This window comes from Stenotrophomonas indicatrix (assembly GCF_002750975.1).
GTDB lineage: Bacteria > Pseudomonadota > Gammaproteobacteria > Xanthomonadales > Xanthomonadaceae > Stenotrophomonas > Stenotrophomonas indicatrix.
In genome coordinates this window covers 1,876,676-1,988,725 of record NZ_PEJS01000001.1, presented here as the reverse complement: position 1 = coordinate 1,988,725, position 112,050 = coordinate 1,876,676, and the positions used below count along the sequence as shown (strand labels likewise).

The following is a 112,050-nucleotide window of genomic DNA, read 5'->3' as shown; positions in this document are numbered from 1 at the left end:
CACTGGAAGCCGCTCAACGGGAACCCGTGCAGGAACAGTGCGGCCGGACCCTTCCCTTGTTGCACGCAGGCGATGCGCCCGAACGGTGTGCGGACCCAGCGCCGGCGGGCGGCGAACGCTGCCGCATCCATGGGCTCGCGCAGGCCCGCGCTGGCGCCGCGCACGCTGGGCGGCCATCCCATGGCCAGCAACAGTCAAGCACCGATCAGCAGTGACCTGCGCGACGATGAAGGCGCATCGTTGGATGGACCGCTCATGACGTCACCGCCGTTCGACCGACGACCGCATGCTTGAACAACCGCACGGGCTTGCCCGCTGCGCGCTCGATCACGCCCTTGGCTTCCAGATCCAGCTGCACGGCCTTCAGCCACCAGCCTGCGGTCGCGCCTGCGGGGAACAGATCTGCAGGCAGCGCCGGCAGCAACGACTGCTTGGCAATGGCAATGGAAACCCCGGGCGGCGCCTGCGGCAGCACGTCGAGCAGGGCGCTGCGCATGGCGCTGTACTTGCCCCGGTCGACCCACTGGGTCCTGCCGGGCGAGGTGATGCTCTCGATCTCGATCTTGTCTGGCTCAGCCATGGACCTCTCCTTCAATGCGGATATCCGGGCTGCGCAGGCCCATCGCAATCCAGGCCTTCATCAACCGGGCATAGAAGCGCAGCGAGTGTTGCTTGAGGTTGGGTACATCGGCGGGCAGCACGGAGGGATCGGGCAGATCGCCCACCATGGTGCGCATCTGCAGCGGCGGCCGGGCATCCTCCGGCCACAGGCCGCCATACAGGCTCAGCCAGTGGCCGCCGGTCAGTTCAAGAAACAGGGGCGTGTTGCAGCAGGTGGCCAGCACGCGACGGGTGCCGGCATCGGCTGAGAGGCGGAACGAGGCCAGGCGCTCCACTCCTGCCAGGAACTCCACCCGGTCCTTGCGATACATGACGAACCGGGTAGTTCCATGCGGTCCGAGCAGCCGCTGGGCGCCGGGAAGGCGCTGCAGGCGCAGGCCTGCGGCGCGGCAGCTGTTGCAGCAGCAGTCGACGCAGGCGATGGGTGTGCCGGTCAGGTTCAACGTCACTTCGCCACAGCGGCAGGCAACCTGTTGTGCGGAAGGCATGTGGATGCTCTCTTCGGGGGCTCTTTTTCTATCGACGAACCGGGGGGGCCGGAATCGACAGGGACGGTGGCAGCCGATAGCTCACCCGGTACAGGTCCAGGCTGGCGCCATCGCCGCGACGCGCTGAATAGGTGAGCGTGCCAGGGCGGGACCAGTCGAGCATGGCCCCATAGCTGTCGCTCGCACCGTCGTTGACGGGTGCGGGCAGTCGCATGCCGGGCGCGTAGCGGTCACCGAACGCGCGTGCCGCGAACTGCTCGACCCGCGAACCGCCGAAGTCCTGTGCACGTGCGAAAACGATGGTCCGCCCATCGCCCAGGAAGGTGGCGTCGAACTCCTGCGCGGCCGTGTTGACCGCGCCTGCCACCGGCCGCGCAGGTTGCAGTTGGCCATCGTCCACCCGCGCGACATACAGATCGTGGCCACCGGCGCCACCTGCTCGGTCGCTGGAGAACAGCAGGGTGCCACCGTCGGGCGCGAGCATCGGCGCAAACTCGTTGGCGGGACTGTTGACGGCAGACCCGAGATGCTCGGCGGCACCGAACTGCAGGCCCTGCACGGGCACCCTGTACAGGTCATCGCCGCCCAGGCCACCGGGGCGATCGGAGCAGAACAGCACGAAGCGGCCATCGGCGGTGAACGCAGGGTCGAAATCGCGGCCGGGTGTGTTGAACGGAACCGGGCGCGCGGCACTCCACTGGCCGTGCTGCAGATGCGAAACCCAGATGTCATGGCCACCTTCGCCGCCAGGCCGGTCACGGCTGAACCAGAGCGCTGTGCGTCCGTCGGGGCTCAGCGTCAGGCGGATTTCGCTGTATCGGGTCGACGCGATGCCTGGTGCGAAACGCTCTGCGCGAGGGTCGAGTGCCAACGCCTCCCGGCTGGCATCACCCCCCAGCAGTCCAGCGACCGCGACCGCAAGCGCGACCAGTGAGGCAAGCGCGTTCATGCCTGCCGCTCGAAATCGCTGATCCAGTTGGTCTCCCAGGTCGCTCCGCCGTCTGCGGATGCCGCCTGTTCCCAGCGTGCGGAACGCGAGGTGATCCGCGACCAGATCACCCGCGTTCTGATCGGTTGTCCCCGCAGCTGGTCGTCTCCCATGAACGTGCCGACGCCATCGACAAAACCGCCGCGGACCGGTGCGCCGATCCGCGTGGGATCGCGGCCATCCAACCACCAGCTCGACCACTGGCCACTGCTGGCATCCCATGCGCGGATGCCCATGCCGCGTACCGTCGCAGCGGGGAAGTACATGACGTTGTCGCCAACGTTGCCGAAGCCGCCCAGCACCGGCCAGTTATGCAACGTGCCATCGAAGTGGTCCCAGCGGTTGCTGCCAGACAGGCGTTCGCGCAGCCGCTGGTGCTGCACCGTCCAACGGCCGACCAGGAAGTCGAAGTCGCGGGGCGCATCCGACTGCAGCGGCAACGACGAGGGTATCGCTGCCGTGCGGGTGAACCAGTTGCGCCAGTTCACTTCCCAGTGCACGCCGTTGTCTGCGGAGAATGCCTGCTCCCACCACGGCTGCGCAGCGTGGATGTCGTGCCAGCGGAACCAGACCTGGATGGGCTGGCCCTTGAAGGAATCCGCACCACGGAAGCTGCCGCCTGTACCGCTGAAGCCGCCACGCACCGGCGCTTCGAAGCGGCTGGGAGCGCGGCCATCCAGCCACCAGATTGCCCAGGTGGCGGAGGCCGGATCGAAAGCACGTACACCCAGGCCGCGGTAGGCGCCGCCGGGCAGCTGCATCAGGTTGTCATCGATCGTGCCCAGCCCGCCCAGGGTCAGCCAGACCGCACTGGTGCCGGTGAAGTCCACCCAGCGCGTGTCGGCCACCAGGCGTTCCTGCAGCCGGCGGTGACGCACGTTCCAGTTGCCCTGCAGCCAACGCCAGTCATTGGCATGGTCTCTGCCGGCATGGGCAAGGGTGGCGCCCAGCGGAAGGCACAGCCCGAAGGCGCCGGCACCGTACAACGCGGCAAGGCCGCCCAGAAATCCACGTCGCTGCATGTCTGATCCCCGTTGTCCGAGGCCTCATCTTCGGCGTCGTATGGGGGATTGACCACGCGGATATCGAGGCTCAGGCTAAGCCACACTTATGGTCGCCCACCGCCACCTGCCGTCGCTCGTTGCCATCCGTGCCTTCGAGGCCGCGGCGCGGCTGGGCAGCTTTGCGCGGGCCGCGGAAGAACTGGACACCACGGCGGCGTCGGTCAGCTATCACGTCCGGCGCCTGGAAGAGCAGACCGGTGCACGACTGTTCCTGCGCCACGCCCAGCACGTCGAACTGACCGAGGCCGGTGCCAGCGTCGCAAAGGAGGCTACCCGCGCCTTCGATGCCCTGCGTGCCAGCTTCATGCGTGCCGCCGACATGGATGCCACCCGCCTGCGCCTGACCGCACTGCCTACGTTGGGCACCAGTTGGCTGACGCCGCGGCTGGGTGGCTTCCGCGCCCGGCATCCGCAACAGGTGCTGGAGCTTGATCTGTCGGCGGAGCCGCAGGACCTGGCAGGCGGGCGTTTCGACGCGGCCATCCGCAACGGTCACGGCGACTGGCCGGGGCTGCACGCCGTGGAGCTGTTCCCCAGCGTGTTCACGCCACTGTGCGCGCCCGCGCTGCTTGAAGCCGCCACCGGCCTGGGCGGCGCGCGGCTGCCGGATGTGCCATTGCTGGGGCGTCCGGACTGGTGGGCGCTATGGTTCCAGGCATTCGCGCAGACACCGGCACCTGGGGCGGAGCGCTTCGCCACCAACTTCGCTGCCGAGCATCTGGACGTAGCCGCAGCGATCGCCGGCCAAGGCATCGCCATCGGCTCGCCGATCCTGTTCAAGGCCGAACTGGATGCGGGGCGCCTGGTACAAGCCCACGAAGGCGTGGCCAGCGATGGCCGCAGCTTCTGGTTTGCCAGTCCGGCAGGACGCAGCAACGCCCCGAAAGTCGCGCACTTCCGTGAGTGGCTGTGCACCGAGGCAGCAGCGGCCCGGCATGCTGCACGATCCTTACTGCGCAGGGTGGCCACGCCATGACCCAGAGCCCGGAACTGCTGCGCCGCCTGCTGCGTGCAAAAGACCACATGGACCGGGCCAGCCATGAGGACTGGCCGGTGGCGCGGCTGGCCGGGATCAGCGCGGTTTCCGCGGCCCATTTCGCGCGCTCCTTCAAGGACGCCTTCGGGGTGCCGCCACACCGCTATCTGCTCAGCCGCCGCATCGAGCGCGCTGTCGCCCTGCTGCGCGATACCGACCTGCCGATCACCGAGATCGCACTGCAGACCGGCTGGACCAGCCTGGGCACCTTTGGCCGCATCTTTCGTGACATCACCGGCGACAGCCCCGGCGCCCTCCGCGACCGCGAGCGGACCGATGCCCCGGCGCAGGGCCCGGTGCCGGAGTGCCATGCGCGTGCCGCGCGGCGCCCGGACCTGAAGATCGCAGTTTTGGAGAAGCGCCGCCGCACCGGCCTTGTTAGCGTAGATCCCACCTGAGGGAGGATCCTATGACTGGCATGGTGAATGTGGTCGGCCTGTATGTGCACGACCAGGATGCGGCACTCGATTTCTACGTCAACACACTCGGCTTCCAGGTGCATACCGATGTCGGCAACGGCGACTATCGCTGGCTCACGGTGCATTCGGGCGGCGAGGGCGGGTTCCAGCTTGGCCTGTTCAAACCGGGGCCGCCGGTACACGATGCGGCCACTGCGCTGACCCTGCAGCAGATGGTGGCCAAGGGTGCGATGCCGCCGCTGGTGCTGGCGGTGGACGATTGCCGCGCCAGCTACGAGCGGCTGCTGGCACGTGGGGTGGAATTCACCCAGGAGCCGGTGGAGCGCTATGGTGCAGTGGATGCCGGATTCCGTGATCCGTCCGGCAATGGCTGGAAGATGATCGAGCGCTCTGCGAAGACTGCCGCGAGGACGCCGCAGTGAGGGCCGGCAGCTGGGCGCGTCCCGTGCACCGCTGGACGTCTATCGTCTTCACCCTGACAGTGATCGCCAACTTCGTGGCGCGCTGGATGGGGCAGGGCGAACCACCGGACTGGCTCACCTACTCGCCGCTGCCGCCGTTGTTCCTGCAGCTGTTCACCGGGTTGTATCTGTTTGCGTTGCATTACCGCCGCAGGCCGGATGCCGCGCGCGCCGGCGTCGCACCCTGACGCCGGCCGCAGAGGCAGATCAGGCGAAGGCGCGGGGGCTGTGGCCCGCCAGCAGAGCGGGAAGCAGCTGCATGGATTCGAAGATCACCTGGGCGCCAGCGGCGCGCAGTGCCTCGGGCGAACTGTGGAAAGGCCCACCCGGGCTGAAGCCGAAGACGGTGGCCCCGGCGGCAACGCCTGCGGTGGTGCCGGTCACCGTGTCCTCGATGACTGCACAGCGTGTGGGATCAACGCCCAGCGACGCGGCGGCGGCCAGATACACACCCGGGTGTGGCTTGGTCTGCGGTAGATCCTGGCCGCTAAACATGCGCCCTGCGAAGACCTCATGCAGGCCGATCCTGCGCAGTTGCAGTTCCACCTTCAGCAGGTCCGCGCCGGATGCGCACGCAATGCGCCCATCAGTGGCAGCGTGGATGGCGCGCACCGCTGCAGGCGCGCCAGGAATTGCAGTCAGATCGCGCTCCAGCGCGATATTGCGGCGTGCGCGGAACTCATCCAGCCACGCCGGCGTAAACGGCTTTCCCGTGCGCGCCTCGATCAGGTCGGCCTGGGCAGCCACGGATTTGCCGAGGAACACTTCACCGGCCTGGCGGGCCGTCAGCGGCCAGCCGCGCTCGGTCAGCATCTCGGCGAGTACGCGGGAGGTCAGAGGTTCGGAATCGACCAGGACGCCGTCACAGTCGAACAGGACAGCGTCAAACGGGAAGCGTGACATGTTCCGTCCCCGCATCAGTTGTCGTGCACGCGGGCCGCTGCCGCGTTGGCGCGTTTCAGGCGCTCGTCCCGGGCCTGGCGGTCATAGGCATCCCTGGCCTGCATTGCTTCGCCTGCGGCACTGATCCATCCGCTGGTGCTGCATCCCGAGGCAAGGGTGGAGGCTACGAGGGTGGCGGCGACAAGCAGTGATTTCATGGATGTTCCCGGGGGCGTGGACGACAAGCGTCGAACAGAAGAAAGGTGAATCAGGGTGACGACCTTATCCATCTCGCACTTAATAGGCCTCGACCGGCGTTTTTGTATATGCATGACAGAAGGCGGTGGGGGAGGGACAGCGGCTTCATGCGCTCGCCACGCACCGAAGACAGCAACGTGACCGCCTCCGCTCTACGTTCTGCAGGCCCCCTCCGTTCGGCCTGACATGCTCGATACCGTTTCCATCCCTCCACTCGCCGACCGGGCGCGCCACGCGCTGCTGATGCAACCTGCGCTGCCACAGCCCGGCGGCGGCAACACGTTGCAGCGATGGCGCGCGCTGGCCCGGCTGGGCGCTGAGGACCTGTGCCTGGCCAAGGTTCTCGAAGCCCACTACGATGCTGCCGCCATCCTGCACGACCTGGGTGCACCGGCACCGGCCGACGGCACGCTATGGGCGGTGTGGGCAGCCGAGGGCCCTGCCTGCACCGTGCGCGCCGATGCGCTCAATCGCCTGCATGGCGACAAGCCGTGGTGTTCGGGCAGCATGTTCGTCGATGCCGCCCTGGTGACGGTTCGCTCGCCCGATGCAGCGCAGCTGTACAGCGTTGCCGCTGCGTATTGGCAGTCGCTGGATGCCGATCCGTGGCCAGCAGTAGGCATGGCCGGAATCCGTTCCACCACCGTCCGTTTCAACGCCGCACTGGCGCAGGCGGTGGGTGGGCGCGATGCCTATCTGCAGCGGCCCGGCTTCTGGCATGGCGGTGCAGGCATCGCGGCCGTCTGGTTCGGGGCTGCAACCGCATTGGCCGAACGCATGCAACCTGCCTGCGCCGAGGGCCTGCGTGCGCGGCTGCTGGGCAAGGTGGACCTGGCATTGGCGCCGGCGGCGGCGCTGCTGCGCGAGTTGGCAGTGAAGATCGACCAGGCACCTGATCTGCCACATCGCGAAGACGTCGTCCGTGTCCGCAGCGTCGTGGAACGTGCCGCCAGCGAGGTGCTTGACCTTGCAGGCCGTGCATTGGGCCCGGCGCCCATGTGCATGGAGGCCACGCACGCGCAGCGATGGGCGGATCTGACCGTCTTCCTGCGGCAGAGCCATGCAGACAAGGACTGGGCCTGGCTGGGCGCACAACGGGCGCTCCAGGAGGGACCGTGGAGCCTGTAGCCACCATCCACGGCACCGGGCCGGACGAGCACGCATGGCAGCAGTGCGACTGGCTGTGGAAGCAACCCAGCATCGGCCTCGCGGACCTGTGCGGAGATGCGGCCCGGATTGTCGTGGTGGCGCCCCATCCCGACGACGAGATCCTCGGGTGTGGGGGGCTGCTGTGTGGTGCCGTCGAGCGTGGTGTGGCCGTGCAGGTCGTTGCCGTGACCGATGGCGAGGCCTGTTATCCGGACGAGCGCTGGTGGACGCCCCAACGTCTTCGCAACGCGCGCCGCGAAGAGCTGCGCGCGGCGTTGGCCGAGCTGGCGATCGGCGCCGATGCGATCTGCCATCTCGGCATCGACGATGGCGCCGTAAGCGCACACGAACAGGAACTGGAAGGCTGGTTGCAGCGCACTCTGCGCGACGACGATCTGGTGCTTGCGCCGTGGCGGTTCGATGGCCACCCCGATCACGAGGCCGCTGGCCGGGCCGCATGTCGTGCGGCTCACGCGGCAGGCTGCGCGCGCCTGGAATATCCCGTATGGGGCTGGCATTGGCTGGAGCCTGCGCACGCACACATGGCATGGGAGGCGCCGAAAGTGCTGGACATCTCCAACGCCATTGATCGCAAGGCACGGGCCATCGCCCGCTTCCGCACCCAGATCGGGACCGTCCCCCGCCTGCGCGCTGAGCCGATCCTGCCAGCCCACATCCTTGCCCGATTCTCCCGGAAAAACGAGGTATTCCTAGCATGAGTGCGCAACCTTATTTCGACCAGCTGCATGCCGCTGAAGATCCCTTCGGCTACCGCAGCCGGTGGTACGAAGAACGCAAACGCGCGTTGCTGCTCGCCAGCCTGCCGCGTGCCAGGTTCAGCCGCGGCTGGGAGCTGGGCTGCTCCAACGGGGTGCTGACCGAGGCGCTGGCGCCTCGCTGTGAACGCCTGCTCGCCACCGACATCAGCCCCCGTGCCACGTTCCAGGCGCGCCGCAACCTGGCCCACCTGCCGCATGTCCAGGTGCACTGCGCCAGCCATCCGCAACAATGGCCCGCTGGGCGCTTTGACCTGATTGTCTGCGGTGAAATGGGCTATTACCTTGCACCGGAGGCACTGCCCGCGCTGCGCAGCGGCATCCACGCGGCGCTGAAGGATGAGGGCCTGCTTGTTGCGTGCCACTGGCTGCCTGCCTTCCCCGGACGCTCCAGCGCCACGGCACTGGTTCACCAGCACCTTGGGCAGGGGCTGCAGGAAGCGTTCTGCTATCGCGATGCTGATTTCGTATTGCAGGGCTGGATGCGCCGGCCGCTGTCGCTGGCCCGGGAAGAGGCGCTGCGATGATCGGCGTGCTGGTGCCCGCGCATGACGAGGCCGCCACGATCGGCCGCTGCCTGCGCTCACTGCAGAAGGCGGCCCGGCACCCTGGCCTGAACGGATGCGAGGTACGCATCGTAGTGGCACTGGATGCCTGCAGTGATTCGACGGCGGCCATCTGCAGGGAGCTGCAGGTGGAAACCATCGACCTGCAGGCGCGTTGTGTCGGCGCTGCCCGCGCTGCTGCAGCTGCGCGGCTGCTGCAGCAGGGAGCACGGTGGCTGGCAAGCACCGATGCCGACGGCACCGTGCCGCCGCAGTGGCTTGCGGCGCAGCTGGATGCCCGCAGTGATGCGTTCTGTGGCGTAGTGGACGTGGCCGCCAGCGGCCGCCGCAGCCGCCATCTGCGCAGGCTGTTCCGGCGCAGCGAGCGCTGGGGCGATGGCCATGGGCGGGTGCACGGCGCCAACCTGGGTGTTTCGGCGCAGGCCTACCGTGCTGTCGGCGGTTTCGCCGCGCTGGGCTGTGGCGAAGACGTGGACCTGGTACGTCGGCTGTCGGCGGCGGGCGCCAGCGTGCGCTGGGCCGGGGCCCCGGTCGTGACCACCAGCGCCCGCCTGCTGGGACGGGCGCGCGGCGGTTTCGCCGACTATCTTGCCGGGCTGACGCTGGAACAGCAGAGCGCCCCTGCCGTCTGTCAGCTGACCGGCACCGGCTGATCGCTGCCTGCGAGCGGCTCAGTCGCCGGTCTGCGAGTGCGGGGCCTGCACCGGTTTCGACTGCGGCGAGTCCTTCTGCCGCAGGAAGATGGTCAGTACCACCAGTGACAGCACGGCCAGGAATTCACTCTGCCAGTTCTGCATCGACTCGAACCAGAACGTGCTGCCCAGCACATGCTCAAGGAAGCCCGGTGCCGGCAGCCCCTGCAATTGCTGCTCAACGCACTGCGAGCGCCAGCTGCCGATGGCGTGCAGGATGAAGCTGAGCAGGAACATCAGCCCGAATGCGATGGCCAGTGAGTGGCCGTACAGCGCCTTCCACACTCCGCCACGTCGCACCGGCCAGGGCGTAGGGCCGTCTTCCACGCGCTCCTGTTCCTGTGCCGGGTCAATCGGGCGCGACTCGGCAGAGCCCCGTTGACGCAGGGAGACGGTCAACAGCACGTACATGCCCATCTGCAGGAATTCGCTTTCCCAGTTCTCGAACGTGGCGCTCATGAAGTGACCGCTGTGCAGGTACTGCCACAGATCAAGCGGCGTCCTGCCATGCTGCAGCAGTTCCTCGTTGTGGACCTGCAGTCCCGCAGCCACCTGTCCCCCCAGGAACAGCAGCATGAGCGCCAGCAACGCCAGTGACAGACCATTGCGTTTCCACATGCCCTTGCTCCGCTTGCCTGCATGCCGCGTGAGAGCCTGCGCGGAAGACGTCGAAACGACCGTGAACGATCTGCCTGATGGATGTGAGGAGCCCGGCGCTTGACGTGGTGTTGCATTGATATGGACAGGACGCACACCGGACAGTCACCGCCTGCGAGCGCGGCGCGTGTGAGTCTGGACGCTCCGCAACAGCAGGAGACAGATGATGCAGGCGCTGACTTATCACGGCCGCAAGGACGTCCGCGTGGAAACCGTTCCCGACCCCGTGCTCGCCGCCGACGACGACCTCATTCTGAGGGTGACCGCCACGGCCATCTGTGGATCGGATCTGCATCTGTACCGAGGCAAGATCCCTGACCTGCACAGCGGGGACGTTCTCGGCCATGAGTTCATGGGCGTGGTGGAAGAGGTGGGCGCGGGTGTCACCCAGGTTCGTCCCGGCGACAGGGTGGTGATTCCGTTCGTGATCGCCTGCGGCGACTGCTTCCATTGCCGCCTGGCGGAGTACGCAGCCTGCGAGACCACCAACCCTGGAAAAGGCGCGGCAATGAACGCCAAGGGCATGCTGCCGCCGGCAGCGCTGTTCGGATACAGCCACCTGTACGGCGGTGTGGCCGGTGGCCAGGCCGAGTTCGTGCGCGTGCCCAAGGCCAATGTCGGCCCGCTGCGCATCCCCGATGGCGTCGCCGACGAGCAGGTCCTGTTCCTGTCCGACATCCTGCCAACCGGCTACCAGGCGGCGCTCAATGCCGGGGTGAAGCCTGGCTCGACCGTCGCGATCTTCGGCGCAGGCCCGGTAGGCCTGATGAGCGCGGCGTGCTGCCGCCTGCTGGGCGCCCAGACGATCTTCATGGTCGATCATCTTGCCTATCGCCTGGACTTCGCCCAGCGCACCTACGGCGTGACGCCGATCGATTTCAGCAAGGTGGATGATCCGGCCGACTACATCGTCGGTCAGACCAGCGGCCGCGGCGTGGACGCCTGCATCGAAGCGGTCGGCTTTGAAGCGGAAGGCAGCGCACTGGAAAGCGCGCTGACCGCTGTCAAACTGGAAGGCAGCAGCGGGGTCGCGATCCGTCAGTGCATCGCCGCCGCCCGCCGAGGTGGTGTGGTCAGCATTCCCGGCGTCTATGCAGGTTTCATCCACGGATTTCTGCTGGGCGATGCCTTCGACAAGGGCCTGACCTTCAAGATGGGCCAGACCCACGTCCAGGGGCTGATGCCGGAGCTGCTGACCGCGATCGTCGAGGGCAGGCTGGACCCGGGCAACATCATCTCCCACCGGATGCGCCTGGCGGACGCGGCACAGGGCTATGCGATGTTCGATGCGAAGGATGATGAATGCAGGAAGATCGTGCTGACCCCATGATTGCGGCGGCGTGTTTCGTACCTGCCGCCAAGGGGGCGCGCCGGTCCGGACAGCGTGCCACCGGGGCTCCCGCTGTGCCTGCACGCAACGGCCATCCATTCTTGACGGCGCCTTGGCGCCGGACGTGGATACTTCCGCCGTCATTGGCCGAGGAGGACTGAAAATGGGTAGCACCGAGACCAGCAGGGCGCCGCGCATTCTGCGCGTGGAAGTGATGCCGCTGGACTGCGGGGAAACCGCAGTGGTGGTGGAACTGGCATCGCCCCCCGGCAGGGCCTGGGAGAAGGCACTGAAGCGCGTGATTTCTGAAGCCGAGGGGCTTGAATCGGCGCAGTCGCGCTGTGACGGCCGCTTCGTCTACATCATCGGTATCGAGCCCGGTGGCCGTGGCACGCTCCATCGGGTGAACCAGGTCCTGGCCGCCACCCACGAACGCATTGCACCGCGCAACGGGCATTCCATGCCGATGCCACAGCAACCGGCAGGCGCCATGGTCAACGCCAGCCTCTGAGCAGCGATGGCCGATACACGGCAACCTGACGGCTGCAGGCCGGCCACGCCCGGCGGCACAGGCTTCACGCCGCAGCCGACGTGTGTTCACCATGTTGCTACGAGCCTGTCGCCACCGTAGCGCCATGGCACGTGAACTCCGTCATCCGCGACCGGGCCACCCGGTCGCCGTGGGCTGCGCAGGGTGGTCGCTGCCCACGGACATCGCCCACGCGTTCGCGGCGGGAGACAGTGCGCTGCAACGCTATGCATCGCGCTTTCCGATCGTGGAGATCAATTCGTCGTTCTACAGGCCACATCAGCCCGCCACGTATGCGCGCTGGGCGGCCAGCGTGCCGCACGGTTTCCGTTTCTCGGTGAAGATGCCGCAGGCCATTTCCCATGACGCGCGCCTGCGCGGTGCTGCGCCGTTGCTCGACACGTTCCTGCACGCGGCGGCGCATCTGGGTGATCGGCTGGGCGCCCTGTTGCTGCAGCTGCCGCCGAGCCTGGCCTACGATGGCCGCACGGCATCGGCCTTCTTCCGGGCGCTGCGCCGGCGCAGCGCCGTGCGGGTCGCCTGCGAACCACGCCACCCGAGTTGGTTCGACGACAAGGCCGACGCGCTGCTGGATGACCACGGCATTGCCCGGGTCGCGGCCGATCCCGCCCGGGTTGCAGGGGCTGATCAGCCGGGCGGAGCCAGGCACTGGAGCTACTGGCGGTGGCACGGGCAGCCGCGCATGTACTACAGCGCCTACCAGCAACCGCAGCTCTGCAGTCTGGTGGCCGCCGCAGTAGAGGCCGCCCAGGCGGGGGAGGCGTGGATCATCCTTGACAACACGGCGCACGGCCACGCCGTGCCCAATGCACTGCAACTGCAGTCGATGCTGGAGCACGCCAATGCCTGAAGGTCCTTCCATCGTGCTGCTGCGCGAGGCCGCCGCCAGGTTCAAGGGAAAGACCGTCCGTGGCGTCAGTGGCAACAGCACGCTCGACCTGGCCTGCCTGGAGGGACGCCGGGTGCGGGCCGTGCGCAGCTGGGGCAAGCATTTCCTGCTGGAGTTCAGCCACGTCAGTCTGCGCATCCACCTGATGATGTTCGGCAGCTGGCGCATCGACGAACGCAAGGAGACGCCAGCGCGGGTATCGCTGCGCTTTGACAACGGCGAACTGAACTTCTACACCTGCTCGGTGAAGCTGATCGATCAGCCGTTGGACGAGGTCTACGACTGGCGCACCGACGTGATGAGCGACCTGTGGGACCCCCGGCTTGCCCGCCGTCGCCTGAAGTCGATGCCCGATGTCCTGGTCTGCGATGCCCTGCTGGACCAGACGCTGTTCTCCGGCGTGGGCAACATCATCAAGAACGAGGTGCTGTTCCGCATCCGGGTCCACCCGGCCAACCCTGTTGGTGATCTTCCGCCGCGCAAGCTTGCCGACCTGGTCAAGCAGGCCCGCGAATACAGTTTCGACTTCCTGCGCTGGAAGCGCGGCTTCGAGCTGAAAAAGCACTGGCAGGTGCACACCCGGCGGACATGCCCCCGTTGTGGTGGTCCGGTCAGCAAGGTCTACATGGGCACCACGCATCGGCGCACCTTCTTCTGCCCGGTATGCCAGGTCGATTATCGCGCTGGGACGCCGCGGCCGCCGGCGAAGAAGCGCACCCTGGCGAGAGGCCCGGTTCAGCGCGGTGGTGTCAGGCCCGTGCGTTGATATCAGGACGTGGATGACAGCGAAGCGATAATCTGACGGTTGCTGAGTACTTCGACGGCGCCCGATCGCTGCAGGGTCTGCAGGGCCGGCTGGCGGCGGTCCGGCAGGGCGGCGACCGCTTCCCGGGCGACCACCGTCGCGTACTCGCGCGAGTTGGCATCGATGGCAGTGGCCAGCACGCACGCGTCCAGTGCCATGCCGGCCAGCACCAATCGCCGGGTGCCGAGCTTGGCCAGCAGCACCGGCAGTGGCGTGGCGAGGAAGGCGGAGTGCTTCGGCTTGAGGATGAAGTAGTGTTCCTCGCTGGGGGCAAGGTACTCGACGATCTGCGCCGAGGCTCCGCCCTTCTGCCGGCAGGCCTCGACCAGCTGCGGGAAGTCGCGCTGCCAGTTGCCGAAATTGTCATTGGCGTAGATCACCGGGCAGCGGTGCGCGTCGAATGCAGCACGCAGGCGGGCGGTGCGCTGGGCTGCACGTACGGCGTACGGAGCCAGTTGCCGCCCCTGTGGAAAGTCGAACAGGCTGAAAAGATCGATGATGAGCAGGGCGGTGGGCTGTTCCATGGCGGGCTCCGAGGTGTCAGGCCTCCACTGCCTGTTCGTCTTCGGCACCACGCACCAGCGCGCCGGAGCCGCCTGACGGGCGCGGGCTGCCCGGCCCCCTCGGCGGGAGCGCAGGCCCGATCACTGGCCAGCTCCGTCGTCCCCCTCACCCTTGTCGTGCCGAGCGGGCGCCACGCGCTTGCCAAGCCGTTGCGCCTGCTCATCCGGTGTGGCGGCGGCGACGAAGGGAGAGATCGGATCACTGGCCGGGAACGTCTCCGTCAACGCCTGATCATGATTGGCACTGTTGTGGGCCTTGGCCTGTCCAGCGCTGGCAGCAGGCACCGCAGCCGTGTCGTCATCCGGATGGGGCAGGTCTTTCTGATCGCGCTGCATGACATTTCCTCATTGATTGGACCGCATCGTGCGGGGGTACGACAACGGTAAACGTGAACGCGTGAGTACCCGCATCAAGCCGGCGTGGACGCAACGTCAACAATCAAGGCGTCCTTCCATATGAGCTCGAAGCCGTTGCACGGTTGCGGCGCCACGCCAGCAGCTGTCCGATCAGCGCGGTTGCCAGCAACAGCAGGTTGGTGACCACGAACACGGTGGCGCCCAGCACCGCGCTGTAGATCGTGAACAGCGTAGACGCGGTCATCTGCCCGATGAAAAGCCACTTCGAGACGGTTTCCGGGTGCGGCGAGTGCCATTGCTTGACCATCTGCCGGACCAGCGTGGCCATCAGTACGGCTGTGGCGGTCCATCCAAGTAGATCAGGGTGCATACGTCATCCTCGTGCAGAAGCGCGCCGCCCCCCCTGAGGGAGCGACGCGTAGGCTGATCTGCGGTGCACCTGCGATCACGCGGCCTGGGCGGCCTTGGCGTTGCCGCCGCTCTTGGCCAGCAGGGTCAGCTTCTCGTCCGTGGCCTTTTCCTCTTCCAGCGTTTCCAGCAGCAACGGCACAGCGTCCTTGTATCCGAGCTGCTTGGCCAGCGCGGCGATGGTGCCGTAGGAAGCGATTTCGTAATGCTCGACTTTCTGCGCGCCGCCAATCAGTGCTGCATCGCGCACCGGGCCCTTTTCAATGCTCTCGATGACTTCCTTGCCTTCTTCCACCAGGCCTTCCATCGCCGCGCACTTGATCCGCTTCAGGCGGATGCCCAGCACCTCCACCACCTGGTCGATGCGCTCGATCTGGCCCTGGGTCTCCTCAAGGTGTGTCTCGAACGCGGCGGCAAGTGCGGGGTTCTCTGCGGCCCGGGCGAGGCGCGGCAGGGCCTTGGTCAGCTGCTTCTCGGCACTGTAGATGTCGGACAGTTCGTGGATGAAAAGGTCTTCAGCGGTCTTGATGGCCATGGTGCGCTCCAGCAGGGAAGGAGCGACGAGGCTATCCCGGCCAGTGTTGGGGTGCGGGGTAGATGCAGTGAACGGCGGATGCGCATCGAGCGCGCAGATGCATGCATTCCCCTCACGCCGGGCACTGGGCGCGCGTCGGAACCACGCTCAGCGTTGGTCGGTCGCTGCTGCAGATTGGCCGGTTGCCGCCAGATGTTCGCCGTCCACCAGGCGCGCGTTGCTGACGGCCTGGTGCGACCCGCACCTTCCGCAGGTCAGCAGCGTGCCCCCCGTCATCCGCTTGAGCTCCGCGTCGGCGCGGGACACGTGGTGGCACTGGTTGCAGCGGAAGGCGATAGCGGTGACCTGATCGATGCAGCCTCGCGCATCGGTCGCGAAGTCCACTGAAAAGACGTAGAAGAGTCCGGTGTCAGGCATGAAGTCGATCTCGCCGGCGGACCTGTTTCATGCCATGGGGCAGCAGTGCATGGCGTGAATCCTTTTCGGGTTCGTTTTCACATTTCACTGAATTGTTCTGTTTCAGGCTGCGCCTGCTGTGCTGCCTCAACCGGCCTTCTGCTACGGTTGGGAGCCCACTGCAGGGAGGTCGAACGTGCCCATCAGAGCCGTTGTATATACCAGCGAGGCGGCAGCGGATATTGCTGCCAGCCGGCTGGGCCAGACCGGGGGCAGGCTGTGCGGAATCGTGGATGACGCAGCACGTTTCAACCGTGATGCCGGCGTCACTGGCGTATTGCTGTTCGATGGCGCGCGCTTTGTGCAATACATGGAAGGCCCGGACGATGGCCTGCAGGTGGCATATTCCCGGGTGCTGGGTGCCAGCAGCCACAGCGGCCTGATCGAACTGCAGCGCGGCAGGGTGGGGCAGAGACGCCTGCCTTTCTGGCCCATGCATTGGCTGCCGGTGGAACCGACGGAGCTGAGACGGGTGGCCGGCGCGGACTGGACCGGTTTCGTCCAGCGCGAAGGCACCGCTGCGCCCACCACTACTGCCACGGGCATGGAGCTGCTGCGCGCCCTGGTTGAACCCTATACCGCCTCACCCAGTACGGAGTCGCCATGACACAAGCAACTTTCCACAGCGGACACCACCGCCGGCTGGACGTTGTTGCCGGAGCGTGGGAGACCACCCTCATCGCGCTGCAACCCGACGGCAGCACGGGCGGGGTGTCGTTCGCATCGGACGTTTACACGTGGATGCCCAATGGTCACTTCCTGGCGCATGAGGTCGACGCGATGATGGACGGGCAGCGTGTGCGCTCCACGGAAATCATCGGCGTCGATGTTGAATCCGGTGGTTTCTTCAGCCGCAGCTACGACGCTGATGGTGGCACCAGCGATTTCACTTCACGACTTGATGGCGGCAGGTACACCATCCAGGGCCAGTCCCAGCGGTTCGACGGCGTGATCAGCAGCGACCGGCAGTTGCTGACCGGGGAATGGGAGCATCGGGTCGGCGATGACTGGATACCGTTCGTCCGCATCGTGCTTGAACGGGCCGAGTAGATCGCTTGTTCCGCGGGCGCCCCCGCATCGGGGGCTTCGCTGTTGGCCGCGCCTAGCGCTTGGGCGGCGGCGGCGCGGCTTCTTTCCCGCGTTCAGCCTCTGGCCCCGAGGCCTGGTCTTCGGAGGCGGCGGTGCCGCTGCCGCCGCCGGGCACGTTGCGCGCCGGCGCGCTGGCCGCTGGCGGGGTTTGCCGAACCGCATCGGCATGTTGTGCCTTATCGGTCGGTTCGCCTTGGTTGCAGGCCGACAATGCCATCGTCGCCACGGCACACAGCAGCAGTACCCGCATGGTCACTCTCCAGAGTAGGAAACCCCTTGTTTCTAGCGTTGAGCGCGTTGTGCGGGCGTGACGGGGGCGGCAGCGCACCGGCTGAAATCTGCCTCTGCTGGTGCCGGGAAGAAGGGCGCTTCGCCGCGCTGCGGCTCTTCCTGCTCACTCCGCGACGACGTTCAGGTGCGTTAAAGTTGCCGGCGTAGGTGCCCCCCGCGTCGCGGTCAGGGGCAGCCGAAGAAGTGACGCATCAGGAGTCCACATCATGAGTGTTCCCGAGGGATTGGAAGGGAGTGGGCAAGGCCTGACGCGCAGAACCTTCCTGCTGGCCGTTGGCTCCGCTTCGCTGCTGCTTGCCTGCAACGGCAAGGCGCCAGCAACCCATGCCGGTGCCACGCCGGCGAAACGGACGGACGGGCGCTTTCTGCAGCTCTCCCAGGCACTGACCGGGAAGTCCGACCTTGATCCGGCAACCGCCGGGCGCATCGAAGCCGCCTTCGCCAAGCTGCATCCCGACATGCACGCCCAGTTCCCCGCACTCGCGGCCAAGGCGCAACAGGTGCACGGCGCTGAAGCACTGCTGGCGGCTGTTGGCGATGCACGGCCGACAGCGCTGGCCATCATCACTGCCTGGTACACCGGCAGCGTAGGCAAGGGGCCGCAGGCCATCACCGTTTCCTATCGCGATGCGCTGATGCAGCGCCCGGTGGACGATGGCCTGTTCCCGCCCACCTACGCACAAGGCGGTCCCGCATGGTGGACGGCCGAACCGCCGGCGGCGGTACGCGCGCACGGCTGAGCCTGCGCTCCCAGCTCTTTTCCCGTAATTGTTATGGATTCCCCTCATGAAAGCTCCGGTTTTCCGTGATGGCGACGCCGATGCCGATGTTGTGATCGTCGGTTCGGGCGTCGTCGGCGCATTGATCGCCCACCAGTTGGTTCGTGCCGGAAAATCGGTTCTTGTGCTGGAGGCGGGCCCCCGCCTGCATCGTTCCGACGTGGTCGAAAACTGGCGCAACGTCAGCTTCGAACGGCGCATCGGCAGTGATTTCCAGGGGCCGTATCCGCAGTCACCGCTTGCCACCGCGCCGCTGTACTTTCCGGCCAATGACTACGTGGGCCTGACCGGCCCCGACGCCAGCAGCTTCCATCAGGGCTTCATCAAGGCCGTGGGTGGCACCACCTGGCACTGGGCCGCCTCCTGCTGGCGCCACCTGCCGGTGGACTTCAGGATGCAGAGCACCTACGGGGTGGGGCGCGACTGGCCGATCAGCTACGACGACATCGAGCCTTATTACTGCCGCGCCGAGGAGGCGATGGGCGTCTCCGGGCCGAATGATCCGGCCAAGCAGAGCCCCTCCGAGCGATCCAGGCCCTACCTCGCCGACATGATTCCCTGGGGCAACGGTGACAAGGTGTTCGCCGAGGTGGTCAATCCACACGGCTACAACCTGGTGCCCATTCCGCAGGGTCGCATGGTCACGCCCTGGAACGACCGGCCCGCCTGCTGCGGCAACAACAACTGCCAGCCGATCTGCCCGATCGGCGCGATGTACAACGGCATCCATACCATCGAAGCGGCCGAGAAACTGGGTGCGCAGGTGCTGGCCGAAGCAGTGGCCTACAAGATCGATACCGACGCGCAGAACCGGGTCACGGCCATCCACTGGTATGACAACAACAAGGTCAGCCACAAGGCCACCGGCCGCAGTTTCGTGATTGCGTGCAACGCACTGGAGACGCCGCGTCTGCTGCTGCTTGCCGCCAATGAGCAGAACCCGAACGGCATCGCCAACAGTTCCGACCAGGTCGGGCGCAACATGCTCGACCATTCCGGTTTCCACTGCTCGTTCATTGCCGACAGGCCGATCTGGCTGGGCCGTGGACCGGCGCAGTCCAGCTGCATGGTCGGCCCGCGCGACGGCGCCTTCCGCTCGCAGTACTCGGCCACCAAGATCATCCTCAACAACATCAGCCGGGTGGCGATCGCCACCGACCAAGCGCTGAAGAAAGGCCTGGTCGGCGACGCGCTGGATGCGGAGATCCGCCGCCGTGCGGTCTTCGGCGTGGATCTTTCGATCAGCCTGGAACCCTTGCCGGATCCCAGCAATCGCCTGACGCTGTCCAAGTCGCGAGTGGATGGCCACGGCCTGGCCTGCCCGGATATCCATTACTCGCTGGGCGACTACGCCCGCAAGGGCTATGACGAGTCCTGCAAGCAGTTGCGTCACATCGGCTCGCTGTTCAACGCCGAGGAATTCGTCATCACCACGGCGCTCAACGCCAACAACCACATCATGGGCTCGACCATCATGGGCGCGGATCCGCGAGATTCGGTGGTCGATGGCGATTGCCGCGCACACGATCATCCCAACCTGTGGCTCCCGGGCGGCGGCCCGATGGTGTCGGCCAGCGTGGTCAACAGCACCTTGACCATGGCCGCGCTTGCGCTGAAGGCAGCAGATGCCATCGAGCGTGCCGCATGAAGACCTTCTGCTCGCTTCTGCTGATGATGCTGGCTGCAGCCAGCCAATCCGCGCGCGCAGACGAGGTTGCCGAACGTGGGCGCTACCTCTCGGTCGCTGCGGACTGCGTGGCATGCCACACCAGCCCCAAGCAGGGCAAACCCTACGCAGGCGGCTACGCGATTGCCTCGCCGCTGGGTGAGATATGGGCAAGCAACATCACGCCCTCCAGAAGCCATGGCATCGGCCTCTACAGCGAAGATGATTTTGCCAAGGCGGTACGCGAAGGCGTGCGCAAGGACGGCGCCCATCTGTATCCGGCGATGCCCTATACCTCCTATGCCAAGCTGACCGACGAGGACATCCACGCGCTGTATACCTACTTCATGAAGGAGGTGGCGCCGGTCGATGAGGAAGCTCACGCGACCGAGCTGCCGTTCCCCTTCAGCATCCGCCAGTCCATGGCGGTGTGGAACCTGCTGTTCCTGGACAAGGAAACGTTCACCCCCGATGCGGGCAGGAGCGCGCAGTGGAATCGCGGCGCCTATCTGGTGGAGGGTCTGGCGCACTGCTCCAGCTGCCACAGTCCGCGCGGGCTGATGATGCAGGAAGTGGGTGGCAAGGCCTTCGCCGGCGGATCGCTGGGTGACTGGTACGCCCCCAACATCACCTCCCACCCCACCAGCGGCATCGGTGGTTGGAGCGATGCCGAGCTGGCCCAGTACCTGAAGACCGGCCGCGTCGCCGGTAAGGCGCAGGCCGGCGGCGGCATGGCCGAAGCGGTGAGCAACAGCCTGTCCAAGCTGCAGGACGAGGACATCGCCGCCATCGTCGCCTACCTGCGCACGGTGCCGGCCGTGGCCGACCCTGATGCCACGCGGGCCGCCTTCGCGTGGGGAGACGCCGCCACGGCGCCGGGTGAGCAGCCGGTACGCGGAACGAGTGCTGCATTGGCCTCGGGCGGTGTGCTGTATTCGGGCCTGTGTGCAAGCTGCCATGGTTCGCGCGGCGAGGGCAGCAGGGACGGGTACTACCCCTCCCTGGTGCACAACACCACCGTCGGCATGACCCGCCCGCAGAACCTGATCGCCACCATCATCGGCGGCATTGACCGCGATGTGCACGGCGAACACGCGTTGATGCCGCACTTCTCGAAAGGCTCGTTCGTACAGGACCTGAGTGACGCCGATATCGCAGCGGTTGCGACCTACGTGCGCACGCAGTTCGGGCCGGGTGACCAGGTCACCGAGGCGCAGGTTGCGCTGACCCGTGCCGGCGGCGAGAAGCCACTTCTGGCGAAGATTGCACGCTTGTGGCTGCCGATGCTCATCCTTGCCGTGCTGGCGTTGGTAGGCATCGTGCTGCTGGTGCGACGCGCCTGGAAGACCCGAAAGGCGCGGAGGGCGGCCGCATGAATTTCGTATCCTTGACCGGCATCGGGCTGCTTGCCTTCATCGTCAACGGGTCGGTGTCGGCTGCCGAATCAAGTGCCACCGCCAAGCCCAAATCGGTCGACAGCGTCGCGCAGACGCCGCTGAGCGCGGATTGGGCAGCGCGCCTCTGGCTGCAGGACCACGGCGTTACCCCCAGCGCACGCATCGTGATCGGCAGCGGCGTCAACAGCGATGGTTACAAGGGCAGTGGCTGGTCCACCGCCGAGCACATCGACCTGGGCGCGACGATCGACACCGGCAAGGCATTCGGCTTCGACGGCACCCTGCGCGTGGTGTTCTCCGATCGCTTCGGCAACGCCATCAACGAACGATCCACCGGTTCCTACATCCAGAACCAGGCCTTCTATGGCCAGGGCCAGAACCTGCGTTTCAACGAGCTCTCCTACGAGCGTTTGCTGCTGGGCAAGCGGTTGAGCCTGAAGGGTGGCTTCTACTCGATGGGCAACGACTTCGGTGGCTTGCCTTACACCTGCAACTTCAACAACAACGGCCAGTGCGGGCATCCGCTGGGCCCGATCTACAGTTCTGGCTGGCTGGACAATCCGACAGGCCAATGGGGTCTGCGGGTCAAGTGGAACGATCCCTCAGGCTGGTACGCACAGACCGGCATCTACGACGTCAACCCGACGCGCAAGCAGGCCAACAGTGGCTTCCGTGTTTCGACGAAGGGAAAGACCGGTCTGTTCCTGCCGGTCGAGCTGGGCTACAGCCATGGCAAGTCCGGAGAGGACTATGGCGGTACCTACAAGGTCGGCTACTACCTGGATACCTCCAACGCCGATGACATCGGTGACCCGACGGCACCTCGCGCTTCGCATCGCAGCGGTTCGTACGTGCAGGCCGCACAGCGGGTGTGGAAGCCCGAGGGTGACACGGTGCGCGGCATTTCGGTGTTCGGCGTGGCTACCCGTGCCGACGCAAAAACAGGGCTCATGCGCCACTCGTGGGAAGCGGGCGTGAGCTGGCGCGGGGTGATCGCATCGCGCGAGGATGATGTGCTCAGCCTGGCCTGGAACCGGCTGGACATCTCCGACCGGCTCGCCCGCCATCAGCAGCTGACCGGAAAGGATGTGCAGAGCAACGAGCAGTTCGTCGAGCTGAACTACGGCGTGCAGGTCGCCCCGTGGCTGGTGCTGCGGCCGGCGGTGCAGTACGTGGCACGGCCCGGCGCCTATGCCAGCCGACCCGACAGCTGGGTGTTCACCCTGCAGGCGCAGGCAACGCTGTAGGCGCATCAGGGCCCGCAGCATGGGGTGCCGAACGTGCGTCCCATGCTGCAACGCAAGGTGTAAGCCACCATTCGCACTGGTACGGTCCTGCCCGTTGCACCAACAACGACGGGGAGAGACGACGATGCGCAAGGTATTGCTGCTGTTGATCCTGCTGACCGGACTGGCGCCCACCGCCTGGGCTGCCACGGTCAAGACCACCCACCGCACCCTTCCCAGCTGGGACGGCACGCCCCTCGGGGTCTTTGTCATCGAACCCCAGGACGCAGGTGGCGGCAAGTACCCGCTGCTGGTGATGCCCAGCAGCTGGGCCGTTCCCAGCGTGGAGTACGTAGGGGTGGCACAGTCGCTGGCCAAGCGCGGCTATGTGGTCCTCAGCTACAGCTCGCGCGGCTTCTGGGAGTCCGGCGGGGCCATCGATATCGCCGGGCCGGCCACGGTCGAGGATGTCAGCGCATTGATCGACTGGGCGCTGGACAACACCCAGGCCGACCCGGCGCGGATCGGCGTCTCGGGCATCTCCTACGGCGCCGGCACCAGCCTGCTGGCGGCGGCACGCGATCCCCGCATCAAGGCGGTGGCCGCCCTCAGCGGATGGGCCGACCTGCAGGCGTCGCTGTACGCCAACGACACCCCCAGCGCACAGGGAATCGCGCTGCTGGTGGCCGCCGGCCTGGTCACCGGCCGACCTGGGGCAGAGCTGGCCACGATCAACCGCAACGTGCTGGTCGGCAACTATCAGGGTGCAGTGGAATCGCTGCTGCCCGTGGCCGCCATCCGCAGCCCTGCTGCGAGCATCAGCGAGATCAACGCCAACCAGCCGGCCGTGTTCCTGGCCAACGCCTTCAACGACAGCCTGTTCCCGCCGGGTCAGCTGGTGGACTTCTTCAACCAGCTGAAAGGCCCCAAGCAGCTGCAACTGCGCCACGGCGACCATGCCCTCAACGAGGCCTTGGGCGCACTTGGCATTCCAAACGAGGTCTACGACTCGGCGGGCGACTGGTTCGACCATTACCTCAAGGGCGTGGCCAACGGCATCGACCGCGAGCCGGCGGTGCAGCTGAAGTCGCAGAAGGGCAGCTGGAGCAGCTACCCGAACTGGCAGGCGACCAGCAGTGGTGCGGTCAGCTACGCGTTGACCGCACCCGGCGGCCTGCTTCTGCCCACTGGCGGCCTGGCTGAGAACGGGCGCAGCAATGGCTGGAACTACCGCATCGGCAGTGGCCTGGCTACCGCCGCCAATTCCGGCGTGGCGATGGTGTCCGGCTCGCTGCAGATGATCAACCTTCCGCCGGGTGCGTACGTGCCTTTCATCGGGCGCAACGCCGCCGGCGTCTGGCAGGGGCCGGTGTACTGGAACGCACGCCGCCTGGACGGCGCGCCGGAAGTGCGCGTGACCGTCACTCCGAGCCGCGCCAACACCACGCTGTATGCCTATCTGTACGCGGAAGATGTGCTGGGCAATGGCCAGCTGATCAGCCACAAGCCCTACACCCTGCGAGGCGTTGCGCCCGGCCAGGCGACCACCCTCGATCTGCGCCTGGAAGCGAGCAGCTGGAACATTCCGGCGGGCAGCCGGCTGACGCTGGTGGTCGATACGGTGGACCTGCGCTATGCAGGCATCAGCCAGTTGGGCGGGGCGGTGACCTTCAGTTCGCCCGCGTCCGCACCATCGGTGCTGAAGGTGCCGTTGCATTGAGTTGCAAGCGGGCGCCCGTCGTTGCGGGCGCCTGCTTGCGTTGGTTACGCTGTTCGCATTCATGACGCATGGAGTATTCGATGGGGCCGGAAACGCTGATCGGCACAGCGGCAGCCGCCATCGCGCTGGTGGTAGTGCTGGCCCTGTTCAACAAGAAGCGACAGCCACCTTCGCGGATCTTCAAGTGCGGTCGCTGCGGCAGCGCCGCTCACCACAACGATCGCACCAGCAACGCCTGGCGCAATGGCAAGACCCGGTTCTTCTGTCAGGCCTGCCATCGCCAGTGGCTGCAGTCACAGCCGCCGTCCGAGCGGAGAAGCGGCGACGCTCGGAGCGATTTCACATCCAGCACCAAGAACGGCGGCTGCCTTGGCGTGCTCGCACTGCTCGCCGTGTTGCCACTGGGCGGATGGCTGGCCTGGGCCTGTATCTGAAACTACGTTTCGCGCCGTGCTGCAGCGTGCGGGGCCTCCTGCCATCCACGTAGTACGGGCTGGCAGGTCGAGCTGCGGACACCAGAGGGCATCCGCGGACCGCGTGCTGCACTCAAAGCTTGCCGGCCGTCCTGTAGCGGGACGCGCCCTGTTCGATCAGCGTCTGCAGCTCACGCAGAAGAGCCGGGTCCCAGGCATCGAAGTTGAAGCAGGACTTGCCTTGCATATGCTTCTTCAGGGCCGGGCTGATGCCCGCCAGAAGCTCGGGAAAGGTGTAGACGGGCATGAAGTGGAATGAATGCCTGCGGCCCGATGCCTTCACCGCGCCGAAGAACTGCGCCTTGCCCTTGGCGTCTGCGTTTCTGCAATTGGCGTAGAAGTGACCAGCATCATCGTGTACCACCAGAAGATCGGCCTTGTAGGTGAGCAGCAGATCCCGCAGGGCGACGAACAGGTCGGGCGACGGACTGTCCAATGCACTGTTCGGCTGGGAGGCAGGCAGGCGAGGGTTCTTCATCGAAGTCGGCCCGGAGGGGAGTGCAGCGGGGATATCGTGCGCAGGTTCTGCCGGGCCAGCCTAGCACGCGCCCAGAGGCGGGTAAGGGCGCGATCGGTGCTGCCCGGATACAGGCGTCGGGCAGAGGAGGATATGGGTCCTGATGGTACGGGCCAGTGTTGGCAGATGGAGATGGACTTGCAGCCTCGAGCACCTGAACATTGCGCTGCAAACACACCCCCCGCAACCTGGCACCTCGATGAAGACTCTGGCTTTGATCGCACTTTCTCTTTCCATCTGCATCAGCCTTGCCGGATGCATCGCCCCGTTCCGCGTCAAGGCGCGTGAATATGCGGCCGCCGGCACGACCGCGCCCAAAACGCCGGCTCCGTCGATTCCTGCAGCGCCACCGCGGTGACGGCGCGGAGCAGCAATGGGCGAGGGCTTCGGTGCTGTTGAAAGCAGCGGGCCCGATGCTGCCTCCTCAGGGCTGCACGTGCTGTGTCTGCACCATCTGCACCACCACCTTGCCCTTGGCGCGGCCGCCGTCCATGTAGGCCAATGCTCTGCCGGTTTCCTCGAAGGGAAAGACCGTGTCCACCACCGGGCGCAGGGCGCCTGATTCGACCAGTGCCGTGACCTGTTCCAGCTGTTGCCCATCAGCACGCATGAACACGAAGCTGTACCGGATGTTCCTGCGCGCGGCCTTGCGGCGGATGCGAAGGCTCAACAGGCGCAGCACCTGCCGAAGCGGCCAGGCCAATCCTCTTGCCGCACCGAATGCTGGCGTGGGTGGCCCGGAAATGGAAATCAGGTGACCGCCGGGCTTGAGGATGCCGAGGGATCGATCGAGTTCGTCGCTGCCGAGGCTGTTGAGGACCACGTCGTAGTCACGCAGCACGGCAGCAAAGTCCTGCTGCCGGTAATCGATGACGACGTCCGCACCCAGTGCCTTCACCCAGGCAACGTTGGCCGTGCTGGTGGTGGTGGCGACGAAGGCGCCCAGGTGCTTGGCAAGCTGGATCGCAATCGTGCCGACGCCACCGGAGCCGGCCTGGATGAAGACCCGCTGCCCCTCCTTCAGTGCTGCGGTTTCGACCAGCACCTGCCAGGCGGTCAGTGCCACCAGTGGCAGGGCGGCCGCCTCGACCATGCCAAGGTTCTTCGGTATTGGTGCTACCGACGAGGCCTTGACCGCGATGTACTCGGCAAATCCGCCGATGCGATCATCGTCCGGGCGGGCATACACCTGGTCGCCCGGCTTGAACCGGCCTGCGCGATCGCCGACCCGCACCACCGTCCCGGCCACATCGTTGCCCAGGATCAACGGAAAGCGATAGGGCAGGATCTGTTTGAACTCGCCGTGCCTGATCTTGCTGTCCAGTGCATTCACGCCTGCGGCATGAACCCGGATCAGGACATCGTCGTCGCCCACATGCGGCTCGGGCACGTCGGCGATTCGGCCGACGTCCTTGCTGCTGTAGCGGTCAATGATGAAGGCTTTCATGGCGGGCGGTTCCTGCAGTGATGGGGCCGGGTGGATGCAACGGAGGCCGGCCTCAGGCGCCGGTGCGGTAGCGCTCTGCGGCGTGCGCCTGGCGGATGTCGCCGAGCAGGGGCTGACGTGCGCCATCCAGCGTGTCCCAGCGTTCGGCCACGTGCAGCGGCGGAATGGTCACCGTTTCGCGACGATCGAAGCCGACCAGCGCTGCATCGACCAGTTCGCCCACGTCCATCACTTCAGCAAGCGTGGTGATGTCGATACCGGCGCGTTCCCAGATCTCGGTGCGCGTGGCAGCGGGCAGCACCGCCTGCACATGGACGCCCTTCGGGGCCAGTTCCTGGCTCAGGCCCTGCGACAGGAACAGCACGTACGCCTTGCTCGCGCCGTACACGGACATGCCGAACTCCGGTGCAAGGCCAACCACCGATCCGATGTTGACGATCGCGCCGTTGCCGGCACCGACCAACCGCGGCGCAATGGCGGCGGCCAGGCGCGTGAGCGCGGTGGTGTTCAGGGTGACCAGGCGTTCGATGGCGTCGGCCGACTGTGCGAGGAAGTCGCCGGACTGGGCGATACCGGCATTGTTGATGAGGATGCCGATGCGCGCATCGTCGCGTAGCCGTGCCTCGACCGTGGCCAGCGCGTCAGCCTGGGTGAGATCGGCCGGCAGTATGTCCACCGCCACGCCGGTCTCTTGGCGCAGTCGCGCGGCGAGTGCTTCCAGGCGGGCGCTGTCACGCGCGACCAGGACGAGGTCATGTCCGCGCCGCGCGAAGCGGTCGGCATAGGTGGCACCGATGCCGCTGGAAGCGCCGGTGATGAGGACGGAAGGGAGGACGGACATGATGGGCTTCTCTGGACGGGGGACGTGTCGGATGCGGGCGGTCGCGTTACTGCGCGTGCGCTTCAGGCAGGGTGGGGTAGTCGGTGTAGCCTTCGGCGCCACCGCCATACAGCGTGGCCGGGTTCAGTGCCGCCAGCGCTGCGCCGCGCTTGAGGCGCTCGACCAGATCAGGGTTGCTGATGAACGGGCGGCCGAAGGCGACCAGGTCGGCCTTGCCTTCGGATACTCGGGCGCTGGCGAGCTGCAGGTCGTAGCCGTTGTTGGCCAGGTAGGTGCCGTTGAAGCGACGGCGCAGCCCATCGAAGTCGAACGGTGCCACATCGCGCGGGCCACCCGTGGCGCCCTCGACCACATGCAGGTAGACAATGCCCAGCGCGCTGAGTTGATCGACGATGTAGTCGTACTGGGGCTGCGGATCGCTGACGGTGGAGATGGCATTTGCCGGCGACACCGGCGAAATGCGCACGCCGGTGCGCTCAGTGCCGATTTCGCGCGCCACCGCAGCGGTCACCTCAAGCAGGAGGCGGGCACGGTTCTCGACCGAGCCGCCATACGCGTCGGTGCGCTGGTTGGCCCCATCCTTGATGAACTGTTCGAGCAGGTAGCCATTGGCGCCGTGGATCTCCACGCCGTCAAAACCCGCTGCGATGGCGTTGGCAGCGGCTTGGCGGAAATCGTCGACGATGGCGGGCAGCTCGTCGATGTCCAGGGCGCGCGGCTCGGACACATCGACGAAACCATTGTTGACGAAGGTCTTGGTCTGCGCGCGGAGGGCCGAGGCGGAAACCGGCGCGGCGTTGCCGGGCTGCAGGTCGACGTGCGAGATGCGCCCGACGTGCCACAGCTGCACGAAGATGTGCCCGCCGCGTGCGTGCACCGCATCGGTGACGGTGCGCCAGCCGTCGATCTGGTCCTGCGTGTACAGCCCCGGGGTGTCCTGGTAGCCCTGCGCCTGCGCCGAGACCTGGGTGGCTTCGGTGATGATCAGGCCGGCTGATGCGCGCTGGGCGTAGTAGGTGCTGGCCAGCGGACTGGGTACCAAGCCATCGCCGGCGCGGTTGCGCGTCAGCGGTGCCATCACGATGCGGTTGGCCAGCGTCAGCGGGCCGAGGGGATAGGGCTGGAAGAGCGTGGCGTCGGACATGGGAGGGTGGGCTCGTCTACGGAGGAGGGGTCTGGATCAATGATGATGCTCGTCATCATTGATGTCAATGGTTTGATGATGAATATAATCTATGTGTGTTAAAGTAGCCTCCACACGCGACAGGACTCCCAAGGGCGAAGGCTCATGAAGGTCACCAAGGCACAGGCGCAGGCCAACCGGGCACACATCGTCGAAACCGCCTCCACGCTGTTCCGCGAGCGCGGCTACGACGGCGTTGGCGTGGCCGACCTGATGGCCGCCGCTGGCTTCACCCATGGCGGCTTCTACAAGCATTTCGGCTCGAAGGCCGACCTGATGGCCGAAGCAGCCGCCTGCGGCCTGACCAGCTCGGCTGCAGCGGTGGCTGATCTGGATGTGCAGGCATTCGTGAGCGAGTACCTGTCCCGCGCGCATCGCGACGGGCCCGGCCAGGGTTGCACGCTGGCGGCGCTGTGCACCGATGCGGCGCGGCAGACGGAGGCGGTCAAGGCTGCCTTTGCGGCCGGCATCGAGGCCAGGCTGGCAACACGTGCCACGCAGGAGGGGCAGGCGCAGCGCGATCCGGACGATGCGGCGCGTGCGCGCAGGATTGCGCTGATGGCTCAAGCGGTCGGCGCGCTGGTGCTGTCGAGGTCCTGCCCGGACGAATCGCCGCTGGCGGACGAAATCCTGGATGCATGCCGGGCGGATCTGCTGGCCCGGCTGCCAGCTGCGTCCAGCCGCTGAGCTGCGCCTTCCAGCGCCAGGACGTGCTGGAAGACGCTGCGCTGAAAGGCAATGGCCGGCGCTAGCCGGATGTGCGCAGCAGCGCCGCAACCGCCTTTGCCGTCGCCTTGGCCGACTGCGGATTCTGGCCGGTGACCAGCCTGCCATCGACAACCACCTTCGGCACGAACGGCAGTAGTCCCTTCTCGTACAGCGCTCCTCGCTGGGACATTTCCGCCTGCGCGTTGTACGGCATCTGCCTGGAAACACCCGCCAGGATTTCCTCGGTCCAGGAAAATCCTGTTACCCGCCGGCCCTGCACCAGCAGTTGCCCATCGCTCAGCCGGGTATTGAGCAGGCCGCAATAGCCGTGGCAGACCGCCGAGACGATCCCGCCCTGCTCATGGATGTCCCGTGTGATTTTCTGGATGCCCTCGCTGTCCGGGAAATCCCACATCACCGCATGCCCACCGGTGAAGTAGATCGCGTCGTACGCGGCAGCGTCGACGTTGTCGGGGGCGAGCGTGTTGTCCAGCAGTGCCATGCGCGCCGGATCCCGCAGCCATGCCTTCGCCGAATGGTCCAGCGCCGGCCATTTCAGCGAGCGCGGCTCAAGTGGTGAGTGCCCGCCGCGTGGGCTGACCAGGTGCTGTTCATGGCCTTGCCCGGCGAACAGGTCGTAGGCATGCGTCAGTTCCGACAACCAGAGCCCGGTCCTGTGGCTGGGGTCATCGTAATGCGCGACGTTGGTGACAACATGAAGGATGCGACGGTTCATCAGATACGCCTCTGGCTCATTTTCCGGTTTCCCATTCGTGCTTGATCTGCCGCAGTCCTGCGTCGTAGCTGGTTACGGGAAAGTCGGGAAAGCGCTGCTTGAACTTTCCGGATTCGAAGCGATTGTCATGCTCATAGCGCGGCAGCAGCTCCCGAATCTCGCGCGCACCTTTCGAGAACAGGCCGGCGATGTACAGCGCAGTCCTGCCGAGGGTGGCATGGGTGTCCGGCCTGCCGAACACAGCGCAGGCCAGGGTGGCGAACTGGGCATAGGTCAATCTCGGCTCACTGCAGGGCAGATGCCACGTCTGGTTCTGCGCGTCGGGCGTATTGCCCAGCAGTGCGAGCGCGCGACTGGCGTCGGGCGTCCAGATCAGCGTTCTGAGGGTATCGTCGCGCAGTGGCACGCGCGGCGACTTGCCAGCCTTCAGCCTGTCGATGATGAGGGCATTGGTGAAGCTCTGCGTGTTGCCCGGGCCATAGAATTCCGGTGCTCGGGCGATGGTGACGGCGATGCGCCCGGCTGCCATCTCATCCAGGACCATGCGCGCCATCTCTGCGCGCACGCGTGCCTTCCTGCCGGCCGGTGCGAACGCGATGTCCTCGGTCTGCGCAGCCGCCGTCTGCGGATACATGTAGGTATTGTCGAAGTACGCAAATGCAGCGCCGGTGGCGACGGCGGCATCCAGTGCGTTCTTCAGCATGGAAGGAAACTGCCGCTCCCAGAGCCCTGAATCCGGCGGCAGCCCTGCGGTGAAATAGACGATGTCGCTGCCTTCAACGGCTTTCAGCGTCTGCTCTGCGTCCAGCAGGTCCGCCGGCACAAGCTGGTCACCCGTGTTGACCGGCCGCGGCGTGCGGCTCACGAGGCGAAGGTCGTCGGTGTAGGTGCGCCTCAACGCGCGCGCCAGTTCCTGGGCGATCTGGCCGTTTGCTCCCAGAATGGTCTGCATCTCTTTTCCTTGGGCGTCTGGGCCTCTGATCGCCCGGGGTGGAAGTTCAGCCCAGGGCGCCCGCATTTCAGTGCCGCGCGGGTGCTCGCCAGACCGCCGTCGGCAACCTCTCACGCTGACGGTCGCGGCAGTGTATGTTTAAAGTCAACTTGAAGGTCAAGGGGCAGTGGCAGGATGAAAATCGGGGATCTGGCCAAGGCCACGGGCCTGGCCCCATCGCGTATCCGGTTCTATGAGGCCGAAGGCCTGATCAGCGCGCCGCCCAGGGGGAGCAATGGCTACCGGATCTATTCCCCGGACGTATTGGGCGTGCTGCAGATCATCGACAACGCGCAGCGCGTCGGCTTCTCACTTGATGAGATCCGGCATTTCCTGCCTGGGGGCACGCAGGCGTGCGATCACCAAGGCCTGGTCGAGTCGCTGGGCAGGCGCCTGGCCGAGATCCGACGCTTGATCCTGCAACTGCAGGAGAACGAAGCGCGCCTGCTGGGCATCATCGAGGGTGTCACCCAGCGTCCTGAGGGCATTTCCTGCACCGACAACCAGGTCAGGCTGATGGATCTGCTGGATCCTCCACGGCGCCAGCGGGGCGGGGGCGCCGGGCGATCAAGCAGAAGAACGAAGTGACCCTCCGTTGGCCGTAGGCCGCAGCGTCAACCTGCGTCGGTGGCTGCGCCCACATCATGCAGGTTGCGCAGCTTCTTCTTGTTGATCTTGCCCACGCTGGTGCGTTCCAGCGAATCGACGAAGCTGACGCGGTCGGGGATCGCGTAGCGGGAGATATCACCGGAGCGGCTGCGTGCTGCGACCAGTTCGATGATCTCCGCCTCGGTCACATCGCTGCCGTGCTGCCGGACCACCAACGGCAGCGGTCGCTCGCCCCATTTCGAATCGCTGATGCCGATCACCGCGACCTCGTTGACCGCCGGATGCAGGGCGATGATGTCCTCCAGGGCAAGCGAGGAGATCCACTCGCCACCGGTCTTGATCACATCCTTGATGCGGTCGGTCACGCGCAGGTAGCCGCTGCCATCGATGTTGCCGATGTCCCCGGTGTGCAGGTAACCGCCGGCCCATAACGCCGTCGAAGCGTCCGGATTGTGCAGATAGCCCTGGGTGAGCCAGGGCGTGCGCACCACCACTTCCCCGGTGGCGATGCCATCGTGGGCAACATCATTCATGCGTTCGTCGACGATGCGCAGGTCAACCAGCGGCACCGGAATGCCGGCCTTGGTGCGCAGGGACAGCTCCTCGTCCGGGCCGTCCACGGCGTCTGCATCGATCTGCGCGAGGGTGAGCAGCGGGCAGGTTTCGGACATGCCGTAGCCGCCGAAGATGTCGATGCCACGGGCCAGTGCCTGCTGCGCCAGTGCCCGCGGTAGTGCCGCGCCGCCGATGATCACCTTCCAGCGGCGCAGGTCGGTATCGGCAGCGGCGGGATGGCCCAGCAGCATATGCAGGATGGTCGGCACGCAGTGCGAGAACGTCACCTTCTCGCGGGCGATCAGCGCCAGCAACGCGCCCGGCAGGTAGCGACCGGGGTAGACCTGCTTGATGCCCAGCAGCGTGGCCACGTACGGCATGCCCCAGGCATGGACATGGAACATCGGCGTGATCGGCATGTAGACATCGTCGCGGTGCAGGCGGCCCTGGTTGGACGCGCTGCCGAGGGCTGCCATCGCCGCAAGCGAGTGCAGTACCAGTTGCCGATGGCTGAAGTACACGCCTTTGGGCAGGCCCGTGGTGCCAGTCGTATAGAACGTGGTGGCGCGGGTGTTCTCGTCGAAGTCCGGGAAGCGGGTGATGGGCGTGGCCTCGCGCAGCCCGGCCTCATACTCGGTCACGAAACCCGCTGGCAGCGGGCCCTCATCATCATCCAGCAGGATGCGCGTGCGCACGTCCGGCAGCTGTTCTTCGATGGCGTCCAGCACCGTCAGGAACTCGCGGTTGGCCAGGATCACCCGCGCACCGCTGTGATTGAGCGTATAGGCAATCTGCTCGGGCGCCAGGCGGATGTTCACCATCATCAGCACCGCTCCGATCATCGGCACGGCGAAATAGCTCTCCAGGTAGCGGTTGCTGTCCCAGTCCATCACTGCCACCGTATCGCCGCGCTTTACCCCGAGCGAGATCAGCAGCCCGGCCAACTGGCCGATGCGGGCCTGCAGGGTGCGGTAGTCGAAGCGGACCTTGTCGCCGTAGATGATTTCCTGCTGTGGACGCACTGCCAGAGGTGTCAGCAGCAGCTGCTTGATCAGCAGGGGGTAGGCGTGAGGCTCGGCGGCGGGCGCGTCTGCGGCGGTGGCGAATGACATGTGATCTTCCTGATGGGGCGGCGCGTCAGCGGCCGGGGGGCGCGGGAATGGACAGCTGCTCGCGCAGCAGCGGTGCTTCCGCGCGTGGGCTCGGCTGGATGAGTGCATCCTGCGGCAGCGCTCGCGCTGGATCTTCAAGGTGTTCCCACACCTGGTCCATCGCCGCGAACACGTAGGGCAGCAGCGGGACGTAGCGCTTCCGGTAGTCCGGGAAGGCCAGCAGCGAGTCGAAGTGCTGTGCCTTGTTCACCCGCCAATAGGCGATCTGCGCCCCGGCCTTGCGGGCAAGTGGCACATAGCGATCACTGGTCATGCTGATCGGTACCAGCCCGTCGTCCAGGCCATGGATCACCACGATCGGCAGGCCGCGCCGCGGCGCCTTGGCAGTCGCTGCGGTGATGCCGGCGCGTACCCTTCGGGCATCGGCGCTGTCGCCCTCGCCGAGTGCACGCAGGCAGTTCAGGCCACGCAGCGGATCAGCTGCTGCCCCGGTGGCATTGCCGTCCACCAGAACCACGCCGCTGCCCGGCGGGATGCCACTGCCCTCGCTCCACCAGGTTGCACGAACCTCGGCCGTGGCCGCGTGGGGTCTGCCGTCGGTGCCGGCGGCCGAGAAGCTGTACGCGCAGGGATGTTCGCCCGCGGCGTAGCGTCCATAGGCTGACGAGTAGGTCGCTGCGATGGCGCGCCACAGATCGAAACCGGTGGAGAATGCACCGGCGCGAAGTGCATCGGCGCTCAAGCCCGCGTCGAGCAGCTGCTGCCGTGCCGACCGCGCCTGTGCCGCGGTGTCATCGCCTTGCACCAACCCAGTGGATTTCAGCGTGGCACATCGCTGGGTCCACCCTGGCACGGCCTGCGCCCGCATCGGCGGTTGTGGCAGATCGTCCTCCGTCAGCAGGGCACAGGGCATCAGCAACGCGGCCTGGGTGACGAAGTCGTACAGCGGCGGAGCGCCTGCCACCGAGACATTGGGTTCGCCGGCCACCATCGCATCGAACCAGTCGCCTTCGATCTCCGCCGCGCGCAGCACGGCGCCACCGCCATTGGATACGCCCACGCCCAGCGTGCGTGTATTGGCCGCAGTGAACGGGGCCGATTGCGGATAGGCGCGGTCCAGCGCCTGCAGGCCGAACTGCAGCGCCTGCAGCAGATGGCGTCCCCAGTCTGCTTCCGGGTTGTCACCCGAATGAGCATGTTTGAAGGCGATTCCCTGCGCGGCTGTCGCACCCGCAGGAATGAAGGCCAACGCGCCTTGGCTGGCTGGGGTGCCGTCTGCCTGGAAGCCGGCCTTGGCGTCCAGATCGTAGTAATCACTGCCGGCGCCCTTGTCGGTATAGGCGACCGCGCAGCCATGTGCCAGGCCCCAGCTGCCGGCAACCGCGATCGCGCCATGGATGCCACGCGAACCGGAAGATGCCGCGACGACCAGGCAGCGCCGCGCGGCGTCGAAGCTGTCGGGCACCTGCACCAGTACCCGATGGGGATGGCGCGCGCCGGGAACGCGCGCATAGGCGGAGAATTCGCGGCCGGGTACCGCCTGCAGGCTGCCGTAGACATCGCCAAAGCCGCCGCCGGGTGTCAGGTCGGCGATGCCGCGCCAGCTGCTCCAGATCGCACGACGCCGTGCTTCCTCGGCCGTGGGCTGGGCCGGGTTGGCAAACGCTGGCGCGGTGGCGGAGCGCAGGGCGTCGATGCCCAGGCCTGCGGTCAGCAGTTCGTCGCTGCCGCGATGCACGGTTTCCCGCCACTGCTCGAACACCGGAACAGCGGTAGTGGGGCGGGGCGGGGCGGCGTGAGTGCTGGAGATGCTGCCCAGAAGCAATGGCAGCGCGGCGCACAGCAGCATGACGGGGCGGTGGATGTTCATTGCTCCACCCTAACCATCCGGGCGGCGCACGCCAGCGTACCTTGGTACCCGTGCCCAGGCGCAGGCGATTTGCTAACCTCGGCTGGACATGCCGACCCTGCTCATCGCCGATGACCACCCCTTGTTCCGCGCGGCGCTGCATCGCGCCGCTGAAGAAGCGGTGGCTGACCTGCAGATCAGCGAGGCCGATTCGCTGCACGGCGTGCTCGAAGCGATCGAGAACCAGCAGATCGATCTGATGCTGCTGGACCTGCACATGCCGGGCAACCACGGCCTGGCCGGACTGGCGACCATACGTGCGCTGCAACCGGGGCTGGCGATCATCATCGTTTCGGCCAATGAAGAGCCGCACGTGATCCGCCGCGCCATCGACCTGGGCGCAGCCGGGTACCTGCCCAAGAGCTCGGGCCTGACCGACCTGCAGTCCGCACTGCAGACCGTGCTGGAAGGTGAGCGCTGGATACCGGCGCTGCTGCGCGAGCCGGTGGCGCGGGTGGCGCCCTTCAGCAAGGACGCCGATCTTGCCGCGCGCTTGTCCAGCCTGTCCGCGCATCAGTACAAGGTGCTGAGCCTGGTGGCCGAAGGGCTGCTCAACAAGCAGATCGCCGACCGGCTGGGCGTGCAGTTGCGCACGGTCAAGGCACACATGACCCGCATCATGGGACGACTGGGCGTACGCAATCGCGCGCAGGCCATCCGCGTGCTGCACGAGATGGGGTTGACCGACCCATCCCGGCAGATCGAAGACGCGCAGGACGCCTGATCCTTCGTCAGGTCCTTTCCGTGCTGGCCGTTGCCAGCAGATGGTTGATCGCCCAGCGCAGCGCCAGCGGCTTGAACGGTTTGTTCAGCAGTGACAGGCCCACACTGCGCACCGCCTCGCGCGTGTCATTGCCGGTATCGGCGCTGAGGATCACCGTCGGCCGCGCGCCATGTACGGTGACGAGGCGCTTCCACAGTGCGACGCCGGTATCGCCGTCATCAAGGTGGTAGTCGAACAGCCACAGTGCCGCCTCATGTGCTGACGCACCCAGCGCAGCGACATCACGCGCCGCGATGACATCGCAGCCCCAGGCAAGCAGCATCAGCCGCATTGCCTCCAGTGCCTCCGCATCGTTGTCGACCACCAGCACGCGGATGCCCTTGATGCTGCTGTTGCCAGCGGCGGGCTCAGTGCGTGGGGCCGCCGGTGGCGCTGCCCGCGCCACGGTGATGGAAAAGGCCGAGCCGCGATCCAGTTCGCTTTGCAGTTCCAACGGTGCATGCAGCAGGTCGGCAATGCGGTGCGCGATGGTCAGGCCAAGACCGAGGCCCTGGCCATTGCTGCGGTCGCCACGGTGGAACTCCTCGAACACCACGGCTTGTTGCTCCGGCGCGATGCCGGGGCCGCTGTCATGCACGCCGATCGACAGTGCCTGGCCGTGCCGGCGAACCCCCAGCAGTACGCCGCCACGGCGGGTGTAGCGGATGGCGTTGGCCAGGAAGTTCTGCAGTACGCGGCGCAGCAGCAACGGGTCGCTGTGCACCCACGCGCGGGTACGCACATGGCGGAACTGCAGGCCGCGTGCCGCGGCCAGCACCGCGAACTCCTGCGCAAGCGGCTCCAGCACGGTCGACAATGCGAACGGGCGCGGATCGGCCACCAGGCCACCGGCTTCCAGTCGCGAAATATCCAGCAGGCCCGACAGCAGATCGTCGGTGGAATCCAGCGCGCCGCGAATCTGGCGCAGGAAACTGTCCAGGAATTCCGATTCGATGTGCTGCGACATGGCGTCGGTCAACAGCTGCGCCGCATGCAGGGGCTGGATCAGGTCATGGCCGACCGCGGTCAGGAAGCGGGTCTTGGCCACGTTGGCCCGCTCGGCTTCATGCACGGCCTGTTCAAGCCGGGCGGTGCGGTCCTGCACGCGGCGCTCCAGGGTTTCGTTGCTGCGCTTGAGCGCGTCCTCTGCCCGCCGGAACGCGGTGACATCGGTGAAGGTGGCCACATAGCCGCCACCGGGCATCGGGTTGCCTCGGATCTCAACGATGGTGTTGTCCGGGAAAATCCGCTCGGAAAGGTGCGGCGTGCCGCGCCGCATGTGCACCACCCGCCGCTGCAACGCCTTGTCGCGCGAGTCACCAGGGGTGTCGCCGATCTTCAGCTGTCCCAGTGCCCACGCCGTCAGGTTCGACACCGGCTGCCCCACCTGCAGCAGCTCCGGCGGGAACTTGAACAGCGCGGCGTAGCGGCTGTTCCAGGCCACCAGCTGCAACTGCGCATCGACCACGCTGATGCCCTGGCTCATGTTCTCCAGGGCAGCCTCCAGCAGGCGCTGGTTGAAGCGCAGTACCTGGGTGGCTTCACCGACCGCGCGGGTAACAGCGTCCAGCGGCGCAGCGCCACCATCGCGTGCCGCCTCCACCAGCAGCCGCGCCATGCCTGCACCGACCACGGCGGTCAGTTCGCGCTCGATGGCAGTCACCCGGTCGTCGTCCAGCATCTGCCCGGCGTGCCCGTCCATCAGCTGGCGTGCCCGTTCCTGGCCGAGGAAGCGACCAGCCGTCTTGCGCAATGACGCCGCGGCCACCGCGTCCCGCTGCCGAGGCATCGGTGGACGCACCGCGCGCGACACCAGCACCACGGTTACCAGGTTGACGGCCAGGCTGGCGCCCATGCTGATGGCGATATGGCCCGGCTGCATGCGCAGCGAGAACATCGCCAGCCAGTGCAGCCCGTCGGGACCGGCCGACGCCAGCGGGGCAGGGAGCACCATGGGCAGCAGCACCAGCCACAACCAGACCAGCGAGCCCAGTACGATGCCGGCGATGATGGCCGGGGAGGGCGTGCGCGGACGGTACACCGCCAGCAGCACCGCCGGTGCCAGCTGCGAGAGCGCGGTGAACGACATCAGGCCGAAATCGCTGAGCGCCTCGGTGCCGCTCATCGCACGGCTGTACAGCCACGACATCAGGAACACGGCGAGAATGCCGGCGCGCCGGAAGGCCAGCACCCGCGGTCGTAGATCCGCGCCGGTGTTGAAGCCATTGACGCCGCTCAGCAGGCGCGAGCCCACACCGTGGTTGCCGAGCATGATCGACAGGGTCAGCCCGGACAGGATCATCATGCCGGTGGCGGCACTCAGGCTGCCCAGGTATGCCAGCAGTGCCAGCAGGTGATGGCCGCGCTCCTGCGGCAGGGCCAGCACGTACAGATCCGGCGTCATCGATGGCGGCAGCTGCGCGGCACCGGCCAGTGCCATCGGCACCGACGGCAGGCCGATCAACAGCAGGTAGACCGGGAACAGCCAGCGCGCCGTCTTCAGGTCCGATGACTGGCGCAGCTCGACCACGCCCACATGGAACTGATGGGGCAGGGTGAACGCGGCCATGGCACCGAGCGCCACCATGGTCAGGTAATCCGGCACCACTGCCGGCGGTGGCAGGTGCGCCATCTTCTCAAGCAGCGGCGTGCCGGCCTTGTGCACCGATAGCGCGGCATACAGGCCAATGGCCAGCAGGGCCGTCAGCTTCAACAGCGATTCCAGGCCCAGCGCGACCACGATGCCGCGGTTGTGCTCGGTCGCCGACGCCTTGCGTGCACCGAACAGGGTGGTGAACGCCGCCATCGTCAGCGCGAACCAGAACGACACGTCCAGCTGCCAGCCAACGGGTGCGAACTGGTCACCGAGCAGGGCGGCAAGGCCCTGGCTGACCGCTTTCAGCTGCAGCGCGATGTAGGGAATGATGCCGAACAGCGCGACCAGGGTGATGGTGATGCCCAGCCCTTGGTCGGCACGCAGTCGCGCGACCACCAGGTCGGCGATGGTGGCGCTGTTGTGCTGCTTGGCCAGCCGCCCCAGCCGCACCAGGAACGGCAGGCCGAAGGCAAAAATAAGGGCCATGCCGATCAGTGTCGGCGGAATCGGGAAGCCCCATTGCACGCCCTGCGAGGCAGCCCCGTAGTAGGTCCACGCCGTGCAGTGCACGCCCAGTGACAGCGCGTAGATGGCTGGCCATACCTTCGACAGCCGATGCCCCTGGCGTTCCCCCCACAGGGCGACGCCGAACAGCAGCACGGTCCACGCGATGCAGGCGAACAGGACGATGGAGGGCGTCAACATCGCTCCAGTGTAGAGAGAACCGCGGCCGGCGGGCAGCCGGCCCGCCCCGCGCGGGAGGACGGTGCGGCGCTAGTCGGCGAGTACGATCAGCGACAACTGTTCGGCGACCACGGCTGTCTCGCCGGCGGGAACCACTTCCACGGTCTTGTGCTGGGTCAGCAGCCACTGCCCGGGCCTGCGCGCTTCCAAGGACATCAGCTGCGAGCGCACCCGTACCTCGGAACCACTCGGCACCGGCGCCAGGAAGCGGACCTTGTTCAAGCCGTAGTTCAGTACGTGGGCGATGCCGGGAAAACCGGCCAGGGCCGCCACGTCGTCCTCTACGGTAAGCGAGAGCAGAAGGAACCCATGGGCGATGGTCTGCCCGCCCGGCAGGCCGGTCCGTGCGCGGGCAGGATCGGTGTGGATCCAATTGTGGTCACCGGTGGCCTCGGCGAAAGCATTGATGCGCGACTGCGCGATGCGCGTGCTGCCGCTCAGCCGCTCGCTTGCCGCCCATTGGTGCAGGGCCTGCAGGGCGGCAGGCAGCGCATCCATCGAAACGCCGGAACTCATCGCACGCACTCCAGCAATGCCAGGATCGCGTCACGCGCCTCGGGCTCGGACAGCATCGGCGCATGGCCTACCTCCGGCACCTCAACGAGGCGGGCGTTGGGCGACGTGGCGGCCATCTGCTGCGCGACATCGGCAGGCAGGATGTCCGACAACGCCCCACGAACCACCAGCACTGGCACGCGTGCGGTCAGCCCACGCACGGCGCGCCACAGCACCGGGCGCAGCAGCCACAGCAGCCACGGCCGCGTGGTGCGGATCACCGCCGGGTCGTAGTCCAGTTCCAGCAGGCCATCGCTGCGCTGGCGGAACGTGCGTACGGCCATCGCCCGCCAGTCGTCGGCGGTGAAGCGCGGGAACGCGGCCTTGCCGATGGACTCCACATAGGTCGTGGCCTGTGCCAGGTCCATCGGCGGCACGGGCTTGCCGGCATACTTGCCGATCCGCGCCAGCGCTTCGCGCGGCACCTTGGGGCCGGCATCGTTCAGAACTGCCACGGCGATCAGCCCGGGCGCACGCGAGGCCAGGGTGATGGTGACCAGCACCCCCAGCGAGGTGCCGATGAAAACCGCCTTGTCGATGTTCTGCGACCGCAGCAGCGCCACCATGTCGTCGGCATAGGTGCGCGGGTTGTAGCTGGACGGGTCCGATGCGCGTTCCGAACCTGCGCGTCCACGCAGGTCAACTGCGATCACCCGCCAGCCGACGGCGGTCAACGATTGCGCAAGGGCATCGAAGTCGGCGCCATTGCGGGTCAGGCCGGGGATGCAGACCACGGTGCCGCGCGCCGGCTCCGCGCCTGCAGGTGCATGGTCACGCGCATGCAGGCGCAGGCCATCGTCACTTTTCCAGTACAGATCATCGTAAGACGGTGTCATGCAGGAGCTTCCTAGAAATCGTAACGGACGCTGAGGCTATATTGGCGCGGCGGCCCATAGAAACCAATCAGCGTGCCGACCGCCGGAATGTTGTAACCGGTGGTGCGGTACTCCTTGTCGGCCAGGTTGGTGCCCTGCAGCGAGAAGGTCCAGGCGTCGTCAAGCTTCCAGGTCACGCCGGCATTGACCAGCCCGTAGCCGTCCTGGCGGATCACCGGGCTCAGATCGGTGGTCGGCCACACTTCACTCTGGTAGCTGTAGCTCACCCGTGCGGACAGGTTGCTGCCATTGGCCAGGTCGGTGCGGTACTCCACGTTCAATGCGCCCGAGAAGTCCGGCGCGTTGGTGAACTTCATCTGCTTGGCCACGTTGACGCCGCGGTCCATGTACTCGTCATACTTGGCATCCAGCCAGGCCAGGTTGCCGGAGATCAGCCAGTGCTGGCTGGGCAGGTACTGGTACTCGATTTCCAGGCCGTTGATGGTGCCGGCGCCGGCATTGGTGAAGTCGCCGAAGAAGGCATCGTCGACACCGTCGCCGTTGGTATCGATGCCGGTGAACACCGACAACTGGATGTCCTTGTACTTGTTGTGGAACGCCGACAAGTTCAGGAACAGGCGCTGGTCGAGGAAGGCCATCTTGCTGCCGATCTCGAAGCTGTCGACCGTCTCGTCATCGAACGGCTCGGCCGAGCGTGGCACGGCAACGGCATTGGCGCGGATGTTGTAGCCGCCGGACTTGAAGCCACGCGTGGCCAGGCCGTAGACCATGATGTCCGGGGTGATCTGGTAATCCAGCGACACCTTGGGCGAGACGTTCTTGAAATTGGTCTTCTTGTCGAAATCGGCGGCGACCGCGATCGGACGGGTGAACGTCGCATCGGAGTAGAAGCGGTTGAGCACGATCGCGCGCTTGTCCTCGTCGGTGTAGCGGGCGCCGACGTCCAGCTTCAGCTTGCTGGTCAGATCGAACGTCCAGTCGGCATACAGTGCGATGCTGTCGGTCAGCACCTTGCCGCGGGTGTCGCCGAACTGCAGGTTGAAGAAGTTGTTGCGGATCTGGCCGCCGGCCTCGCCACTGAACTGGTACAGGCCCACCACGCCCCGCACGCGGCCGCCGGCATCGTAGTTCAGCTGCACCTCGTTGCTGACCTGGTCGTCATGGTAAGAGCCACCTACATCGGCCAGCTTGACCGGCGTGCTGTCGAAGTCGATGTTCGCGTCGCTGTCCGACTCGCGCTTGGCCACCACGTATTTCAGCGCAACGTCTTCGCTGGGCCGCCAGTTCACCGTGGCCGAGGCGCCCTTGGTCTCCACGCTGTTGAGGTTGCGCATGCCCGAGCGGATGTCGTAGCGGTCATCCATCGGCGGGTAGGCGCGCACGAACGGGTTGGGTGCCAGCATCTTCGAGCCACGCATGCCGGACTGGTCGTCGATCCAGTCCAAAGCGAACTGCACGTCGAAGTCGTCGCCCGCGTACGCACCCAGGTTGAAGCGCGCCGCATTGATTTGCTTGTCACTGACCGGCTGGTTGGTGAAGGTGTTCTCGCCGAAGCCGTCACGATTCATGCTGGCCACCGCCACGCGCGCGCGCAGGCCGCTGTCGGCCCCGCCGATCGGGCCGCCGATCGCCGCCTTGGCGTCCAACTGGCTGTAGTTGCCGACGGTGATCTGGGCGAAGCCTTCGGTCTGGGTGGGCAGGCCGCGCGAGATGTACTTGATGGCACCGCCGATGGTGTTCTTGCCGTACAGCGTGCCCTGCGGACCGCGCAGCACCTCGATGCGCGAGACATCGAACACGTCCAGCAACGCACCCTGCGGACGGGCGATGTAGACGTCGTCCAGGTAGATGCCCACGCCCGGGTCAGCGCCCCAGGTAGGGTCGGACTGGCCAACACCGCGGATGTAGGCGGTGACCGTGCTGCTGGCGCCGCGCGCCGCGTAGATGGTCAGGTTGGGGACCTGTCCATCAAGGTCGCTGATGTCCTGGACGTTCATCTTGTCCAGGGCTTCGGACGTAAAGGCGGTGACGGCAACCGGCACCTCCTGCAGGGTTTCCTCGCGCTTGCGTGCGGTCACCGTGATGCTGTCCAGGTTGGTGGCCGAAGCGGTGCGGGCGGCTGCCGGCGCGCCCTGCGGTGCGTCCTGCGCCAGAACCGGCCCGGTGGCCAGCAGTGTGCCGATCATCAGGCTCAAGCAATTCCGTTTCATTCGGTCCTCCCCCAAGGCATGTACGCGGCGAATGGCCCATTGCCACCCATGGACGCTAGGCTAGCGGCGCGGTTGCGCACCGGCGAGTGGACCTAGGTCCAGTCGGCAGCGGTCGCCAGATCCGGATACTGGGCGCGTCCCCACCCGGAAGCGCCGTATGTCGTTACTGATCGTACTTGCAGCGCTGGCCTTCCTCATCCTGGTGGCCTACCGTGGTTACAGCGTGATCCTGTTCGCGCCCATCGCCGCGCTTGGCGCAGTGCTGCTCACCGATCCCTCGCTGGTGGCACCGATGTTCACCGGCTTGTTCATGGACAAGATGGTTGGCTTCCTCAAGCTATACTTTCCGGTGTTCCTGCTGGGCGCGGTGTTCGGCAAGCTGATCGAACTGTCCGGCTTCTCCCGCTCGATCGTGGGTGCGGCGATCCGCTTGTTCGGACCGCAGCGGGCGATGCTGTCGATCGTGCTGGTGTCGGGCCTGCTCACCTACGGCGGCGTGTCATTGTTCGTGGTGGTGTTCGCGGTCTATCCGTTCGCGGCCGAGATGTTCCGCCAGAGCAACATCCCCAAGCGCCTGATTCCGGCCACGCTGGGGGTGGGCGGCTTCAGCTTCACCATGGACGCATTGCCGGGCACGCCGCAGATCCAGAACATCATCCCGACCACGTTCTTCGGCACCGATACCTGGGCGGCTCCGGTGCTGGGTACGCTGGGCAGTGTGTTCGTGCTTGCGGTGGGCATGGCCTACCTGGAGTGGCGCCGTCGCGCGGCGGTGCGCAGTGGCGAGGGCTACGGAGACCCGGGCACCCTGGTGAACGAGCCGGCACCGTTCGCAGGCACCCATCTGGCACACGCGGGCATTGCCGTGCTGCCGCTGCTGCTGGTGTTTGTGTCCAACAAGCTGTTCACCCTGGGCATACCGCACTGGTACGGTGCGGAGCACAGCTTCGTGCCGTCGATCATGGGCAGCGCCGCGCCGGTGGTGCAGGGCGTGGCGAAGATCACCGCAATCTGGGCCGTGCTGGGCGCGCTGCTGGTTGGCATCCTGTCGGTGCTGGCGCTGGCCTGGCGCCCGGTGGTCACCCAGTTTGCCGAAGGCACCAAGGCGGCGATCGGTGGTGCCGTGCTGGCAGCCATGAACACCGCCTCGGAATATGGCTTCGGCGCGGTCATCGCCGCGTTGCCCGGCTTCATGGTGGTGGCCAACGCGCTGGGGGCGATCAAGGACCCCCTGCTGCATGAAGCGGTCACCGTAACCGGTCTTGCCGGCGTCACCGGCTCTGCATCGGGCGGCATGAGCATCGCCCTGGCGGCAATGTCGGAGACCTTCATCGCCAACGCGCAGGCTGCCGGCATCCCGATGGAGGTGCTGCATCGCGTTGCCGCGATGGCATCGGGCGGCATGGACAGCCTGCCGCACAACGGTGCGGTCATCACCCTGCTGATGGTCACCGGGCTGACCCATCGCCAGGCCTACAAGGACATTTTCGCAGTGACCATCATCAAGACCCTCGCGGTGTTCGTGGTGATCGGCATCTACTACGCCACCGGCTGGGTTTGACAGCGGCGTCGCAGCACCCTCTGGAAGGTCGGTCCACGAGGATTTCCGGTACCACTTCATCCACGACTCACGCATGAGGATCTGGTCATGAAATCTGGAATCGATTCAATCAAGGCGCTGATGCTGCTGCTGTGCACCTGGCTGGCCACCACGGGTACCGCCTCCGCGGCAGACCCATCCGGACATTGGGATGTTGGCCTGTACGGCAATCTGTTCGGCGCCCGCGAGTACCAGGTGTGGGTGCCGGCCGGCTACGATGAAACGCGGCCACTGCCCCTGCTGCTGGTACTGCACGGCTGCGTGACCGGGCCGAACCTGATGGGCGAGGCCTCCGGCTTCAACGAGGTCGCCGACACCGAAGGCTTCATCGTGGTCTACCCGCGGCAGAACGTAACCTCCAACCCCGCACGCTGCTGGAACTGGCAGCTGCCGATCAACCAGGCGCGCGACAGTGGCGAAGCCTCCATCCTGGCCGGCATCGTGGACAAGGTGAAAGCGGGCTACAGCATCGATCCGCACCGGGTGTACGTCACCGGCATTTCCGCCGGCGGGGCGATGACTTCGATCATGCTGGCCTGTTATTCGGATGTGTTCGCGGCGGGCGCGATCCATTCCGGCGGCATGTACAAGGGCGCGACCACGATTTCCGGCAGTGCCTATGCGCTGTTGGCCGGCAGCATCTACTCACCGGACAGCAACGGGCGGCTGGCGTGGCAGTGCTCGGGCTCGCCGTCGCCGCGGCCGATCCCGGTGCTGGTCTTCCATGGCACCGCCGACGCCACGGTGAACCCGATCAACGGGCAGCAGGCCGTGCGCCAGTTCCTGCAGACCAATGACCTGGCCGACGATGGCGTGGACAACGACTCGGTGAAGTACGTGCCGACCAGCACCTTCCACGGCCAGGTGCCGGGTGGGCGTGCCTACACGGTTGACTCTTACACCTATGGCGGCAGGACGCTGGTCCAGCATTACGTGGTGCAGGGGATGGGGCATGCCTGGAGCGGCAGCCAGTCCGGGTTGCCGTTCACCGACCCCAAGGGCCCGGATGCCACGTTGATTACCTGGCTGTTCCTGAAGGATCAGCAGCGCTGAGTTTCGGGCGCAGGAGCAGGGGAGGCGGCGCCAGTGTGGGAGCGGTGGGCTCCCGCACTGGCGCGCGGCCTTTGCCTTGTAGCGTCGAGCCGACGGGACGGCTAGGCCGCGTGCTAGCCTTGTCAGCGGGGAACACGCCTGACAGGGGGGCATTGTCATCCACGCGAATCTCACTTTTGCGGTCGTGATCGCATTGGCGTTACCTGTCGAGGCGTTAGCGCACAGCGGCGGTCTCGACAAGAACGGCTGCCATACCAATCGCACAACGGGCGACTACCATTGCCATCGAGGTGGCCCGGTTGCACCTCGCAACTTCGACGCACCCCGCAACAATTTCACTCCAGGGCGTGCGCGCAGATCAGGTGCATTCGCAAACTGCGCCGAAGCCCGCGCAGCCGGTGCGGCACCTGCGCGCCGTGGAGAGCCTGGATATGGGCCCCACCTTGATCGTGACAATGATGGGGTGGGGTGTGAGCCCTATCGTGGGCGCAGGTGAGGCGGGGGTACGGTTGCACGTCAGTGGTGCACGCTCGCCGGCAGCCGAGTTGAAGATGAATTGCAATAAGGTGGGGGCACCCCCCACCTGCATTGACTAGAGATCACGCGCTGGGCAGGGCGCCCGCAGGCGCGCCGTCCTGCTCAGCCGCGGGCCAGAAGCTCGTCGCGGATGATCTGTGCACCTGCGCTGAGCGCGCGCAGCTTGCCTCGTGCTACGTCACGCGACAGCGGCGCCATGCCGCAATTGGTGCTGGGGTAGAGCTTGTCAGCATCCACGAACTGCAGGGCCTTGCGCAGCGTGTTGGCCACTTCTTCCGGCGTTTCGACCGTGCTGGAAGCCACATCGATGGCACCGACCATCACCTTCTTGCCGCGCACCAACTCGATCAGGTCAATCGGCACGTGCGAGTTGTGGCACTCCAGCGAGATGATGTCGATGCTGGACGTCTGCAGCTTCGGGAACGATTCTTCATACTGGCGCCATTCCGAACCCAGCGTCTGCTTCCAGTCGGTGTTGGCCTTGATGCCGTAGCCATAGCAGATATGCACCGCGGTTTCGCACTTGAGCCCTTCGACCGCGCGCTCCAGTGCAGCGACACCCCAATCGTTCACTTCGTCGAAGAACACGTTGAAGGCAGGCTCGTCGAACTGGATGATGTCGACGCCGGCCGCCTCCAGTTCCCTGGCTTCCTGGTTGAGGATCCCGGCGAACTCCCATGCCAGCTTTTCGCGGCTCTTGTAGTGCGCATCGTAGAGCGTGTCGATCATGGTCATCGGGCCCGGCAGCGCCCACTTGATCGGCTGCGTAGTCTGCCTGCGCAGGAACTTCGCATCTTCCACAAACACCGGCTTCGGGCGGCTGACAGCGCTCACCACGGTGGGCACACTGGCGTCGTAGCGGTCGCGGATGCGGACGGTTTCACGCTTCTCGAAATCGACACCACTGAGGTTCTCGATGAACGTGGTGACGAAATGCTGCCGTGTCTGCTCACCATCACTGACGATGTCGATGCCGGCATGCTGCTGCTCCTGCAGGGACAGGCGCAGGGCATCCTGCTTGCCCTCCAGCAGCTCTTCATCCTGCAGCTTCCAGGGCGACCAGAGCTTTTCCGGCTGTGCAAGCCAGGACGGCTTGGGCAGGCTGCCGGCGGTCGAGGTGGGCAGTAGTTTCTTCATCGGGCTGTTTCTTGTGTCCAGGTGGGAAAGGGGGAATCGACTGATCAGCGGGCGGCCCACTGCTCAAGCACGGCGCGGTACGGCTTGATGAAGTGTTCTTCGGTGAACCGGCCTTGCTTGACGGCCAGCTGGCTGCGCTCTTCGCGGTCGTAGACGATGCGGGTGGACGAATAGTCCTGGTGCTTCAGGCTGGGCTGGTAGACCTTGCCCGCCACGGAATTGGCGTTGTAGATCTCGGGGCGGTAGATCTTCTGGAAGGCCTCCATCGTGCTGATGGTGCCGATCAGTTCCAGGTTCGAGTAGTCGCCCAGCAGGTCACCCTGGAAGTAGAACGCCAGTGGCGCGACGCTGCCTGGCGGCATGAAGTAGCGCACCTGCAGCCCCATCTTGTCAAAGTACTGGTCGGTGGGGGAGAACTCGCCTTGCCGATACTCGACGCCCAGGATGGGATGGTGGTTCTCGGTGCGATGATAGGTCTTGCTGCTGGACACGCTGATGCAGATCACCGGCGGCTTGCTGAAGTGCGCACGGTAGGCGTCGGACGCCAGGAAGTGCTTGAACAGCTTGCCATGAAGATCGCCGAAGTCTTCGGGAATGCCGAAGGTGGCCTTGCCTTCGTTGCTGGCGGGCAGCACGACGCTGAAATCGTAGTCGCGGACGTAGGAGGAGAAATTGTTGCCGACGATGCCTTCCGTACGCACGCCGGTACGCGTGTCGACGATGGTCGGCCGCAGCACCTCGATCAGCGGGAACGTATCGCTGCCGTCGCTGCCATCGATGTGCATCTCCACCGAGATGATGTCCAGCTCGACCGCGTAGCGATCCGCGCTGGGGTTGTCCCAGTGCGCCAGATCGTTGAAGCGGTTGTTGATCATGCCGAGCGTGTTGCGCAGGTTTTCCTGGCGGGATTCGCCGCGGGCCAGGTTGGCGAAGTTGGTGGTGATTCGCGTGCCGTCAGCGGGCTGGTAGTCCTCGTTGAAAGGAATACGGGTGATGCTGAAGGTGAAGTTCTCGGTCGTCATGGGCGGCGTTCCGGGTTGCGGGGGTGACATCCGAATGCAGGTCGCTGGCATTCGGCATTCAGAGGACTGCAGCGGCCTCGGTAACGGCAGGTGCTGCACGATGGGAGAGGGCAAGCAGGGGCATCGCGCGCTGCACCGCCAGCCGCGCCCGCTGCATCAGGGCCTCGTTCTGCACGCAGCCGTCTGCGAAATCCTTGTCGGTTGCGTAGACACCCAAGGGCAGGGTTCGCGCCTGGAAGAAGCTGAAAAGCGGTCGCAGCTGGTGGTCGATCACCAGCGCGTGGCGTTCGCTGCCGCCAGTGGCGGCCAGCAGGATCGGGGTATCGACCAGCGCGTCCTGGTCGATGAAATCGAAGAAGTGCTTGAACAGGCCGGTGTACGAACCGCGGTAGACCGGCGTAACCACCACCAGCACATCGGCCCGCTCGACAGCGGCCAACTGCCGCTCCACGGTTTCGGGCAACTGCGAGCGCCGGAGCGCACCGGCCAGTTGTGGCGCCAGTTCACCCAGTTCAATCAGGTGCTGATCGCAGGGGACGCCTTCGCCGATCAGGTCCAGCAGGTGCTCGGCCAGGGTCGCGGCCCTTGAGGGGCGCTGCAGCCCGCCGGAAACGGCGACGATACGGAGGGGGCGGGTCATCTCTTCGCTTCAGCAGGGGAGGGGCTGCTTCGGGGTGACCTGCAGGGGCGAAGTCCTGCGTGCCGGCTGGGTAGCCGCGCTGGCAGGGATCCGAAGGCATGAGTCGATGCTAGCCAGCCCTTCCCATGACGTAAAATGGTATTACTTCACCAATCCATGAGTGAGATTCATCGTCATGTTGGAGCGGATCCATCTCAGCATCGTGCAGCAGGTCGAACAGCAAGGCTCGCTGACCGCCGCCGCCGGTGTGCTGAACCTGACCCAATCAGCCCTGAGCCACAGCATGAAGAAGCTGGAGCAGCAGCTGGGTACCAACGTCTGGCTGCGCGAAGGCCGCAGCCTGCGCCTGACCCAGGCGGGCCAGTACCTGTTGGCGGTGGCCAACCGGGTGCTGCCGCAGCTGGACCTGGCCGAGGAACGGCTGGGCCAGTTCGCGCAGGGCGAGCGTGGCGCGCTGCGCATCGGCATGGAATGCCACCCCTGCTACCAGTGGCTGCTGAAGATCGTCTCGCCCTATCTGGCCAGCTGGCCCGACGTCGATGTGGACGTCAAACAGAAGTTCCAGTTCGGCGGCATCGGCGCCCTGTTCGGCTATGAGATCGACCTGCTGGTCACGCCCGACCCGTTGCTGAAGCCGGGCCTGAAGTTCGTCCCCGTCTTCGATTACGAGCAGGTGCTGGTGGTGGCCAAGGGCCATGCGCTGGCGTCGGTCGAGCACGTCAAACCCCGCCAGCTCAGCCAGGAAGTACTCATCAGCTATCCGGTACCGTTCGAGCGGCTGGATATCTACAACCAGTTCCTGTTGCCTGCCGGGGTCACGCCCCGGCGCCACAAGGCCATCGAAACCACCGACATCATGATGCAGATGGTGGCCAGCGGTCGCGGCGTGGCCGCCATGCCGCGTTGGCTGGTGGAGGAATATGCAGCCCGCATGGACGTGGTACCGGTGCGTCTGGGTGCGAAAGGCATTCCCAAGCAGATCTACCTGGGCGCGCGTGAGGCCGATACCGGTATCGATTACCTGCAGGCGTTTGTCGAACTGGCACGGAACAGCTCCACAAGCGCCGGCAACCTGCGTGGTGCCGGCTGATGTCAGCAGGCGTTGGCCGCATGGAGCCACTGGCGCAGACCTTCGTCAACGCCTTTTCATTGGAAGTCAGTGCCAAGGCCATGCCTGCGCTGCGCGCCGAAGCCGCCCGCATTGCACGGGGGACGACGATCTCCATTCCCTACCTGCCGAGCGAGGACGATGCTGCGCGACTGGCCGCGGCACGCAGGGTGCGCGAACTGGGGTTCGAGCCGATGCCGCACCTTTCCGCACGCCGCATCGGCTCGCGGGCGGCGCTGGAGCACTTCATCGAGCGTGCCGTCATCGACGCCGGCATTGAGCGCTGTTTCGTGATCGCAGGCGATCTTGCCACGCCTGCCGGGCCGTTCGCCGACAGCACATCGATCATCGAGAGCGGCATTCTCGAGCGCGCCGGCATCAAGGTCGTGGGGGTGGGCGGGCATCCGCAAGGCCATCCGGTGATGGCCAGCGCCGAGAGGTGGCGCGTGCTTGAAAACAAGTGCCAGCGTATCGAAGAGCGAGGCATGGCACCGCTGGTCATCACCCAGTTCGCATTCGACGCCGATATCGTTCTGGCCTGGTTGAATGAACTGCGCGCCCGTGGCATCACCCATCCGGTGCTGGTGGGCGTTCCCGGGCCGGCCAGCATCGCGCGGCTTGTACGCTATGCGGCCATGTGCGGCGTCGCTGCAAGCACCTCGATGCTGTCCCGCTACGGCATCTCCATCGGCCGCCTGCTGGGAAGGGCCGGGCCGGATGTGTTCGTGGACCGCCTGGCAGAGGGCTTGACCGAAGCCCATGGGCAGGTCAGCCCGCATCTGTTTCCCTTCGGCGGTATCGCACCAACCATGGAGTGGGTGGAGCACTACCGGATGCGTGCAGGCGATGCGCACACGACCCGCTCACCTGTTGCCGATGAACCGCCATGACACGCATGGGCCTGTCATGGCCGATCACTGCACTCCTCACCCAGCCATTGGCAGAACGCCTGCACATCGGGGCGGTCCTGAGCCATCTCCCGACGGATCAACCAGAATGCGTAACGGTTCTCCAGCTCCAGGCTGAAGGGTTTCACCAACCTGCCTTGGCGGAGATCGTCTTCCACCAGCGGCGCCACGCCGAGCGCCACGCCATGGCCGGCCACCGCCGCTTCCTGCGCAAGATAGATGCTGGGGAAGACCGGCCCGGCGCTTGCGTTGACGTTGATGGCGCCGGCAGCCTCCAGCCAGTGTGACCACGCCGGCACGCCGGGGCGGTCCGTGGCACTTTCATCGTGCAACAACGTGCAGTGGCGCAGATCATCAGACCGCTGCAGCCGGCCAGCAGTGCCGGCCAGCAGCGCGGGCGAGGACACAGGGAATACCGGCGCCTTCAACAGCAGCTCAGCGCGCACGCCGGTGTAGTTGCCTGCACCGTAGCGGATGCCGACATCGAATCCTCCGCGCAGAAAGTCGGCGTGCTCATTGCCGGTGTCGATGCGCACCCGGACATTGGGGTGCGCATGGTGAAAGCGGTGCAGCCTTGGGGCCAGCCATTTCGCGGCGAACGACTCCATGGTTGTCACCCGCAGCTCGTGTGGTGCGCGCGTCCTGGCGCGCTCCAACGCCAGGTCCAGCTGCCCAAGTAGATCGCCGACCGTTGTTGCCAGTGCCGCGCCGTCTGATGTGAGCGCCACGGCGCGGTGATTGCGCTGGAACAGGCTTACGCCCAGATAGGCCTCGAGGTGTTTGACCTGATGGCTGACCGCAGCCGGGGTGACGAACAGTTCGCGCGCCGCCTGATTGAAGCTGAGGTGGCGGGCAGCCGCTTCGAACGTGCGCAGCGCATTCAGTGGGGCAGTGGGGCGGGCTTTCACGGGCACCATCCAACGCAGGGGCCCTGTCATCGTAGCGCATGAATTTTTCTAACGCGAAGCGTAGAACTACTCGTTTGCCGGGTGCCGCATGAGCTGGTGATGATGCCGATCCTCCCACCCGGAAAGCCCACCATGCGTATTCAGGAGCTTGCCCCAGATGTGCTGATGTTCGTCGGTGACCAGGTTGAATCGGTCGCTACCGCCTTCGTCAACGGAGACCAGGTGCTGCTGGTGGACGCGTTGGGCAGCGAGGAGGATGCCGCCTGGTTGCGTGACGTGCTGTACGGGCAGATGGGCAAGAGGGTGCGATTGGTTGCCGCCACCCATTTCATGAGCGACCACATCTGTGGCATGACGCTGTTTCCGGAGGCGCTGACCCTGGCGCACCGCCATCACCGGCATGCCTTTCTTTCGCAGAACCAACCGGTGGCATCACGCTACCGCGATCCCGATATCGTGTTCGACAATCTCGCCATGCGCTGGGGGCGCCACCAGCTGCGCTTCCTGTACAACCCCGGCAAGACGATGGACCACATGAGTGTGGTTGTGCCGAGCGCCGATCTGGTCTGCGTGGGCGACAGCATCGTCGGCAACATCGTCTATCTCTCCCGGTCGGACCCGGCGCTGCAGCGCGCCGCCATCGGCCGTATCCAGCAGTTCGGGCGCAGCAGGGTGGTCGGCGGGCATATCGGGGTCTTCGATGCGGCGGTGCTGGGCAATGCACTCCACTACCTGCAGCGGATGCAGGAGATCGTCGTGGATATCCGGCTGCGAACCGCGCCGACGGAAGCCACGGCGCTGATGGCAGCCATCAGACTGGAGGATTGCATCGCGTCGGGGGTAACGCCGACGGCATTTGAACGAGAATGGCATGGACACAATCTCACGGCGATCGTCGCGCAGTCGATCTTCTCCCTGGACGCTGCGCTGGCAGCAAGGGAGCAGGCCGCATGAAACACGATGCCGTCAACGCACCGGCGCTGGGCAGTCGCAGACGCTTCCTTGCCCGTTGCGCCGGTGTGGCCGCTGCTGCGCTGGTCCCTGCTGGTGCCGCTGCGCCACCAGCGGCGATGCGCAGCCTGCGCGCCCAGCGATTGGCGTGGGCAGGGGTGCGGCTGCAGCTACCGATGAGCACGCTGCTGATTGATCCGCTGGTGAATCCCGCAACGTGGGGCAAGGCATTGCCGGACCGGCTGGTGCCGGTGAACGATGTGCTGGGCGAAAGCCACGTGCTGGTCACCCACACCCACTCCGATCACTTCGATGCAGATGCGGTTGCGGCGGCGCTCAGCAAAGGGGGAACACTCGCATATCCAGCCGGCCTGCAGCCCATGCCGCTACCCGCAGCCGCACGTGCACGGCCGAGCGCGCTGTGGGAGCCCCAATTGCTGGGCGACTTCACTGCAACGCCGGTACCGGCATCGGACGGCTACGGCGATACGCAGGTTTCCTGGGTGGTAACAGCGGGCGGCCGACGCATCTTCCATGGCGGCGACACCCAATGGCACGGCCATTGGTGGCGTATCGGGCGCCAGTTCGGACCGTTCGATGCGGCCTTCCTCCCCATCAATGGCGCCACGTTCGGCTGGCGCGAGCCCGTAAGTGGCCAGCCTGGCGTACTGACGCCGGAGCAAGCGGTGGCAGCGGCGGCAATCCTCGGCGCACGCACGCTGGTGCCTATTCACTATGGCATCAGCGGAATGGACAACTATGCGGAAGTGGACGACCCGCTTGGGCGGCTTCGCAAGGCAGCCGGTGACCGTGCCGTGCCCGTGCAGGTCGTCGAGCCGGGCGCGTGGCTGACATGGCCGGCGTAGTCCCGTATCCGCGCGTGAATCCTTCCTGGCCCTGGGAGAACCCATGAATCGAGCACACTGCATTGCAACCGCCATCGCGTTTTCTTCTTTTTCCATGGCCGCCCCGGCGGCGGAAACCACCAGCCCCAAACGCCCCTCGGTCGAGCAGCTGCAGAAGGTGATCGTCAGCACCTCGCCGCAGACCCGCGTGGATGCTCCCGACAAAGAACGCATCACGGCGCGGCGGATCGATATCGTCGACGAGAACGGAGTGATCCGGATGACGCTCTCGGGCCAGACGCCACCGCCCATCATCGATGGCATCCAGTACAAGCGAGCCTTCAATGTGGCGGGCATGGTGCTGTACGACCACCAGGGCAGCGAGCGCGGTGGCTTCGGAACCGCAGACGTCGAGGGCGGCATGGCCGTACTGGCGCTTGACCACCCGGCCATGGATGCAATTGGCTGGCGTGTGTCGCCCGACGGCGACGTGCGGTTCTCGATCAACCAGGCGCCGCCGCTGATTCGCGAGCCGCGGCTGGACAATCGCCTGATTCCGGGGGTGCAGACGCCAACACGCATCGAGATGGCGGTGGCAGCCGATGGCACCCCCGCCATCGCGCTGAACGATCAACAGGACCGCGCCAGGCTGCGCCTGACCGTAACGCCGGAAGGCTACGGGGCCATCGAGTTCCTGGACGCGCAGGGCAGGGTGATCCATACCTTGGCGCCCGAAGCCCATCGGCAGTGATGTCAGGTTGTCACTGACGCAGCAATCGCCCAACTACCTTGGAGCCGGCATGGACACTGAAATACGGCAGCTCGAAGAAGCACTGCGCATCGCGATGCTCACCAGCGACGTGGCCGCGCTGGATGGCCTGATTGCAGAAACCCTGATCTTTGTCGGGCCTTCGGGCGAAGTGTTTGGCAAGCAGGATGATCTGGACCTGCATCGTTCAGGGCGCCAGAAGCTGAGAATGGCCGAATGGCAATCATCACTGCGGACCTGGCCGGAACCTTCGATGGCGCAGCCTTCTCTGGCCGCTTCAGGTACTGCCGCTTCTGGGCGAAGACGGCCGGTGTCTGGCAAGTGCTGGGCGGCTCGGTTGTCGCTCTGCCCGCAGCAATGGAGACAATCGCCTAGACAGCCGGCGGTGGCTCATGGCCCGGGGTGGGCGTTGTTCTCCGCATCCTCCATTCCCGGGCTAACCCGGCGGCCGATGTCCTTCAGCCTTGCCAGTTGGTCGACCATCGACGGTGCATCGTCCAGGCTGCCGACAAAGGTCCACAGGTAAGTCATCACCGCATAGACGTGCCCAGGGGTCACGCCATCGGTCGTGGCGAGGCGGCCGATGGTCAAGGCAAACAGCACCGCAGCAGCCGCGCCGACCACCACGAAGGCACCAGCCTCGCGATCGGACAGCAGGATGCGCAGTCGCGACAGGGTGCGGTAGTGGCGGCGCAGTACCGACGGGCCGACCCGGTCGACCAGCCGGATTTCATGCTCCAGCCGGTTGTTCAGGCGGCCGTGCAACTGCTCGTTGCGGCGAGCGAACGAGGGCAGCAACACCAGCGCACCGAGCAGGGCGATGAGGCTGGCGGCCCCAACCAGGGGTTCGATTGCCAGCAGCATCGCCGCCGCCCCGAACATGGAAACGAGCGCAGTGGCGATGATCGGCACGTGCTTCTCGAAGAAGTCGACGAACTCGCGGGCCAGTACCACCCGCGCCGCCGAGGTGGAGGTAGCCTGGCCCAAGCGCCGCTGCGCCTGCACCACGTTTACCGCCAGATCGGCGTAGATGCGGGTGAAGGTGCGTGTATCGACCGCACGGCGGGCGGCGCCTACCAGCCAGAACAGCAGCACCACGCCGGCGTAGGAAATGGCATGGCCGACGTTGCCACGGATGATCGCGTCCACCGCGAAGCCGGCGAACAGCGGATAGGCCAGCAGCAGCGCATTCTCCAGCGCCACCAGCGAAAAGGTGCCAGTGAGCTGCCAGGGGTAGGTGCGCAGGATGGCTTTCAGGGTGGCGGCCGCATTCTGCTGGCCGATGCTGCCGGCTGCGACGGCCGGATCGTGTGGGGGCTTCATGGGGACCTGGGCAGATCGAGGATGGGACAGGGGATCGATGGAGGCATTTCCCCTGATCGCTGCCAGTATCTGCAGTCCTTTGGAGGGAGCATGGAGGAGCGATGGAGATTGCGTGGAGATGCTGGCAGCGTTCAGCGACGGGCGTGCACCGGCCAGGGGAGCTCGACCCGGGGCGAGGCTCGGCATCCATCGGCAATCGAGCCCCTGCCATCGGGTATCTTAAGAGCCCTTTTCCCACCTCCCTTCAAGCGCCTACGCATGCAAGCGACGTCGATGAATGTTCGAAACAGGCGATGGTTCCGCTGCCTCGTAGTGTCGGCCGCGCTGTTGGCCGCAAGCTGCGCCAGCGAGAAGGCCGCAACGAAGGATCTGGGGGCGGAGATCGATGAGATCGCCGCAGCGCTGATCCAGCAGCCGCTACTTCATTCGACCTCGATCGGCGTCGTGTACCGGGGCGAGGAATTCGTCCGTCATCGCGGCGACATGGAAACCGGCAAGCCTGGCCCTCCAACCGATGCGACCCTCTACGAGATCGGTTCGTTGAGCAAGACCCTGGCCGGCACCCTGATGGCCAGTGCCGTTCTGGAACACAAGGTCAGTCTGGACGACGACGTCCGACAGTACCTGCAGGGGGACTATCCGAACCTGCAGTACAAGGGCGAGCCCATCCGCATCCGCCATCTGCTGTCGCACACCAGCGGCCTGCCGAACATGCTGCCGGAACGCGCGAACACGGTGTTGGAGGACTTCACCGATCATCGTACGCCCAGCGAACTCAACACCCTCTATGCGCACTACGGCAAGGCTGACTTCTTCAAGGATCTGCACGCCGTCGAGATTGACCGGGCACCCGGCAAGGACTACGCCTACTCCAGTGCCGGAACGGAACTGACAGCGCATATCCTGGAAACCGTCTACAACAGCGACTACGAGTCGCTGTTACGCGGATTCCTTGGCGATTCCGCGGCGATGACGGGTCTCAGAATCAGACTCAGCGACAGCGAAGCGTCCCGGCTTGCGGTCGGCTATCACAGCGACAACCCGATACCGACCACGCCGATGCCACAGTTGCCGTGGGGCGCCTCCGGGAACGTGAAGGCAACTGTCCCGGAAATGGTGAAGTACCTCAGGTTCCAGCTGGCCAACGGGCCGGTGGTAAAGGAGTCGCATCGCCCTCTGCTCACGTTCGATTCGGAGTTCAGCATCGGCTACTTCTGGAACATCGTTTCCAGTGACCAGCTGAAGGGCGTCTACCATGCGCATCATGGTGGCGTACCGCGGTCGCAGTGCTACATCTACATCGTGCCCAAGTACGATCTTGGCATCTTCATCATCACCAACCAGAGCGGCGACCAGACGGCGCGCGCCATGGAGGCTGCGATCGATGCGCTGGTCGAAAGAATCGCCGCGCGGGAAGCTCTCGCTGGTAATGATGTTTCCCGATAGAGAGGGTGTTTCCCAGCTGTCCGGTGTGGTGCCGAACAGTGTTGGCACCCCAGGCAGGAGCATTGCGCGTTGATCACCCGCACGTTGAACAGGATTCTACTGCTCGCAGGCTTGGGGCTTGTCGTTGCGCCGAACGCCCCGGCAGCAGAATCGATCCGCAGCACCGTTCCCAGGCAGGATGAAATCGATCAGGCGCTGGCGCTTGTGTCCTGCAAGGCGGATCGCACCGCATTCCGGGCGTTGACCCATCAATTGCGTGACATCGCAACCCGCGGGAAGCCATCGGGTGGCTGGCAGCCGATCGCCGGCAAGGGTGGGGGTTACAGCAACGCACTGGGCGACATGCCCGGCGTTGTCGCGGAAATGAAGCTTCCAGCACCGGCTCTGGTCTTCGGTCATCCGTCCACGCGGCTGATACTGTCGCGCAGTTCCGTGGTGGCTGTCTTCGATGCAGACCTTGCTGCAGTCCTCACCAAAGCGCTTTCCCTCGATGGGCCGGGGACGCAGGGCGAACCCGGTGGAATGCGAGTAGTCCAGTCAGCACCGGAAGCCCAGGGCGATGGCATCGAAGTGATGGCACTGGTGGCCCAGCGCATCGAGGCCGACCCGATGCCGATCGCCGTGGCCGGGTGTCTGTACTTCACCCGGTGAAGTGGGCGACGTTCTCATGGACGGGCGCCTTCCTGGTTCCCGATCTTCGCTCCGGGGCTGCGAACAGAGGGATTCAAGGGCGCGAACCAATCTCGAAATCCTGCGCACGTACGGCCTGTTCGATCCGCAGGAATGCCAGGCTCGCCTTGCGCGGTGAACACTAAACGTGTCGGCGCGTCCCGGTTTCAGACGCGGTTTCCATCCCTTCGTCGGTCACCACGGGAATTGGTCGCGCGTCCATCAGCAGTGTCGATGCGTTTTGCTAGGCTGGATCGATCGACCACAAGGATGAATGCTTTCGATGAATCGCTGGCTCTTTCTGCTGCTTGCCGCGCTCCCGTTCGCTGCCGGGGCCATCGTCATCCGTGATGATGTCGACGATGGCAGGTACCGCATCGAACGATCTGACTTCCCGGCGCTGGCGGACATGCCAGGAGAGGGGCACGGCGTTCTCATCGCCCCGCGTTGGGTGCTGACCGCAGCGCATGCAGCGCCGATGTAAGGGATGGGAGCAACGATCGCGATCAATGGCAACGCGTATGGCGTTGAACGCGTATTCCTGCATCCCGGCTACCGGAGGATGCCCGAGGCTCTGGGCAAGGAGGCGATGGCAACAGGAAGTCCTTCCCGGATCCATGCCTTCCTGGCGGCCTCGGATGACATCGCGCTGATCAAGCTTGCCGCGCCGGTGACCGATGCCACGCCCGTGGCGCTGTATCGGGGTTCAGCAGAGGTCACGCAGGTCGCCGTCCTGATGGGGAAGGGCGCCACCGGCAACGGTGCGGTTGGCCAGTTGCCGGATGCGCCGCACCGTACATCCCTGCGGCGGGCCCACAACACGATTACCGGCGGCAATCAGCGGTATCTCTGGTACCGGTTCGATCCGCCGCCGCAGGGCCTGCCGCTTGAGGGCGTACTGGGAAGTGGAGACAGCGGTGGTCCGCTTGTGGTCAACGACCACGGCACCTGGCAATTGGTGGGACTGGGGTCCTGGATCACGGCCGTACCCGAGCATGCCCTTGAAGCAGGCTTCTATGGCCAGATGGTCCACAACGTTCGCGTGTCACGCTACGTCGACTGGATCGAGGCCGTCATGCGGCAGGGGGACGATAGCCTGCCGCCCAGTAAAACCGGACGCGCCAATGGCTCACTTGGAAATGGACGCCCGTAACAGGTTCGATCGTGAAATCCCGCACAAACTGGTCTGAAGCGGAGCGCGCGCAGATGTGCCGCGCTCAGCGCTCAGCGCCCCGCGCATGTCGCTGAGGTGGCCCGCGGGGCGGGCACCCGCCACACCTGTTCACCTTCCTCGTCATTGCCCACGTAGAACGCGATGCGCCCATCCTCCTCGCGACGAAGCGTGGGACTGAACGTGATGGTGTCCATTTCGCCGCCCTTGCCGATGAAGCGCATTTCACCGCCGCAGACAAAGTTCGAACCGGCCTGCTCTCCCAGCGCACCACAGTTCAGTGGCGAGGATTCGGCGCGGACCAACGGCTTTACCCGAGGCTGGATGCGCCCTTGCTCAGCCAGCTCGCAGAAGTGGTCGGCGATGGTATTGCGCATCTCGGCCTGTGAGGGCATCCATGCGGGGCAGCGGGACGCGTCGTCCTGGCAGCTGCTGGCCGGGGCGGTGGAGGCGGGCTGGGTGGACGGTGCTGCGATCGTCCCGGAAAGCGGCAGCAGGGAAGCTGCGATGGCAAGCAACAGGCGAGTGGAGACGGGCACGCGTATCTCTGGTCAGTTGAGCCCGGCATCGTAACGCAGCGCGCTGGCCATCACTCTCCTGGCGTCCCCGGCGGCAGGCTGTCATCACGCTCGTACCAGGATGGAAGCTCCAGCGCGTGGCCTTTGAGCATGGCCTGGATGCACGCGTGCGCCTGGCCCCTTTCTGCGTGCTGGCATTGGTCCAGAATCTCCGCAGCCAGGGTTTCAAACTGCGGCCAGAACTGCGCTGGATGGCGCGACCGCGCCAACCAGTGCACCAGCATCTCGGCCAGGGCATCAAGCTGCACCTGTATTTCAGGGCGCACGTTCATCCCGGGGCCGCACCCAGATCAAGCGCGACGCGGTAGTGATGGCCGTCGTCGCGCAGCAGGACGGTGAGGTCCGGCTGCAGCACGCCATCCACGTGCAGCGTGGGCTGGTCCTGCGCAGTGCGGGTCACCACGAACTCGTAGAAGCTGCGGCCGAAGCGGTAGCTCAGTTCGAATGACGGCCAGTGATCGGGCAGGCACGGTGCCAACGAAAGACGATCGCCCTGCCGACGTATGCCCAGCAGCGATTCGACCAGCAGGCGATACATCCAACCGGCCGAGCCGGTGTACCACGTCCAGCCGCCTCGCCCGACGTGCGGAGGCACGGCGTAGACGTCGGCTGCCAGCACATAGGGCTCGACGCGGTAGGTCTGGATCGCCTCCGGGTCCAGCGTGTGACTGAGCGGGTTGATCATGCCGGCCAGCTCCCAGGCACGCACCGCATCGCCCTGCTGTGCGAATGCCATGGCCGCCCACACGGCCGCGTGGGTGTACTGGCCGCCATTCTCGCGCACGCCCGGTACGTAGCCACGAATGTAGCCGGGGTCTTCCGGGGTCTGGTCGAAGGGTGGATCGAGCAGCTGGATCAGCTTGGCGTCCTTTCGCACCAGGTGCGTGTACAGCGAATCCAGCGCTTGCGAGGCACGTTCAGGCGCGGCGACGCCTGACAGCACCGACCAGCTCTGCGAAATCGAATCGATGCGGCATTCTTCGTTCTGTGACGAGCCCAATGGCGCGCCGTTGTCGAACCAGGCGCGGCGATACCATGCCCCGTCCCAGGCATGCTGTTCCAGGTTCTGGCGCAGGCTTTCGGCCTGCTGTTGGCACCACTCTGCACGCGGCGCATCGCCATGCGCGTTGGCCAGCCCGATGAAGCGGCGGAGCGTGTCATGCAGGAAGAAGCCGAGCCACACGCTTTCACCGCGCTGCTGGTCGCCGACGCGGTTCATGCCGTCGTTCCAATCCCCGCTGCCCATCAGTGGCAGGCCGCGCTCGCCGAGCAAGCGGCAACCGCGCTCGAGCGCGAGCACGCAGTGCGCATACAGCGTGCCGCGCTGCGTCGAAGGCGTGGGCATGTCGTAATACCCTTCCTCTTCGGGTGTCACCGCGCGCCCCTCGATGTAGCCGACCACTTCGTCCAGCACGCTGGCGTCGCCGGTAACCTCCAGGTAGCGGCATGCACCCTGCGGCAGCCAGAGGTAATCGTCCGAACAGCGGGTGCGCACGCCGCGACCCTGCGGAGGATGCCACCAGTGCATCACATCGCCTTCGGTGAACTGGTGTGCAGCGCATAGCAGCAGGTGCTCGCGGGTCAGGTCCGGGCGAGTGTGTACAAGGGCGAGTGCATCCTGCAGCTGGTCGCGGAAACCGAACGCACCGCCTGATTGATAGTAGCCACTGCGTGCCAGGTAGCGGCAGCCGAGCGTCTGGTAGACCAGCCAGCCGTTGGCCAGTGCGTCCAGCGCCGGGTCTGGCGTGCGCACCTGCACCGTGGCCAGCACGTTGCGCCAGTGGATGCGCACGGCGTCCAGCGCGTCGATGGCCTCATGGGCGCCCTGGCGGCTTCGCGCCAACGCCAGCGTTTCCTTGCGGTTGCGCCCGGCGCCAAGGCGGAACGTCGTTTCGCTGCGGTCGCCTGCAGCCAGCAGCAACGGCACCTGGATCGCCGCGCAGGGATCCAGGCCCGCACCCAGCCGTGAATCCAGGCGCTCGCGACGCAACGCCGCCGGTGCGTGCAGGCTGCCGTTGCGGCCGATGAACTCCAGTCGGTCACAGGTCCAGCCGCAGCCATCGGCATCGGTGTCGAAGAAGGCCATCCGGCCGCCGAAGTCGGTGCTGTAGGTGTTGCGCGCCAGCAGCGCGCCACTCTGCGGGTCACGCTCGGTGAGTACGTGCATGCGCGACTTCGCGCGCAGGTCACCCATCACCCATTCAACGTAGCCGATGGCCGACAACCGCCGTGGCCGGCCCGACAGGTTGTGCAGCCGCAGGACCGAGAACTTCAGCGGCGCGGCGACGTCGACGAAGACCCACAACTCGCTGGCGATGCCGTCTTCTACATGCTCGTAGACCGTGTAGCCGAAGCCATGGCGCGTACGGTACGCGCCGGTGCCACGGCGCGGCAGCGGCATCGGCGACCAGACACGACCGGTGTCCTCGTCGCGCACGTAGAAGGCTTCGCCGCCAGTGTCCGACACCGGGTCATTGAGCCAGGGCGTCAGGCGGAATTCGTGTGCATTCTCGAACCATGTGTAGCCCGGTGCACTCTCGCTGACGACCGTGCCCAGGCGGGCGTTGGCGATCACGTTGGCCCATGGCGCCGGCGTCGGCGCGCCTTCGCGTACCACCACGACGTACTCGCGGCCGTCCTCGCTGAAACTGCCGGTGCCGTTGTCGAATCGGCCGGTGCCGCGGTAGGGAAGGAAAGGCCACGGGTCGTCCACTTCTTCGTCGTGCTCGGCGCTCGGCGGCAGTCCGGGCTCCGGGCCCAGGTCGGCAACGATGGGCGGCCCGGGCGTCGCCTCCATCGACAGGGCCAGCTCCTGCTGCAGCGCCTGCGGCACCAGGGCCGGGATCCGTCGCGGAGGCAACGGCTGACGCCCCACCTGCGCGACCAACGTACCGTCTTCGTCGCTGATGACCGCCCGTGCCACCGCCTGCAACAGAATGCGGTCCTCGTGGGTCATGTTCTGCACCGGCCGCACGAAAATACCGCCGGGGCGGTCGAGCAGGCCGGTCTCCGAACTGGCGGCCACCATCCCCAGAATCTGGTCCTGCAGCTCCTGCCGATAGCCGGCCTTGCTGTCGTTCCAGATGACCAGGTCGGTGTTGAGACCCTTCTGGCGCCAGTAGGCATGCGCCTGCACCAGTTGCCGGACCAGTTCCACGTTGTCCGCGTCGGTGACCTTCAGCAGCACGATGGGCAGGTCACCGGAGATGGCATGGCCCCACAGCCCGGATTGTCCTCGCTGGTTCTGCTGCAGGACGCCTGCACCGGCGCGCAGCAGCGGACCGGCATACAGCACGTGGCTGGCCAGGCGCTCGTACAGCGATGCCTCGGCCTGGCTTGCGTTGATCTGCCGGCGCACCACCTGGCTGTGTGTCCAGGCCAGGTCGAAGACGCGGTCGGCCAGGCGGCGATCACGGTATTTGTCCACCAGTGCTTCGCAACCGCCGCGACTGGCGCCGATGCCATACACCATGTCCAGCTGTACGGTCTGCTCGGGCTCAAGCACCACGCGGACGCGGATGGCCACGATCGGGTCCAGCACCGAGCCATCGGTGCCTGACAGGTCGGCATCGGCGGTCAATGCCTGCGGCGTCCGCGGCGTGTTGCCACGGCCCAGGAAGCGCGCACGGTCGGTTTCGTAGGAGATCGCCACCACCTCCGCATCGTGCACCGCCACCAGATGGAACATCCACGGCGGCACCTCATCGTTCGAACGTGGCCGGCGCGTGCACAGCACCGCCTGCTTGGCGGCCAGGATCTCGCTCTGCACGAAGAGGTTGCTGAAGGCCGGGTGCGCATCGTCGGCCGCGGCGGGTGCCAGCACCACTTCGGCATAGGTGGTGATCTCCACCGTGCGCGGGCGACGGCTGCGGTTGGTCAGGCGCAGGCGCCTGAGCTCGATGTCGTCCTCGGCGGAGATGGCGACCTGCAGGTGGCTCTCGCAGCCGCGGCGCACACCGCGGAATTCCGCCTTGGCGTCAGAGAAGATCGCCTCGTAATTGTCCACTGCCACGCAGGTGGGCTGGTAGGCGGCAGACCAGAACTCGCCGCTGTCCACGTCGCGCAGATAGCAGAACGTGCCCCATGCATCGGTGGTGCCGTCCTCGCGCCAGCGGGTAAGCGACAGGTCGCCGTGGCGGCTGTAGCCGCCGCCGGCATGGGTCAGCATGCCGTGGTAGCGACCGTTGGACAGCAGCTGCACTTCCGGGCGCGGGCCACCCGGGTCGCGCAGGACGCGCAGGGACGTCTCGTGCTCGGCCAGTGCCGAGTGCTCGCCAAGCGCTTCGACCTCATGGGGATGGAACACGCCCACGCGCGGGATGCGTTCCTGCAGCAGCAGCAAGGTGGCCTGGAACTCGACATCGGCAAGGAAGCGGCGCTGCATCGGCTGGTCGCGCAACAGGTAATCCAGCGACAGCAGGCCCATGCCCTGATGGTGGGCCATGAACGAACGCAACAGGACGTGATCCTGTCCCGGCGGCACCCGGGTGGGCGTGTAGTCGATCGCCTCGTACATGCCGAAACGCCCGCAGAAGCCCAGTTCTTGCAGCGCCTGGAGGTTCTGGCAGGCCGCTTCCGGCGCCACCATCAGTGCCATCATGCTGGCATAGGGCGCGATGACCCGATCCTGCCCAAGGCCGCGCTTGAGACCCAGTCCGGGCACGCCGAACGCCCGGTACTGGTAGTTCAGGCGGGCATCGACGGCGTTGTAGCCGGACTCGGACACGCCCCATGGCAGGTTCAGCGTACGCCCGTAGACGATCTGCGCCTCGACCGCGTGCCGTGCGGTCTGGTCCAGCAACGTGTCCGGATAGCTGGGCATCACCAGCTGCGGCATGAGGTACTCGAACATCGAGCCACTCCATGACAGCAGTGTCGGCGTACCGTTGACCTCGGTGAGCATGCGGCCGAGCGCAAACCAGCTTTCCTGTGCCAGCTGGCCCTGCGCAATGGCAACGAACGCGCCCAGCCGCGCTTCGGAAGCCAGCAGGTCGTAGAAGCTGTTGTCGAGGCGGTGGTCGTCTACGTTGTAGCCGATCGAAAGCAGGTTGCGGGTACGGTAGAACAGGAACCCGTATTCCATCAGCGAGAACTGCCCGGCGCGGTGCGCCAGGTCCTGCAGCTGCTCGATGCGCGCGCGCGCGTCCGCGCCGGCCGTGCCGGGCAGGGCGGCCAACTGACGCAGGCTTGGCACCGGTGCATCGACGGCCACGTTGGCATCGGCAGGGATATCGGCAAGCGAGGCATGGGCGGCATGGCATTCGGCGGCGAACAGGGCCGGCCAATGCAGCTCACCGTCCTCGGGCGAGGCCGGTGCCGGCCATTGCAGCAGCACGGCGTCGGCCCGACCGGCCAGTTCCTGCAGACGGGCCAGCGACTGCGCCGTCCCGACGGGGCGGTCGACACGCGTAGACGCCAGACGCTGGCGAAGATGATTGAGCGCCTCGACCAGCGACGCATCGTCGGCGCGATGACGCTGCCGCTCCTCTTCCAGAACACCCAGCGTATCGGCCAGGCCATCGAACGTGTGCGGCGCCAGCACCGGCGCGTCCACCAGCGCGAGCAGGCCTTGGCGCAGGGTAAGCAGGTGGCCGGCAAGGTTGCCGCTGTCGACGGTGGAGACGTAGCGCGGCGGCAGCGGCGCCAGGGTTTCGGTGTCGTACCAGTTCAGGAAGTGGCCGCGATGGCGCGGCAGCTGGTCCAGCGTATCGAACGTGCGGGCGGTACGTTCAGCCACCGCGCCCTGCTGCAGATAGCCGAAATCCCACGCAGACAGATTCGCCAGCAGGGACAGGCCGATGTTGGTCGGCGAGGTCCGCCGCGCGACCACCAGCGCAGGATGCTCCTGGATGTTGTCCGGCGGCAGCCAATGGTCCTGCTCGCGCACCCAGGCCTGGAAGAAGGACCAGGTGCGCCGCGCCAGCCGGCCCAGGAACGCCCGTTGCGTGACCGACAACTCGGCCACGCTTGCCGCCGGCGGGCGGCCCAGCCACGCCATCAATGCCGGCGCAAAGGTCCATGCCAACAGCAGCGGCAGGGCGATCGGCAATGCCTGCGGACGCACGCCGGCCACCACAGCCACCAGCGCGAGCGCCAGCAGCGAGGCCGGCGCCATCACCCGCCATTCCGCGCCACGGTCGCTGCCAAGGCGGCGCTCGACTTCGCTGGAGGGATTCCATTGCAGCAGGTGACGGCGTGTGACGGCCATGCGCCAGAGCGTGCGCAGCACGGCGTCACTGGCCAGCAGTGCTTCGTAGGGCAGGCACGCAATCTGGGTGGATGCGCGCAGCAACGACTGCAACGTACCGCGCCCGACCTTGATGTAATGCGCTTCCAGCGGCGTGTCTTCCGGAACGCTCAGGCCATCACGCAGCATGCCTATCAGCGGCGGCGCGAACCACAGCGCCAGCACCCACGCGGTCCACGCAGCAGGGTTTCGCGCATACAGCCAACCGGCTACCAACAACGCAAGGGCAGCGATCGGCACCACGCTCCGGCGCAGGTTGTCCAGCAACTTGCCGCGCGAGAGCAGGCTGAGCCGGTTGCGTTCCCAACCCGGGCCCGGGCGCGGTGTCCACGGCAACAACCACGGCAGCAGCTGCCAGTCGCCACGGATCCAGCGCGCACGGCGCTTGGCGTCGGCGGCGTAGCGCTCGGGATAGTCCTCGTACAGGCGCACATCACTGACCAGGCCTGCGCGTGCATAGCAGCCTTCCAGCAGATCGTGGCTGAGGATGCGGTTCTCGGGCAGGCGGCCCTCCAGCGCATGCTCGAAGGCGTCGACGTCATAGATGCCCTTGCCCACGAACGAGCCTTCGTCGAACAGGTCCTGGTAGACGTCGGAAACCATGCGCGTGTACGGATCGATGCCGGGCTCGCTGCCGAACATCCTGGCAAAACGCGAGGTGCGGCGCCTGCCCAGGCTGGTGCCGACGCTGGGCTGCAGGATGCCGTAGCCCTCCACCACGCGTTGCAGCTGCGGATCGAAGCGCGGGCGGTTGAGCGGGTGCGCCAAGGTGGCGACGAACGCGCGTGCCGCATCCCGCGGAAGCTGCGTGTCCGAGTCCAGCGTGATGACGTAACGGACGCCGATCAGGGCCGCCGCGTCTCCGACGATGCGCATGAACGCCGCCGCATCGCCTTGGCGGAGCAGGGCATTGAGCGCGGCCAGCTTGCCGCGCTTGCGCTCGTGGCCCATCCACACACCTTCGCCCGGGTTCCATTGCCTGGGCCGGTGCAGCAGGTAGAAGCGGTCGCCGCGCTCGGGCGCGTAACGATGGTTCAGTTCCTCGATCCGTGCCACGGCGTGCGCAAGCAGAGCGTCGTCCATCGGCGCCTGTGCTGCTGGCGCGTCGAGAAAATCCGTCAACAACACGAAGCGCAGCTGGGGATCGCGGTTGGCCAGGAAACGCACCTCCAGCGCTTCGACCAGAACGTCGATGCCGTCGACGCTGGACAGCATCGAGGGGACCGCGACCACGGTGGCGCACGCGGCAGGAATGCCTTCGCTGAAATCAAGCTTGGGAAGCGGCCTGGGGGCGACCAGCACCGTCGCGGTCCAGTTCACCAGCACGATGCCGAGTTCACTGAATACCAGCAGCCCGAGCAGCGCGGCCAGCCAGACAGGTACCGAGCCGCTGCCGGTTGCCAGCAGGCCGCTGGTCGCCAGCACCGCCAGCAGGCCGATCGGCAGCAGGTACAGCGCAAGCGGCACGCGATGCGCCAGTCGCCGTGCCTTGCGGTGGCGCGGTGCTGCCTCGGCCACCGCCGCAACAGTGGTCTGCAGGCCTTCGCCGACCAGCCAGTAGCCCACGTGCGTGCGTGGGCCGTCCGCCGGCGTAGCCGCCCGTGCCAGGTCCAGGGCGATGGTCGCAACGCGCTCTTCGGCGATGCGGCTGCCGCGGGCAATCTTCTCCACCACGTGGCGGTAGGCATCGCGGGTGCCGAAATCCATCTGCGCATAGACGCCCATGGGGTCTTCCCGCAGCCGCTGCTCGACCACACTCATGTCTTCGACAAAGGTGCGCCAATCCATGGTGGAGAGGAAACGCAGGCTGCCGATGCTGTTGCCGATGGAGACCTGGTCGGCCGCCTGCTGCTGCCCCTCGGCGGCAACCAGTTCGTCGATGCGCTGCCCAGCCGCTGCCGCCCACTGTTCCAGCCACGCGATGGGCATGGCCCACGCGCCGCCGCGCCCCTGCAGCGAGCGCGTCAGCTCGGCGATGAACGCGCCGGTCAGCGGCGGCGCGGATCGCGCCATGTCGGCAACCACCAGGACCACATCGGTAGGGGTGTCGGACGCCGCGCGATTGAGCTGGTCGGCCCACTGCGCAGCCAGGCGGCGGTCGGTCCCATCGCGCATCACCCGCGCGGCCATGCGCCGCAGGTTCTCCAGCAGCGCCAGGCGCAGCATGATCGGAACGGCCCACAGTTCGCCCAGGCTCAGCGGCGCGAGCGACTGGTACGAGGCGATGAAGCGGCCCAGCGTATCGGCGTCAATGCGGCCGTCACCGTGCGCGATCGCCTGCATCGACAGCTCATACACCCGTGGCAACCCGGCCGATGGGCCGGAGGCAAGTGAAGGAAGCTGGCGGCTGTAGCCGCGCGGCAGGTGGCGTCGCGCGGTCTGGATCTGTTCTTCGACCAGGTAGTAGTTGTCGAGCAGCCATTCCCCCGCCGGGGTGACCGGCCGCTGTTCGCGCACCACGCTGCTCAGCAGCGTGTTGGCGTCTTCCAGCACGCGCTCGTTGGCCTGCAGTCGTTCGAGCAGGCGCTCCGGGCTGGGTCGCAACCGCACGCGATGCTGTCGCGCAAGTGCGCGGCCGTACTCCTCCATCTGTTCAACGTTGTACAGCGCGGCACGCAGTGGGCCCTCGGTGGCCTCGATGGCCGGGGCCGAGGCCTGGTGCTCACGCCAGCGCCAACGCACACGACGACGCAGGCGCAGCCAGCGGCCAAAAAGACGACGAAGGTGGGGCATAGGTTACCGATGGGGGCAGGGCGCGTCCTGCATGGTTGCATTGCAGGGGCCGTGGTAACTGTGAAGGCCGGGCCCGGTTGGCGTGGTCGCCGCTCAATGCGGTCTGATCCTGAGGCGACCCGCAGTCAGCAAGGCAAGGGTAGTGCCGGCCGCTGGCCGGCAACGCGCCATCCATCGCGCTCCTCGACTACGATGGATGCCGAGCCTGCTCGGCGCACTTCTTTCTATGTTGAGGCCAAGGCGCGCCCGCGCCGGGTCGCCCCAGGCGAGTGCCCGATGACGCGCTTGTAGGCGCGACTGAAAGCGGCCTGCGACGCGTAGCCGAGGCGCTCTGCCACTACCTCGATCGGTAGGCTCTGGTGGGTCAGCCATTGACTTGCCAATTGCATCCGCAGCTCAGTCACGTACCGCAGGGGTGCGGTTCCAATAACGGTCTGGAACCGATCTGCAAAGACAGAGCGTGAGATGTTGGATTCTGCGGCCAGCGCTTCGACGGTCCAGTCACGCCCGGGGTCTCTGTGCAGGGCAAGCAACGACAGCGATAGACGCGGGTCGCGCATGGCCATGACCAGGCCGGATGCGCCGTCGCAACCGCGCTCGACCCAGTCACGAACGATCATGGCGGCCACTGCATCCGCCAGCCGGGAGAGTATTCCTGCATATCCGATACGTCCGGAGCAGACCTCGCGCTTCATCGCGTCGACCATGGGCAACAGCCCAGGGAACTGCGTGCCGTTGCCATCGGCCAACATTACCGCCGGCATCACCTTGCTCAACCCTTGCATGCCGCCCAGATCGAACACCATGCAGCCGTGGAAGAGCACTGCGCTCGGCACGGCGTGCGTGCTCGGGCACGTGTCTATGCCGCTCACCGCGTCACCCAGCGGAGCTGCGTCTATCGTTTCCAGGCACTGGACGGGGTGGTCGTCGCCCGACAGCAACGCGTGTCCTTCTCCGCGGGGAAGAAGCACGACATCCCCGGCAGATAGGCGGTGTTGGCTACCGTCCGCGCCACGAAGAATGGCAGTGCCCACTGCCAGGTAATGGAAGTAGGCATGGCCTGGCTTCGGAGAAAATCCAAGCCCAAAGGTCGGCCCGGTCTGAATGCGTCGGTATTGAACGCCATGCAGCCGCATGCCGGTCAGCAGCTCGCTGATCAGGTCGGTGGGCTGGGATGGAGCGTGGCTCATGAGACGACCCGGGGTTTCGATCAAAAATACAGGTCAGGCAATCATAGATCATCCGGATGTAGCTCCCTAGACTCTCGGCTGCACGATTGCACTGGGATCTTTGATGAGTAATGACGTAGCTGATGCCGCAGACGCACCTGATTCTGTGGCCTGGAGTAGCGGGGAATCTTCTTCGTCGGCATGGGTAGCGGTGTTTTCGCTGGCCATGGGTGTCTTCGGGCTGCTCACGGCCGAATATCTGCCTGCCAGCCTGCTGACGCCGATGGCGGCGGACCTGGGGGTGTCGGAGGCGCTGGCTGGTCAAGCAGTGACGGTCACCGCTGTAGTGGCCCTGTTCGCTGGCCTGCTGGTGCCGCGGCTGACCCGTTCGATAGACCGGCGCTTGGTGCTGTTGAGTTTCACTGGTCTGATGATTCTCTCCAACGCCCTGGTGGCATTGTCGTCCAGCATGGGCCTCCTGCTGGTGATGCGCGTCCTTCTGGGCATCGCGCTGGGCGGTTCCTGGAGCATGGCAGCAGCCGTGGCCATGCGGTTGGTGCCGCCGCAGCGCGTGCCTCGCGCGCTTTCCATAATCTTCAGCGGCATTGCGGTCGGCACCGTGGTTTCCGTTCCTTTGGGGAGCTATCTCGGTGGTCTGCTGGGCTGGCGCAGCGCCTTCTGGGCTGCGACGGCGGTAGGTGGACTCACGTTCGCGTTCCAGTGGTTCACGCTGCCCCGAATGGCCCCGCGCAAGGCGGCAGTCCCAGAGTCGGTGGTGGGGCTCCTGCGCCGGCCAGGCGTTGCGGTCGGCATGCTGGGCTGCGTTCTGGCGCACACCGGTCAGTACTCGCTCTTTACGTACATCCGCCCAACGCTGGAGAGCCTGGGGCAGATGAGCGCGGATGGCCTGGCGCTGATTCTGCTGGGATTCGGTGTGGCGAATTTCGTTGGCACCCTGCTGGCCGGCTGGCTCATGGAGCGCAGCTTGAAAGTCACGTTGGTGATCATGCCCGCCTTGGTTGGCGCAGCCGCGCTGGGCATGCTCCTGTTGCCGGTGGGCGTTGGCGGGCTGTCGGTCCTGGTCGCGCTCTGGGGCCTGGCCTTTGGTGGCGTGCCCGTTGCCTGGTCGAGCTGGGTTGCACGTGCGATGCCCGATCAGGCCGAGAGTGCCGGTGGGATGGTGGTCGCTGCTGTGCAGTCTTCCATCGCTGCGGGTGCCGCTTTGGGCGGCCTGGTGTTCGGGTTCGGGGGCATTGTTGCCGTGCTCACCGTTGCTGCGGCGGTGATGCTCATCGCGAGCCTGCTCATTGCGTTCCGTGTCAGGGTGAGTTCGGCGACCTTGTCGGCCGGTCCGGCGTTTCACATCTAGCCGGCATCTGTCCTGAGCGTCCTACTGGGTATCAAGCCGGTGATCGACCGGGTGTTTTCGTGCGCTGAAGTACCTGAGGCGTTCAGCCGGCGTGGGCAATGCGGGCCGCGCTGATCTTGTCGGCCCTGGTGTCGCCCCGGACCTCAGGCATCTCGCCTCAGCCAGGCCACCAGCGCCGAAAATGCCGGCGAGGGCTGCCGACGGTTCGGGTAATACAGGTGATAACCGGGGAAAGGCAAGCACCACTTGTCCAGCACGGCAACCAGCCGCCCCTCGGCAATGTGGTCGGCCACCATCGGCTCGGGCGCATACGCCAGGCCCAGTCCATCCAGTGCGGCATTGATGACGTGGATCATGCTGTTGAACACCAGTGGCCCATCACCGCGCACGGTGAATTCCTTGCCCTTCTCTTCGAACTCCCATGCATAGATGGCGCCGTTCGGGCGATGCCGGATGTGCACGCAGCGATGTTGCGTGATATCGGCAGGCTTCCTTGGCTTGGCGTGCCTCTCGAAGTAGTCGGGGGATCCAACCACCACCAGGCGCCAATCCGGTCCGACCCTGACCGCGATCATGTCCTTGCTGAGCGCCTCACCCAGCCGGATGCCGGCGTCGAAGCGCTGTTCAACCACATTGGTGAAGCCGTAATCGACGTAGAACTCAAGTGTGATGTCCGGATACTCGGCGAGGAACCCGGCAAGGCGAGGGCGGACGATGGTCTCCATGGAATCGTCCGTACAGGAGATACGAAGAGTTCCGGCCGGGCGGTCGCGCAGATCCCCCAGTGCCTCGACGCTGGCGACGATGGCCTCGAAATGCGGTGCAACGGAGCGCATCAGGCGCTCGCCCGCCTCGGTCAGGGAGACGTTGCGCGTGGTCCGGGCCAGCAGGCGGATCCCCAGGCGATCTTCCAGCAGCCGCATGGAATGGCTGAGCGCTGAGGGCGTAACACCGAGGCGTACAGCTGCCCTGGTGAAGCTCTGCTCCTGTGCCACTACCAGGAAGGCTTGCAGATCATTGGTCTTCACGCCGTTCATGGGCCAATTGTGAGCGCAACTCAATAATGCATCAACTTTCAGCTGGCTTATCGCGGTAGCGGGCGGCGCCTATCGTGGCGACCTGAGTCCCCACTGAGGCCGTCCGCACATGAAACCCTCCACGCTACTGCTGGCACTGATCGCCAGCCATTTCGTTCCGCAGTCGGCCTTGTCCGCTGAGGCGCCGGCGGCCACACGAACCGCCGGCGCCGACAATTTCTACAGAAGCGCCAGCGTAAAAGGCGAGCGCGTCAGCTTCCGCAACCAGTACCAGATGGAAGTGGTCGGGACGCTGTACCGGCCTCAGGCCCTGACGCATGGCGGCCGCGCACCCGCCGTGGTGGTCGGACACCCGATGGGCGCGGTGAAGGAGCAGAGCTCACAGCTGTATGCGCAGAAGCTGGCTGAGCAGGGTTTCGTTACGTTGGCGATCGATCTTTCCTTCTGGGGAGAGAGCGCGGGTACCCCGCGGCACCTGGTGTCGCCTGAAATCTATTCGGACGACGTCAGCGCGGCGGTTGACTTCCTGAGCACGCAGTCGTTCGTGGATCCGCAGCGGATTGGTGGCCTGGGTATCTGTGGCAGTGGCAGTTTCGTGATCAGCGCAGCCAAGATCGACCCGCGCATCAAGGCAATCGCTACGGTCAGCATGTATGACATGGGGGCCGCCGCGCGCCAAGGGCTGAACCACGCGCAATCGCTGGAGCAGCGCAGACAGATGATCAAGGCCGCAACGGACCAGCGTCTGGTCGAGTTCAACGGTGGGCCGGCAGTCCATGTACCTGGCACCGTGAACAAGCTCGAGGCCGATGCGTCCGAAGTGCAGCGCGAGTTCTTTGATTTCTACCGCACGTCGCGTGGCGCTTACACTGCCGAAGGCGAGCGCAGCGACTTGACCACCCAGCCGCTGTTCAGCAGCTTGGTCAAGTTCGTCAATTTCTACCCCTTCAACGATATCGAGACCATCTCGCCCAGACCGATGCTGTTCATCTCTGGCGACCACGCCCACTCGCGTGAGTTCAGCGAGGACGCGTACCGCAGGGCGGGGCAGCCGAAGGAGCTCTACTGGGTGAAGGATGCCGGTCATGTAGACCTGTATGACCGCACCGACCTGATTCCCTTCGCAAGGTTGGCGACGTTCTTCCAGCAAGGCCTGGCTGGGAAATGAGCAGCAACGACGCGACGGCCGACCGGGCCAACTGGGGCGGGGTGCTGGCAATGACGCTGTGCGTGTTCGCACTGATCGCCTCTGAATTCATGCCGGTGAGCCTGCTTACGCCCTTGGCGGCTGACCTTGGCGTGAGCGAAGGGCTGGCCGGGTATGGGATTGCCATCTCTGGTGCCTTCGCCGTGCTGACCAGCCTGTCGATCTCCCGCTTGGCCGGGAGCATCAACCGGAAGACAGTGCTGCTGACGCTCACCGCATTGATGGCGGTATCCGGCGTGGTGGTGGCATTGGCTCCCAGCTACCCGATCTACATGATGGGCCGGGCATTGATCGGCGTGGTGATCGGTGGCTTCTGGTCCTTGTCTGCGGCCACGGCCATGCGGCTGGTGCCAGCAGCGCAGGTGCCGCGAGCACTGGCAATCTTCAATGGCGGCAACGCGCTGGCAACGGTAGTGGCTGCCCCCTTGGGCAGCTACCTTGGCGGCGTGATCGGATGGCGTGGGACATTCCTGTGCCTCCTGCCTGTGGCCGCCATCGCGCTTGCATGGCAGTGGCTGTGTCTTCCTTCCATGGCCGCAGAACGACGGCAATCCCGGGGCGGGGTGCTGGCCCTGTTGCGGCGGCGGGTGGTGATGTTGGGAATGGCGGCGTGCGGCATCTTCTTCATGGGGCAGTTTGCCTTGTTCACCTATGTGCGCCCGTTCCTGGAAAAGGTCACGGGTGCAGGGGAATCCGCCGTTCCGCTGGTGCTGCTGGCCATTGGTGCAAGCGGCGTTGTCGGCACGCTCGCGATCGGGGCATTCATCAGGCGTGGTCTTTATCGCACACTGGTGGCCGTCCCGATCCTGATGGCGGTGATTGCCGCGGCGCTCGTGGCGCTGGGCCCTCAACTCTGGCCGACGGCCGTACTGTTTTCGGTATGGGGGCTGCTGGCCACGGCTGCGCCGGTGGGTTGGTGGAGCTGGCTGGCACGCACGTTCACCAACAACGCTGAAGCGGGCGGCGGGCTGATGGTAGCGGTGGTGCAGTGCTCGATCGCGCTGGGTTCCAGCCTTGGCGGCGTGCTGTTGGACAGTGTTGGTTTCGCCTGCACATTCCTGGCCAGTGCGGGCTTGCTGCTGTTCGCGGCATTGCTCGCCTATGTCACGGCCGCCGATGCTGCGTCCGCATCCGGCTCGGCGGTCGCCGTAGAGGCATGAGGCTGATGAGGCGCGCGACAAGGATCATTGGGCAGCTGCTTTCGCTTTGCCTTGCCTTCGCGGCGGTGTCCGCATGCTCTGCCGAGCAGAAGCATCACACCGTCGCGCCCATGAAAAACGCATCCAACCCGGAGGTGCCCTCAGTGAAGGTTCGACTGATCATCAACAACCAGACGTTGTCGGCCACGCTGGAGGACAGCGTCCCTGCACGCGAATTCGCCGCACAGTTGCCGATTACGCTGCAGCTTGAGGACCATGCAGCTACGGAGAAGATCGCGCAGCTCCCGTACGGTCTCAGCATCGCCGGCGAACCGGATGGGTTCACGCCAGTGGCCGGCGATATCGCCTTCTACGCGCCGTGGGGAAATCTGGCGCTCTTCCACAGGCCGTTCCGTTACTCGAAGGGTTTGGTGCGGTTGGGCCGCATCCAGGGGGACTTACAGGCGCTTCGCGCGGAGGGACCAGTGGAAGCGCGGATCGAGTTCGAGTAGACGTCTGGCTACGTCCCCTGCACACGAAGGAGCAGCTATGAACAGCAAGTACAGCCGGTTCTCTGTCACCGGGCTGGATGCCCACCAGCAAGCCATCATTCCAATCAGCGCCTGCGCAGCGGCGGGCAACATGAGTGCCCTTGATCAGGCGTTGAATCAAGGTCTGGACGCGGGGCTGAGCGTGGCAGTGGTGCGCGAGATCCTCGTGCAGGTCTATGCCTATGCAGGTTTCCCACGGAGCCTGAACGCGTTGAGCGAACTGATGAGGGTGGCGCAGGCACGCAGGCAGCGGGGCATCCAGGATGAAGCTGGCCGCGAGCCGGGCAGGCCGATCCCCAAAGGAGACGCACTGCTCGCCGCAGGCACGGCCAATCAGACCAGGCTGGCTGGCGGCCCGGTCTCAGGGCCTTTGTTCGATTTCGCACCCCAGGCAAATGAGTACCTGCGTACGCATCTGTTTGGCGACATCTTCGAGCGCGACAACCTTGATTGGCAAATCCGCGAGTTGGCCACGGTCAGCATGCTGGCTGCCATGTCCGGGGTGGAGCCGCAGTTGCAGTCTCACATTGGCATCAGCATGAACATAGGGCTGCGCCCAGAGCAGCTGTACGCGCTGGCTGCTGTTCTCGAAGCGCGCTTCGGCCTGGAGGCCGCGGAGCGTGTTCGTGTCGGTATTCAATGCCAGCTGGACGTTCGGCACGAATGATGTTCAGACGGGAGATTCCGTCGCATGGCCCGCGCATTGGAGGATTGAATGAAAAATTGGAGGATTGAATGAAAAAGATGATCATCGGCACGTTGATCAGCATGCTGGCAGGACCCTTCAGTGTTGGAGCGCAGGAGGTACAGATGACAAGGCTCTCGAAGATCACCGTCAATGCAGACCATCTGCCCGCCTATCGAGACGCCTTGGCTGAGGAGGTTCGCGCTTCAATGGAGCTGGAACCCGGCGTGCTGTCGTTGTATGCGGTCTTTGACAAGGAAGATCCGACCCGGCTGACAATCCTTGAAATCTATGCGAGCCGACAGGCTTACGAACAGCATGTGAAGAGCTCGCATTTCCTCAAGTACAAAAGCGGGACGCTGCACATGGTCAAGTCACTGGAACTGGTTGATGTTGATCCTCTTCTGCCGGAGTTGAAGATCAAATAGCCGCCGGGTGGCTGGTGGACCGAAAGACTCCCCGGGAACATTGAGTCGACGCCTCAAGGCCATCCGGCTTTCGCCATGGCCCCGCCAGGCATTCAGTGCACGCTCGATTTCAGTCCAAACAGGGGCCGCAGCCAGCGGGAACGTCGGATCAGCAGTTCGTGCAGCAGCAGGCAACCGCCTACCGTGCCGAGCAGCACCAGCGCCGGCTCCATCCAAGGCCCAAGCTGCATCGGCTTCAGCCAGAACAACACGGCGATCATCAGGCTCTGATGCAGGACATACCAAGGGTAGATGGCCTCCGTGCAGTACGGCAGCCAAGGGAAGGGGCGATCCAGACAGTGCTTGCCCCATCCGAGCAGGGTCAGCAGCATTCCCCACGAGTACACCACCTCGCAGTACTGCGACTGCAGGCGCCAGAAAGGTTCCGGCCACTGGCGCAGTGGCGATGCCGGAGGCAACCAGCGCCCGAGCGCTTCCAGGAACAGGTACCACGCAACAGCACCCAGTACCGTGGCCAGTGTTGCCCAGCGAAGCGCCTCGACCCGTTCCCAGAAGCGCGGCTCACGGCCGAGCAGGTAACCGGCAAGGAACACCGTCCCATACTTGGCATGTTGATGGACATCGTCCACCAGGGTGTTGGTGGCAGGGTACGACGGGGCGAGCCACCCCAGCCACAGCAGCAACAGCAGCGCCGGAAGCCCGGTCAGCATCCAGCCCGGGGCGTTGGCAAACTGCCGGCTGGCCGATCGCAATGGCGCCGAATCCAGCACCGGCAGGGCGATGGCCAGAATCGTCGTATACACCCAGAGATAGGCCAGGTACCACAGATGGTTCCAGGTGATGCCGAAGCGATCACCGGCGAAACTGCCTTCCGGCCATGGGCGCACCTGCCAGTAGCGCAGCAGGAATTCCCAGAATCCGGGCGCGACCATGCCTCTGCTCACACCCTCGCAGTACGGCTGGATGGGCACGACCACGAACATGCCAAAGGCGAGTGGCAGCAACAGCCTCCATGTCCTCTTCAGAATGAAGCGACCGCGTTGCAGTCGGTTTCGTGTCAGCGCAATGGCCACCCCGGAAATCAGAAACAACAGTGACATGCGCCAGCCGTTGAGCAGGCGCATGGGCCATTGAAGTGCGTCGGTCGTGAAGTTGCCCTTGAGATGAAAGCCCCATTCGCCCACGTACGCCATGGCGGTGTGGTAGAGGATCAGCAGGGCGAAGGCGATGATGCGAAGAGCATCGATATCGTGGCGGCGCGTCATGATGGTTCTGGTGGAGGCAAGATCGGGCCAATGTGCGGCACGTGGCCGGCAGCGCCAGCGGCGAAGGGATGGCCCGCTGCCGGAAAGTGACCAATGGCGGGGTTCGTGGGACGGATGGCGCGGCTAGAATTGCCACCTTGTCGCGTTATGCGCCGTTCTGTGTGACCACCACCCCATGCCTGTCCCTTCCTCCCCACGCTTGCCCCTGGCCTCCCGTCTGCTGATGTGGGCAGGGATCCTGCTGGTGGTGGCCGTGGCCAATGCCGTGGTGGAAGTCATGGACGCACAGCGCCGTGGCGATGTACTTGCGCTGTGGGAACCGCTGGTCTGGGAGCTGAGCAGCGTCGGTGTGATCCTGGCCTGCCTGCCGATGCTGTGGTGGGGCTGCAGGCGCTGGCCCCTGCACATCGACACCTGGAAGCGGCGCCTGCCGCTGTACCTGCTGGCCAGCATGGGATGGTCGTTGCTGCATGTGCTGGGCATGATGGCGTTGCGCAAGGTCACCTACCTTGGGCTTGGTACAACGTATGTGGATGGCTCCAGCTGGGCGTCACGGCTGCTGTATGAGTACCTGAAGGACGTGCGGGTCTTCTTCAGTTTCGTGGCGCTGGAGCATTTCCTGAGCTGGTTCGGCCGCCGTCGTCAGGGCGAAGCCCATCTGTTGGCAGCGCCGGAAGATGGTCCGCCAGTCGAGCCTGTTCAACGGCCCCAGAATTTCCTGGTGCGCAAGTTGGGCAAGGAATTCCTGGTGGCCACCGAGGAGGTGGAGTACGCCCAGGCCTCCGGCAACTATGTGAACCTGCGCGTGCGCGGATGTGACTATCCGCTGCGCATGACGATGGCCGCACTGGAGGAGCGCCTTGATCCTTCCGTTTTCCTGCGCTGCCACCGCAGTTGGCTCATCAACCGGCGTCATCTGCGCTCGATCGAACCTGCCGATGGCGGTGAAGCCCTGCTGCACATGGCCGATGGTGCACGGGTACCGTGCAGCCGCCGCCAGTTGCCAACGCTGCGGCAAGCACTTGGAGGAGGGTGATGGATGAAGCATGACTTCATGCACTGCAGATTGACTACAAATGTAGTCATTATCTCTGTGTCCATTGAAGGATCCTGCCATGAGAGCACCTCTGCTTGCCTGCCTGTTCTTCCTGGCGCTACGCCCGTTTGCGGCCGCAGCCAACACGCCTGATGCCTTGGCAGCGATAGAGCGGAATGCCCGCAACGCGCATTCCGACGCGGTCTACATTGAAAGCGGGCGCGGGGTGCTGCTGCGGATCGCGCCGGCAGCCGGTGAAGACCGCATCCACCTGATGTCGGCGACCAAGTCCGTCGTCGCCCTGGCCATCGGGCTGCTGCTCGATGACGGCAAGCTCGCATCCATCGACGAACCGGTCAGCACGGTGTACCCGGAATGGCGCCAGGGCAGGAAGCGTGACATCACGATCCGGATGTTGATGGACCACACCTCCGGCCTGCAGAACGCGGCCAACGCGGGGGTGGAACTGGAGGGCGCGCCGGATCTGGTGAAGCTGGCGCTGGCGGCCGAGGTGTCCAGCGATCCAGGCACCACCTTCGCCTACAACAACAAGGCGACCAATCTTCTGCCGGACATCGTGCAGCGGCTTGCCGGCAAGCCACTGGATGTCTATCTGGACGAACGGTTGTTCAAGCCGCTTGGCATCACCGCCCATGCATGGATGAAGGACCAGGCCGGGACGCCCATGGGCATGGCCGGGCTGTCGCTGTCGGCGGTTGATCTTGCAGCGATCGGACGATTGATGCTGGACGGCGGCGTCACCCCGGGCGGCAAGCGGTTGCTGAGCGAACGCTCGGTAGCGTTGATGACCGCCGAAAGCGCGCGTTCCCCCGACGTCGGCCTGTTGTGGTGGCGCATCCCCGCATGGGAGCACTACCGATTGAAGGCCGGTGCAGCCACGCTTCTGAGCGCTCGCAGCATGGATGCCGTGATGCTGGACGCGCTGCTGGCCGCCGACGGCCAGGTATTTGACAGCAAGTTAGCGCTGATCAGCTTCCTGGCCGAACGGCTGGGACCCAGCTGGCCACAGCGCTACGCTGCGGAAATCACTGGGCGTGGACTGAAGCTCGGCGACATCTTCGACATCGACCGAGGGCCGGTAGCGGCATACGCCGCCAACGGCTATCTCGGCCAGCACCTGGTCATTGTTCCCGACAAGGGCGTGGTGGCGGTAAGGCAGATTCAACGGCGGGAGAGCCACAGCGCCCCGCTCGACGATTACGCCGCGTTTCCCATGGATGTACTGCGGTTGGCAGAGACGCTGTGACCGGCCAGCACGCTAGGGAATGCGGCAGCCCGCGAACACATCCAGTCCCGGCTGGTAGATACCGCTGCTGATAGCGAACAGTCCCAGCAGGGAATGGAAGAGATTGTCGTGGCTGTAGGATCCGGTGCCCGCAGCATGGCGCAGGCAGGCCAGATCAAGGCGGGCATGGGTTGCAAAGCCCGGGGAGAACCACATCACCATCGGCACCTGGGTCTGCTCGCGTGGCGCTATGAAGTAGGGCGTTCCGTGCAGATACAGGCCGCGCTCGCCAAGCGACTCGCCGTGATCGGAGACATAGATCAGTGCAACGTCACGCTGCTCCGAATAGGTCTGCAGCAGGTCGATGGCCTTGCCCAGCAGCCGGTCGGTATAGACCAGCGTATTGTCGTAGGTGTTGGTCAGCGCTTCGTTGCTGCACTTCTGTATCTGGTTGCTGTCGCAGGTAGGGCTGAATGCCCTGGAGTCGGCGGGATAGCGTTCAAAGTAGGTGGGGCCATGGCTGCCCAGCTGGTGCAGCACGATCAGACCATCACCCTGCATGGCCGCGATGCGCGTGTCCAGCTGGTGCAGCAGGATCTCGTCATGGCAGGTGCCGTCCTTGTTCACGCACAACCCAGGCACCTTCAGCGGCGGCATGTCGTCGGTGGGAATGCGGTTGCACACGCCCTTGCAGCCACCGTTGTTGTTGTCGCGCCAGAGCACGCTGGCGCCGGTGCGCTGCAGGATGTCCAGCACGTTCTCTTCCGATGCCGCAGCGACGCCCTCGTACTGCGACCGCGGCATCTGCGAGAACATGCACGGCAGTGACACCGCCGTTGATGTGCCGCAGGATGCAACGTCCCGGAAGCTGATGACGCCGTCCTTGCGTGACAATTGCGGGTTGGTTGGGCGCGGATAGCCGTTGAGCTGGAAGTTCTTTGCACGTGCCGTCTCGCCGGCCACCAGGATGACCAGGCGTGGGCGCTCGCCGGGCGCGCGCGCGGCGTCTTCGCCGATCGTGCGCAGCGGCTGTGCCTTGGCGCTGTAGCTGCTCCGGAGGTAGCCATAGGTGTGACGAAGGACGTTCATCGGCAGCACCTGCTCGCGGATGTAGCGGTTGTTGCGGAGCAGCGACGAATACTCCTTGTAGAACGCCAGGCTTACCGCTGCCAGCACCATCAGCGTCGCCAGCACGTTCCCCAACCACACCAGCGCCGCCCGCAAAGGGCGCCCGCTGTTTCCACTGCGCATGATCAGCAGAACGCATGTGGGCAGCGCGCCCAGCAGCAGCACCGTCAACAGCAACGGCAGCGACAGGTAGGAGGTCATTTCAGCCTGGTTGGTCTCCAGTGCGTTCTGCACCATGTCGCGGTCGATCAGTACGTTGTAATGCAGCATGAAGTAGGTGCACGCGGCGCTGACGAAAACCAGCAACGCCAGCACCGGTTTGCGCACATAGGGAAGCATGCCGATGGGCGTGAACAGCAGATTGAACAGGCACAGCAGCAGCACCGGAAGGCTGCAGAAGAACAAAGCGCTGCGCAGATCATGGATGTCGATGAGAGACCAGAGCGTCTTCCAGAGAGCGATGTTTCCCAGCGTGGTGAAGAACAATGCCGTGCACCAGACAAGCATGATCGGATGTTGCGGGACAGACCTGAAGCATGAACGCACGTGCAGAATCCGCTGAGCCAGAAGTGCGCGCAGTATCTGGACGCGTTCATCAGGAAGTTGTCAGGTTCGTTGCTCATCCCAACAGGACCACGGCCCACACCGTAGCCACCATCAGCAGGGCCGTGCTCTGTGCGGCGCTGCCCATGTCCTTGGCGTTCTTGGAAAGTGGATGGTGTTCCAGAGAGATGCGATCCACCACCGCTTCGATGGCCGAGTTGAGCAGCTCCACCAGCAGGCTGACGAAGCAGACCATCAGCATCAGGGCGCGCTCGCTGCGGCTGACGTCCAGCAGGAGCGCGACGGTTGCCAGCGCGCCATGCAGCAACAGCAGCTGCCGGAACGCGGCCTCACCCTTGAATGTCGCGACGAAACCGTCGCGGGAATGGATCACGGTATGCAGGATGCGGCGCAGACCGGTCTTGCCGTGCGCGTACTTGCCGTTGCCCTTGGGTTGCCCTGGCTGCATTTCGTACCTGCCTTCATGAAGAGATCCGGCAAGGGTGGAAGGGGCAATGTCAGGAAGCTGTCAGGTATCGGCTGCGGCTGGGCGCATCTGCAGGGTGAAGCAGCAGCCTTGCACCGAGGTATCGACCGTCATCTGCCAGCCAAGATGCTCGACCACGCGCTGCACGATGGACAGGCCCAGACCTTCGCCACTCTGCCGGGCGCTGGTCACGAAGCGGTGGAACTGCTGCGCGTCGATGCTGGACGGCAGCCCCGGGCCGGTATCGGCAACCCGCAGCGTGGTGCCACGCAGTTCCACCCGTACCTCGCCTTCCTCCGTGTACTGGCACGCATTGCGCAGCAGGTTCCAGATCACGCTCTGTGCCAGCACGTCATTGGTCAGCAGCTGCTCGTCCTGCGCCGCATCAAGGGTCAGCCGCACCGGCTTTCCTGCCAGCCACGGCACGCATCGCGCCATGCATTCCTCGATCACCGGTCGCAGCAGGAGGTTGCTGCGTGGCACCGTCCTGGGGTCGCGGGAAAGCAGCAGCAGGCAGGTCAGCTGGCGCTGCATTTCCTGCGTGGTCCGCACAATGCGCTCGGCACTGGCCAGCAGCCGGCTGTCGGCCGGCAGCTGGTGCAGCAGCGTTTCGGCGGCGCCACCGATGATCGCCAGTGGTGTGCGCAGTTCATGGCTGGCGTCGCCAGCGAAGCACTGTTCACGCTGCAGGAACTGCTCAAGTTCGTCGCTGTGCTGGGCAAAGGCGCGCGCCAGAACGCCGATCTCGTCGCGCGCGTCCTGGAAGGGAAAGGGCTTGTGCTTGTTCTGCACGGCATCAGCCAGGCGCGTAATGGGCGCGATGACGTGGGCCGACGTCCGGCGACCAATCCAGAACGCACAGAGCACGCAGGTTAGGATCACCAGCGCAGCAAAGGCGTTGATCAGGTGCTCGAGGTAGGCGTAGTGATCACCGTGCTGCAGCAGGTAGTAGCGCTGCCCGCTGCTTTCGAAGACCCGAAGGTGCCATTCGTTCGGTGCGGCTTCACCGTGGTAACCCAGCCCGTACCGGCGCAGCACCTGCGGAACCGTATGCGGATCAAACAGCTGGCTGCCTTCCGGCAGGTCCGGTTGCACGCCTTGGGCCAAGGCCACCTGCAGCCTGCGGACCTCCCGGTCCTGGCTCATCGAAACCACGGAGGCCCTTACTTCGTCATAGTCCACCAGTTCGACCAGTACGATGAAGCCCATGGCACCGGCCATCAGCAACACGAACGCAACGGTGATGCGCGTTCTCAGGGTCAAGCTTCGATAGAGGGACTTCAGCGAGCGGGCATTCATGGGTGGCGACTATTCCGCATGTGCTGGCGCCGGCGTGCCCAGGCGCCAGCCGACACTGTGCACGGTAGCAATGAGTGCAGGGTCGAACGGCCTGTCCACCTGAAGGCGCAGCTCATGGATATGCGTACGTAGTGCGCCGCTCTCCGGCGGCTCGTCGCCCCATATCAGGTACTCCATCTCCTGCTTGCGCACCACCGCCGGCGCGGCCCGCATCAGGCACATCAGCAGCTTGTGCGTGGTCGGTGTCAGGTTGAGGGCCTGGCCCTGGCGCCATGCCTGTGGCGAACGGGTGTCGACCCGAAGCTCCGCCCAGGCCAGCACACTCTGCACCTGCCGACCCTGGGCGCGGCGGACCAGCGCCTTGATGCGCGCGTCCAGCTCCTTCAGGGAAAAGGGCTTGACCAGGTAATCATCCGCACCCAGCGCGAGCCCCTGCACGCGGTCTTCCACCGGATCACGGGCGGTCAGCATCAGGATCGGCACCGGGTTCTGGAACTTCTCGCGGAGTGTCTGGCACAGCGCCATGCCATCAAGGCGGGGCAGCATCAGGTCCAGCAGGATGGCATCGTAATCATGCTGCGTTGCCCTGCGCAGGCCGCTGGCACCATCCCGTGCATCGTCAAGTACGTAGCCCAGTGGCTCGAAGAACGCGTAAAGGTTGGCAACCAGCTCGGGGTTGTCTTCAATGATGAGCAGTCGTGTCATGGGCTACGTGCATCCGTGCATGAGCAGCGGACTTTGGACGATCACCTGGGGTTTGCCAAGTGCGGGGAGGTGCTGCAGGCCATCGCCGGGCGCGGCGACAGGCGCCTGTGGTAGCGTGCCAGGATGAAGATCCTTGCCATATCCGGTAGTGCACGCCGGCTGTCCACCAACACCGCATTGCTGAGGGCGCTGGAAGAAATCGCGCCGCCGGATATCGCGCTGACGGCCTGCGCCGACCTCGGCGGACTTCCCGTTTTCTCTCCCGACCTTGAAGATCTGCCCTTGCATGACAGCGTCGTGCGCTTCAAGCAATGCATTGAAGCCAGCGATGGCATCCTGATTTCAAGCCCCGAGTACGCAAGAGGCATTCCCGGCGGCCTGAAGAACGCCATGGATTGGCTGGTATCGGGCGACCTCGTGGTTGCAAAGCCCATCGCCCTGGTGCACGCCTCCCATCGCGGCGACGACATGCTCGCGTCTCTCCGGCTTGTGCTGTCGACCATCAGTTCCCGCTTCAACGAGGAACTGTTCCTGCGCTTTCCTTTCATGAAGATGGAGCCGGAGGCCATTGCCAGTGCTGTAAGACAACCGGTCAATCGCGCGCCGGCAGAGGCCTTTCTTCAGGAATTCGCCCGCTACTGCGGCCGACCGCAGGGTGATCGCGCATGATCGATAGCGCGGCCTGCTGACAAGGGCGTTCTGGACAAGCACCGTGCGTCCGCAAGGCCCGGCCATGCGCTTGCGGCGTCAGCGGGTCACAGGGGTGCAGATGGGAATAGCCTGCAGCTTCCACGAACTGCGGCAGCGTCCACAGCTGGCCATTGGGTCCCCAGCGCCTGCAGACGCTGTACATGTCGCCGGCAATGATGGCGCCCGCCGCAGCAGCTCATCCAGTCGGTGCGCTTGAACCGGGCGCGGCTGATGCTGGAAAGCGGCAGGCTTTCGGTGGAAGAAGTGGCCACGCAGGTGGGCTTGGGCGATTCTGCGACACTCAGGCGATTGCTGCGCCGCCGATTGGGCCTGACTTCCACCCGGATTCGAGGGTGAGGGCGCCGCATTGCTGACTGCGGGTTTGTGGGCGCCCATCGGGTCCGATCGGGGTGCACGGATTCATTCACAGGTGCTGCCCTATATTCCGGGTCACAACGCCGCATACCGCGGCTGGACCGGGAGTATCCCCATGAAAACCGGACGTTTGCTTGGCATTGCCCTGGGTGCGGCAGTCACCCTGGTGGCCGTCCCCGCCTGGGCCGATCCGCCGCACCATGCACGTGGCAACGGACCGCCGCCCCACGCAGGCGGCCCCCACAACCGCGACGCACCGCCGCCGGGCTGGCAGAAAAAGGCATGGCGCCGCGGTGACCGCTTGCCCTGGGCCGAAGTTGACCGCCGCTACTGGGTGGACGACTACGCGCATTACCGTCTGCGCGATCCCGGCCGCGGTCAGCGGTGGGTGCGGCAGTCGGATACGGAATACCTGCTGGTGGAGATCGCCACCGGCGTGATCATCGACGCCTTGCGTCGCTAGGGATTCCGGCACGGGCCCCCGGGCGGCACGCAGCCGCCGCGGGGTAATGGCGGCACGACCGCCGCTGACATCGCGCTCTCACCCCGGCAACTCGCACTTCATCTTGCCGTCCACGTAATACGGCTTGGGTACGTTCGGGTTGTCGCTGGTCTTCTCAAAGACCACTTCGAACGACGCTGCGTCGGGCGAGCCCTTGCGATCGGTACACGCGTCGTGGAGTTTTTTCTTGACCGCAGCAATGCCGGCCTCGCGGTTGGCACCGTCGGCGCTGTTGGTCAGGTTCACGGTTTCAGCCAGGGCCAATGGGCTGAAGGCAGACAGGCAGCCGGCGATCATCAGGGTATGCAGCTTGGTCAAGGGGTGCACCTCGCGGAAGTCCAATGAGACGGTCAGCATAATGCGGGAGCGTTAACAGCACGTGCCCGCTAGCGGCAGTTGGCTTGGCTGACGTTGTTTGGTACAAGCCAAGCTGTCGAAGATCAAAGAATGGGCGCGAGCCATGTCCGAACCCTATTCGGCCCTGCTCAGGCTGCAGCTGCCGCGCGAGCGTCTTGCACGCTGGTTGGCGGCCCCGGTGCCTGCAGCATCGAGGTGGAATGACTGGCGATCCATCGCCGGCCGGTGGCGCCTGCCCGGCGGCGTCGATCTGGCTGCGTCCAGTGATGTGGAGCTGGGTGAATTCCTCTCCGATTGCACTGCGATGCTGGCCCGGCATGCGGACAATCGCGCCGCGTTGGCCGCCCTCTTGGAATCGGCGCAGGCGGAGAACATCAGGGTTGCGGCCTACGATCGGGCCGGGGCGGACTTCGTTGCAGGGTCACTGACGTATTCCGAGAACCTCTATGACCTGGTCGTGTTTCTGGCGATGGCGCGGGGCGCCGCCGATTTCCTTGAGCCTGGCGAGCACGGCGTGGCACTGGTGCACGACTACCTATGGGCCGAGGACGGTGAGCGGGAGACGGTTGCTGCGGTCCACCTCGCCGGCAAGGGCGATTCGGGCTTCATGACGCCGGCGCAGGCCGGCGAGACCGCTGCGACCTTCGATGCAATGGTCGAGCTCATGCTGGACGGAGCGGACGACCCGCAGTTCACTCCACGCAATCAGTTCGACCGTATCCAGGAGCGCGGTCATGCGGCCCAGGAGAACTAGATGACAAGCACAGGCACCCGCAGGGATCCAGTCAGCAGGAGAGCACGCTGCTTGCCCGGCGCCCTTGTAGTCTGCTTCTGCATGCTGGCCGGATCTGCGCTGGCGCAGACAGCGCCTGTCACGCGCACCTGGTTCGTGAGCGGAGCAGAGTTGGCCAAGCTCCTGCAGGGCAGGGGTGAAGACGGATTCTGCAGCGGCGATCAGTGCCGGAACCTGGCGAGCGCCCGCGCGGGCGCCTACATCCAGGGCGTTGCGGATACAGGCCGAGGGCAGTGGTGTGGCCAGGGACATATTCTCCCCCATGAACTGGTCGACCGTGTGTCTTCGCACATCCGGCAGCTACCCGCCGAACGACTGCATCAGGATGCCGCATCTCTGGTCATTGAATCGCTGGAGACTGCGCTTCCCTGCCAGCAGGCGGCGTCCACCAGCGACCGCGCCCACGCCGCGCGGAGTGGGCGATGAGCCCCTGTCGCCGCTGCAGGTCGCCTGGCCGGACCAAAGCGAGAGCTGCCGCATGCGAGTGATGGAGACAGCGTTGTCTGCCGACGTGCTGGCCCTGCTGGAGGCCAGCGGCCTGCCTACGGAGGATCTGCGTGCAGGCAGGCCGATCGCCTTTCTGGCAGCGTCGTTGAATGGAGAGCTGCTCGGTTGCGTGGGCTATGAGTCGAGCCGCGACGTCGTGCTCCTGCGCTCGTTGGCGATCCAGCCGATGTCGCAGGGCAGGGGCCTGGGGCGGCAACTGGTGGTGGAACTGGAGCAGCATGCCAAGGCGGCGGGTGGCAGGACCGTGTTCCTTCTCACGACCACGGCAGCACCGTTCTTCGAGCAGCTTGGCTATGAGCGTGTCGCGCGTGATGCAGCACCGGGATTCATCGCTGCGTCGACGCAGTTCAGTGAACTGTGCCCAGGCTCCGCCCAGCTGATGATGCGTCGGCTGTAGGCCGGCCGGGACCCGGCGGGTGCTTCAGCCCCCTTGTCCATCGATGTCCGGGGCTTGCCGCGTTGCGATCCGGGATGCCCGGCTTGCAGAGGACAGCTGCGGTGCCGATACCGAGGCGCGCGTGATCAACTGGTGCGCAAGCACGTGGTTGACGGTGGCGCGCCTTGAAGACGCGGGGCGGCGCATTTCCCGCAGCAGGATGTCTATCGCGTTGTCCGCCATCTCTGCGACCGGCTGATGGATGGTGGTCAGTTCCGGCCACACCATTGTCGCGGCGGAGGTGTCGTCGAAGCCCACCACCGAAAGATCCCCCGGCACCTGCAGGCCGCGGCGGTGGGCTACTGAAACAACCGCCGATGCCATGTCATCGTTGCTGGCGAAGATCGCACTGGGTGGCGGGCCCTGGGACAGCAGCCGCTCGGCTGCCTCCAGGCCGGAACGGTAGGTGAAGCAGCCGGGTTGCACGAGCGCGTCGTCGTAGCCGATGCCGGCATTGGCCAGTGCATCCCGGTAGCCCTGCCAGCGGTGCGCGCTGGCGGTCTGGTTCGGGTCGCCCTTGATATAGCCGATGCGGGTATGACCGTGGGCGATGAGGTGCGACACCATGTCATGGCTGGCCTGGCGGTCGTCGATGCGCACGCAGGAGATCCTGTCGCTGAAGCGGCTGGAGGCGATGGAGACGACGGGAATGCCCGCGTTGACGAATACCTCGACGATGTCCTTCGATTCACACAGCGGCGGCGGAAGAATCACGCCTGCCACGGTGGTGGCGAGTTGCCGCGCCGCCTCGCGACGCGCCGGGGTGCCCAGCTCATCCCAGGCAGCGATGACCAGCTGCGCCGCCGACCGGGTGGAACCACGCAGCGCGCCGACCAGCAGTTCGCGCAGGTAGCTGGAGCTGGGGTTGGTGTAGATCAGGGCGATGCAGGTGTGCTGCGCCGCAGCCAGGGCGGAGGCAGCAGGGTTGGGCCGGTAGTCCAGCGCCAGTACGCTGCGCAGGACGCGTTCGCGGTTGCCTTCGCGTACCCCGGCATGGCCGTTGATGACGCGTGACACCGTCATGGCGGAAACACCGGCATGGGCAGCGACGTCATCGATGGTGATGGCGCTTGCTTTTCGACGGACCGCTTTATGGCCGTTTTTCAAGGCTGGATTCCTTTGCTGCGCTGCATGATGACAAGCGCGATTGCGGATGAGTAGTCTGCGCCGTGACGCGATGGTAGCGCTACCACTGAGCCGGTGTAAGGCCAGCGGATGCCCCCCCCCTTTACCGCGCGGCTGTTCCGGCAAGTCTGAAAGCGAGTTTGAGTCGCAGTGGGTGCAAAGCGCACTGCGATGTTCGGTGTGGAAGACGGGCGTCGCCCGTACGTGCCCCCAGGAGGGGCGGTACATCCATTCGATCGTATGTCAGAGGGGAGAGTCATGAGCGCTGCTACTTTCCGTCGTACCCCAGGCCGGAGGGCTCGTCGATGAGCCGGACGCTGGCGAAGTTCACTTCCAGGGCCATGTTCACCTTTGTCGGTGGCGTCCTGGTCATCAATCCCGCATTCGCACAAGAGGCGTCAACACCGGCACCCGTCGCCGGGCAGCAGAACCCGCCCAGCCCGACGCAGCTGGACACCGTGCAGGTCACCGGCATCCGCAACAGCCTCAGCCAGGCCATGGACATCAAGCGTGATTCGGCCGGCGTGGTGGATGCGATCAGTGCGGAGGACATCGGCAAGTTCCCCGATACCAACCTGGCCGAATCCCTGCAGCGCATCACCGGCATCTCGATCGAGCGCCGTGATGGTGAGGGCGCACAGGTAACGGCGCGTGGTTTCGGCCCTCAGTTCAACATGGTGACGCTCAACGGGCGGCAGATGCCCGGCGCCGATGCGTTCGGTGCGTCGGGGCAGGTCGCCATCGGTGGTGTCGACGGCGGCACCCGTGCCTTCAACTTCGCCCAGTTGGCCGCTGAAGCCATCAATGGCATCGAGGTCTACAAGACCAGCCAGGCCAATGTGCCCAGCGGTGGCATCGGTGCCACCATCAACATCCTGACCTCGCGGCCGTTCGACCACGAGGGCATCGTCGCCAGTGCCGGGGCGAAGGCCGTCTCCGACCGCAGCCAGCCGTTCGGCGACGACCTGACGCCGGAACTGTCCGGCATCTTCAGTTACACCAATCCCGACAAGACCGTCGGCGTGGGCGTGAGCGCCAGCTACCAGAAACGCAAGGGCGGTTCGGTGCAGGCCACCGACAACTACTGGAACGTGCAGCCGTGGACCGGCACGATGCCGGGCAACCCGAGGGTGGTCAATGCGCCGGCGATCGGTGCGCTGTATGCGCGGCCGAACGACCTGCGCTATGCCTTCTCCGAATTCGAGCGTGAGCGCATCAACGGCCAGGCCGTGCTGCAGTTCGCGCCGACCGATGCGGTGACCTTGACCCTGGATTACACCTATTCGACCAACGAGATCACTGAAAATCGTGGCGAGCAGGGCATGTGGCTGCAGAACAGCAACTACACCGACGTCGAATTCGATACCAGTGGTGCGGTTGCCACGCCGATCTACATCCGTGAAATCGCCGGCACCAAGGACTTCGGCCTTGAGCAGCAGCGCAGCATGCAGAAGTACAAGCTGGGTTCGCTCGGCCTGAACGCGGTCTGGAATGTGACCGACCGCTTCAAGCTCAGCTTCGATGCGCACAACTCGAAGAACGAAAGCCGCCCGAACGATCCGCTCACTGGTGGCGGCTCCATCTTCAGCAGCATCGCCGGCACCAACAACTGCACCGCCGGACCGCATTGCGGTGGGTCATGGGTGCAGGAAATGGTCTTCAACAACGGCCTGCCGGTGGGCACCCAGGTCTGGTACCCGAGCACGGCCGACGCCATCGCCAATACCAATGGCGTGGTCAATCCGGGCTTCGCGCCGGGCGAGATCGGTTCGCAGGTATTGCGAATCAACTCGCAGACCCAGATCAGCGAGATCAAGCAGGGGCGTGTCGACGGTGAGTGGAGCTTCGACAAGGGGCGCTTCCAGTTTGGCGTGGACTCGAGCAAGCAGACCACCCACCGCATCCAGGCAGCGGAGAATTACAACACCCTGGGCGATTGGGGCGTGGCCAACGTTGACGGGGATGTTGCCAACGGGCTGATGGACCTGCTGCAGCCGGTCAACATCGTCGGGCTGTTCAACGACTTCAATGCCAACAGCTTCACGGCCTGGCGCGGCGACGCAGGTCGCCTCGCGCAGTGGGCGGCGGACAACTATGGCGCCAATCTCGGCGTGAGCCCGCAGCGCGCCGCCGATAACCTGGTGGAAGAGAAGACGAAGTCAGCCTACTTCCAGGTGGAGCTGGATGGTGAGCTGGGCGGCATGCGAACCAATACCCGCCTGGGTGTGCGCTATGAAACCACCGACGTTGTCTCCACCTCGAACATCGCCATCCCGGAAGCCATCGAGTGGCAATCCAACAATGACTTTCGCGTGGTGTTGTCCGACGAACAACAGCCGTTCACCGAGAAGAACAGCTACAGCTACATCCTGCCCAATCTGGACTTCAGCATCGATCTTCGTGAGGATCTGAAGGGGCGTGTCTCATTCGGCAAGAGCATCGCACGCGCGCCGATCGGCAACCTGTATGCCGGCCCGACCGCCCAGCAACCGTTCGGCTCGGTCCTCATCGACCCGTCCTCGCGGGCCAGCGGTACCGCACAGAACCCGCAGCTGAAACCGCTGGAATCGGACAACCTGGATCTGGCGCTGGAGTGGTACTTCGCCGATGCGAGCTACGTCTCGCTGACCTACTGGAACAAATCGGTCGACAATTTCGTCGGCAACACCATTGTCCAGGAGAATCTGTACGGCCTGCGCGATCCTACCGCCGGTCCGGATGCGCAGGCGGCGCTGGCGTTCCTCACCAGCGGTGCCTGCGTCACACAGGTCGGCGCTGCCAATGCAGCGGCGTGCTCGGCCAATGACACCTCGCTGTTCACCGCCCTGGCCCTGCTGCGCAACAATCCCGCCGGGTTGGGCGCCTACAACGGTACCGACGCCCAGGTGCTGGCCACTGAAGCAGCCTACGACCTGTACGGTACGGCCGGTGATCCGCTGTACCAGTTCAACGTCAATCGTCCCATCAACCAGAACAAGGCCAAGCTCCACGGCTGGGAACTGGGTGGGCAATACTTCTTCGGCGATACCGGCTTCGGCGTCCTGGCCAACTACACCCTGGTCAATGGCGATGTGGGCTTCAACAACGCAGGCGACCCGGGCATCGACCAGTTCTCGCTCACGGGACTGAGCGACACGGCCAATGCGATGCTGATGTACGAGAAGTACGGTTGGTCGGTACGACTGGCGTGGAACTGGCGTGACCAGTACCTGATCCTGGCCAACCAGGGAGCCAGCCGCAATCCGTACTATGTGGAGGCGTATGAGCAGTGGGATCTCAGCGTGAACTACACCCTGGATGACCACTGGTCGTTTGGCCTGGAGGCGATCAACCTGACCGGTGAGGATGTGCGCTGGCGTTCGCGTACCTCGCAGATGATCGTGAAGCTGGCCGACCAGAGCCCGCGTTACATGCTGGGCGTGCGTTACAGGTTCTGAACCGTGGGGTGCCGCTGCCACGGCAGCGGCACCCGTTCCAGGCTGCTGACGGATTGGACAACACCATGTCGCGTTACGAAATGCTCAACAACATTGCCCATCGGGACCTGCGTGTGGCCACCGGCTTCGGCGCCGAGTTCGGCGACGCGGTGGGCATGGTGCCGGCCTATCCGAGCGAGTTCGCCGAACTGCAGCGTGAATATCCCATCTTCCTGCGCAAGGACCCCGCCACGGGCGGCTGGCAGGCGGTGGCCCTGCTGGGGTTCGAACAGCACGAGAACCTGTTCCTGCAGGACGGTCGCTGGAACGCCTCCTACCTGCCCGGCGCCGCGGCGAAAGGGCCATTCCTGATCGGTTTCCAGGAAGGGCACATCGATGGTGCGCTTACCCGGGAAGCGGTGTTGCACGTGGATCTGGATCATCCGCGCGTGACCGCAATGCACGGCGAGCCGGTGTTCCTGCCACAGGGCGGTAACTCGCCCTATCTGGACCATATCGCCGGGGTGCTGCGCGGCATCCACGACGGCCATGCCTTTGCCGCGGACATGTTCGCCACGCTCGACGCGAAAGGGTTGATCCAACCGATCACGCTGGATGTGCGGATCGACGCTGAGCATCGGGTCGGCGTCAACGGCCTGCACGCGGTCGACCGTGACCGCCTCGCGCTGCTGGAGGGTGCGGCGCTGGCCGAACTCAACCGCGCCGGCTACCTGGAGGGCGCCTATCTGATGCTGGCATCGCTGCACAACATGCGCCGCCTGATCGCCGAGAAGCAGCGACGCCTGCGCGCAGCGAATACCGCCGTCGCGGGCGGCAGGAACTGACCGGTGCTGGACGGCGTCGCCATGCGCACACTGGAAGGCCTGGATTCCACGGCGCTGCCGCTGCAGGCGCTGGTGGCAGCCGGCGAGCCAGTGGTGCTGCGCGGCATCGCGCGCGACTGGGCATTGGTGCAGGCCGGGTCGCGTTCCCTGCAGGAGGCCATGGCCTACCTGCGCGGGTTCGAAGCAGGCGTGCCTGTTCCCTATTCCTTCGGCGGCCCCGAGATCGAAGGGCGTCCGTTCTACAACGCGGACTTCACCCGCTTGAACTTCGAGGTCCGGCGTGGCCTGCTGACAGAGGTGCTGGACGCAATCGCCGACCACCTCGATTCGCCGAGCCCGCCCACCTATTACGTCGCTTCGCTGCTGATCGCGCGTGCGCTGCCCGGGTTCGCCCAGCACAACGACGCCGGACTGGCGGGGCAGGGCATCGATGCTTCGGCCAGCATCTGGGTCGGCAACCGGGTGACGGCTTCCTGCCATTACGACATTCCGGACAACCTGGCGTGCTGCGCGGTGGGCCGGCGCCGCTTCACCCTGTTTCCGCCGGAGCAGATCGACAACCTCTACCCGGGGCCGGTGGAGCCCACCCCGGGTGGGCAGGTGGTCAGCGTGGTGGATGTCGACCAGCCGGATTTCGACCGCCATCCGCGCTTCCGTGATGCCCTGGCAAGCGCGCAGACCGCCACGCTTGAACCCGGGGATGCCATCTTCATCCCGGGCCTGTGGTGGCACCACGTGCGCAGCCTGGAACCGTTCAACGTGCTGGTGAACTACTGGTGGCGCAGTGCGCCTGGCTATCTCGGCTCACCCCTGCCGGCGCTGCAGCATGCGATGTGGGCCCTGCGCGATCTACCGGCGCGCGAGAAGCAGGCGTGGGCAAAGATCTTCCAGTACTACGTGTTTGGTCCCGGCGAGCAGGCAGGGCAACACCTGCCCGAAGCAGCCCGGGGTGAGCTGGCACCGTTCGACGAGACGCAGGCGCGGCGCATGCGCGCCCAGCTGCTGGGTCGACTCAACCGCTGATGGGAGCATCGCATTGAACGCTGCGGACACTACACAAGGGCCGATCCGGAGAGTGGTGATCGCCGGTGGCGGCACTGCCGGCTGGCTGGCCGGCTGCGCACTGGCGCACCAGTTCCGCCAACAGCTGGACATCACGCTGGTGGAGTCCGAGCAGATCGGTACCGTGGGTGTGGGCGAATCCACCGTGCCGCCCATCCGCACGTTCCACCGTTTCCTGCAGATCGATGAGCAGGAGTTCCTGCGTGCGGTCGCCGGCACGTTCAAGCTGTCGATCTCGTTCGAGAACTGGCGTCGCCCCGGTGAACGCTTCATCCATCCTTTCGGCACGATCGGGCAGGGCACCTGGGCCACGCCGTTCCATCACTTCTGGCTGGACAGCCTGCGCCGCGGCATGCACTCCGAGTTGGGCGACTTCTGCCTGGAAAGCGCCGCTTCCCTGGCCGACAGGTTCTCGCTGCAGACCCAACCCCAGGTCAACTACGCCTACCATTTCGACGCCGGGCTCTATGCCAGGTTCCTGCGCGGCAAGGCCGAAGCAAACGGCCTGCGGCGGGTGGAAGGCAAGATCCGCGAGGTCCGCCAGCATCCCCATGACGGCTCGGTTGCGTCGCTGGTGCTGGACGACGGGCAGGTCATCGAAGGCGATCTGTTCATCGACTGCACCGGCTTCCGCGGCCTGTTGACCGAGCAGACCCTGCATACCGGCTATGAAGACTGGAACGAATGGTTGCCCAGTGATCGCGCCGTTGCCGTGCAGACCGACTCGCCCGCGCCGCCGGTGCCCTACACCCGTGCCATCGCGCACGAGGCCGGGTGGCGCTGGCACATCGCGCTGCAGCACCGGGTCGGCTGCGGGCTGGTCTTCTCCAGCCGCCACATGTCCGATGACGAGGCGCAGGCCAAGCTGCTGCGTGATGTCGACGGACAGCCCCTGCGCGATCCGTGGCTGGTGCCGTTCCGCAGCGGGCGCCGGTTGCAGGCTTGGAACAGGAACGTGGTGGCGCTCGGGCTGGCCAGTGGATTCATCGAGCCGCTGGAATCGACCAGCATCCACCTGACCATCAGCGGCGTGGTGCGCCTGATCCAGCTGTTCCCGTCCGACGGCATCACCCCTTCGCTGGTGGCGCTCTACAACGACGTGAGCCGCCAGGAGATGGAGCACGTGCGCGATTTCATCATCCTGCATTACCACGCCAACCAGCGCGACGAGCCGATGTGGAAGGCCTGCCGCGAGATGGCGCTGCCTGAATCGCTGCAGGTCCGCCTGCGCGCGTGGCGCGAGCGGGCCCATGCCTGGCAGGACCCTGGCGAGCTGTTCCGGGTCGACTCCTGGACCAGCGTCCTGATGGGCCAGGGTATCCAGCCCGGACCGCCGCACCGGCTTGCGCGGGCCATCGGCGATGCGGACCTGCGCACCCTGTTGCATCGCATCCGGCAGCCAGTGCAGGAAACGGTGGCGAAGATGCCGACGCAGGCAGAGTTCATCGAGCGCTACTGCAAGGCGGCGCCGGACGCATGGCAAAGGGGCAGGGCCGTGGCGTAGCCGCAGTGCGCGCTGTTGCATCGAATTGGTAGCGCTACCTTCAAACCACTACGGGGTGCAGTGAATGGAATTGGTTGCGGGAGTCGACGCTGGTACGCAAAGCCTGAAGGTGGTCGTCTACGACCCTGAAGGGCGCTGTCTCGTGGCCAGCGCCAGCGCGCCATTGCAGCTGACCAGCGCTGCAGACGGCAGCCGGGAACAGCGGCCGGCCGATTGGGTGACGGCACTGCACGCCTGCTTTGCTGCGATCGATCCGGCGGTGCGCTCCCGGATTGCCGCGCTGGCAGTCTCAGGACAGCAGCATGGGTTCGTGCCGGTCGATGCGGCCGGGGAGGTGCTGGCACCGGCCAAGCTGTGGTGCGACACCAGCACCTCGGCCGAATGCGTGCAGATCATGGACGCCGCAGGCGGCACGGCGCGCACCATCGAGTTGGCCGGCAACCCGGTGCTTGCCGGTTACACCGCCTCCAAGCTGCCGTGGACGAAAACGCACCGGCCCGACGCCTACGCGCGGCTTGCCACCATCCTGCTGCCGCACGACTATCTCAATTTCGTGTTGACCGGCGAGCGCTTCTGCGAATACGGCGATGCGTCGGGCACCGGCTGGCTGGATGTGCGCACCCGAACCTGGTCGCCCGAGCTGCTGCACGCGACCGATCCGCAGCGCGATCTCGCCGACTGCCTGCCACGCATCGCCGCAACCGAAGAGATGTTCGGCATCACCCCCGCCGCGGCGGAGGCGTTGGGCCTTCCCGCATCGGTGAAGGTGGCCGTCGGCGGTGGCGACAACATGATGGCGGCCGTGGGTACCGGCTGCGTCGTACCCGGTCGCCTGGTGATGAGCCTGGGTACGTCCGGCACCCTGTTTGCCTTCTCGGACACGCCCGTGGTCGACCCGGGCGGGGCTTGGGCCGCGTTCTGCTCGTCGACCGGCGGCTGGCTGCCGCTGATCTGCACGATGAACTGCACCGTAGTGACCGGACAGGTCGCCGACGCCTTCGGCTTCAGCAGCCGCGAGGGCGACCGGCACCTGCAGGCCACGCCGCCCGGTGCCGACGGCCTGGTGATGCTGCCGTTCCTCAACGGCGAACGCACGCCGGACCTGCCGCAGGGCAAGGGGTTGCTGGCGGGCCTGGACACGACCAACATGACGCCGGCGCACATCTACCGCGCGGCCATGGAAGGGGCCACCTACGCCCTGAAGTATGGCTACGACGCATTCGTCGGCGCGGGCATGCAGTTCGAACGCATCGTGCTGACCGGCGGCGGCAGCAACAGCGCGCAGTGGCGGCAACTGGTGGCCGATGTGTTCGGCCTGCCGGTGGACGTGCCGGCCCAGTCCGAAGGCGCGGCATTCGGTGCGGCATTGCAGGCCCTGTGGGCGTTGGGCCACGGCCGCGGCGATGCCGCCTCCATCGCCGACGTCGCCGACCGCCACGTTGCGCTTGACCCGCTGCGTTCGGCACGCCCGGACCCCGCACGCGCCGAAGCCTACGCCACGGCCTACGCCCGTTTCCTCCGACATCTCGACGCCATCACGCCGCTGTACCGCGGCTGATCTCCTTTCCGCGACACCTCGCACAACGACAGGAAGACGCACCATGAGCACGCAACCTTTCATCGGCGCCAAGGAATACTTCCCCGGCATCGGCCGCATTCCCTTCGAAGGCCGGGGCTCGGACAACCCGCTCGCGTTCAAGGTCTACGACGCGGACAAGGTCATCGGCGGCAGGACCATGCAGGAACATCTGCGCTTTGCAGTCTGTTACTGGCACACCTTCTGCAATGCCGGGCACGATCCGTTCGGTCCGGGTACCCGTCATTTCCCCTGGGAGGCCGGCTCGCCGATGGCCACCGCCGAGGCGAAGGTGGACGCGGCATTCGAGTTCTTCACCAAGCTGGGCGTGCCGTACTGGTGCTTCCACGATATCGACCTGGCGCCGGACGCCGAGGATGTCGGGCAGTACGAAAAGAACCTGAAGCACATGGTGGGCCTGGCCAAGGCGCGTCAGGATGCAACCGGCATGAAGCTGCTGTGGGGCACGGCCAACCTGTTCTCGCACCCGCGCTACATGAACGGTGCGTCCACCAACCCGGATTTCGCAGTGGTGGCGCGTGCCGCCGTGCAGGTAAAGGCGGCGCTGGAGGCCACCGTTGAACTGGGCGGCGAGCATTACGTGTTCTGGGGCGGCCGCGAAGGCTATGCCGCGCTGGCCAATACCCAGATGAAGCGCGAAGTCGACCACCTCGCGCGGTTCCTGACCATGGCGCGCGACCATGGCCGCAGCATCGGCCTGAAGGGCAACTTCCTGATCGAGCCCAAGCCGATGGAACCGATGAAGCACCAGTACGACTTCGACAGCGCCACCGTGGTGGGGTTCCTGAAGGAACATGGCCTGGACAAGGATTTCAAGCTCAACATCGAGGCCAACCACGCGACGCTGTCCGGCCACACCTTCGAACACGATCTGCAGGTCGCCTCGGACCACGGCCTGCTCGGCAGCATCGACGCCAACCGCGGCAACGCCCAGAACGGCTGGGATACCGACCAGTTCCCCACCGACCTGTACGACACCGTGGGCGCGATGCTGGTGGTGCTGCGCCAGGGTGGGCTGGAAGGCGGCTTGAACTTCGACGCCAAGGTGCGCCGTGAATCGACCGACCTGGAAGATCTGTTCATTGCCCATGTCGGCGGCATGGATGCCTTCGCCCGCGGGCTGGAAGTGGCCCATGCGCTGCTGAACGACTCGCCGCTGGAGCAGTGGCGCAAGGAGCGTTACGCCAGCTTCGACAGTGGTGCCGGCAAGGACTTCGCGGGCGGCGCGCTCAGTCTCGCAGAGTTGGCTGCGCTGGGTGCCAAGGGCGGCGAGCCCAGGCAGATCAGCGGCAAGCAGGAGCGCTACGAGAACCTGATCAACCAGTACCTGCTGCGTTGAGCACAGCGGCTCGCATCGATGACACCGAACCGGGGAGGGGCACGGCAATGCAGCAGGCAATGAGCGGTGGAGAGAACACCCGGCTGATCGTATTGATCAGCGTGGTGGCGACGATTGGCGGATTCCTGTTCGGGTTCGACAGCGGCGTGATCAACGGCACCCAGGACGGCCTGCACCAGGCGTTCAGATCCGGCGAGTGGATGCAGGGGTTCGAGATCGCCTCGATGTTGCTGGGCTGCGCCGTGGGTGCCTTCAGCGCCGGCCGGCTGGCCGACCGTCTCGGCCGCCGCAACGTGCTGATCGTCTCGGCAGTGTTGTTCCTGCTGTCGGCGATCGGTGCCGGCGCCGCATCCTCCTCGGCGATGTTCATCGTCGCGCGGGTGTTGGGGGGCTTTGCGGTGGGGGCCGCCAGTGTCATCTCCCCGGCCTACATCGCCGAAGTCGCGCCGGCGCGCTACCGTGGCCGGCTCGCCACGGTCCAGCAGATCGCCATCATCAGCGGGCTGACCGTCGCGTTCCTGTCCAACTATCTGCTGGCGGCCACCGCCGGTGCGTCCACCGAGGCACTGTGGGGCGGGCACGCAGCGTGGCGCTGGATGTTCTGGATGCAGGTCGTGCCCTCGCTGCTGTTCCTGGCACTGCTGCTGACCATTCCGGAAAGCCCGCGCTACCTGATGGTGAAGCGCCGCAAGGACGAGGCGCTGCAGGTGCTTGCGCGGCTGTACGGCGGTGTCGAGGCGCAGGCGAAGCTTGCCGAGATCGACGCTTCGCTGTCGAGCGACCACCATCGGCCGCGGCTGTCGGACCTGCGCAACAAGGCCACCGGCAGGATCCGCCCGATTGTCTGGGTCGGCATCGGCCTGGCCACCTTCCAGCAGCTGGTCGGCATCAACGTGGTGTTCTACTACGGTGCCGTGCTCTGGCAGGCCGTCGGCTTCTCCGAGAACGACGCGCTGCTGATCAACGTGCTGTCCGGTGCGCTCAGCATCGGCGCCTGCATCGTCACCGTGCTGCTGATCGATCGCATCGGGCGCAAGCCATTGCTGTGGGTTGGCTCGGCCGGCATGGCGGTGTCACTGGCACTGCTGGTGGCCGCATTCGCCAGTGGCTCGCTGGTCGATACGCACCTGCAGCTGCCTGCGGGCATGGGCACGCTGGCGCTGGTGGCGGCCAATGCCTATGTCGTGTTCTTCAACATCTCGTGGGGCCCGGTGATGTGGGTGATGCTGGGCGAGATGTTCCCCAACCAGATCCGCGGTTCGGGCCTGGCGGTGGCCGGTGCGGCGCAGTGGACCGCCAATTTCGCCGTCACCGTGACCTTCCCGATTCTGCTGGCCGCCACCGGGCTGGCAGCCACGTACAGCATCTACCTGGTGGCGGCGGTCATTTCGGTGTTCTTCGTGCTCAGGTACGTGCACGAAACCAAGGGCAAGGAACTGGAGCAGATGGAAGGATGAACGCGATGACCCATCGACACGTTGGCCGCGCCCACGCTGGCGTGCTGCTGACCACGCTGCTGCTGGCACTGGCGGCCTGCGGCAAGGATGAAAACGTTGCCGCAACTGCAGCCGCGACGCCGGACCCGTGGCCGCAGGTCGCCTGGCCACTGGCCGAGGACCCCGCGCTGGAAAAGCGCATCACCGACCTGATGGCCACCATGACGGTGGAGGAAAAGGTCGGCCAGCTGGTGCAGGGAGATATCGCCAGCATCACGCCCGAGGACGTGCGCCGCTATCGGTTGGGCTCGGTCCTGGCCGGTGGCAATTCCGATCCCGGTGGCCGTTACGATGCCGCGCCGGCCGAATGGCTGGCGCTGGCCGATGCGTTCTACGCGGCGTCGATGGACACCTCCACCGGCGGCAAAGCGATTCCGGTGCTGTTCGGCATCGATGCCGTGCACGGGCAGAGCAACATCATCGGCGCGACGCTGTTCCCGCACAACATCGGCCTGGGCGCGGCCCGCAACCCGGATCTGCTGCGCCGGATCGGCGAGGTGACCGCGCTGGAGACCCGTGCGACCGGGATGGAGTGGGCGTTCGCACCAACCGTGGCGGTACCGCAGGACGACCGCTGGGGGCGCACCTATGAGGGCTATTCCGAATCGCCCGAGGTGGTGGCCAGCTATGCCGGTGCAATGGTCGAAGGGCTGCAGGGCAAAGTGGGTACGCCCGCGTTCCTCGATGGTCGTCATGTGATCGCCTCGGTGAAGCACTTCCTCGGCGACGGTGGCACTACCGATGGCAAGGACCAGGGGGATACACGGATCAGCGAAGCGGACCTGGTGCGCATCCACGCGGCCGGGTATCCGCCGGCGATCGCTGCAGGCGCGCAGACCGTCATGGCCTCCTTCAACAGCGTCAACGGCGAAAAAATGCATGGTCACAGGCAGTACCTGACCGATGCGTTGAAGGGCCGCATGCACTTCGGTGGGTTCGTGGTGGGCGACTGGAACGGCCACGGGCAGGTCAAGGGCTGCACGACCACCGATTGCCCGGCCACCATCAATGCGGGCCTGGACATGGCCATGGCCTCGGACAGCTGGAAGGGCTTCTACGAGACCACGCTGGCCGCCGTGAAGAACGACACCATCAGCCAGCAACGGCTGGACGAGGCGGTGCGCCGGATCCTGCGCGTCAAGATGCGGCTGGGTCTGTTCGAGGCCGGCAAGCCGTCCACACGTGCGGTCGGCGGCCAGTTCGCCCTCATCGGCGCACCGGAGCATCGTGCGCTTGCACGGCAGGCGGTGCGCGAATCGCTGGTACTGCTGAAGAACCAGGGGGGCGTGTTGCCACTGTCGCCCAAGCAACGGATCCTGGTGGCCGGTGACGGTGCCAACGACGTGGGCAAGCAGGCCGGCGGCTGGACGCTGAACTGGCAGGGCACCGGCACGACCCGCAAGGACTTCCCCAATGCGGACACGATCTATGAGGGCATCGCCCAGCAGGCGTCGGCCGCGGGTGGCGAGGCAGTGCTGGCGGTCGATGGGAAATATGTAACGAAGCCGGATGTGGCCGTGGTGGTATTCGGCGAGAGCCCGTATGCCGAGTTCCAGGGCGATCTGCCGACGCTGGCCTACAAGCCGGGGGACGATGCCGACCTTGACCTGATCAAGCGGCTGAAGGCCGACGGCATTCCGGTGGTGGCCGTGTTCCTGAGCGGACGCCCGCTGTGGGTCAACCGCGAGATCAACGCCGCTGATGCGTTCGTGGCGGCGTGGCTGCCCGGTTCGGAAGGTGCTGGCGTTGCCGACGTGCTGCTGCGCAGGCCTGATGGCAGCGTGCAGCACGATTTCAAGGGCAGGTTGAGCTTCAGCTGGCCGCGCACGGCGACGCAGTACGCCAACAATGTGGGGCAGAAGGATTACAACCCGCAGTTCGCCTTCGGCTTCGGCCTGTCCTACGCCGACAACGGCGATCTGGCGGCGCTGCCGGAAGTCTCCGGGGTAACTGGCAATGAAGGTGCCGCCGGCGTCTTCTTCGCGCGCGGCGAAGCCGGTTCAGGCATGGCCCTGCGCCTGCAGAACAGCACGGGGCAGGGCGTCACGGTCACCAACGTGCCGGAGGCCCTGGAGGGCGATCTGCTCAAGGTCACCGGCGTAGACCACCTGGCACAGGAAGACGGCCGCCGCCTGGCCTGGTCGGGCAAGGCTGAGGCAGTTGCCGCGCTGCAGTCACACACGGCACTGGACCTGCAGCGCGAAAGCAACGGCGACCTGATGCTGCTGACCACGTTGCGGGTGGAGTCTGCACCCCGTGGCGAGGCCTGGTTGGCGGTGGACTGCGGCACGGGCTGCTCGGCCCGCATTGCGCTCACGCCGACGCTGGCAAAACTGCCGGTGGGCCAATGGACGCGCGTGGGCGTGCCGCTGAAGTGCCTTGCAACCGCAGGTGCGGACGTCGGCAAGCTGGATCGCCCGTGGTCGATCGGAACGGCGGGGGCGATGACACTGTCGGTGTCACGTGTCGCGCTGGGCGCCCTGAACGAGGCGGAGACCAGCATCGGGTGCGCAGGCGCAGGCGCGTGACCGTGACGCTGCGTCCTGCGCTATCGGGAACCGGGTGGGCGCGTGACCGAATCGCGCACCACCAGCCGGTGCGGCACCACGTGGTCGGTCAACACGCGCACGCCCTCGCTGCGGCGGCGGATGGTGCGCAGCAGGATCTCGATGGCGGCATCGGCCATCGAGGCGATGGGCTGATGGATGGTGGTGAGCTCGGGCCAGACCGTCGTGGCGGCGGAGCTGTCATCGAAGCCCACCACCGACAGGTCGCGGGGCACCTCCAGGCCACGCCGGTGCGCGACGGAGATCGCCGCCGCGCCCATATCGTCGTTGCTGGCCAGGATTGCGGTGGGCGGCCTGGGCTGGCACAGCAGTTTCTCGGCAGCGGCCAGCCCGGAGCGGTAGGTGTAGTCGCCCTGTTCGACCAGGGCGGGGTCGACCTCCAGCCCGGCGTCGTGCAGCGCGCTGACAAAGCCGTCATAGCGCCGCGCGCTGGCACTGAGGTCGGTGCGCCCGCAGATGAAGCCGATGCGGCGGTGGCCCTGCTGGATCAGGTGTTCAGCCAATTCCCTGCCGGCGTGGAAGTCATCGATGCGCACGCAGGAAATGTCATTGCCGAGGTGACCCGGCGCGATAGCCACCACCGGGATGCCGGCCTTGACCAGCTCGGTCACCACGGGCTTCGATTCGCACAGCGGCGGCGGCAGGATGACGCCGTCCACCCGCCCGGCCAGGGCACGCGCGGCCTTGCGCTGGGCCGCGGGGCCCGGCTCGTCCCAGTAGTCGATGACCAGCTGGATGGCAGCGTTGGACGCTACGCGCAGCAGGCCGACCAGCAGTTCGCGCAGGTAGGCACCGCTGGGGTCGGTGTAGATCAGTGCAATACGCGTGTGCTGCGCGGCGGCCAGCGAACTGGCGGCGAGGTTGGGCGTATAGCCCAGTTCACGCACTGCGCGCATCACGCGCTCGCGGGTGACGTCGCGCACCTTGCCCTGGTTGATCGCCCGCGACACCGTCATCGGCGACACTCCGGCCAGGGCCGCCACCTCGTCGATCGTCACGCCACTGGTTTTGCGGCGGACCGATTTCTTCGGCTTGTCCAATACGCGCTCCCGTTCTTCTCTGTGACGCTGCCGAAGCCCGCGCACGTTCGGAGCTTACAAGGTTTGCCGGCCGTCCAACGGTCCGGTCCGGATGGCGAGCGGTGTCATTGGATGTTCGCTGCCGTGCTGGCGCTGCTGGCGCTGCTGGCGCTGCTGGCCTGCATGGGCGACGCGCGCGCAGAGGACGGCCATGCCCTGTGGATGCGCTACGTTCCGCTCGAACCGGCCCTCGCTGCCGACTACCGCACCCGCCTGGGGCAGGTGGTGGCCCCTGATCACACAGCCACGCAGCGCGCCGCGCGCGATGAACTGCAGCGTGGACTGGCCGGGCTGCTCGGCAGCGCTCCGCAGTTGGCAGGTACGGCAGCCACCGGCCCCATGCTGGTGCTGGGTACGCCGCAGTCGTCGGCGTTGATCGCGCCGTTGCGTGCGCAGATGCAGCCGCTGGGCGAGGAAGGCTACCTGCTCAAGCGCACACGGGTAGGCGGGCGCGATGCGCTGCTGGTCGCCGCACCGCGGGATATCGGCGTGCTGTACGGGGTGTTCCACCTGCTGCGGCTGCTGCAGACGGGCGCGGCACTGGACGCTCTCGATGTGCGTCAATCGCCACGGCTCCGGCTGCGCGTGCTCAATCACTGGGACAACCTGGATGGCCATGTCGAACGTGGCTACGCAGGCCGTTCACTGTGGGACTGGCAGACGTTGCCGGAGTGGCGCGACCCGCGCTACACCGACTATGCACGCGCCAACGCATCCGTAGGCATCAACGGCACCGTGCTCAACAACGTGAATGCAAACGCACAGAGTCTTGCGCCGGACTATCTCGACAAAGCGGCGACACTGGCCGATCTGTTCCGGCCGTATGGCATCCGTGTCTACCTGAGTGCACGCTTCAGCGCACCCATCGAGCTGGGCGGGCTCGACACCGCCGATCCGCTCGACCCGGCCGTGCAACGCTGGTGGCGCGACAAAGCCGACCAGATCTACGCGCGCATTCCCGATTTCGGTGGCTTCCTGGTGAAGGCCAATTCGGAAGGGCAGCCCGGCCCGCAGGACTACGGCCGCTCGCACGCCGACGGCGCCAACCTGCTGGCCGATGCGCTGGCCCCGCACGGCGGCCTGGTGATGTGGCGCGCCTTCGTCTATGCGCACGACGTTCCTGCGGACCGCGCCACGCAGGCCTACAGCGAATTCGCCGGCCTGGAGGGTGCGTTCCGCCCGAACGTGGTGCTGCAGGTGAAGAACGGGCCCATCGACTTCCAGCCGCGTGAGCCGTTCCATCCGCTGTTCGGGGCCATGCCGCGCACGCCGCTGGTGATGGAAGTGCAGATCACCAAGGAGTACCTGGGCTTTGCCACGCATCTGGTTTACCTGGGGCCGTTGTACGAGGAAGTGCTGCGGGCCGACACCCGCACACGCGGCAAGGAGGCCACCGTGGCGCAGTCCCTGGCCGGCATGGCCGGGGTCGCCAACATCGGCACCGACCGCACCTGGAGTGGATCGCACTTCGACCAGGCCAACTGGTACGCCTTCGGCCGTCTTGCGTGGGATCCGCGGCAATCGGCCCAGGACATCGCGGCGGACTGGGCGGCGCTGACGTTCTCGGCCGATCCCGGCGTGGTGCGGCCCATCGTCGGGATGATGATGGCCTCGCGCGAGGCTGCGGTGAACTACATGACGCCGCTGGGCCTGCACCATCTGATGGCGCGGGGGCACCACTATGGTCCCGGTCCATGGGTCGATGGCGGCCCGCGCGCGGACTGGACGTCGGTGTACTACCACCGTGCGGATCACAACGGCATCGGCTTCGACCGCACCGCACGCGGCAGCAACGCCGTGGCCCAGTATTCCCCCGGCGTGGCCGAGCAGTATGGCGACCTGGCGCGGGTTCCGGAGCCGCTGCTGCTGTGGTTCCACCACGTGCCGTGGGGTCACCGCATGGCCTCTGGGCGGACGCTGTGGGACGAACTGGTCGGGCGCTACTCGCGGGGGGTACGGCAGGTGCAGGGCATGCAGGCCACCTGGGCGGGGCTGCAGGGCAAGGTGGATGCGCAACGGCATGCGCAGGTCACGGCCTTCCTGCGTATCCAGCAGCGCGAAGCACAGTGGTGGCGCGATGCCAGCGTGGCGTACTTCCAGTCGGTGAGCGGCAGACCGTTGCCCGCAGGCGAACCCGCGCCGCCGCATCCGCTGGCCTGGTACCAGGCCCTGCAGTTTCCCTCCGCGCCAGGAGATGGCCGATGAAGCCGACGTCGTGGGTGGGATGGCTGCTGCTGGTTGCCATGGGCGGCTGCGCCACGCGTGCAGCGGCACAGGAATCAACGATGGCGCTGCTGCATCCGCTGTTCCAGGATCACGCCGTGCTGCAGCGTGACCGGCCGATTCCGGTATGGGGCCAGGCCACGCCTGGCGCCTCGGTTTCCGTGGCGTTTGCAGGGCGCACTGTCAGCACGCACGCGGCTGGCGATGGCCGCTGGCACGCAACGCTACCGCCTGCCGCAGCCGGCGGACCTTACGAAATGTCGGTCCGGTCCGGGCATGCCAGCCAGATCGTGCGCGACGTGCAGATCGGCGATGTCTGGTTGTGTTCCGGGCAGTCGAACATGGAGCTTCCGGTGTGGCGCGCGCTCGATGCAGGCAGCGAGATCGCCTCCGCCACGGAACCGGGGATCCGCCTGTTCACCGTGCCGAAGGCGGCGGCGGTTTCACCACAGAGTGATTTTCCCGCGTCTGTGGCATGGCGCCCCGCCTCACCGGACACCGTGCGTGACTTTTCCGCCGCGTGTTTCTACTTTGCGCGTGAACTGCGCAAGAGCGTCGACGTTCCGATGGGGCTGATCCAGGCAGCGTGGGGCGGCTCGCGTATCGAGGCCTGGACCAGCAGCGATGCCCTGCGCATGCAGGGTGGCCTGGGCCCAGCGCTTGACGTGCTCGCGCTGTACGCGCGTGATCCGGCGGCGGCAAACGAACGTTGGGGCCAGCAGTGGCAACACTGGTGGACAACACGCGCCGATGCCGTCGCCGCCGATGCACCCTGGCAGCCAGGCAACGACAGCCGTGGATGGCAACGCGCACCCGCCACGCTCGGGGCGTGGGAGCGCTGGGGTGTGCCAGCGCTGGCCGGCTACAACGGCATGGTCTGGTACCGCACCCAGGTGACACTGAGCGCCGACCAGGCCGCCAAGCGCGCACAGCTTGAGCTCGGCCCCATCGACGAGACGGACATGACCTGGGTGAACGGCGTGGCCGTGGGCAGCCAGTACGGTGCGGGCGAGCGGCGAACCTATGCGCTGCCAGCCGGCTTGCTGAAAGCCGGCGCCAACACCGTGGTGATCAATGTGCTGGACACCTACGGTGAGGGTGGCCTTGCAGGGCCCGCGAGCGCGCACGCCATCGGCCTGGATGACGGTACGCGCATCGAGCTGGATGCCCGCTGGCAGTACCGGGTGGCGCCCGGCGCACAGGCGCCGCCGCTGGCACCGTGGCACGCCGCCACGGGACTGTCGACGCTGTACAACGGCATGATCGCGCCGCTGGGTGCCTATGGCCTGCGCGGCATGCCGTGGTACCAGGGTGAATCCAACACCGGCGACGCAACGGCATACCTCGCACGCCTGCGCAGCCTGCGCGACGACTGGCGGGGGCGGTTCGGCGCGCACACGCCGCTGCTGCTGGTGCAGCTGGCCGGCTATGGCCAGCCACCCGTGGCGCCGGTTGAAAGTGGCTGGGCGCAGGTGCGCGAGGCGCAGCGGCTCGCTGCGGCGGAAGACCCGCGCACCGGGCTGGCCGTGGCCATCGACATCGGCGATGCCTACGACATCCACCCGCCGAACAAGCAGGAACTGGGCCGGCGGCTGGCGCGGGCAGCGCGCCATGTGGTCTATGGCGAGCGCAGCCTGGCGCCCGCCGGCCCAACTGCACACACGGCATCGGCCACGCGCGCCGGCGTGCGTATCCGCTTCAACGGGGTCACCGGCACCTTGGTCACGACCGGCGCGAACGGCCCCATCGGCTTCGAGCTGTGCGACGCCGATGCGCACCACTGCCGCTACGCCGACGCGGTGCTGCACGGGCACGACGTCGTGCTGCGCAGCCCACTGGCTTACGCGGGCGGGCGCGTGCGCTACTGCTGGGCCGATGGCCCGGTGTGCACCCTGCGCGACAGCAGTGGGGCGCCCGCCGGCCCGTTCGAGCTTTCCATCACCCCTGCGGAGGTTCCCTGATGCGTCTGCTGCTGGCTCCAGTACTCATGTTGATGTCGTTCCTGCCGCAGGCGTGGGCAGCGCCGCCCGCGCCGCCGGTCTACTTCGACTGGTTCGAGTACAGCGGTCGCGACGCGGCCTTCGATGCGCCGTTGCCGGCCGGGCACTATCGCAACCCGATCCTTGCCGGGTTCCATGCCGACCCCAGCATCGTCGCCGCAAACGGGCGCTTCTATCTGGTCAATTCCAGCTTCACCTACTTCCCGGGCATCCCGGTGTTCGAAAGCGTGGACCTGGTGCACTGGAAGCAGATCGGCAATGTGATCGACCGACCGTCGCAGCTGGACTTCGACGGACTGGGCGTGTCGCGCGGCATCTTCGCACCGGCCATCAGTTACCACCACGGCATGTTCTACGTGGTCACCACGGCCGTCGACAGCGGCGGCAACTTCATCGCTACCGCCCGTGATCCTGCCGGTCCCTGGTCCGACCCGCACTGGCTGCCTGGCATCGATGGGATCGATCCGTCATTGTTCTTCGACAGCGACGGCACCGTGTATCTGCTCAACAACGATGTACCGCCCGGCCCGCCACGTTACGAGGGCCACCGTGCCATCTGGATGCAGCAGATGGATCTGGCGACCTTCACCCCGGTAGGCCCTCGCAAGGTGTTGATCGACGGCGGGGTGGAGCCGGCCAGGAACCCGATCTGGATCGAGGGGCCGCACATCTACCAACGCGATGGCTGGTACTACCTCTCCGACGCGGAAGGCGGCACCGGGCCGCAACATTCGCAGGTGGTGCTGCGCAGCCGTGATGTGTGGGGGCCCTACGTGCCGTATGCGGGCAATCCGATTCTCACCCAGCGTGACCTGCCTGCCGACAGGCCGTTGCCGATCACCAATGCCGGACATGCGGATCTGGTGGAGGGGCCGGACGGCTCATGGTGGGCGGTGTTCCTTGCCAGCCGCAACTACGACACGCGCCACTACAACACCGGGCGCGAGACCTATCTGCTGCCGGTGCAATGGCGTGACGGCTGGCCGGTGATCCTGCCGGCCAACCAGGTCATTCCGTATGCGGCCAGAGCGCCCTCCTGGATGCAGGGCGAAGCGTCGCAGGCGCCGTCCACCGGCAATTTCACCGATCGTGACGAATTCGATGCGCCGGCACTCGGCAGCGGCTGGCTGCGCGTGCGCATCCCCAGGCAGTCGTGGGCGGACCTGCGCGAGCGACCGGGGGCCTTGGCCATCCATCCGCTGGCGGAGAACCTGGACACGCTGCGCAACCCCGCGTTCCTCGGCCGGCGCCAGCAGCACCTGCGCTTCGAATCCAGCACGGCCATGACCCGGCCGGCGGCGGACGTGGCCGCAGGCCTGGCAGCTTTCCAGAGCGAGACCCACTGGTATTTCCTTGGCGTGCGCAGCCTCGGCGGTGAGCGCGTGGCGGTCTTCCTGGAAGCGCGCGACGGCGGCGGTGTCACCCGCACCCTGGCAACGCGCCAGGCAACGGCAGCGACGTCGCTGCGCCTGAAGATCGCCGGTGACGAAGGCCGCTATGCGTTCGCCTTCGACAGCGGCGACGGGCGTGGCTGGCAGACACTGGCCGATGACGTGGACGGAACGGTGTTGAGTACGGATCGTGCAGGCGGCTTCGTCGGCGCCCTGCTGGGACCATTCGCGCGCGACGAGCGTGCATTGAGGAGCAAATGATGACGCGCACTCCCATCTTCCGCACGCTGGCCCTGTGCGCTGCCATCGCGCTGGCGGGCACGGGTTACGCAGCCGAGCCCGCGCCCTGGCTCGACACCTCGGCCAGCTTCGAAAACCGCGCCGCTGCCCTGGTCGCACGGATGACCCTGGAGGAGAAGGCAGCGCAGATGCAGAACGCCGCGCCCGCGATCGAGCGCCTGGGCGTTCCCGCCTACGACTGGTGGAACGAAGGCCTGCATGGCGTGGCGCGGGCAGGGCAGGCCACCGTGTTTCCGCAGGCCATCGGCCTGGCGGCCACCTTCGATGTGCCGCTGATGGGGCAGGTGGCCAGCACCATCAGCGACGAAGCCCGTGCCAAGCATCACCAGTTCCTCCGTGAAGGTTCGCATGGCCGCTACCAGGGGCTGACCTACTGGTCGCCGAACATCAACATCTTCCGCGACCCGCGATGGGGCCGTGGCCAGGAAACCTACGGCGAGGACCCGTACCTCACCGCCCGCATGGGCGTGGCCTTCGTGCACGGCCTGCAGGGCGATGACCCGGTGTACCGCAAGCTCGACGCCACCGCCAAGCACCTGGCCGTGCACAGTGGCCCCGAGGCCGACCGCCACCACTTCGATGCGCGCCCGAGCAAGCGCGACCTGTACGACACCTACCTGCCCGCGTTCGAGGCGCTGGTGAAAGAGGGGCAGGTGGACGCGGTGATGGGCGCCTACAACCGGGTGTACGGCGAGTCCGCCAGCGCCAGCCGGTTCCTGCTGCGCGACGTGCTGCGCCGTGACTGGGGCTTCAAGGGCTACGTGGTGTCCGACTGCTGGGCCATCGTCGACATCTGGAAACATCACCGGATCGTTCCCAGCCGCGAGGCGGCTGCCGCGTTGGCGGTCCGCAACGGCACCGAACTGGAGTGCGGCCAGGAGTACGCCACGCTGCCGGCGGCAGTACGGCAGGGCCTGATCAGCGAGGCGGAGATCGACGATGCGGTGACCCGCCTGTTTGCCGCGCGGATGCGGCTGGGCATGTTCGACCCACCCGAGCGCGTGCGCTGGGCGCAGATTCCCGCGTCGGTCAACCAGGCTCCGGCGCATGATGCGCTGGCCCTGAAGGCCGCCCAGGAATCGCTGGTGCTGCTGAAGAACGATGGCGTGCTGCCGCTGTCCCGCAACCTGAAGCGCATCGCCGTGATCGGCCCCACGGCCGATGACACCATGGCACTGCTCGGCAACTACTTCGGCACCCCGGCCGCGCCGGTCACCCTCCTGCAGGGCATCCGCGATGCCGCCAAGGGAATCGAGGTGAGCTACGCACGCGGCGTGGACCTGGTTGAAGGGCGCGACGATCCCAGCGCTACACCCTTGATCGAAGCGACCTACCTGCGCCCGTCGGCTGACTCCCCGGAGCGCGGGCTGCGCGGCGAGTACTTCCGTACCGCCGATCTTTCCGGCACTCCGGCCCTGGTCCGCACCGATGCCCAGATCGGATTCCGCTGGGATCGGGGCTCCCCGACCGACAACCTGCTGGCCCGTGGTGAAGCCGCACCGGGGCAGGGCATCCCCAGCGATGGTTTCAGCATCCGCTGGACTGGCCAGTTGCTGCCGCCCGTCTCGGGGCGCTACCGGATCGAGGCGGCCGCCGACGATGGTTTCCGCCTCTACGTGGACGGCAAGCGGGTGCTCGACCACTGGGCCAACAGTGATCGCCTGCACGGCGATGGCGTGGAACTGGACCTGCAGGCCGGCCGCGCCTATGACCTGAGGCTTGAGTACTTCGACGCCGAGCGCGATGCCGGCGTCCGCCTGGGGTGGCGCATGCCCGGTGCCAAGCCGCCGTTCGAAGCGGCGCTGGAGGCCGCGCGCAACGCCGATGTGGTGGTGTTCGTGGGCGGCCTCACCGGCGACGTCGAAGGCGAAGAGATGAAGGTCAACTACCCGGGCTTCGCTGGCGGTGACCGTACCGACCTGCGCCTGCCCGCGCCCCAGCGCTCGCTGCTGGAAGCGCTGCATGCCACCGGCAAACCGGTGGTGATGGTCCTCACCGGCGGCTCTGCCATGGCGGTGGACTGGGCGCAGCAGAATCTGTCCGCCATCCTGATGAGCTGGTATCCCGGGCAACGCGGCGGCACTGCCGTCGGCCAGGCGCTGTTCGGTGACGTCAATCCGGGCGGGCGCCTGCCGGTGACCTTCTACAAGGCGGACGAGGCGATGCCGGCCTTTGACGACTACACGATGGAAGGACGCACCTACCGCTACTTCCTCGGTACCCCGCTGTATCCGTTCGGGCACGGGCTGTCGTACACCCGCTTCGACTACGGCAGGCTGCAGCTCGATTCAACGCGCATCGCCAACGACGGGACACTCAAGGTGCAGGTCGAGATCGCCAACACGGGCAAGCGCGCCGGCGACGAAGTGGTCCAGCTGTATGTGCGACGGCTGCAGGCCGGGCCTGGCGACGCACGCCAGACATTGCGCGGCTTCCAGCGTGTGCACCTGGCCGCAGGCGAGCGGCGCACCGTGGTGTTCGACCTGGAAGCGCAGCAGGCCCTGCGCCACTATGACGACGCGCGCGGGGGCTATGCCGTGCCGGCGGGCGCGTACGAGGCATGGGTGGGCAGCTCCAGCGCCGACATCCGCGCGAAGGCCGGGT

General features: G+C 66.0%; 104 protein-coding genes and 3 pseudogenes (2 of these 107 only partly in view). 63 read left to right on the top strand and 44 right to left on the bottom strand.

The window, feature by feature from the left end:
- The 5 genes from CR918_RS09220 to CR918_RS09200 all read right to left on the bottom strand — a co-directional run.
- A protein-coding gene (locus tag CR918_RS09220; protein ID WP_099842546.1) for an alpha/beta fold hydrolase crosses the window boundary here: on the bottom strand, positions 1-182 show its 5' end (the start). The gene continues 733 nt to the left of window position 1, outside the view; only the first 182 of its 915 coding nucleotides appear in the window; it begins with the start codon at positions 180-182; its stop codon lies off the left edge, out of view.
- A gap of 71 nt (positions 183-253) precedes the next feature.
- On the bottom strand, positions 254-580 hold the full coding sequence (locus CR918_RS09215) for a DUF6958 family protein (protein ID WP_099842545.1): 327 nt from the start codon (positions 578-580) through the stop codon (positions 254-256).
- Positions 573-1,109 carry a GFA family protein gene (locus tag CR918_RS09210; protein ID WP_033831162.1) on the bottom strand — a complete coding sequence of 179 codons (537 nt, stop codon included), beginning with the start codon at positions 1,107-1,109 and terminating at the stop codon, positions 573-575. Before CR918_RS09210 ends, CR918_RS09215 begins: the two co-directional genes overlap by 8 nt.
- Positions 1,110-1,137: 28 nt before the next feature.
- Complete coding sequence (locus CR918_RS09205) at positions 1,138-2,058, bottom strand: TolB family protein (protein ID WP_099842544.1); 921 nt, start codon at positions 2,056-2,058, stop codon at positions 1,138-1,140.
- Positions 2,055-3,119, bottom strand: coding sequence for a hypothetical protein (locus tag CR918_RS09200; RefSeq protein WP_099842543.1), 1,065 nt, complete (start codon positions 3,117-3,119; stop codon positions 2,055-2,057). The genes CR918_RS09205 and CR918_RS09200 overlap by 4 nt, the downstream gene beginning before the upstream one ends.
- 88 nt (positions 3,120-3,207) lie before the next feature.
- Between CR918_RS09200 and CR918_RS09195 the strand changes: the two genes are divergently transcribed.
- Genes CR918_RS09195 through CR918_RS09180 form a run of 4 tightly spaced genes read left to right on the top strand, consistent with a single transcriptional unit; the run spans position 3,208 to position 5,265 of the window.
- Entirely contained in the window at positions 3,208-4,137 is a 930-nt protein-coding gene (locus CR918_RS09195; RefSeq protein WP_080148712.1) for a LysR substrate-binding domain-containing protein, read from the top strand.
- Positions 4,134-4,595, top strand: a complete 462-nt coding sequence (locus tag CR918_RS09190; RefSeq protein ID WP_025874482.1) for a helix-turn-helix domain-containing protein — start codon at positions 4,134-4,136, stop codon at positions 4,593-4,595. The genes CR918_RS09195 and CR918_RS09190 overlap by 4 nt, the downstream gene beginning before the upstream one ends.
- An 11-nt stretch (positions 4,596-4,606) precedes the next feature.
- Positions 4,607-5,038 carry a VOC family protein gene (locus tag CR918_RS09185; protein WP_099842542.1) on the top strand — a complete coding sequence of 144 codons (432 nt, stop codon included), beginning with the start codon at positions 4,607-4,609 and terminating at the stop codon, positions 5,036-5,038.
- Positions 5,035-5,265, top strand: a complete 231-nt coding sequence (locus CR918_RS09180) for a hypothetical protein (RefSeq protein WP_099842541.1) — start codon at positions 5,035-5,037, stop codon at positions 5,263-5,265. The genes CR918_RS09185 and CR918_RS09180 overlap by 4 nt, the downstream gene beginning before the upstream one ends.
- Before the next feature lie 19 nt (positions 5,266-5,284).
- Here the strand turns inward: CR918_RS09180 and CR918_RS09175 are convergent, their stop codons facing one another.
- Complete coding sequence (locus CR918_RS09175; RefSeq protein ID WP_088100025.1) at positions 5,285-5,980, bottom strand: HAD family hydrolase; 696 nt, start codon at positions 5,978-5,980, stop codon at positions 5,285-5,287.
- A 14-nt stretch (positions 5,981-5,994) separates the two neighbouring features.
- Positions 5,995-6,177 (bottom strand): hypothetical protein, encoded by a 183-nt coding sequence (locus tag CR918_RS09170; protein WP_099842540.1) that lies wholly within the window; start codon positions 6,175-6,177, stop codon positions 5,995-5,997.
- 283 nt (positions 6,178-6,460) lie between these two features.
- Between CR918_RS09170 and CR918_RS09165 the strand changes: the two genes are divergently transcribed.
- Genes CR918_RS09165 through CR918_RS09150 form a run of 4 tightly spaced genes read left to right on the top strand, consistent with a single transcriptional unit; the run spans position 6,461 to position 9,361 of the window.
- The gene (locus CR918_RS09165) at positions 6,461-7,345 is read left to right on the top strand and encodes an acyl-CoA dehydrogenase (protein WP_243379038.1); all 885 of its coding nucleotides are present in this window, start codon (positions 6,461-6,463) and stop codon (positions 7,343-7,345) included.
- On the top strand, positions 7,333-8,085 hold the full coding sequence (locus CR918_RS09160; RefSeq protein ID WP_243379036.1) for a PIG-L deacetylase family protein: 753 nt from the start codon (positions 7,333-7,335) through the stop codon (positions 8,083-8,085). The genes CR918_RS09165 and CR918_RS09160 overlap by 13 nt, the downstream gene beginning before the upstream one ends.
- A complete protein-coding gene (locus tag CR918_RS09155; protein ID WP_025874488.1) occupies positions 8,082-8,669 on the top strand; it encodes a class I SAM-dependent DNA methyltransferase in 588 nt (195 codons plus the stop codon). Before CR918_RS09160 ends, CR918_RS09155 begins: the two co-directional genes overlap by 4 nt.
- On the top strand, positions 8,666-9,361 hold the full coding sequence (locus tag CR918_RS09150; RefSeq protein WP_080148717.1) for a glycosyltransferase family 2 protein: 696 nt from the start codon (positions 8,666-8,668) through the stop codon (positions 9,359-9,361). Before CR918_RS09155 ends, CR918_RS09150 begins: the two co-directional genes overlap by 4 nt.
- A gap of 18 nt (positions 9,362-9,379) precedes the next feature.
- Here CR918_RS09150 and CR918_RS09145 read toward each other — a convergent pair whose 3' ends face one another.
- Positions 9,380-10,018 carry a DUF6766 family protein gene (locus tag CR918_RS09145; protein WP_099842537.1) on the bottom strand — a complete coding sequence of 213 codons (639 nt, stop codon included), beginning with the start codon at positions 10,016-10,018 and terminating at the stop codon, positions 9,380-9,382.
- A 205-nt stretch (positions 10,019-10,223) separates the two neighbouring features.
- Here CR918_RS09145 and CR918_RS09140 point away from each other — a divergent pair, with 205 nt between their 5' ends.
- The 4 genes from CR918_RS09140 (at position 10,224) to CR918_RS09125 (ending at position 13,592) form a co-directional block, all read left to right on the top strand.
- A complete protein-coding gene (locus CR918_RS09140) occupies positions 10,224-11,387 on the top strand; it encodes a zinc-dependent alcohol dehydrogenase (RefSeq protein ID WP_025874491.1) in 1,164 nt (387 codons plus the stop codon).
- A 163-nt stretch (positions 11,388-11,550) separates the two neighbouring features.
- On the top strand, positions 11,551-11,898 hold the full coding sequence (locus tag CR918_RS09135; protein WP_088100021.1) for a hypothetical protein: 348 nt from the start codon (positions 11,551-11,553) through the stop codon (positions 11,896-11,898).
- Positions 11,899-12,022: 124 nt separating this feature from the next.
- On the top strand, positions 12,023-12,787 hold the full coding sequence (locus CR918_RS09130; RefSeq protein ID WP_059064230.1) for a DUF72 domain-containing protein: 765 nt from the start codon (positions 12,023-12,025) through the stop codon (positions 12,785-12,787).
- On the top strand, positions 12,780-13,592 hold the full coding sequence (locus tag CR918_RS09125) for a DNA-formamidopyrimidine glycosylase family protein (protein ID WP_088100020.1): 813 nt from the start codon (positions 12,780-12,782) through the stop codon (positions 13,590-13,592). The genes CR918_RS09130 and CR918_RS09125 overlap by 8 nt, the downstream gene beginning before the upstream one ends.
- A 2-nt stretch (positions 13,593-13,594) precedes the next feature.
- Here CR918_RS09125 and CR918_RS09120 read toward each other — a convergent pair whose 3' ends face one another.
- The 5 genes from CR918_RS09120 to CR918_RS09100 all read right to left on the bottom strand — a co-directional run bounded on the left by CR918_RS09120 (position 13,595) and on the right by CR918_RS09100 (position 15,911).
- Positions 13,595-14,155, bottom strand: a complete 561-nt coding sequence (locus CR918_RS09120) for a cysteine hydrolase family protein (RefSeq protein WP_099842536.1) — start codon at positions 14,153-14,155, stop codon at positions 13,595-13,597.
- Between the two features lie 120 nt (positions 14,156-14,275).
- Complete coding sequence (locus CR918_RS09115) at positions 14,276-14,530, bottom strand: hypothetical protein (protein ID WP_099842535.1); 255 nt, start codon at positions 14,528-14,530, stop codon at positions 14,276-14,278.
- A 103-nt stretch (positions 14,531-14,633) separates the two neighbouring features.
- On the bottom strand, positions 14,634-14,921 hold the full coding sequence (locus CR918_RS09110; RefSeq protein WP_099842534.1) for a hypothetical protein: 288 nt from the start codon (positions 14,919-14,921) through the stop codon (positions 14,634-14,636).
- A gap of 75 nt (positions 14,922-14,996) precedes the next feature.
- Positions 14,997-15,494: a YciE/YciF ferroxidase family protein gene (locus CR918_RS09105; protein WP_032974702.1), complete on the bottom strand. Its 498-nt coding sequence runs from the start codon at positions 15,492-15,494 to the stop codon at positions 14,997-14,999.
- A 147-nt stretch (positions 15,495-15,641) separates the two neighbouring features.
- The gene (locus CR918_RS09100) at positions 15,642-15,911 is read right to left on the bottom strand and encodes a hypothetical protein (protein WP_099842533.1); all 270 of its coding nucleotides are present in this window, start codon (positions 15,909-15,911) and stop codon (positions 15,642-15,644) included.
- Positions 15,912-16,086: 175 nt separating this feature from the next.
- Between CR918_RS09100 and CR918_RS09095 the strand changes: the two genes are divergently transcribed.
- Both CR918_RS09095 and CR918_RS09090 read left to right on the top strand, forming a co-directional pair.
- The gene (locus tag CR918_RS09095; RefSeq protein ID WP_025874500.1) at positions 16,087-16,557 is read left to right on the top strand and encodes a BLUF domain-containing protein; all 471 of its coding nucleotides are present in this window, start codon (positions 16,087-16,089) and stop codon (positions 16,555-16,557) included.
- Positions 16,554-17,000 carry a hypothetical protein gene (locus CR918_RS09090; RefSeq protein ID WP_099842532.1) on the top strand — a complete coding sequence of 149 codons (447 nt, stop codon included), beginning with the start codon at positions 16,554-16,556 and terminating at the stop codon, positions 16,998-17,000. Before CR918_RS09095 ends, CR918_RS09090 begins: the two co-directional genes overlap by 4 nt.
- Before the next feature lie 52 nt (positions 17,001-17,052).
- On the opposite strand, the gene CR918_RS09085 is transcribed toward CR918_RS09090, so the two are convergent.
- Positions 17,053-17,289, bottom strand: coding sequence for a hypothetical protein (locus tag CR918_RS09085; RefSeq protein ID WP_059064236.1), 237 nt, complete (start codon positions 17,287-17,289; stop codon positions 17,053-17,055).
- A gap of 247 nt (positions 17,290-17,536) precedes the next feature.
- Between CR918_RS09085 and CR918_RS09080 the strand changes: the two genes are divergently transcribed.
- The 6 genes from CR918_RS09080 (at position 17,537) to CR918_RS09055 (ending at position 24,552) form a co-directional block, all read left to right on the top strand.
- Positions 17,537-18,070 carry a sugar dehydrogenase complex small subunit gene (locus CR918_RS09080; RefSeq protein WP_099842531.1) on the top strand — a complete coding sequence of 178 codons (534 nt, stop codon included), beginning with the start codon at positions 17,537-17,539 and terminating at the stop codon, positions 18,068-18,070.
- 46 nt (positions 18,071-18,116) lie between these two features.
- Positions 18,117-19,757: a GMC family oxidoreductase gene (locus CR918_RS09075; RefSeq protein WP_099842530.1), complete on the top strand. Its 1,641-nt coding sequence runs from the start codon at positions 18,117-18,119 to the stop codon at positions 19,755-19,757.
- Positions 19,754-21,151: a c-type cytochrome gene (locus CR918_RS09070; RefSeq protein ID WP_033831150.1), complete on the top strand. Its 1,398-nt coding sequence runs from the start codon at positions 19,754-19,756 to the stop codon at positions 21,149-21,151. The genes CR918_RS09075 and CR918_RS09070 overlap by 4 nt, the downstream gene beginning before the upstream one ends.
- Positions 21,148-22,419 carry a carbohydrate porin gene (locus tag CR918_RS09065; protein ID WP_099842529.1) on the top strand — a complete coding sequence of 424 codons (1,272 nt, stop codon included), beginning with the start codon at positions 21,148-21,150 and terminating at the stop codon, positions 22,417-22,419. Before CR918_RS09070 ends, CR918_RS09065 begins: the two co-directional genes overlap by 4 nt.
- A gap of 124 nt (positions 22,420-22,543) precedes the next feature.
- Complete coding sequence (locus tag CR918_RS09060) at positions 22,544-24,118, top strand: CocE/NonD family hydrolase (RefSeq protein WP_099842528.1); 1,575 nt, start codon at positions 22,544-22,546, stop codon at positions 24,116-24,118.
- Between the two features lie 80 nt (positions 24,119-24,198).
- On the top strand, positions 24,199-24,552 hold the full coding sequence (locus CR918_RS09055) for a hypothetical protein (protein WP_059064240.1): 354 nt from the start codon (positions 24,199-24,201) through the stop codon (positions 24,550-24,552).
- Between the two features lie 112 nt (positions 24,553-24,664).
- Here the strand turns inward: CR918_RS09055 and CR918_RS09050 are convergent, their stop codons facing one another.
- On the bottom strand, positions 24,665-25,069 hold the full coding sequence (locus CR918_RS09050; protein WP_099784166.1) for a hypothetical protein: 405 nt from the start codon (positions 25,067-25,069) through the stop codon (positions 24,665-24,667).
- 238 nt (positions 25,070-25,307) lie between these two features.
- On the opposite strand from CR918_RS09050, the gene CR918_RS21145 reads away from it, so the two are divergent.
- A complete protein-coding gene (locus CR918_RS21145) occupies positions 25,308-25,466 on the top strand; it encodes a hypothetical protein (protein WP_154231483.1) in 159 nt (52 codons plus the stop codon).
- A 66-nt stretch (positions 25,467-25,532) separates the two neighbouring features.
- On the opposite strand, the gene CR918_RS09045 is transcribed toward CR918_RS21145, so the two are convergent.
- The 3 genes from CR918_RS09045 to CR918_RS09035 are packed head-to-tail and all read right to left on the bottom strand — an operon-like array spanning position 25,533 to position 28,540.
- Positions 25,533-26,555, bottom strand: a complete 1,023-nt coding sequence (locus tag CR918_RS09045) for an NADP-dependent oxidoreductase (RefSeq protein WP_099842527.1) — start codon at positions 26,553-26,555, stop codon at positions 25,533-25,535.
- Between the two features lie 52 nt (positions 26,556-26,607).
- Complete coding sequence (locus CR918_RS09040; protein WP_099842526.1) at positions 26,608-27,396, bottom strand: SDR family NAD(P)-dependent oxidoreductase; 789 nt, start codon at positions 27,394-27,396, stop codon at positions 26,608-26,610.
- A 46-nt stretch (positions 27,397-27,442) separates the two neighbouring features.
- A complete protein-coding gene (locus CR918_RS09035) occupies positions 27,443-28,540 on the bottom strand; it encodes an alkene reductase (protein ID WP_099842525.1) in 1,098 nt (365 codons plus the stop codon).
- A 144-nt stretch (positions 28,541-28,684) separates the two neighbouring features.
- Here CR918_RS09035 and CR918_RS09030 point away from each other — a divergent pair, with 144 nt between their 5' ends.
- Positions 28,685-29,266, top strand: coding sequence for a TetR/AcrR family transcriptional regulator (locus CR918_RS09030; protein WP_099842524.1), 582 nt, complete (start codon positions 28,685-28,687; stop codon positions 29,264-29,266).
- Between the two features lie 61 nt (positions 29,267-29,327).
- Here CR918_RS09030 and CR918_RS09025 read toward each other — a convergent pair whose 3' ends face one another.
- The gene (locus CR918_RS09025; protein ID WP_099842523.1) at positions 29,328-30,023 is read right to left on the bottom strand and encodes a type 1 glutamine amidotransferase domain-containing protein; all 696 of its coding nucleotides are present in this window, start codon (positions 30,021-30,023) and stop codon (positions 29,328-29,330) included.
- Between the two features lie 16 nt (positions 30,024-30,039).
- The gene (locus tag CR918_RS09020; protein WP_099842522.1) at positions 30,040-30,975 is read right to left on the bottom strand and encodes an NAD-dependent epimerase/dehydratase family protein; all 936 of its coding nucleotides are present in this window, start codon (positions 30,973-30,975) and stop codon (positions 30,040-30,042) included.
- A gap of 174 nt (positions 30,976-31,149) precedes the next feature.
- Between CR918_RS09020 and CR918_RS09015 the strand changes: the two genes are divergently transcribed.
- The gene (locus tag CR918_RS09015; RefSeq protein ID WP_099842521.1) at positions 31,150-31,602 is read left to right on the top strand and encodes a MerR family transcriptional regulator; all 453 of its coding nucleotides are present in this window, start codon (positions 31,150-31,152) and stop codon (positions 31,600-31,602) included.
- Between the two features lie 26 nt (positions 31,603-31,628).
- Here the strand turns inward: CR918_RS09015 and CR918_RS09010 are convergent, their stop codons facing one another.
- Positions 31,629-33,290 carry a fatty acid--CoA ligase gene (locus CR918_RS09010; protein WP_099842520.1) on the bottom strand — a complete coding sequence of 554 codons (1,662 nt, stop codon included), beginning with the start codon at positions 33,288-33,290 and terminating at the stop codon, positions 31,629-31,631.
- Positions 33,291-33,315: 25 nt separating this feature from the next.
- A complete protein-coding gene (locus CR918_RS09005) occupies positions 33,316-35,160 on the bottom strand; it encodes a 3-hydroxybutyrate oligomer hydrolase family protein (protein ID WP_099842519.1) in 1,845 nt (614 codons plus the stop codon).
- A gap of 88 nt (positions 35,161-35,248) precedes the next feature.
- Between CR918_RS09005 and CR918_RS09000 the strand changes: the two genes are divergently transcribed.
- Entirely contained in the window at positions 35,249-35,923 is a 675-nt protein-coding gene (locus CR918_RS09000; protein WP_099842518.1) for a response regulator transcription factor, read from the top strand.
- Positions 35,924-35,930: 7 nt separating this feature from the next.
- Here the strand turns inward: CR918_RS09000 and CR918_RS08995 are convergent, their stop codons facing one another.
- From CR918_RS08995 to CR918_RS08980, 4 genes are all read right to left on the bottom strand, one after another.
- Positions 35,931-39,263: a hybrid sensor histidine kinase/response regulator gene (locus CR918_RS08995; protein ID WP_099842517.1), complete on the bottom strand. Its 3,333-nt coding sequence runs from the start codon at positions 39,261-39,263 to the stop codon at positions 35,931-35,933.
- 69 nt (positions 39,264-39,332) lie between these two features.
- On the bottom strand, positions 39,333-39,818 hold the full coding sequence (locus CR918_RS08990) for a MaoC family dehydratase (protein ID WP_099842516.1): 486 nt from the start codon (positions 39,816-39,818) through the stop codon (positions 39,333-39,335).
- Positions 39,815-40,693, bottom strand: a complete 879-nt coding sequence (locus tag CR918_RS08985) for an alpha/beta fold hydrolase (protein WP_099842515.1) — start codon at positions 40,691-40,693, stop codon at positions 39,815-39,817. The genes CR918_RS08990 and CR918_RS08985 overlap by 4 nt, the downstream gene beginning before the upstream one ends.
- 11 nt (positions 40,694-40,704) lie before the next feature.
- A complete protein-coding gene (locus CR918_RS08980) occupies positions 40,705-42,879 on the bottom strand; it encodes a TonB-dependent receptor (RefSeq protein WP_099844310.1) in 2,175 nt (724 codons plus the stop codon).
- A 181-nt stretch (positions 42,880-43,060) separates the two neighbouring features.
- Between CR918_RS08980 and CR918_RS08975 the strand changes: the two genes are divergently transcribed.
- From CR918_RS08975 to CR918_RS21400, 3 genes are all read left to right on the top strand, one after another.
- Positions 43,061-44,464, top strand: a complete 1,404-nt coding sequence (locus CR918_RS08975; RefSeq protein ID WP_099842514.1) for a GntP family permease — start codon at positions 43,061-43,063, stop codon at positions 44,462-44,464.
- 87 nt (positions 44,465-44,551) lie between these two features.
- The gene (locus tag CR918_RS08970; RefSeq protein WP_099842513.1) at positions 44,552-45,556 is read left to right on the top strand and encodes an extracellular catalytic domain type 1 short-chain-length polyhydroxyalkanoate depolymerase; all 1,005 of its coding nucleotides are present in this window, start codon (positions 44,552-44,554) and stop codon (positions 45,554-45,556) included.
- Positions 45,557-45,740: 184 nt separating this feature from the next.
- Complete coding sequence (locus tag CR918_RS21400; protein WP_207759484.1) at positions 45,741-46,052, top strand: excalibur calcium-binding domain-containing protein; 312 nt, start codon at positions 45,741-45,743, stop codon at positions 46,050-46,052.
- A 143-nt stretch (positions 46,053-46,195) separates the two neighbouring features.
- Here CR918_RS21400 and CR918_RS08960 read toward each other — a convergent pair whose 3' ends face one another.
- From CR918_RS08960 to msuE, 3 genes are read right to left on the bottom strand one after another with little or no spacing between them, the layout of a single operon-like run.
- On the bottom strand, positions 46,196-47,230 hold the full coding sequence (locus CR918_RS08960) for a methionine synthase (RefSeq protein ID WP_099784133.1): 1,035 nt from the start codon (positions 47,228-47,230) through the stop codon (positions 46,196-46,198).
- A gap of 44 nt (positions 47,231-47,274) precedes the next feature.
- Positions 47,275-48,252: a DUF1852 domain-containing protein gene (locus tag CR918_RS08955; RefSeq protein ID WP_080148744.1), complete on the bottom strand. Its 978-nt coding sequence runs from the start codon at positions 48,250-48,252 to the stop codon at positions 47,275-47,277.
- A 58-nt stretch (positions 48,253-48,310) separates the two neighbouring features.
- Positions 48,311-48,892 carry an FMN reductase gene (gene msuE / locus CR918_RS08950; RefSeq protein ID WP_025874527.1) on the bottom strand — a complete coding sequence of 194 codons (582 nt, stop codon included), beginning with the start codon at positions 48,890-48,892 and terminating at the stop codon, positions 48,311-48,313.
- Between the two features lie 175 nt (positions 48,893-49,067).
- Here msuE and CR918_RS08945 point away from each other — a divergent pair, with 175 nt between their 5' ends.
- Both CR918_RS08945 and CR918_RS08940 read left to right on the top strand, forming a co-directional pair.
- Positions 49,068-49,982: a LysR family transcriptional regulator gene (locus CR918_RS08945; RefSeq protein WP_025874528.1), complete on the top strand. Its 915-nt coding sequence runs from the start codon at positions 49,068-49,070 to the stop codon at positions 49,980-49,982.
- Positions 49,982-50,890 (top strand): methylenetetrahydrofolate reductase, encoded by a 909-nt coding sequence (locus CR918_RS08940; RefSeq protein ID WP_099842512.1) that lies wholly within the window; start codon positions 49,982-49,984, stop codon positions 50,888-50,890. The genes CR918_RS08945 and CR918_RS08940 overlap by 1 nt, the downstream gene beginning before the upstream one ends.
- Before the next feature lie 14 nt (positions 50,891-50,904).
- Here the strand turns inward: CR918_RS08940 and gcvA are convergent, their stop codons facing one another.
- The gene (gcvA, locus tag CR918_RS08935) at positions 50,905-51,816 is read right to left on the bottom strand and encodes a transcriptional regulator GcvA (RefSeq protein ID WP_157804385.1); all 912 of its coding nucleotides are present in this window, start codon (positions 51,814-51,816) and stop codon (positions 50,905-50,907) included.
- 99 nt (positions 51,817-51,915) lie between these two features.
- On the opposite strand from gcvA, the gene CR918_RS08930 reads away from it, so the two are divergent.
- The 5 genes and pseudogenes from CR918_RS08930 to CR918_RS21235 all read left to right on the top strand — a co-directional run bounded on the left by CR918_RS08930 (position 51,916) and on the right by CR918_RS21235 (position 54,756).
- A complete protein-coding gene (locus CR918_RS08930) occupies positions 51,916-52,770 on the top strand; it encodes an MBL fold metallo-hydrolase (RefSeq protein WP_099842511.1) in 855 nt (284 codons plus the stop codon).
- Positions 52,767-53,633, top strand: coding sequence for an MBL fold metallo-hydrolase (locus CR918_RS08925; RefSeq protein WP_099842510.1), 867 nt, complete (start codon positions 52,767-52,769; stop codon positions 53,631-53,633). Before CR918_RS08930 ends, CR918_RS08925 begins: the two co-directional genes overlap by 4 nt.
- Positions 53,634-53,676: 43 nt before the next feature.
- Positions 53,677-54,363, top strand: coding sequence for a hypothetical protein (locus CR918_RS08920; protein WP_099842509.1), 687 nt, complete (start codon positions 53,677-53,679; stop codon positions 54,361-54,363).
- 49 nt (positions 54,364-54,412) lie between these two features.
- Positions 54,413-54,544, top strand: a pseudogene (locus tag CR918_RS21410) (nuclear transport factor 2 family protein); the annotation flags it as partial.
- Positions 54,545-54,597: 53 nt separating this feature from the next.
- Entirely contained in the window at positions 54,598-54,756 is a 159-nt protein-coding gene (locus tag CR918_RS21235; protein ID WP_207759538.1) for a hypothetical protein, read from the top strand.
- A 15-nt stretch (positions 54,757-54,771) separates the two neighbouring features.
- Here the strand turns inward: CR918_RS21235 and CR918_RS08910 are convergent, their stop codons facing one another.
- Positions 54,772-55,704: an ABC transporter six-transmembrane domain-containing protein gene (locus CR918_RS08910; RefSeq protein WP_099784120.1), complete on the bottom strand. Its 933-nt coding sequence runs from the start codon at positions 55,702-55,704 to the stop codon at positions 54,772-54,774.
- 273 nt (positions 55,705-55,977) lie between these two features.
- Here CR918_RS08910 and CR918_RS08905 point away from each other — a divergent pair, with 273 nt between their 5' ends.
- The 3 genes and pseudogenes from CR918_RS08905 to CR918_RS08895 all read left to right on the top strand — a co-directional run bounded on the left by CR918_RS08905 (position 55,978) and on the right by CR918_RS08895 (position 58,972).
- Positions 55,978-57,150 (top strand): serine hydrolase domain-containing protein, encoded by a 1,173-nt coding sequence (locus tag CR918_RS08905; RefSeq protein WP_243379032.1) that lies wholly within the window; start codon positions 55,978-55,980, stop codon positions 57,148-57,150.
- A 69-nt stretch (positions 57,151-57,219) separates the two neighbouring features.
- Positions 57,220-57,801: a hypothetical protein gene (locus CR918_RS08900; protein WP_133119679.1), complete on the top strand. Its 582-nt coding sequence runs from the start codon at positions 57,220-57,222 to the stop codon at positions 57,799-57,801.
- A 301-nt stretch (positions 57,802-58,102) separates the two neighbouring features.
- A pseudogene (locus tag CR918_RS08895) lies at positions 58,103-58,972 on the top strand (S1 family peptidase).
- A 71-nt stretch (positions 58,973-59,043) separates the two neighbouring features.
- On the opposite strand, the gene CR918_RS08890 reads toward CR918_RS08895, so the two are convergent.
- The 4 genes from CR918_RS08890 to CR918_RS08875 form a co-directional block, all read right to left on the bottom strand.
- Entirely contained in the window at positions 59,044-59,529 is a 486-nt protein-coding gene (locus CR918_RS08890) for a hypothetical protein (RefSeq protein WP_243379029.1), read from the bottom strand.
- Positions 59,530-59,579: 50 nt separating this feature from the next.
- On the bottom strand, positions 59,580-59,840 hold the full coding sequence (locus CR918_RS08885; protein WP_099842506.1) for a hypothetical protein: 261 nt from the start codon (positions 59,838-59,840) through the stop codon (positions 59,580-59,582).
- Entirely contained in the window at positions 59,837-68,548 is an 8,712-nt protein-coding gene (locus CR918_RS08880; protein ID WP_099842505.1) for a glycoside hydrolase family 94 protein, read from the bottom strand. Before CR918_RS08880 ends, CR918_RS08885 begins: the two co-directional genes overlap by 4 nt.
- A 224-nt stretch (positions 68,549-68,772) precedes the next feature.
- Positions 68,773-69,738 (bottom strand): AraC family transcriptional regulator, encoded by a 966-nt coding sequence (locus CR918_RS08875; RefSeq protein WP_080148914.1) that lies wholly within the window; start codon positions 69,736-69,738, stop codon positions 68,773-68,775.
- Positions 69,739-69,841: 103 nt separating this feature from the next.
- On the opposite strand from CR918_RS08875, the gene CR918_RS08870 reads away from it, so the two are divergent.
- The gene (locus tag CR918_RS08870; protein WP_133119678.1) at positions 69,842-71,086 is read left to right on the top strand and encodes an MFS transporter; all 1,245 of its coding nucleotides are present in this window, start codon (positions 69,842-69,844) and stop codon (positions 71,084-71,086) included.
- 143 nt (positions 71,087-71,229) lie between these two features.
- Here the strand turns inward: CR918_RS08870 and CR918_RS08865 are convergent, their stop codons facing one another.
- Positions 71,230-72,123, bottom strand: a complete 894-nt coding sequence (locus CR918_RS08865; RefSeq protein ID WP_099842503.1) for a LysR family transcriptional regulator — start codon at positions 72,121-72,123, stop codon at positions 71,230-71,232.
- Positions 72,124-72,232: 109 nt separating this feature from the next.
- Here CR918_RS08865 and CR918_RS08860 point away from each other — a divergent pair, with 109 nt between their 5' ends.
- From CR918_RS08860 to CR918_RS08840, 5 genes are all read left to right on the top strand, one after another.
- Positions 72,233-73,291, top strand: a complete 1,059-nt coding sequence (locus CR918_RS08860; RefSeq protein ID WP_099842502.1) for an alpha/beta hydrolase — start codon at positions 72,233-72,235, stop codon at positions 73,289-73,291.
- Positions 73,288-74,490: an MFS transporter gene (locus CR918_RS08855; protein ID WP_099842501.1), complete on the top strand. Its 1,203-nt coding sequence runs from the start codon at positions 73,288-73,290 to the stop codon at positions 74,488-74,490. The genes CR918_RS08860 and CR918_RS08855 overlap by 4 nt, the downstream gene beginning before the upstream one ends.
- Before the next feature lie 5 nt (positions 74,491-74,495).
- A complete protein-coding gene (locus CR918_RS08850) occupies positions 74,496-74,981 on the top strand; it encodes a cyclophilin-like fold protein (RefSeq protein ID WP_207759523.1) in 486 nt (161 codons plus the stop codon).
- 37 nt (positions 74,982-75,018) lie between these two features.
- On the top strand, positions 75,019-75,687 hold the full coding sequence (locus CR918_RS08845) for a carboxymuconolactone decarboxylase family protein (protein ID WP_099842500.1): 669 nt from the start codon (positions 75,019-75,021) through the stop codon (positions 75,685-75,687).
- A 68-nt stretch (positions 75,688-75,755) separates the two neighbouring features.
- On the top strand, positions 75,756-76,133 hold the full coding sequence (locus tag CR918_RS08840) for a putative quinol monooxygenase (protein ID WP_088099979.1): 378 nt from the start codon (positions 75,756-75,758) through the stop codon (positions 76,131-76,133).
- A 92-nt stretch (positions 76,134-76,225) separates the two neighbouring features.
- Here the strand turns inward: CR918_RS08840 and CR918_RS08835 are convergent, their stop codons facing one another.
- A complete protein-coding gene (locus CR918_RS08835) occupies positions 76,226-77,398 on the bottom strand; it encodes an acyltransferase family protein (RefSeq protein ID WP_099842499.1) in 1,173 nt (390 codons plus the stop codon).
- 223 nt (positions 77,399-77,621) lie between these two features.
- On the opposite strand from CR918_RS08835, the gene CR918_RS08830 reads away from it, so the two are divergent.
- Together CR918_RS08830 and CR918_RS08825 are read left to right on the top strand one after the other, a co-directional pair.
- Positions 77,622-78,434 (top strand): LytTR family DNA-binding domain-containing protein, encoded by an 813-nt coding sequence (locus tag CR918_RS08830; protein ID WP_238379071.1) that lies wholly within the window; start codon positions 77,622-77,624, stop codon positions 78,432-78,434.
- A gap of 79 nt (positions 78,435-78,513) precedes the next feature.
- Positions 78,514-79,701, top strand: coding sequence for a serine hydrolase domain-containing protein (locus CR918_RS08825; RefSeq protein ID WP_099842497.1), 1,188 nt, complete (start codon positions 78,514-78,516; stop codon positions 79,699-79,701).
- Between the two features lie 12 nt (positions 79,702-79,713).
- Here the strand turns inward: CR918_RS08825 and CR918_RS08820 are convergent, their stop codons facing one another.
- The 4 genes from CR918_RS08820 to CR918_RS08805 form a co-directional block, all read right to left on the bottom strand.
- Entirely contained in the window at positions 79,714-81,315 is a 1,602-nt protein-coding gene (locus tag CR918_RS08820) for a phosphoethanolamine transferase (protein ID WP_099842496.1), read from the bottom strand.
- 112 nt (positions 81,316-81,427) lie between these two features.
- A complete protein-coding gene (locus CR918_RS08815) occupies positions 81,428-81,820 on the bottom strand; it encodes a diacylglycerol kinase (protein WP_099842495.1) in 393 nt (130 codons plus the stop codon).
- 60 nt (positions 81,821-81,880) lie between these two features.
- Positions 81,881-83,137, bottom strand: a complete 1,257-nt coding sequence (locus tag CR918_RS08810) for a sensor histidine kinase (protein ID WP_099842494.1) — start codon at positions 83,135-83,137, stop codon at positions 81,881-81,883.
- A gap of 9 nt (positions 83,138-83,146) precedes the next feature.
- Positions 83,147-83,842: a response regulator transcription factor gene (locus CR918_RS08805; RefSeq protein WP_099842493.1), complete on the bottom strand. Its 696-nt coding sequence runs from the start codon at positions 83,840-83,842 to the stop codon at positions 83,147-83,149.
- 123 nt (positions 83,843-83,965) lie between these two features.
- On the opposite strand from CR918_RS08805, the gene CR918_RS08800 reads away from it, so the two are divergent.
- The 3 genes and pseudogenes from CR918_RS08800 (at position 83,966) to CR918_RS08790 (ending at position 85,370) form a co-directional block, all read left to right on the top strand.
- Positions 83,966-84,511, top strand: coding sequence for an NADPH-dependent FMN reductase (locus CR918_RS08800; protein ID WP_099842492.1), 546 nt, complete (start codon positions 83,966-83,968; stop codon positions 84,509-84,511).
- A 216-nt stretch (positions 84,512-84,727) separates the two neighbouring features.
- A pseudogene (locus CR918_RS21405) lies at positions 84,728-84,889 on the top strand (helix-turn-helix domain-containing protein); the annotation flags it as partial.
- Positions 84,890-85,022: 133 nt separating this feature from the next.
- Positions 85,023-85,370, top strand: coding sequence for an RcnB family protein (locus CR918_RS08790; RefSeq protein WP_099784082.1), 348 nt, complete (start codon positions 85,023-85,025; stop codon positions 85,368-85,370).
- A gap of 78 nt (positions 85,371-85,448) precedes the next feature.
- Here the strand turns inward: CR918_RS08790 and CR918_RS08785 are convergent, their stop codons facing one another.
- Positions 85,449-85,727: a hypothetical protein gene (locus CR918_RS08785; RefSeq protein WP_033832140.1), complete on the bottom strand. Its 279-nt coding sequence runs from the start codon at positions 85,725-85,727 to the stop codon at positions 85,449-85,451.
- Between the two features lie 142 nt (positions 85,728-85,869).
- On the opposite strand from CR918_RS08785, the gene CR918_RS08780 reads away from it, so the two are divergent.
- Genes CR918_RS08780 through arsN2 form a run of 3 tightly spaced genes read left to right on the top strand, consistent with a single transcriptional unit; the run spans position 85,870 to position 87,463 of the window.
- Entirely contained in the window at positions 85,870-86,520 is a 651-nt protein-coding gene (locus CR918_RS08780) for a hypothetical protein (protein ID WP_099842490.1), read from the top strand.
- Positions 86,521-86,985 carry a Rap1a/Tai family immunity protein gene (locus CR918_RS08775; RefSeq protein ID WP_162292039.1) on the top strand — a complete coding sequence of 155 codons (465 nt, stop codon included), beginning with the start codon at positions 86,521-86,523 and terminating at the stop codon, positions 86,983-86,985.
- A complete protein-coding gene (arsN2, locus tag CR918_RS08770; protein WP_099842489.1) occupies positions 86,885-87,463 on the top strand; it encodes an arsenic resistance N-acetyltransferase ArsN2 in 579 nt (192 codons plus the stop codon). Before CR918_RS08775 ends, arsN2 begins: the two co-directional genes overlap by 101 nt.
- Positions 87,464-87,487: 24 nt before the next feature.
- Here the strand turns inward: arsN2 and CR918_RS08765 are convergent, their stop codons facing one another.
- Positions 87,488-88,525, bottom strand: coding sequence for a LacI family DNA-binding transcriptional regulator (locus CR918_RS08765; protein ID WP_341476904.1), 1,038 nt, complete (start codon positions 88,523-88,525; stop codon positions 87,488-87,490).
- A 407-nt stretch (positions 88,526-88,932) separates the two neighbouring features.
- Here CR918_RS08765 and CR918_RS08760 point away from each other — a divergent pair, with 407 nt between their 5' ends.
- From CR918_RS08760 to CR918_RS08725, 8 genes are all read left to right on the top strand, one after another.
- Positions 88,933-92,064, top strand: coding sequence for a TonB-dependent receptor (locus CR918_RS08760; protein WP_099842487.1), 3,132 nt, complete (start codon positions 88,933-88,935; stop codon positions 92,062-92,064).
- 65 nt (positions 92,065-92,129) lie between these two features.
- On the top strand, positions 92,130-92,888 hold the full coding sequence (locus tag CR918_RS08755) for a SapC family protein (protein WP_099844301.1): 759 nt from the start codon (positions 92,130-92,132) through the stop codon (positions 92,886-92,888).
- A gap of 21 nt (positions 92,889-92,909) precedes the next feature.
- Entirely contained in the window at positions 92,910-93,911 is a 1,002-nt protein-coding gene (locus tag CR918_RS08750) for a cupin-like domain-containing protein (RefSeq protein WP_415846984.1), read from the top strand.
- 13 nt (positions 93,912-93,924) lie between these two features.
- On the top strand, positions 93,925-95,454 hold the full coding sequence (locus tag CR918_RS08745) for a tryptophan halogenase family protein (RefSeq protein ID WP_099842485.1): 1,530 nt from the start codon (positions 93,925-93,927) through the stop codon (positions 95,452-95,454).
- A gap of 64 nt (positions 95,455-95,518) precedes the next feature.
- Positions 95,519-97,012: a xylulokinase gene (gene xylB, locus CR918_RS08740; RefSeq protein WP_099842484.1), complete on the top strand. Its 1,494-nt coding sequence runs from the start codon at positions 95,519-95,521 to the stop codon at positions 97,010-97,012.
- A gap of 43 nt (positions 97,013-97,055) precedes the next feature.
- Complete coding sequence (xylA, locus tag CR918_RS08735) at positions 97,056-98,390, top strand: xylose isomerase (protein WP_025877150.1); 1,335 nt, start codon at positions 97,056-97,058, stop codon at positions 98,388-98,390.
- A 47-nt stretch (positions 98,391-98,437) separates the two neighbouring features.
- Positions 98,438-99,847: a sugar porter family MFS transporter gene (locus tag CR918_RS08730; RefSeq protein ID WP_099842483.1), complete on the top strand. Its 1,410-nt coding sequence runs from the start codon at positions 98,438-98,440 to the stop codon at positions 99,845-99,847.
- A gap of 5 nt (positions 99,848-99,852) precedes the next feature.
- Positions 99,853-102,414: a glycoside hydrolase family 3 N-terminal domain-containing protein gene (locus CR918_RS08725; protein ID WP_415846983.1), complete on the top strand. Its 2,562-nt coding sequence runs from the start codon at positions 99,853-99,855 to the stop codon at positions 102,412-102,414.
- 20 nt (positions 102,415-102,434) lie between these two features.
- On the opposite strand, the gene CR918_RS08720 is transcribed toward CR918_RS08725, so the two are convergent.
- On the bottom strand, positions 102,435-103,493 hold the full coding sequence (locus tag CR918_RS08720; RefSeq protein ID WP_032974760.1) for a LacI family DNA-binding transcriptional regulator: 1,059 nt from the start codon (positions 103,491-103,493) through the stop codon (positions 102,435-102,437).
- Positions 103,494-103,604: 111 nt separating this feature from the next.
- Between CR918_RS08720 and CR918_RS08715 the strand changes: the two genes are divergently transcribed.
- The 4 genes in view from CR918_RS08715 to CR918_RS08700 are tightly spaced (each overlapping or abutting the next) and all read left to right on the top strand, a layout consistent with a single transcriptional unit that may run on beyond the window.
- On the top strand, positions 103,605-105,737 hold the full coding sequence (locus CR918_RS08715) for an alpha-glucuronidase family glycosyl hydrolase (protein ID WP_099842481.1): 2,133 nt from the start codon (positions 103,605-103,607) through the stop codon (positions 105,735-105,737).
- Positions 105,734-107,716, top strand: a complete 1,983-nt coding sequence (locus CR918_RS08710; protein WP_099842480.1) for a sialate O-acetylesterase — start codon at positions 105,734-105,736, stop codon at positions 107,714-107,716. Before CR918_RS08715 ends, CR918_RS08710 begins: the two co-directional genes overlap by 4 nt.
- Positions 107,716-109,407 (top strand): glycoside hydrolase family 43 protein, encoded by a 1,692-nt coding sequence (locus CR918_RS08705; protein ID WP_099842479.1) that lies wholly within the window; start codon positions 107,716-107,718, stop codon positions 109,405-109,407. Before CR918_RS08710 ends, CR918_RS08705 begins: the two co-directional genes overlap by 1 nt.
- Positions 109,404-112,050: the 5' portion of a glycoside hydrolase family 3 protein gene (locus tag CR918_RS08700; protein WP_099842478.1), read on the top strand. Its footprint extends 26 nt past the window's final position; the window shows 2,647 of its 2,673 coding nt (coding positions 1-2,647); it begins with the start codon at positions 109,404-109,406; the stop codon falls past the right edge of the window. The genes CR918_RS08705 and CR918_RS08700 overlap by 4 nt, the downstream gene beginning before the upstream one ends.

Excerpts from the sequence above, each read along its gene's own strand:
- CR918_RS09215 (WP_099842545.1), bottom strand. The coding sequence starts at position 580 with ATGGCTGAGCCAGACAAGATCGAGATCGAGAGCATCACCTCGCCCGGC.
- CR918_RS09210 (WP_033831162.1), bottom strand. The coding sequence starts at position 1,109 with ATGCCTTCCGCACAACAGGTTGCCTGCCGCTGTGGCGAAGTGACGTTG.
- CR918_RS09205 (WP_099842544.1), bottom strand. The coding sequence starts at position 2,058 with ATGAACGCGCTTGCCTCACTGGTCGCGCTTGCGGTCGCGGTCGCTGGA.
- CR918_RS09200 (WP_099842543.1), bottom strand. The coding sequence starts at position 3,119 with ATGCAGCGACGTGGATTTCTGGGCGGCCTTGCCGCGTTGTACGGTGCC.
- CR918_RS09195 (WP_080148712.1), top strand. The coding sequence starts at position 3,208 with ATGGTCGCCCACCGCCACCTGCCGTCGCTCGTTGCCATCCGTGCCTTC.
- CR918_RS09190 (WP_025874482.1), top strand. The coding sequence starts at position 4,134 with ATGACCCAGAGCCCGGAACTGCTGCGCCGCCTGCTGCGTGCAAAAGAC.
- CR918_RS09185 (WP_099842542.1), top strand. The coding sequence starts at position 4,607 with ATGACTGGCATGGTGAATGTGGTCGGCCTGTATGTGCACGACCAGGAT.
- CR918_RS09175 (WP_088100025.1), bottom strand. The coding sequence starts at position 5,980 with ATGTCACGCTTCCCGTTTGACGCTGTCCTGTTCGACTGTGACGGCGTC.
- CR918_RS09170 (WP_099842540.1), bottom strand. The coding sequence starts at position 6,177 with ATGAAATCACTGCTTGTCGCCGCCACCCTCGTAGCCTCCACCCTTGCC.
- CR918_RS09165 (WP_243379038.1), top strand. The coding sequence starts at position 6,461 with ATGCAACCTGCGCTGCCACAGCCCGGCGGCGGCAACACGTTGCAGCGA.
- CR918_RS09155 (WP_025874488.1), top strand. The coding sequence starts at position 8,082 with ATGAGTGCGCAACCTTATTTCGACCAGCTGCATGCCGCTGAAGATCCC.
- CR918_RS09150 (WP_080148717.1), top strand. The coding sequence starts at position 8,666 with ATGATCGGCGTGCTGGTGCCCGCGCATGACGAGGCCGCCACGATCGGC.
- CR918_RS09145 (WP_099842537.1), bottom strand. The coding sequence starts at position 10,018 with ATGTGGAAACGCAATGGTCTGTCACTGGCGTTGCTGGCGCTCATGCTG.
- CR918_RS09140 (WP_025874491.1), top strand. The coding sequence starts at position 10,224 with ATGCAGGCGCTGACTTATCACGGCCGCAAGGACGTCCGCGTGGAAACC.
- CR918_RS09135 (WP_088100021.1), top strand. The coding sequence starts at position 11,551 with ATGGGTAGCACCGAGACCAGCAGGGCGCCGCGCATTCTGCGCGTGGAA.
- CR918_RS09130 (WP_059064230.1), top strand. The coding sequence starts at position 12,023 with ATGGCACGTGAACTCCGTCATCCGCGACCGGGCCACCCGGTCGCCGTG.
- CR918_RS09125 (WP_088100020.1), top strand. The coding sequence starts at position 12,780 with ATGCCTGAAGGTCCTTCCATCGTGCTGCTGCGCGAGGCCGCCGCCAGG.
- CR918_RS09120 (WP_099842536.1), bottom strand. The coding sequence starts at position 14,155 with ATGGAACAGCCCACCGCCCTGCTCATCATCGATCTTTTCAGCCTGTTC.
- CR918_RS09115 (WP_099842535.1), bottom strand. The coding sequence starts at position 14,530 with ATGCAGCGCGATCAGAAAGACCTGCCCCATCCGGATGACGACACGGCT.
- CR918_RS09110 (WP_099842534.1), bottom strand. The coding sequence starts at position 14,921 with ATGCACCCTGATCTACTTGGATGGACCGCCACAGCCGTACTGATGGCC.
- CR918_RS09105 (WP_032974702.1), bottom strand. The coding sequence starts at position 15,494 with ATGGCCATCAAGACCGCTGAAGACCTTTTCATCCACGAACTGTCCGAC.
- CR918_RS09100 (WP_099842533.1), bottom strand. The coding sequence starts at position 15,911 with ATGCCTGACACCGGACTCTTCTACGTCTTTTCAGTGGACTTCGCGACC.
- CR918_RS09090 (WP_099842532.1), top strand. The coding sequence starts at position 16,554 with ATGACACAAGCAACTTTCCACAGCGGACACCACCGCCGGCTGGACGTT.
- CR918_RS09085 (WP_059064236.1), bottom strand. The coding sequence starts at position 17,289 with ATGCGGGTACTGCTGCTGTGTGCCGTGGCGACGATGGCATTGTCGGCC.
- CR918_RS09080 (WP_099842531.1), top strand. The coding sequence starts at position 17,537 with ATGAGTGTTCCCGAGGGATTGGAAGGGAGTGGGCAAGGCCTGACGCGC.
- CR918_RS09075 (WP_099842530.1), top strand. The coding sequence starts at position 18,117 with ATGAAAGCTCCGGTTTTCCGTGATGGCGACGCCGATGCCGATGTTGTG.
- CR918_RS09070 (WP_033831150.1), top strand. The coding sequence starts at position 19,754 with ATGAAGACCTTCTGCTCGCTTCTGCTGATGATGCTGGCTGCAGCCAGC.
- CR918_RS09065 (WP_099842529.1), top strand. The coding sequence starts at position 21,148 with ATGAATTTCGTATCCTTGACCGGCATCGGGCTGCTTGCCTTCATCGTC.
- CR918_RS09060 (WP_099842528.1), top strand. The coding sequence starts at position 22,544 with ATGCGCAAGGTATTGCTGCTGTTGATCCTGCTGACCGGACTGGCGCCC.
- CR918_RS09055 (WP_059064240.1), top strand. The coding sequence starts at position 24,199 with ATGGGGCCGGAAACGCTGATCGGCACAGCGGCAGCCGCCATCGCGCTG.
- CR918_RS09050 (WP_099784166.1), bottom strand. The coding sequence starts at position 25,069 with ATGAAGAACCCTCGCCTGCCTGCCTCCCAGCCGAACAGTGCATTGGAC.
- CR918_RS21145 (WP_154231483.1), top strand. The coding sequence starts at position 25,308 with ATGAAGACTCTGGCTTTGATCGCACTTTCTCTTTCCATCTGCATCAGC.
- CR918_RS09045 (WP_099842527.1), bottom strand. The coding sequence starts at position 26,555 with ATGAAAGCCTTCATCATTGACCGCTACAGCAGCAAGGACGTCGGCCGA.
- CR918_RS09040 (WP_099842526.1), bottom strand. The coding sequence starts at position 27,396 with ATGTCCGTCCTCCCTTCCGTCCTCATCACCGGCGCTTCCAGCGGCATC.
- CR918_RS09035 (WP_099842525.1), bottom strand. The coding sequence starts at position 28,540 with ATGTCCGACGCCACGCTCTTCCAGCCCTATCCCCTCGGCCCGCTGACG.
- CR918_RS09030 (WP_099842524.1), top strand. The coding sequence starts at position 28,685 with ATGAAGGTCACCAAGGCACAGGCGCAGGCCAACCGGGCACACATCGTC.
- CR918_RS09025 (WP_099842523.1), bottom strand. The coding sequence starts at position 30,023 with ATGAACCGTCGCATCCTTCATGTTGTCACCAACGTCGCGCATTACGAT.
- CR918_RS09020 (WP_099842522.1), bottom strand. The coding sequence starts at position 30,975 with ATGCAGACCATTCTGGGAGCAAACGGCCAGATCGCCCAGGAACTGGCG.
- CR918_RS09015 (WP_099842521.1), top strand. The coding sequence starts at position 31,150 with ATGAAAATCGGGGATCTGGCCAAGGCCACGGGCCTGGCCCCATCGCGT.
- CR918_RS09010 (WP_099842520.1), bottom strand. The coding sequence starts at position 33,290 with ATGTCATTCGCCACCGCCGCAGACGCGCCCGCCGCCGAGCCTCACGCC.
- CR918_RS09005 (WP_099842519.1), bottom strand. The coding sequence starts at position 35,160 with ATGAACATCCACCGCCCCGTCATGCTGCTGTGCGCCGCGCTGCCATTG.
- CR918_RS09000 (WP_099842518.1), top strand. The coding sequence starts at position 35,249 with ATGCCGACCCTGCTCATCGCCGATGACCACCCCTTGTTCCGCGCGGCG.
- CR918_RS08995 (WP_099842517.1), bottom strand. The coding sequence starts at position 39,263 with ATGTTGACGCCCTCCATCGTCCTGTTCGCCTGCATCGCGTGGACCGTG.
- CR918_RS08990 (WP_099842516.1), bottom strand. The coding sequence starts at position 39,818 with ATGAGTTCCGGCGTTTCGATGGATGCGCTGCCTGCCGCCCTGCAGGCC.
- CR918_RS08985 (WP_099842515.1), bottom strand. The coding sequence starts at position 40,693 with ATGACACCGTCTTACGATGATCTGTACTGGAAAAGTGACGATGGCCTG.
- CR918_RS08980 (WP_099844310.1), bottom strand. The coding sequence starts at position 42,879 with ATGATCGGCACACTGCTGGCCACCGGGCCGGTTCTGGCGCAGGACGCA.
- CR918_RS08975 (WP_099842514.1), top strand. The coding sequence starts at position 43,061 with ATGTCGTTACTGATCGTACTTGCAGCGCTGGCCTTCCTCATCCTGGTG.
- CR918_RS08970 (WP_099842513.1), top strand. The coding sequence starts at position 44,552 with ATGAAATCTGGAATCGATTCAATCAAGGCGCTGATGCTGCTGCTGTGC.
- CR918_RS08960 (WP_099784133.1), bottom strand. The coding sequence starts at position 47,230 with ATGAAGAAACTACTGCCCACCTCGACCGCCGGCAGCCTGCCCAAGCCG.
- CR918_RS08955 (WP_080148744.1), bottom strand. The coding sequence starts at position 48,252 with ATGACGACCGAGAACTTCACCTTCAGCATCACCCGTATTCCTTTCAAC.
- msuE (WP_025874527.1), bottom strand. The coding sequence starts at position 48,892 with ATGACCCGCCCCCTCCGTATCGTCGCCGTTTCCGGCGGGCTGCAGCGC.
- CR918_RS08945 (WP_025874528.1), top strand. The coding sequence starts at position 49,068 with ATGTTGGAGCGGATCCATCTCAGCATCGTGCAGCAGGTCGAACAGCAA.
- CR918_RS08940 (WP_099842512.1), top strand. The coding sequence starts at position 49,982 with ATGTCAGCAGGCGTTGGCCGCATGGAGCCACTGGCGCAGACCTTCGTC.
- CR918_RS08930 (WP_099842511.1), top strand. The coding sequence starts at position 51,916 with ATGATGCCGATCCTCCCACCCGGAAAGCCCACCATGCGTATTCAGGAG.
- CR918_RS08925 (WP_099842510.1), top strand. The coding sequence starts at position 52,767 with ATGAAACACGATGCCGTCAACGCACCGGCGCTGGGCAGTCGCAGACGC.
- CR918_RS08920 (WP_099842509.1), top strand. The coding sequence starts at position 53,677 with ATGAATCGAGCACACTGCATTGCAACCGCCATCGCGTTTTCTTCTTTT.
- CR918_RS21235 (WP_207759538.1), top strand. The coding sequence starts at position 54,598 with ATGGCAATCATCACTGCGGACCTGGCCGGAACCTTCGATGGCGCAGCC.
- CR918_RS08910 (WP_099784120.1), bottom strand. The coding sequence starts at position 55,704 with ATGAAGCCCCCACACGATCCGGCCGTCGCAGCCGGCAGCATCGGCCAG.
- CR918_RS08905 (WP_243379032.1), top strand. The coding sequence starts at position 55,978 with ATGAATGTTCGAAACAGGCGATGGTTCCGCTGCCTCGTAGTGTCGGCC.
- CR918_RS08885 (WP_099842506.1), bottom strand. The coding sequence starts at position 59,840 with ATGAACGTGCGCCCTGAAATACAGGTGCAGCTTGATGCCCTGGCCGAG.
- CR918_RS08880 (WP_099842505.1), bottom strand. The coding sequence starts at position 68,548 with ATGCCCCACCTTCGTCGTCTTTTTGGCCGCTGGCTGCGCCTGCGTCGT.
- CR918_RS08875 (WP_080148914.1), bottom strand. The coding sequence starts at position 69,738 with ATGAGCCACGCTCCATCCCAGCCCACCGACCTGATCAGCGAGCTGCTG.
- CR918_RS08870 (WP_133119678.1), top strand. The coding sequence starts at position 69,842 with ATGAGTAATGACGTAGCTGATGCCGCAGACGCACCTGATTCTGTGGCC.
- CR918_RS08865 (WP_099842503.1), bottom strand. The coding sequence starts at position 72,123 with ATGAACGGCGTGAAGACCAATGATCTGCAAGCCTTCCTGGTAGTGGCA.
- CR918_RS08860 (WP_099842502.1), top strand. The coding sequence starts at position 72,233 with ATGAAACCCTCCACGCTACTGCTGGCACTGATCGCCAGCCATTTCGTT.
- CR918_RS08855 (WP_099842501.1), top strand. The coding sequence starts at position 73,288 with ATGAGCAGCAACGACGCGACGGCCGACCGGGCCAACTGGGGCGGGGTG.
- CR918_RS08850 (WP_207759523.1), top strand. The coding sequence starts at position 74,496 with ATGAGGCGCGCGACAAGGATCATTGGGCAGCTGCTTTCGCTTTGCCTT.
- CR918_RS08845 (WP_099842500.1), top strand. The coding sequence starts at position 75,019 with ATGAACAGCAAGTACAGCCGGTTCTCTGTCACCGGGCTGGATGCCCAC.
- CR918_RS08840 (WP_088099979.1), top strand. The coding sequence starts at position 75,756 with ATGAAAAAGATGATCATCGGCACGTTGATCAGCATGCTGGCAGGACCC.
- CR918_RS08835 (WP_099842499.1), bottom strand. The coding sequence starts at position 77,398 with ATGACGCGCCGCCACGATATCGATGCTCTTCGCATCATCGCCTTCGCC.
- CR918_RS08830 (WP_238379071.1), top strand. The coding sequence starts at position 77,622 with ATGTGGGCAGGGATCCTGCTGGTGGTGGCCGTGGCCAATGCCGTGGTG.
- CR918_RS08825 (WP_099842497.1), top strand. The coding sequence starts at position 78,514 with ATGAGAGCACCTCTGCTTGCCTGCCTGTTCTTCCTGGCGCTACGCCCG.
- CR918_RS08820 (WP_099842496.1), bottom strand. The coding sequence starts at position 81,315 with ATGCTTGTCTGGTGCACGGCATTGTTCTTCACCACGCTGGGAAACATC.
- CR918_RS08815 (WP_099842495.1), bottom strand. The coding sequence starts at position 81,820 with ATGCAGCCAGGGCAACCCAAGGGCAACGGCAAGTACGCGCACGGCAAG.
- CR918_RS08810 (WP_099842494.1), bottom strand. The coding sequence starts at position 83,137 with ATGAATGCCCGCTCGCTGAAGTCCCTCTATCGAAGCTTGACCCTGAGA.
- CR918_RS08805 (WP_099842493.1), bottom strand. The coding sequence starts at position 83,842 with ATGACACGACTGCTCATCATTGAAGACAACCCCGAGCTGGTTGCCAAC.
- CR918_RS08800 (WP_099842492.1), top strand. The coding sequence starts at position 83,966 with ATGAAGATCCTTGCCATATCCGGTAGTGCACGCCGGCTGTCCACCAAC.
- CR918_RS08790 (WP_099784082.1), top strand. The coding sequence starts at position 85,023 with ATGAAAACCGGACGTTTGCTTGGCATTGCCCTGGGTGCGGCAGTCACC.
- CR918_RS08780 (WP_099842490.1), top strand. The coding sequence starts at position 85,870 with ATGTCCGAACCCTATTCGGCCCTGCTCAGGCTGCAGCTGCCGCGCGAG.
- CR918_RS08775 (WP_162292039.1), top strand. The coding sequence starts at position 86,521 with ATGACAAGCACAGGCACCCGCAGGGATCCAGTCAGCAGGAGAGCACGC.
- arsN2 (WP_099842489.1), top strand. The coding sequence starts at position 86,885 with ATGCCGCATCTCTGGTCATTGAATCGCTGGAGACTGCGCTTCCCTGCC.
- CR918_RS08765 (WP_341476904.1), bottom strand. The coding sequence starts at position 88,525 with ATGACGGTGTCACGCGTCATCAACGGCCATGCCGGGGTACGCGAAGGC.
- CR918_RS08760 (WP_099842487.1), top strand. The coding sequence starts at position 88,933 with ATGAGCCGGACGCTGGCGAAGTTCACTTCCAGGGCCATGTTCACCTTT.
- CR918_RS08755 (WP_099844301.1), top strand. The coding sequence starts at position 92,130 with ATGTCGCGTTACGAAATGCTCAACAACATTGCCCATCGGGACCTGCGT.
- CR918_RS08750 (WP_415846984.1), top strand. The coding sequence starts at position 92,910 with ATGCGCACACTGGAAGGCCTGGATTCCACGGCGCTGCCGCTGCAGGCG.
- xylB (WP_099842484.1), top strand. The coding sequence starts at position 95,519 with ATGGAATTGGTTGCGGGAGTCGACGCTGGTACGCAAAGCCTGAAGGTG.
- xylA (WP_025877150.1), top strand. The coding sequence starts at position 97,056 with ATGAGCACGCAACCTTTCATCGGCGCCAAGGAATACTTCCCCGGCATC.
- CR918_RS08730 (WP_099842483.1), top strand. The coding sequence starts at position 98,438 with ATGCAGCAGGCAATGAGCGGTGGAGAGAACACCCGGCTGATCGTATTG.
- CR918_RS08725 (WP_415846983.1), top strand. The coding sequence starts at position 99,853 with ATGACCCATCGACACGTTGGCCGCGCCCACGCTGGCGTGCTGCTGACC.
- CR918_RS08715 (WP_099842481.1), top strand. The coding sequence starts at position 103,605 with ATGTTCGCTGCCGTGCTGGCGCTGCTGGCGCTGCTGGCGCTGCTGGCC.
- CR918_RS08710 (WP_099842480.1), top strand. The coding sequence starts at position 105,734 with ATGAAGCCGACGTCGTGGGTGGGATGGCTGCTGCTGGTTGCCATGGGC.
- CR918_RS08705 (WP_099842479.1), top strand. The coding sequence starts at position 107,716 with ATGCGTCTGCTGCTGGCTCCAGTACTCATGTTGATGTCGTTCCTGCCG.